This is a genomic window from Actinoplanes sp. 13, assembly GCF_056134165.1.
Map to the genome: position 1 here is coordinate 55,394 of NZ_JBVYOQ010000016.1, position 114,190 is coordinate 169,583.

98 protein-coding genes, 1 tRNA gene and 2 riboswitches (2 of these 101 cut by a window edge) are annotated in these 114,190 nt (G+C 70.5%); of the genes, 47 read left to right on the forward strand and 52 right to left on the reverse strand.

The genetic code is table 11. The annotated features are described in order from the left end of the window. The 10 genes from AC0NH5_RS27210 to AC0NH5_RS27255 form a co-directional block, all read right to left on the reverse strand. Positions 1 to 356, reverse strand: the beginning of a protein-coding gene (locus AC0NH5_RS27210; protein ID WP_474409098.1) for an acyltransferase family protein. 2,122 nt of this gene lie to the left of the window's left edge; only the first 356 of its 2,478 coding nucleotides appear in the window; its start codon is at positions 354 to 356; its stop codon lies beyond the left edge, outside the window. Further along, the gene (locus tag AC0NH5_RS27215) at positions 353 to 628 is read right to left on the reverse strand and encodes a hypothetical protein (protein WP_474409100.1); all 276 of its coding nucleotides are present in this window, start codon (positions 626 to 628) and stop codon (positions 353 to 355) included. Before AC0NH5_RS27215 ends, AC0NH5_RS27210 begins: the two co-directional genes overlap by 4 nt. 399 nt (positions 629 to 1,027) lie before the next feature. Continuing rightward, the gene (locus AC0NH5_RS27220; protein WP_474409102.1) at positions 1,028 to 2,197 is read right to left on the reverse strand and encodes a hypothetical protein; all 1,170 of its coding nucleotides are present in this window, start codon (positions 2,195 to 2,197) and stop codon (positions 1,028 to 1,030) included. Between the two features lie 90 nt (positions 2,198 to 2,287). Further along, positions 2,288 to 2,809 carry a hypothetical protein gene (locus tag AC0NH5_RS27225; RefSeq protein WP_474409104.1) on the reverse strand — a complete coding sequence of 174 codons (522 nt, stop codon included), beginning with the start codon at positions 2,807 to 2,809 and terminating at the stop codon, positions 2,288 to 2,290. Positions 2,810 to 3,213: 404 nt separating this feature from the next. After that, a complete protein-coding gene (locus AC0NH5_RS27230) occupies positions 3,214 to 4,017 on the reverse strand; it encodes a prenyltransferase/squalene oxidase repeat-containing protein (protein WP_474409106.1) in 804 nt (267 codons plus the stop codon). A gap of 88 nt (positions 4,018 to 4,105) precedes the next feature. Then, positions 4,106 to 5,287, reverse strand: coding sequence for an adenylyltransferase/sulfurtransferase MoeZ (gene moeZ, locus AC0NH5_RS27235; RefSeq protein WP_474409109.1), 1,182 nt, complete (start codon positions 5,285 to 5,287; stop codon positions 4,106 to 4,108). A gap of 110 nt (positions 5,288 to 5,397) precedes the next feature. Beyond that, positions 5,398 to 7,710: a DUF3152 domain-containing protein gene (locus AC0NH5_RS27240; protein ID WP_474409111.1), complete on the reverse strand. Its 2,313-nt coding sequence runs from the start codon at positions 7,708 to 7,710 to the stop codon at positions 5,398 to 5,400. Between the two features lie 114 nt (positions 7,711 to 7,824). Further along, on the reverse strand, positions 7,825 to 8,772 hold the full coding sequence (locus tag AC0NH5_RS27245) for a DUF3152 domain-containing protein (RefSeq protein WP_474409114.1): 948 nt from the start codon (positions 8,770 to 8,772) through the stop codon (positions 7,825 to 7,827). Between the two features lie 97 nt (positions 8,773 to 8,869). Then, the gene (locus AC0NH5_RS27250) at positions 8,870 to 9,832 is read right to left on the reverse strand and encodes an alpha/beta fold hydrolase (RefSeq protein ID WP_474409117.1); all 963 of its coding nucleotides are present in this window, start codon (positions 9,830 to 9,832) and stop codon (positions 8,870 to 8,872) included. Next, positions 9,832 to 11,574, reverse strand: a complete 1,743-nt coding sequence (locus tag AC0NH5_RS27255) for a Daple (RefSeq protein ID WP_474409119.1) — start codon at positions 11,572 to 11,574, stop codon at positions 9,832 to 9,834. Before AC0NH5_RS27255 ends, AC0NH5_RS27250 begins: the two co-directional genes overlap by 1 nt. 234 nt (positions 11,575 to 11,808) lie before the next feature. On the opposite strand from AC0NH5_RS27255, the gene AC0NH5_RS27260 reads away from it, so the two are divergent. The 4 genes from AC0NH5_RS27260 to AC0NH5_RS27275 all read left to right on the forward strand — a co-directional run bounded on the left by AC0NH5_RS27260 (position 11,809) and on the right by AC0NH5_RS27275 (position 16,085). Then, the gene (locus AC0NH5_RS27260; protein WP_196419678.1) at positions 11,809 to 12,468 is read left to right on the forward strand and encodes a TetR/AcrR family transcriptional regulator; all 660 of its coding nucleotides are present in this window, start codon (positions 11,809 to 11,811) and stop codon (positions 12,466 to 12,468) included. A 37-nt stretch (positions 12,469 to 12,505) separates the two neighbouring features. Further along, positions 12,506 to 12,730, forward strand: coding sequence for a DUF3107 domain-containing protein (locus AC0NH5_RS27265; RefSeq protein WP_378028617.1), 225 nt, complete (start codon positions 12,506 to 12,508; stop codon positions 12,728 to 12,730). A 236-nt stretch (positions 12,731 to 12,966) separates the two neighbouring features. Next, positions 12,967 to 14,832: a DEAD/DEAH box helicase gene (locus tag AC0NH5_RS27270; protein ID WP_474409121.1), complete on the forward strand. Its 1,866-nt coding sequence runs from the start codon at positions 12,967 to 12,969 to the stop codon at positions 14,830 to 14,832. A gap of 110 nt (positions 14,833 to 14,942) precedes the next feature. Continuing rightward, positions 14,943 to 16,085, forward strand: coding sequence for a class I SAM-dependent methyltransferase (locus AC0NH5_RS27275; protein ID WP_474409124.1), 1,143 nt, complete (start codon positions 14,943 to 14,945; stop codon positions 16,083 to 16,085). On the opposite strand, the gene AC0NH5_RS27280 is transcribed toward AC0NH5_RS27275, so the two are convergent. Together AC0NH5_RS27280 and AC0NH5_RS27285 are read right to left on the reverse strand one after the other, a co-directional pair. Continuing rightward, entirely contained in the window at positions 16,078 to 17,118 is a 1,041-nt protein-coding gene (locus AC0NH5_RS27280; protein WP_474409126.1) for a hypothetical protein, read from the reverse strand. The two genes, AC0NH5_RS27275 and AC0NH5_RS27280, sit on opposite strands and share 8 nt — an antisense overlap. Continuing rightward, positions 17,111 to 17,323: a heavy-metal-associated domain-containing protein gene (locus AC0NH5_RS27285; RefSeq protein ID WP_474409128.1), complete on the reverse strand. Its 213-nt coding sequence runs from the start codon at positions 17,321 to 17,323 to the stop codon at positions 17,111 to 17,113. The genes AC0NH5_RS27280 and AC0NH5_RS27285 overlap by 8 nt, the downstream gene beginning before the upstream one ends. Before the next feature lie 164 nt (positions 17,324 to 17,487). On the opposite strand from AC0NH5_RS27285, the gene AC0NH5_RS27290 reads away from it, so the two are divergent. Both AC0NH5_RS27290 and AC0NH5_RS27295 read left to right on the forward strand, forming a co-directional pair. Beyond that, a complete protein-coding gene (locus tag AC0NH5_RS27290) occupies positions 17,488 to 18,435 on the forward strand; it encodes a nucleotidyl transferase AbiEii/AbiGii toxin family protein (protein ID WP_474409130.1) in 948 nt (315 codons plus the stop codon). Between the two features lie 11 nt (positions 18,436 to 18,446). After that, positions 18,447 to 18,902, forward strand: a complete 456-nt coding sequence (locus AC0NH5_RS27295) for a GNAT family N-acetyltransferase (protein WP_474409133.1) — start codon at positions 18,447 to 18,449, stop codon at positions 18,900 to 18,902. A gap of 296 nt (positions 18,903 to 19,198) precedes the next feature. Here AC0NH5_RS27295 and AC0NH5_RS27300 read toward each other — a convergent pair whose 3' ends face one another. After that, positions 19,199 to 21,364: a DEAD/DEAH box helicase gene (locus tag AC0NH5_RS27300; protein ID WP_474409134.1), complete on the reverse strand. Its 2,166-nt coding sequence runs from the start codon at positions 21,362 to 21,364 to the stop codon at positions 19,199 to 19,201. A gap of 232 nt (positions 21,365 to 21,596) precedes the next feature. Here AC0NH5_RS27300 and AC0NH5_RS27305 point away from each other — a divergent pair, with 232 nt between their 5' ends. Further along, complete coding sequence (locus AC0NH5_RS27305; protein WP_474409137.1) at positions 21,597 to 21,995, forward strand: hypothetical protein; 399 nt, start codon at positions 21,597 to 21,599, stop codon at positions 21,993 to 21,995. 43 nt (positions 21,996 to 22,038) lie between these two features. On the opposite strand, the gene AC0NH5_RS27310 is transcribed toward AC0NH5_RS27305, so the two are convergent. The 11 genes from AC0NH5_RS27310 to AC0NH5_RS27360 form a co-directional block, all read right to left on the reverse strand. Beyond that, positions 22,039 to 22,764 carry an SDR family NAD(P)-dependent oxidoreductase gene (locus tag AC0NH5_RS27310; protein WP_474409140.1) on the reverse strand — a complete coding sequence of 242 codons (726 nt, stop codon included), beginning with the start codon at positions 22,762 to 22,764 and terminating at the stop codon, positions 22,039 to 22,041. A gap of 36 nt (positions 22,765 to 22,800) precedes the next feature. Further along, a complete protein-coding gene (locus AC0NH5_RS27315) occupies positions 22,801 to 24,756 on the reverse strand; it encodes a serine/threonine-protein kinase (protein ID WP_474409142.1) in 1,956 nt (651 codons plus the stop codon). Between the two features lie 82 nt (positions 24,757 to 24,838). Next, positions 24,839 to 26,332 carry a fused MFS/spermidine synthase gene (locus AC0NH5_RS27320; RefSeq protein WP_474409145.1) on the reverse strand — a complete coding sequence of 498 codons (1,494 nt, stop codon included), beginning with the start codon at positions 26,330 to 26,332 and terminating at the stop codon, positions 24,839 to 24,841. 18 nt (positions 26,333 to 26,350) lie between these two features. Further along, the gene (locus AC0NH5_RS27325) at positions 26,351 to 26,785 is read right to left on the reverse strand and encodes a deaminase (protein WP_474409147.1); all 435 of its coding nucleotides are present in this window, start codon (positions 26,783 to 26,785) and stop codon (positions 26,351 to 26,353) included. 46 nt (positions 26,786 to 26,831) lie between these two features. After that, positions 26,832 to 27,842, reverse strand: a complete 1,011-nt coding sequence (locus AC0NH5_RS27330) for a coiled-coil domain-containing protein (RefSeq protein ID WP_474409149.1) — start codon at positions 27,840 to 27,842, stop codon at positions 26,832 to 26,834. Between the two features lie 63 nt (positions 27,843 to 27,905). Then, the gene (locus AC0NH5_RS27335) at positions 27,906 to 28,679 is read right to left on the reverse strand and encodes an SDR family NAD(P)-dependent oxidoreductase (protein WP_474409152.1); all 774 of its coding nucleotides are present in this window, start codon (positions 28,677 to 28,679) and stop codon (positions 27,906 to 27,908) included. Between the two features lie 9 nt (positions 28,680 to 28,688). Next, positions 28,689 to 29,510, reverse strand: coding sequence for an inositol monophosphatase family protein (locus tag AC0NH5_RS27340; protein ID WP_474409154.1), 822 nt, complete (start codon positions 29,508 to 29,510; stop codon positions 28,689 to 28,691). Next, entirely contained in the window at positions 29,503 to 29,955 is a 453-nt protein-coding gene (locus tag AC0NH5_RS27345; protein ID WP_474409156.1) for a response regulator, read from the reverse strand. Before AC0NH5_RS27345 ends, AC0NH5_RS27340 begins: the two co-directional genes overlap by 8 nt. Continuing rightward, the gene (locus AC0NH5_RS27350; protein WP_474409351.1) at positions 29,952 to 31,550 is read right to left on the reverse strand and encodes a sensor histidine kinase; all 1,599 of its coding nucleotides are present in this window, start codon (positions 31,548 to 31,550) and stop codon (positions 29,952 to 29,954) included. The genes AC0NH5_RS27345 and AC0NH5_RS27350 overlap by 4 nt, the downstream gene beginning before the upstream one ends. A 5-nt stretch (positions 31,551 to 31,555) precedes the next feature. Beyond that, on the reverse strand, positions 31,556 to 32,752 hold the full coding sequence (locus AC0NH5_RS27355; protein ID WP_474409159.1) for a PP2C family protein-serine/threonine phosphatase: 1,197 nt from the start codon (positions 32,750 to 32,752) through the stop codon (positions 31,556 to 31,558). A gap of 91 nt (positions 32,753 to 32,843) precedes the next feature. Further along, on the reverse strand, positions 32,844 to 33,200 hold the full coding sequence (locus AC0NH5_RS27360; RefSeq protein ID WP_474409161.1) for a hypothetical protein: 357 nt from the start codon (positions 33,198 to 33,200) through the stop codon (positions 32,844 to 32,846). Positions 33,201 to 33,275: 75 nt separating this feature from the next. On the opposite strand from AC0NH5_RS27360, the gene AC0NH5_RS27365 reads away from it, so the two are divergent. Continuing rightward, the gene (locus tag AC0NH5_RS27365; RefSeq protein WP_474409163.1) at positions 33,276 to 35,630 is read left to right on the forward strand and encodes a M28 family peptidase; all 2,355 of its coding nucleotides are present in this window, start codon (positions 33,276 to 33,278) and stop codon (positions 35,628 to 35,630) included. Between the two features lie 121 nt (positions 35,631 to 35,751). Beyond that, positions 35,752 to 36,291 (forward strand): dihydrofolate reductase family protein, encoded by a 540-nt coding sequence (locus tag AC0NH5_RS27370; RefSeq protein ID WP_474409166.1) that lies wholly within the window; start codon positions 35,752 to 35,754, stop codon positions 36,289 to 36,291. Here the strand turns inward: AC0NH5_RS27370 and AC0NH5_RS27375 are convergent, their stop codons facing one another. Beyond that, positions 36,292 to 36,576, reverse strand: a complete 285-nt coding sequence (locus tag AC0NH5_RS27375; protein ID WP_474409168.1) for a Smr/MutS family protein — start codon at positions 36,574 to 36,576, stop codon at positions 36,292 to 36,294. 10 nt (positions 36,577 to 36,586) lie between these two features. Next, the gene (locus AC0NH5_RS27380; protein ID WP_474409171.1) at positions 36,587 to 36,958 is read right to left on the reverse strand and encodes a tetratricopeptide repeat protein; all 372 of its coding nucleotides are present in this window, start codon (positions 36,956 to 36,958) and stop codon (positions 36,587 to 36,589) included. A 351-nt stretch (positions 36,959 to 37,309) separates the two neighbouring features. Here AC0NH5_RS27380 and AC0NH5_RS27385 point away from each other — a divergent pair, with 351 nt between their 5' ends. From AC0NH5_RS27385 to AC0NH5_RS27405, 5 genes are all read left to right on the forward strand, one after another. Continuing rightward, positions 37,310 to 38,047, forward strand: a complete 738-nt coding sequence (locus AC0NH5_RS27385) for a response regulator transcription factor (RefSeq protein ID WP_474409174.1) — start codon at positions 37,310 to 37,312, stop codon at positions 38,045 to 38,047. A 2-nt stretch (positions 38,048 to 38,049) separates the two neighbouring features. Then, complete coding sequence (locus tag AC0NH5_RS27390) at positions 38,050 to 39,621, forward strand: ATP-binding protein (protein ID WP_474409176.1); 1,572 nt, start codon at positions 38,050 to 38,052, stop codon at positions 39,619 to 39,621. Positions 39,622 to 39,811: 190 nt separating this feature from the next. Continuing rightward, a complete protein-coding gene (locus tag AC0NH5_RS27395; RefSeq protein WP_474409178.1) occupies positions 39,812 to 40,876 on the forward strand; it encodes a 3-deoxy-7-phosphoheptulonate synthase in 1,065 nt (354 codons plus the stop codon). A gap of 88 nt (positions 40,877 to 40,964) precedes the next feature. Further along, positions 40,965 to 43,037, forward strand: a complete 2,073-nt coding sequence (locus AC0NH5_RS27400; RefSeq protein ID WP_474409181.1) for an ArnT family glycosyltransferase — start codon at positions 40,965 to 40,967, stop codon at positions 43,035 to 43,037. Between the two features lie 304 nt (positions 43,038 to 43,341). Then, positions 43,342 to 43,629, forward strand: coding sequence for a DUF3040 domain-containing protein (locus AC0NH5_RS27405; protein ID WP_474409183.1), 288 nt, complete (start codon positions 43,342 to 43,344; stop codon positions 43,627 to 43,629). 154 nt (positions 43,630 to 43,783) lie between these two features. Here AC0NH5_RS27405 and AC0NH5_RS27410 read toward each other — a convergent pair whose 3' ends face one another. After that, entirely contained in the window at positions 43,784 to 48,598 is a 4,815-nt protein-coding gene (locus tag AC0NH5_RS27410; RefSeq protein ID WP_474409186.1) for an ExeM/NucH family extracellular endonuclease, read from the reverse strand. Positions 48,599 to 48,844: 246 nt separating this feature from the next. Here AC0NH5_RS27410 and AC0NH5_RS27415 point away from each other — a divergent pair, with 246 nt between their 5' ends. Together AC0NH5_RS27415 and AC0NH5_RS27420 are read left to right on the forward strand one after the other, a co-directional pair. Beyond that, positions 48,845 to 49,882, forward strand: coding sequence for a hypothetical protein (locus tag AC0NH5_RS27415; protein ID WP_474409189.1), 1,038 nt, complete (start codon positions 48,845 to 48,847; stop codon positions 49,880 to 49,882). Positions 49,883 to 50,063: 181 nt separating this feature from the next. Beyond that, complete coding sequence (locus AC0NH5_RS27420; protein ID WP_474409191.1) at positions 50,064 to 51,200, forward strand: LCP family protein; 1,137 nt, start codon at positions 50,064 to 50,066, stop codon at positions 51,198 to 51,200. A 42-nt stretch (positions 51,201 to 51,242) separates the two neighbouring features. Here the strand turns inward: AC0NH5_RS27420 and AC0NH5_RS27425 are convergent, their stop codons facing one another. Then, entirely contained in the window at positions 51,243 to 54,299 is a 3,057-nt protein-coding gene (locus AC0NH5_RS27425) for a M4 family metallopeptidase (protein WP_474409193.1), read from the reverse strand. Positions 54,300 to 54,408: 109 nt separating this feature from the next. After that, a complete protein-coding gene (locus AC0NH5_RS27430; RefSeq protein ID WP_474409196.1) occupies positions 54,409 to 55,794 on the reverse strand; it encodes a glycosyl hydrolase family 18 protein in 1,386 nt (461 codons plus the stop codon). Positions 55,795 to 55,938: 144 nt separating this feature from the next. On the opposite strand from AC0NH5_RS27430, the gene AC0NH5_RS27435 reads away from it, so the two are divergent. Continuing rightward, positions 55,939 to 56,760, forward strand: a complete 822-nt coding sequence (locus AC0NH5_RS27435) for an ATP-grasp domain-containing protein (protein WP_474409198.1) — start codon at positions 55,939 to 55,941, stop codon at positions 56,758 to 56,760. A gap of 49 nt (positions 56,761 to 56,809) precedes the next feature. Here the strand turns inward: AC0NH5_RS27435 and AC0NH5_RS27440 are convergent, their stop codons facing one another. Further along, on the reverse strand, positions 56,810 to 58,213 hold the full coding sequence (locus tag AC0NH5_RS27440; protein WP_474409200.1) for a calcium-binding protein: 1,404 nt from the start codon (positions 58,211 to 58,213) through the stop codon (positions 56,810 to 56,812). An 86-nt stretch (positions 58,214 to 58,299) separates the two neighbouring features. Next, complete coding sequence (locus tag AC0NH5_RS27445) at positions 58,300 to 59,178, reverse strand: aldo/keto reductase family oxidoreductase (RefSeq protein WP_474409202.1); 879 nt, start codon at positions 59,176 to 59,178, stop codon at positions 58,300 to 58,302. 121 nt (positions 59,179 to 59,299) lie between these two features. Between AC0NH5_RS27445 and AC0NH5_RS27450 the strand changes: the two genes are divergently transcribed. Further along, positions 59,300 to 59,719 carry a winged helix-turn-helix transcriptional regulator gene (locus AC0NH5_RS27450; RefSeq protein WP_474409204.1) on the forward strand — a complete coding sequence of 140 codons (420 nt, stop codon included), beginning with the start codon at positions 59,300 to 59,302 and terminating at the stop codon, positions 59,717 to 59,719. On the opposite strand, the gene AC0NH5_RS27455 is transcribed toward AC0NH5_RS27450, so the two are convergent. Continuing rightward, positions 59,716 to 60,111 carry a nuclear transport factor 2 family protein gene (locus tag AC0NH5_RS27455; RefSeq protein ID WP_474409206.1) on the reverse strand — a complete coding sequence of 132 codons (396 nt, stop codon included), beginning with the start codon at positions 60,109 to 60,111 and terminating at the stop codon, positions 59,716 to 59,718. The two genes, AC0NH5_RS27450 and AC0NH5_RS27455, sit on opposite strands and share 4 nt — an antisense overlap. A gap of 90 nt (positions 60,112 to 60,201) precedes the next feature. Between AC0NH5_RS27455 and AC0NH5_RS27460 the strand changes: the two genes are divergently transcribed. From AC0NH5_RS27460 to AC0NH5_RS27470, 3 genes are all read left to right on the forward strand, one after another. Further along, on the forward strand, positions 60,202 to 60,711 hold the full coding sequence (locus AC0NH5_RS27460; protein WP_474409208.1) for a sigma factor-like helix-turn-helix DNA-binding protein: 510 nt from the start codon (positions 60,202 to 60,204) through the stop codon (positions 60,709 to 60,711). Continuing rightward, positions 60,708 to 61,337 carry a hypothetical protein gene (locus AC0NH5_RS27465; RefSeq protein ID WP_474409210.1) on the forward strand — a complete coding sequence of 210 codons (630 nt, stop codon included), beginning with the start codon at positions 60,708 to 60,710 and terminating at the stop codon, positions 61,335 to 61,337. The genes AC0NH5_RS27460 and AC0NH5_RS27465 overlap by 4 nt, the downstream gene beginning before the upstream one ends. Positions 61,338 to 61,452: 115 nt before the next feature. Further along, entirely contained in the window at positions 61,453 to 62,106 is a 654-nt protein-coding gene (locus AC0NH5_RS27470) for a fasciclin domain-containing protein (protein WP_474409212.1), read from the forward strand. A gap of 49 nt (positions 62,107 to 62,155) precedes the next feature. Here AC0NH5_RS27470 and AC0NH5_RS27475 read toward each other — a convergent pair whose 3' ends face one another. After that, a complete protein-coding gene (locus AC0NH5_RS27475; protein WP_474409214.1) occupies positions 62,156 to 63,058 on the reverse strand; it encodes an NADP-dependent oxidoreductase in 903 nt (300 codons plus the stop codon). A 105-nt stretch (positions 63,059 to 63,163) separates the two neighbouring features. Here AC0NH5_RS27475 and AC0NH5_RS27480 point away from each other — a divergent pair, with 105 nt between their 5' ends. Further along, positions 63,164 to 63,562 carry a winged helix-turn-helix transcriptional regulator gene (locus AC0NH5_RS27480; protein WP_474409216.1) on the forward strand — a complete coding sequence of 133 codons (399 nt, stop codon included), beginning with the start codon at positions 63,164 to 63,166 and terminating at the stop codon, positions 63,560 to 63,562. 45 nt (positions 63,563 to 63,607) lie between these two features. Continuing rightward, a complete protein-coding gene (locus tag AC0NH5_RS27485) occupies positions 63,608 to 64,069 on the forward strand; it encodes a DUF427 domain-containing protein (RefSeq protein ID WP_474409219.1) in 462 nt (153 codons plus the stop codon). On the opposite strand, the gene AC0NH5_RS27490 is transcribed toward AC0NH5_RS27485, so the two are convergent. After that, complete coding sequence (locus AC0NH5_RS27490; protein ID WP_474409222.1) at positions 64,038 to 65,186, reverse strand: hypothetical protein; 1,149 nt, start codon at positions 65,184 to 65,186, stop codon at positions 64,038 to 64,040. The genes AC0NH5_RS27485 and AC0NH5_RS27490 overlap by 32 nt on opposite strands. 307 nt (positions 65,187 to 65,493) lie before the next feature. Between AC0NH5_RS27490 and AC0NH5_RS27495 the strand changes: the two genes are divergently transcribed. Next, a complete protein-coding gene (locus AC0NH5_RS27495; protein WP_474409225.1) occupies positions 65,494 to 67,578 on the forward strand; it encodes a hypothetical protein in 2,085 nt (694 codons plus the stop codon). A gap of 26 nt (positions 67,579 to 67,604) precedes the next feature. Here AC0NH5_RS27495 and AC0NH5_RS27500 read toward each other — a convergent pair whose 3' ends face one another. Both AC0NH5_RS27500 and AC0NH5_RS27505 read right to left on the reverse strand, forming a co-directional pair. Further along, complete coding sequence (locus AC0NH5_RS27500) at positions 67,605 to 67,862, reverse strand: Ig-like domain-containing protein (protein WP_474409228.1); 258 nt, start codon at positions 67,860 to 67,862, stop codon at positions 67,605 to 67,607. Positions 67,863 to 67,889: 27 nt separating this feature from the next. After that, positions 67,890 to 68,750: a thermonuclease family protein gene (locus AC0NH5_RS27505; protein ID WP_474409231.1), complete on the reverse strand. Its 861-nt coding sequence runs from the start codon at positions 68,748 to 68,750 to the stop codon at positions 67,890 to 67,892. 615 nt (positions 68,751 to 69,365) lie between these two features. On the opposite strand from AC0NH5_RS27505, the gene AC0NH5_RS27510 reads away from it, so the two are divergent. Continuing rightward, positions 69,366 to 72,164: an AfsR/SARP family transcriptional regulator gene (locus AC0NH5_RS27510; protein ID WP_474409234.1), complete on the forward strand. Its 2,799-nt coding sequence runs from the start codon at positions 69,366 to 69,368 to the stop codon at positions 72,162 to 72,164. A 106-nt stretch (positions 72,165 to 72,270) separates the two neighbouring features. Next, complete coding sequence (locus AC0NH5_RS27515; protein ID WP_474409237.1) at positions 72,271 to 73,224, forward strand: ParB/RepB/Spo0J family partition protein; 954 nt, start codon at positions 72,271 to 72,273, stop codon at positions 73,222 to 73,224. Positions 73,225 to 73,271: 47 nt separating this feature from the next. On the opposite strand, the gene AC0NH5_RS27520 is transcribed toward AC0NH5_RS27515, so the two are convergent. After that, on the reverse strand, positions 73,272 to 74,210 hold the full coding sequence (locus AC0NH5_RS27520; RefSeq protein ID WP_474409239.1) for a JmjC domain-containing protein: 939 nt from the start codon (positions 74,208 to 74,210) through the stop codon (positions 73,272 to 73,274). Between the two features lie 184 nt (positions 74,211 to 74,394). Between AC0NH5_RS27520 and AC0NH5_RS27525 the strand changes: the two genes are divergently transcribed. From AC0NH5_RS27525 to AC0NH5_RS27565, 9 genes are all read left to right on the forward strand, one after another. Beyond that, a complete protein-coding gene (locus tag AC0NH5_RS27525) occupies positions 74,395 to 74,586 on the forward strand; it encodes a hypothetical protein (protein WP_474409241.1) in 192 nt (63 codons plus the stop codon). Between the two features lie 82 nt (positions 74,587 to 74,668). Continuing rightward, the gene (locus tag AC0NH5_RS27530) at positions 74,669 to 75,565 is read left to right on the forward strand and encodes a TOMM precursor leader peptide-binding protein (protein WP_474409244.1); all 897 of its coding nucleotides are present in this window, start codon (positions 74,669 to 74,671) and stop codon (positions 75,563 to 75,565) included. Continuing rightward, complete coding sequence (locus AC0NH5_RS27535; RefSeq protein WP_474409247.1) at positions 75,565 to 76,842, forward strand: YcaO-like family protein; 1,278 nt, start codon at positions 75,565 to 75,567, stop codon at positions 76,840 to 76,842. Before AC0NH5_RS27530 ends, AC0NH5_RS27535 begins: the two co-directional genes overlap by 1 nt. A gap of 15 nt (positions 76,843 to 76,857) precedes the next feature. Beyond that, entirely contained in the window at positions 76,858 to 77,676 is an 819-nt protein-coding gene (locus AC0NH5_RS27540; protein ID WP_474409250.1) for a SagB/ThcOx family dehydrogenase, read from the forward strand. Continuing rightward, positions 77,669 to 80,674: a lantibiotic dehydratase gene (locus tag AC0NH5_RS27545; RefSeq protein WP_474409252.1), complete on the forward strand. Its 3,006-nt coding sequence runs from the start codon at positions 77,669 to 77,671 to the stop codon at positions 80,672 to 80,674. Before AC0NH5_RS27540 ends, AC0NH5_RS27545 begins: the two co-directional genes overlap by 8 nt. Further along, positions 80,671 to 81,504 carry an MbnB/TglH/ChrH family RiPP precursor modification enzyme gene (locus tag AC0NH5_RS27550; protein ID WP_474409255.1) on the forward strand — a complete coding sequence of 278 codons (834 nt, stop codon included), beginning with the start codon at positions 80,671 to 80,673 and terminating at the stop codon, positions 81,502 to 81,504. Before AC0NH5_RS27545 ends, AC0NH5_RS27550 begins: the two co-directional genes overlap by 4 nt. Next, positions 81,501 to 82,208 carry a hypothetical protein gene (locus AC0NH5_RS27555; RefSeq protein WP_474409258.1) on the forward strand — a complete coding sequence of 236 codons (708 nt, stop codon included), beginning with the start codon at positions 81,501 to 81,503 and terminating at the stop codon, positions 82,206 to 82,208. Before AC0NH5_RS27550 ends, AC0NH5_RS27555 begins: the two co-directional genes overlap by 4 nt. Positions 82,209 to 82,217: 9 nt before the next feature. Next, positions 82,218 to 83,273 (forward strand): BTAD domain-containing putative transcriptional regulator, encoded by a 1,056-nt coding sequence (locus AC0NH5_RS27560; protein ID WP_474409260.1) that lies wholly within the window; start codon positions 82,218 to 82,220, stop codon positions 83,271 to 83,273. Next, complete coding sequence (locus AC0NH5_RS27565; RefSeq protein WP_474409263.1) at positions 83,270 to 85,147, forward strand: ABC transporter ATP-binding protein; 1,878 nt, start codon at positions 83,270 to 83,272, stop codon at positions 85,145 to 85,147. Before AC0NH5_RS27560 ends, AC0NH5_RS27565 begins: the two co-directional genes overlap by 4 nt. 83 nt (positions 85,148 to 85,230) lie before the next feature. On the opposite strand, the gene AC0NH5_RS27570 is transcribed toward AC0NH5_RS27565, so the two are convergent. After that, positions 85,231 to 85,479 carry a hypothetical protein gene (locus AC0NH5_RS27570; RefSeq protein ID WP_474409265.1) on the reverse strand — a complete coding sequence of 83 codons (249 nt, stop codon included), beginning with the start codon at positions 85,477 to 85,479 and terminating at the stop codon, positions 85,231 to 85,233. A gap of 355 nt (positions 85,480 to 85,834) precedes the next feature. Here AC0NH5_RS27570 and AC0NH5_RS27575 point away from each other — a divergent pair. Further along, a tRNA-Arg gene (locus AC0NH5_RS27575) sits at positions 85,835 to 85,907 on the forward strand. A gap of 1,210 nt (positions 85,908 to 87,117) precedes the next feature. On the opposite strand, the gene AC0NH5_RS27580 is transcribed toward AC0NH5_RS27575, so the two are convergent. Further along, on the reverse strand, positions 87,118 to 87,990 hold the full coding sequence (locus AC0NH5_RS27580; protein WP_474409268.1) for a LysR family transcriptional regulator: 873 nt from the start codon (positions 87,988 to 87,990) through the stop codon (positions 87,118 to 87,120). A gap of 70 nt (positions 87,991 to 88,060) precedes the next feature. On the opposite strand from AC0NH5_RS27580, the gene AC0NH5_RS27585 reads away from it, so the two are divergent. After that, on the forward strand, positions 88,061 to 88,426 hold the full coding sequence (locus AC0NH5_RS27585; protein ID WP_474409271.1) for a YybH family protein: 366 nt from the start codon (positions 88,061 to 88,063) through the stop codon (positions 88,424 to 88,426). A 56-nt stretch (positions 88,427 to 88,482) separates the two neighbouring features. On the opposite strand, the gene AC0NH5_RS27590 is transcribed toward AC0NH5_RS27585, so the two are convergent. Further along, positions 88,483 to 89,064, reverse strand: a complete 582-nt coding sequence (locus tag AC0NH5_RS27590; RefSeq protein ID WP_474409273.1) for a transglycosylase family protein — start codon at positions 89,062 to 89,064, stop codon at positions 88,483 to 88,485. Beyond that, a riboswitch (cyclic di-AMP (ydaO/yuaA leader) is annotated at positions 89,049 to 89,212 on the reverse strand. It overlaps the preceding gene by 16 nt. Positions 89,213 to 89,405: 193 nt before the next feature. Here AC0NH5_RS27590 and AC0NH5_RS27595 point away from each other — a divergent pair. Next, on the forward strand, positions 89,406 to 90,638 hold the full coding sequence (locus AC0NH5_RS27595) for a saccharopine dehydrogenase family protein (protein WP_474409276.1): 1,233 nt from the start codon (positions 89,406 to 89,408) through the stop codon (positions 90,636 to 90,638). A gap of 97 nt (positions 90,639 to 90,735) precedes the next feature. On the opposite strand, the gene AC0NH5_RS27600 is transcribed toward AC0NH5_RS27595, so the two are convergent. Further along, positions 90,736 to 90,876 (reverse strand): hypothetical protein, encoded by a 141-nt coding sequence (locus AC0NH5_RS27600; RefSeq protein ID WP_474409277.1) that lies wholly within the window; start codon positions 90,874 to 90,876, stop codon positions 90,736 to 90,738. 162 nt (positions 90,877 to 91,038) lie between these two features. Between AC0NH5_RS27600 and AC0NH5_RS27605 the strand changes: the two genes are divergently transcribed. From AC0NH5_RS27605 to AC0NH5_RS27620, 4 genes are all read left to right on the forward strand, one after another. Beyond that, positions 91,039 to 91,647: a GNAT family N-acetyltransferase gene (locus AC0NH5_RS27605; protein WP_474409280.1), complete on the forward strand. Its 609-nt coding sequence runs from the start codon at positions 91,039 to 91,041 to the stop codon at positions 91,645 to 91,647. Between the two features lie 140 nt (positions 91,648 to 91,787). Continuing rightward, positions 91,788 to 92,882 (forward strand): DNA glycosylase AlkZ-like family protein, encoded by a 1,095-nt coding sequence (locus AC0NH5_RS27610; protein WP_474409282.1) that lies wholly within the window; start codon positions 91,788 to 91,790, stop codon positions 92,880 to 92,882. A 28-nt stretch (positions 92,883 to 92,910) separates the two neighbouring features. Beyond that, complete coding sequence (locus AC0NH5_RS27615) at positions 92,911 to 93,546, forward strand: aspartate/glutamate racemase family protein (protein ID WP_474409285.1); 636 nt, start codon at positions 92,911 to 92,913, stop codon at positions 93,544 to 93,546. A 335-nt stretch (positions 93,547 to 93,881) separates the two neighbouring features. Beyond that, positions 93,882 to 94,880, forward strand: a complete 999-nt coding sequence (locus tag AC0NH5_RS27620; RefSeq protein ID WP_474409287.1) for a radical SAM protein — start codon at positions 93,882 to 93,884, stop codon at positions 94,878 to 94,880. Here AC0NH5_RS27620 and AC0NH5_RS27625 read toward each other — a convergent pair. The 3 genes from AC0NH5_RS27625 to AC0NH5_RS27635 are packed head-to-tail and all read right to left on the reverse strand — an operon-like array spanning position 94,877 to position 97,552. Then, the gene (locus tag AC0NH5_RS27625; RefSeq protein WP_474409289.1) at positions 94,877 to 95,980 is read right to left on the reverse strand and encodes a Gfo/Idh/MocA family protein; all 1,104 of its coding nucleotides are present in this window, start codon (positions 95,978 to 95,980) and stop codon (positions 94,877 to 94,879) included. The two genes, AC0NH5_RS27620 and AC0NH5_RS27625, sit on opposite strands and share 4 nt — an antisense overlap. Beyond that, positions 95,961 to 97,130, reverse strand: coding sequence for a zinc-dependent alcohol dehydrogenase (locus AC0NH5_RS27630; RefSeq protein ID WP_474409291.1), 1,170 nt, complete (start codon positions 97,128 to 97,130; stop codon positions 95,961 to 95,963). The genes AC0NH5_RS27625 and AC0NH5_RS27630 overlap by 20 nt, the downstream gene beginning before the upstream one ends. After that, a complete protein-coding gene (locus AC0NH5_RS27635) occupies positions 97,127 to 97,552 on the reverse strand; it encodes a hypothetical protein (RefSeq protein ID WP_474409292.1) in 426 nt (141 codons plus the stop codon). The genes AC0NH5_RS27630 and AC0NH5_RS27635 overlap by 4 nt, the downstream gene beginning before the upstream one ends. Before the next feature lie 131 nt (positions 97,553 to 97,683). Here AC0NH5_RS27635 and AC0NH5_RS27640 point away from each other — a divergent pair, with 131 nt between their 5' ends. Next, positions 97,684 to 99,180, forward strand: a complete 1,497-nt coding sequence (locus AC0NH5_RS27640) for an MFS transporter (protein WP_474409295.1) — start codon at positions 97,684 to 97,686, stop codon at positions 99,178 to 99,180. 30 nt (positions 99,181 to 99,210) lie between these two features. Here the strand turns inward: AC0NH5_RS27640 and AC0NH5_RS27645 are convergent, their stop codons facing one another. The 5 genes from AC0NH5_RS27645 to AC0NH5_RS27665 form a co-directional block, all read right to left on the reverse strand. Next, positions 99,211 to 100,287, reverse strand: coding sequence for a GNAT family N-acetyltransferase (locus AC0NH5_RS27645; protein WP_474409297.1), 1,077 nt, complete (start codon positions 100,285 to 100,287; stop codon positions 99,211 to 99,213). Between the two features lie 121 nt (positions 100,288 to 100,408). Next, a complete protein-coding gene (locus tag AC0NH5_RS27650) occupies positions 100,409 to 101,065 on the reverse strand; it encodes a response regulator (protein ID WP_474409299.1) in 657 nt (218 codons plus the stop codon). Between the two features lie 117 nt (positions 101,066 to 101,182). Then, positions 101,183 to 102,070: an NAD-dependent epimerase/dehydratase family protein gene (locus tag AC0NH5_RS27655; RefSeq protein ID WP_474409301.1), complete on the reverse strand. Its 888-nt coding sequence runs from the start codon at positions 102,068 to 102,070 to the stop codon at positions 101,183 to 101,185. A 185-nt stretch (positions 102,071 to 102,255) separates the two neighbouring features. Continuing rightward, the gene (locus AC0NH5_RS27660; RefSeq protein ID WP_474409303.1) at positions 102,256 to 104,262 is read right to left on the reverse strand and encodes a glycosyl hydrolase family 28-related protein; all 2,007 of its coding nucleotides are present in this window, start codon (positions 104,260 to 104,262) and stop codon (positions 102,256 to 102,258) included. Positions 104,263 to 104,390: 128 nt separating this feature from the next. Beyond that, on the reverse strand, positions 104,391 to 105,362 hold the full coding sequence (locus AC0NH5_RS27665) for a LacI family DNA-binding transcriptional regulator (protein WP_474409306.1): 972 nt from the start codon (positions 105,360 to 105,362) through the stop codon (positions 104,391 to 104,393). A 114-nt stretch (positions 105,363 to 105,476) separates the two neighbouring features. On the opposite strand from AC0NH5_RS27665, the gene AC0NH5_RS27670 reads away from it, so the two are divergent. The 4 genes from AC0NH5_RS27670 (at position 105,477) to AC0NH5_RS27685 (ending at position 110,404) form a co-directional block, all read left to right on the forward strand. Next, positions 105,477 to 106,394, forward strand: a complete 918-nt coding sequence (locus tag AC0NH5_RS27670; RefSeq protein WP_474409308.1) for a hypothetical protein — start codon at positions 105,477 to 105,479, stop codon at positions 106,392 to 106,394. A gap of 32 nt (positions 106,395 to 106,426) precedes the next feature. After that, positions 106,427 to 106,505, forward strand: a riboswitch (S-adenosyl-L-homocysteine riboswitch). An 18-nt stretch (positions 106,506 to 106,523) separates the two neighbouring features. Continuing rightward, the gene (gene ahcY, locus AC0NH5_RS27675) at positions 106,524 to 107,984 is read left to right on the forward strand and encodes an adenosylhomocysteinase (protein ID WP_474409310.1); all 1,461 of its coding nucleotides are present in this window, start codon (positions 106,524 to 106,526) and stop codon (positions 107,982 to 107,984) included. Between the two features lie 191 nt (positions 107,985 to 108,175). Beyond that, positions 108,176 to 108,715, forward strand: coding sequence for a DUF4142 domain-containing protein (locus AC0NH5_RS27680; protein ID WP_474409312.1), 540 nt, complete (start codon positions 108,176 to 108,178; stop codon positions 108,713 to 108,715). A gap of 27 nt (positions 108,716 to 108,742) precedes the next feature. After that, positions 108,743 to 110,404: a Na+/H+ antiporter gene (locus AC0NH5_RS27685; RefSeq protein WP_474409314.1), complete on the forward strand. Its 1,662-nt coding sequence runs from the start codon at positions 108,743 to 108,745 to the stop codon at positions 110,402 to 110,404. A 187-nt stretch (positions 110,405 to 110,591) separates the two neighbouring features. Here the strand turns inward: AC0NH5_RS27685 and AC0NH5_RS27690 are convergent, their stop codons facing one another. The 3 genes from AC0NH5_RS27690 to AC0NH5_RS27700 form a co-directional block, all read right to left on the reverse strand. Then, complete coding sequence (locus tag AC0NH5_RS27690; protein ID WP_474409316.1) at positions 110,592 to 111,269, reverse strand: DUF4352 domain-containing protein; 678 nt, start codon at positions 111,267 to 111,269, stop codon at positions 110,592 to 110,594. Between the two features lie 507 nt (positions 111,270 to 111,776). Next, entirely contained in the window at positions 111,777 to 113,348 is a 1,572-nt protein-coding gene (locus tag AC0NH5_RS27695; protein WP_474409319.1) for an ABC transporter permease, read from the reverse strand. Then, positions 113,345 to 114,190, reverse strand: partial view of an ABC transporter ATP-binding protein gene (locus tag AC0NH5_RS27700; RefSeq protein WP_474409321.1) — the 3' portion only. Its footprint extends 48 nt past the window's final position; only the last 846 of its 894 coding nucleotides appear in the window; its start codon lies beyond the right edge, outside the window; the stop codon is at positions 113,345 to 113,347. Before AC0NH5_RS27700 ends, AC0NH5_RS27695 begins: the two co-directional genes overlap by 4 nt.

A 114,190-nucleotide genomic window follows, 5' to 3' on the forward strand; every position in this document is an offset into this window, starting at 1 on the left:
CGGTGCCAGACCACCCGCGGGTGGTCGAAGACCGGCGGGGCGGAGGCCGAGCCGTCGTCCACCACGTGGATGACATCCGGCACCACCGAGCCGTTGAGCAGCGAGCGGATCGAGTCGTGCAGCAACTGGGCGTCGCCGTTGTAGAACGGCACGATCGCGATCACCCGGCCGGCCGGCAGCGGCAGGCGCGGCTGCCGCTGGAACAGCGCCAGGAAGGTGAACGCCAGCATGTACAGCAACACGATCAACGAGAAGATCTTGTCGATGCCGCCGAGTCCGACGTACTTCAGGTAGCCGACGGGAACCGCGCACGCCGCCACAGCTGCGACATAACGCAGAAGCCGGTCCGCCGTCATGCGCCTGACCCGCGGCGGGACCCGCGAGACGCCCGGTGCCGCGCCGGGTTCACGCCGGCCTGCAGGACGGCACGGCTGCGCGAAGATCCCAGGCGGAACAGGACGATGCCGATGAAGACGGCGACGAGAGCGATGCCGAGCAGCTGAACCATCAGGTTGCCGCCACCGATCGCGGCGACACCGGTGACCGGCAGGATGCCGATGCCGGCATTACCCACCGAGTGGGCCCGCCGGTCGAAGTCGAGCACTCCGAGAGCCTGACGCGAATTCATGATGCTCCAACAAGGCAGTCGAATATGTGTTCCGAAACGGCATGTCCACTGAAGGTCCACATTGGTGGACGTCGGCGGAAATCCTTTCGGCGCGAGACCGTAGCACCCTGGACGGCTCGACACCCATGGCGCATATCACCTGGTCAGCATCAGTTCTTAGGAGATGTGAATGCCCATCTGATGGCCCCCCGGACAGCACTGACCGAACTGTTCCGGGCGGGCGTAAAGCCCGATTCGGTCGTTGCACGACGCGTTTGCCCAGCACAGTCCATCGTGGACTTGGGTTACTCTCCACCGAATGGCCGGGACGATCCGCCGAAATGGGCCGACGGCGATTCACTCTTTTGCATGAAACAGCACATGGCGCCTGGGGGCCAGGCGCCATGTGCTGTTTCGTTCTCAGATCTCGGCGTCGCCGGACTTACTCTCCGACTCGGCGGGCTGCGCGTCCGCACCTTCGCCGGACTCGTGGTCCTTTTCGGATTTATCGCCCTTGTCCGACTTGCCGCCGCCCTCGTCGCCCTTGTCGGCTTCGTCGGCGTTATCGCTCTTGTCCGGCTTGCCGGCAGGCTTCTCGTCGGGCTTCGACTCGGAACCCTTACCCGGTTCCGGCTTCGGCGGTGCCGGCTCGGCGGGCTCGGGCTTCGGCTCGGCGGGCTTCTCCGGCTCGGGCTTCGGCTCGGCGGGCTTCTCCGGCTCCGGCTTCGGCTCGGCGGGCTTCTCCGGCTTCGGAGTGCCCGGCTCAACCTCCACCGGGTCGGTCTTCACCGGGCCGGTCTGCTGGAAACGGAACTCGGCGATGTCGTCGGCACGGCCACCGGCGTCGTCACGGGTGACCACACGCAGTTCGTACTTCGCGTTGTTCTTCTCGAAACGCTCGACCGGGAAGCGGTACCGCCACCTGCCGCTGTCGTGGGGGACGGCGAAGAGGACCTCGTCCCGCTGGAAGGATCCGGTCGCCGGGTTCCAGTAGCGGTCGCCCTGCCGCAAGCTGACGCGCACGTCGCGCAGAGCCGAGCCGCCGGCGGGTGTGACGGTGCCACAGAAGCCTTCGAACCCGCATCCCAGGAACGTCTCGGCGTCATACTTGGCGCCGTCGACCGGGAACGCGATGGCGGCCCCGATCGGGGTGGTGTCGACGACGACGACAGCGCTGGGTGCGCCCCACGAGCCGGTCCAGCCGCCCGTCACGGCGCGGACCCGATAGATCCAGCTGCCGTCGGGTACGCCGGAGTCGACGCAGCGGGTCTTGGTGATCAGACCGTCGCAGCTGCCGGCGAGGTCGACCGCTTCGCGGGTGACCGGGTCGATCCGAGTCAGGCGGTAGCCCTCGACCTCGACACCGGGCAGGACGCTGAGGGCCGGCCAGGTGACGACGACCGAGGACTCGCTGTCGCGAACCTGGGCGGCCGGTGTCCCACCCGGCGGAAGTGTCACGGCCCGGACAACGGCGGATCCGCCGTCGCTTCCCACCGACCACGACGCCAGTGCGGCGCCCGGCGCGGCCACCAGGGCCGCGGCGACCAGGCCGCCGCCGGTCAGGACGTACGCACTGAGTGGCAGTCGCATGGGAGAGCTCTCTCTGCGGATGGGAAGTAAAGGGAAATGCCCGGAAGACGAGGCGCCCGTCCCCTGACGCCTCGTCACCCGGGGCGGAGATCAGCTGTCGGCGCTGAGGCCGGTCAGCGACACCGGGATGGTGAAGGTGGCGCCCTGGCAGCCGTTCTCCGACGCGTTGGTCATGCGGACCGACTTCGCCACGGTGAAGGTCTTGGTCTCGCCGGCGCCCAGGTGGAAGTTGACGGCGACCGAGTCGCCCGCGCTCTGACCCTTGCCCGAGGTGAAGTCACCGAAGTAGACGCCGGTGTTGTTGCAGTGCTCGCCCGGGAGGACGTTGCCGGCGACGGCGTTCTTGGCGCCGGCCCAGGAGACCGACTTGACGTCGACCGGGAACGGGTTCTTGTTGGTGACCTTGACGGTGGAGTCAGCGATCACGCCGGGGTAGAGCAGCGCGCCCTCGGTGGTGGCGACCGAGGTGGTGAGCTCGACAGCCGTACCAGCCTTGGCGTACGCGGAGCCGGTGCCGTTGACCTTCCAGGCGGCGTAGGCGGCGGTGGCGCCACCGGCGGTCAGGGCGAGGGCGGTACCGATGACGACGGCGCGCTTGGCAGACTTACGCATGGGAGCATTCCTCCGAAGTAGGTGGTCTTCGTAGGCGCCGGTTTCGCTACTGACTCCCCGCCGGACTGGAGCGACCATCTTCATCGCCCAGCGGATCTTCGTCTCGCCTCGGCCCCGTTCGGGCCTGCACCAACTATGCGTGACATGTCTGCCTTAACCCAATAGCCCTTATTACCCAGAGTGATGTGCACCTGGTAGCGAGTCTGGTGGCCTTTCAGGCAATATCGGGCTCAATCGGGTGCAGTTCGGTTGCCGGGCCTTGACAGAACAACCTCTCGTCGAGGCGGGACGCGGGATTTTGCCTGTTAAATCCGACAAAAGGGCAGGGTGCACGCTCGGGCGACCCAGCCGTTATCGAATGACTCCGTCACATAGGGTGATGAAGGCCTGATTCGCAAGACGGCTCAGCGGAACGCGCGCAACGCCGTCAACGTCGTGTTCACGTCGAACAGCGGGCCCTCGTTGCTGTCCCACCCGCCGTCCCGGCGCTGCGTCTCGGAGAGCCGCTTCCGCGCGTTCTGCAGCAGCCAGTCGTCACCCAGGTTCACCCGGCGCAGGACCGCTGCCATCGAGGCCACGTCGGCCGGCGACATGTCGGTGAGCCGCTCGCCGAGCACCTGCTGCACGCGGGCCGACTCGTAGAAGAACTGCTGCTGGTGCAGCAGGACGGCGGCGTGCCAGCCGGCCGCCAAAAACGACGGCCAGGTGCCGTCGGGACGCAGCTGCGAAGCCACCCAGGCGGCCCCCCTCGGCAACACGTCACCGAAGAGGGCCCTGGTCTGGAAGGGGTCGGCCTCCACCGCCGCCGCGGTGAGCCAAAAACCGGCCACCGAGGTCAGATAGAGGGTCGCCTCGGGATCACCGGGCATCGCCCAGGCCGGGGCCTGTTCGGCGAGCGTCTCGTGCTCCTGCCACGTGCCGTCGCCGCGCTGGGCGCCGGCGAGCCACTGCAGGGCCCGCTCGACGACGGGACCGCGCAGGCCGCCGAGGTCGTCGAGCTCATTGAGACGGAAACAGGTGGCGTCGATCGATGGCACCCCGCCGTCCGCCGAGGCGGCCCAGCCACCCTCCGGCATCTGCCCGGAAGCGATGCGGACGACGACCTCGTCGGGTGCGGGCTGCCCCGTCCGAAGATGGGACGACCTCGCCCGTTCGACCAGGTCACCGTGGGCGACCACATACCCGATCGCGGCGTCTATATCGACCACGATGGTCACGGTACCCCGCGACCGGGGATTCCGCTGGGCCATTCCGGTGCTGAGGAGCCACCTTAGAGTGACTCCTCAGCGCGACAGATCAGTACGACGGAAGCGACGGGTCGACGGTGTTGACCCACGAGACGATGCCGCCCTGGACGTGCACGGCGTCCTTGAAGCCGGCCGCCTTGAGCGCGGCGAGGGCCTCCGCCGAGCGCACGCCTGACTTGCAGTGCAGCACGATCTGCCGGTCCTGCGGGAACTGGGCGAGCGCCGCGCCGGAGAGGATGTCACCCTTCGGGATGAGCGTCGCGCCGGGAATCCGGTTGATCTCCCACTCGGCCTGCTCGCGCACGTCCACGAGGAACAGGTCCTTGCCGGAGTCCTGCCACTCCTTGAGCTCACGGGCCGTGATGGTCGCGTTGACCGTGGCCTCCTGCGCCTCGACCGAGACCGCGCCGCAGAAGTCCTCGTAGTCCTCCATCAGGTCGGTCAGCGTGGGGTTCTCGCCGCAGAGCACGCAATCAGGGTCCTTGCGGACCTTGATCTTGCGGTAGCTCATCTCCAGGGCGTCGTAGACCATCAGGCGCCCGACCAGCGGGTCACCGATGCCGGTGATCAGCTTGATGGCCTCGTTCACCTGGATCGAGCCGATCGACGCGCACAGCACGCCGAGGACGCCGCCCTCGGCGCAGCTCGGCACCATGCCGGGCGGCGGGGGCTCCGGGTAGAGGCAGCGGTAGCAGGGACCGTGCTCCTCCCAGAACACCGAGGCCTGGCCGTCGAAGCGGTAGATCGAGCCCCAGACGTACGGCTTGCCGAGCAGCACCGCGGCGTCGTTGACCATGTACCGCGTCGCGAAGTTGTCGGTGCCGTCGACGATCAGGTCGTACTGGCTGAAGATCTCCTTGACGTTGTCCCGGTCCAGCGCGGTGTTGTGAATGACCACGTTGACCAGCGGGTTCACCTCGGCGATGCTGCGTGCCGCGGACTCCGCCTTGGGCGTGCCGATGTCGGAGACACCGTGGATGATCTGACGCTGCAGGTTGGACTCGTCGACCGTGTCGAAGTCGATGATGCCGAGCGTGCCCACACCGGCCGCAGCCAGATAGAGCAGGGTCGGCGAGCCCAGGCCGCCCGCGCCGACGGCGAGCACCTTCGCGTTCTTCAGCCGCTTCTGCCCGTCCATCCCGACGTCGGGGATGATCAGGTGACGCGAATAGCGGCGGATCTCATCGATGCTCAGCTCAGCGGCCGGCTCGACGAGCGGGGGCAGGGCCACAGTTCACTCCCCGGGTTCGGTGGTAAGGATCGCCGCCTATTCTTGCTCGTTCTCCAGCAACACGCCCATGACGTCGGACACGGGCCCGGCATGCGGGATCGCGGAATATTTCAGGCCACCGGCTCGCCGGCATACCGCTTGCCGCTCAGGTACGGCCAGGAGTTGCGGGTGCAACCCTTCAAGCCGTACGTCTGCTGCATCATCACCGGCGCCTTCTCGCCGTCACCCGGGCAGGCCTCGTGCCCGTGCCCCAGTTCGTGACCGACCTCGTGATTGATCGTGTAGCGGCGGTATTCCTCGAGGTGCCCCGCGTAATCGGGCACGCCGTCCGACCAGCGGCCGGCGTTGATGATCACCTTGCCCGGCACCCGGCAGGAGGTGAACCCGGCAGTCTGCAGGCCACCGGTCGCGCACATCTTCTCGGACGTGCTCGCGGACGCCAGATAGATGGTGAAGTCGGCGTTCCCGGCCGAACTCGGCACCCGCCGCATCCGCAGCCGCCCGTCGTTGGTCCAGCTGCGGTCGTCCCCGAGCGTGTCGTCGATCCGCTCGGCGAAGTCGGCCGGAGTGACGTCGTTCAAAGTCTTCTCGACCGCGACCTGGAAGCGGTACAACCGGCCGGCCGTGCCCAGCATCGGGCCGCGCCCCTTCGCGTACCGGAACTCCCCCGCCTGAGCGGCCTCGGCCGTCTCGGTCTCCCCCGCCTGGCTCTCCTGAGTCTGTCCGGCCTGCGCCTGCGGCGTCGCCGCCGGAACGGTCTCCGCCGGGCCGACGCCCGCCGGGTCGACCGCACGCTGCGCGGCCTCCCGCCCGGGAGCCAGGGGCTCCTCCTGCTGACCGAGCCGATGCCCGACGATCAGGACCAGAGCGACGAGCACGAGGTACGCAAGAAGCATCGCGCGCCTCCGCCGGCGCAACATCCGCACGCTCGCCGCCGGTGCCGCGTGCCGTGCCCCCGCCTCGCTACGGGAGTGCGCCGGCGCGTAGCCGGGGTCGTCGTCACGGGAGAGCACGGTCGGGAGGAAGGCTCCCTCGGGCTCCTGGGCCTCGGTGCGCGGGGTCTGGTCCTGGCGCTCGTCCGGGGAGGCGGGCACGTAGAGACGGCCGATCGGGCCGTTCCCGGCGGGCGCCTGCTCGTCCGGCGTCTTCTCCGGTGTCTCCTCCGGTGCCTGGTCCGGTGCCTGGTCCGGTGCCTCGTCGCCGGGCCGTTCGGGCGCGGGCGCCGGCAGCACCGCGGCCGGCACGTAGAGGTTCTCGGTGGTGTGCCGCTCCAGCAGGCCGGGCGGCGGCCAGAGGTTGTCGGGCAGCTCGGCCGGGAGGCGGACGCTGGCCGGCAGCCCGGCCGGCGGCCGGTTCGTGGTCCGAGGATAGAGGTCCGTGCCGTCGGCCTCCGTGCTCTCGGACGGCGCTGCTTCCGGGTGGCCCGCTCGGTCGAGGTGGCTCTGCGGGGACGGCGACTCGATCTGCCGGGAAGGGATCGGCAGGCGGCTGCCGGGACGGGCGCCGAACCCGGAGCGGCTGGTCCGGCGAACGGGCGGCATGGCAGCGCGGGCAATCGCGGCGGCCGTCGGGTCCTCGTCCGGGTCCGGCTCGGGTGCGGGCGCAGGGGTGGAAGCGGCGAGCCGTTCGGCGGCCAGCTCGACGATCCCCCGGGCGACCAGTTCGCCGGCCGGCTGCGGTGCGGCCGCCTCGACCGGCGCCGGTGCCGGGACGGCAGCGATCGCCGGCTTCGCCGCGACGGGCTTCTTGACGGCGCGAGCCGGCGCGGCCGCGGCGCTCTTCGCCGTCGGTGTCGCGCTTTTCGCGGTGGTGCCGGAAGGTGCCTTCTTCGCCCGCGGAGCCGTCGTTCTGGCCTCGGTGGACTTCGCTGTCGTGTCGGCTCCGGCGGGCTTCGCGGGCCGGGCCGGACGGCGGACGGGCTTCGGCTGCTCGGCGACCGGTCCGGGATCCGGGTCGGCGGCGGTGGCCCGGCGCCGGACCGGTTTGGCGGCGACGCTGTCCGGCGTGGTCGTCCGGCGGCGGGGCTTCTCCTCGGACGTGGAAGCCGGCGCCTCGGACGTGGGTGCCTTGGCGGCGGAGGTGGTCTTGCGCGCCGTCGTCCGGGTGCCGGCCGGCGGGGTGGCGGACCGGCTCGACGTCGACTTGACGGCCGGCGGCCTGGCGGGTGCCGCTCGGTCGCCGTCGGCCGCCTGACCGTTCCGCACGGACTTTCGTGCGGGCTCGGCCGGGATGGTGATCATCGACTTCGTCCCGGTGGCCGGGACCGCGCGGTGCCGTCCGGCCGGCTCGACGGTGGAGTCGCGTTCCGTGGAGTCCGGTGACAGGCCCGCCATCATGGCGGCCTCGGCCCGGGCACGCTCGGCGGCGCTGCGGCCAGTGCTCGCAGCGTCCGGATCAACAGGACCATTTGTCGCGTTTGCCATAGCAAGTGCCAGCGTGCCATGACGCATCGCTTGTCACAGGACTTTCGGATTTCCGTACCGGATGAACCGAAGCCCGAGGTCAGCGCACCACCTGCGGAAGGACCGCACCTGGGGTCAGCGCACCGGGCCGGAGAAGCCGCGGTTGTTCCGGCGGGGCCAGGCGTACGGGCGGCAGCCGCGCAACGTGATCGTCTGCTGGACCATCACCGGCGCCGGTCCGCCGGCCTTCGGACAGTCCTGATGCCGGTGGCCCAGCTCGTGCCCCACCTCGTGGTTGATCACGTACTGGCGGTAGGTGGCCAGATCAGTTCCGGCCTCGACGAACGGGCGGGCCGAGCCGTGCCACCGGTCCAGGTTGATGATCGCCGCGCCGGTGGTGCGGCAGGAGGTGAACGGCACGCCACCGATCCGGATGTTCGTGCCGCCCCGGGCGCACATCTGTCCCGCGGTTTCCCGGGTGGCCAGATAGACCGTGAAGTCGGCACGTTCGGCTCCGGTCACCGGTTGGAGGCGTTCCCGGCCGTTGCCGATCCAGCTCCGGCTGTCGCCGAGGGTCGCGACGACCTGCGCGGCGAACGCCTCGACGTCCTCGTTGGTGCCCTTCTCCACGGCCACCCGGTATCGGCGCACCGGTCCCCGGGTCCCGGCGACGGGGCCGCGGCTGTTCGCGAACTCGAATCGGCCGGAGCCGCGCACCGGCGCCCGCCCGGGCAGCCGCAGCATCCCGGCAGCGGGAAAAGGGGCGGCGTTCGACTCGACGACCTGCTGATCAGTGGTGGACACCGGATCTCTGGCGGGTGCCGACGGGCGGCCGGAGGTGGACCCGCCGCCGGCGGAGGGGCCCGCTGACGCCGACGAGTTGATCGGGGGCGGCGGGCCTGCTGAAGGCGGGCTCGCGGCGGCGGCATTGCCGACAGGTGCGGGATCCTGGCCCGGCAGTCCGGCAGCCACGAAGACCAGCAGGACCAGCGTCGCCGCGAGGACGACCAACCAGGACTGGAGCCAACGGTCTCTTCCGGGCGAGGTCTCCGGCGTTGGGCCGGAGGCGGCAGGCGACGTCATGGGAGATCCAGGCTTTCACATTCCGCCTGCCCGGCCCACCCCTGTCACCCCGAGTGCGGCGCGGCGCACACCCGTCCGAGGGGGGCGGAAAGGCAACTCAGCCGGCGGCGGGCGAACGCACGTCCTGCAGCAATCCGATGATCGCCCTGGCCACCAGCCGGGGCTCCTCCATCTGGGCCACGTGGCCGACGCCGGGGAGAACCAGCAGGCGGCTGTCCGGGACGGCCCGGGCGACCTGGGTCGGCACGCGTGGGTCGACCAGACGGTCGTTGAGGCCGCCGATGACCAGCGTGGGCGCCTCGATGCGGGCGGCCAGGCGCCATTGCGAGTTGACGCCGGGGAGGTACGCCCGGAGGAAGCTGCTGACCAGGCCGCGGAGAGTGCCGAGGTAGGCCTTCGGGTAGTGCGCGACGGTGTAGCGGAGCTGGATCTCCTCCATCGCTTCGGCGCGGCGCTGCGGGTGAACCTTGGTGGTGTCGCCGAAGCAGGCGGCAAGGACCTGCTCGGCCATCTGCTCGGCGGTGACCCGGGTCAGGGCCCAGGCCATCAGGCGTTCCGCGCCGGGGAGGGCGAGCAGCGGCAGGACCGGGCCCTGTGCGGTGCGGCGCGGGTTGAGAAACGGCATCGCCGGGGAGATCAGCGTGAGGGTCCGCACCAGATCGGGGCGCAGCGCGGCGACCCGGACCGAGATGGAGCCGCCCAGCGAGTTGCCGATCAGGTGGACCGGGCCGCGGCCGGAGTGATCGAGGTAGTTGATGACGGTCGCCGCGAAGGACGGGATGGAGTACCGCGGGCTGGGGTCGCTGTAACCGAAGCCGGGCAGGTCGATCGCCTGGCCGTCGAGGCGGTCGGCGAGCAGGCCGGCGAGGTCGGTGAAGTTCTGCGAGGAGCCGCCGAGCCCGTGCACGTAGACGGCCGGTTCGGCGTTCGGGCTGAGTGCCGGGGTGTCGCGGACGTGCAGCATCGACCCGCTGACCGGAACCCGGCGTGCGGGCCACGGTGGGGGTATCTGACCAGCCGGCAACAGCAGGCTGTCGTCGGCGAGAATCGCGCCTCTCATCAAGCCAAGAGTGCCTCGACGCGACGGTTCACCGCGGCGAGTGTGGCGCGGACCATAGCGTGCCGGTCATCGCCGGTCACCACGGCGGAGCCGGCCAGCTGCTCGACCCAGCCACCGCCGCAGGACAGCAGCAGCACCACGACCGCGACCTGCATCTGGCCGAAGGAGACCGCGGCGGCGTGCTCGACGAAGCAGCGCGCCGGGCCCTCCTCGTGCTGGGAGGCGGAGAGCAGCTCGTCGATGGCGCCGGCGGTGGCGGTGGCGCAGAGCCGCAGCAGGTAGCCGTCGACCGCCGGGCCGGTGGAGACTCCCGAGGCGGTCCGCGAGCCGGACCGCAGCCGCACTTCGACGGTGGCGTCCGCCCCGAACGTGTTGACGTGTACGTTCTCGATGATCACGCGAGGGCCGGGGTTGTCGCCGGGGTCCAGCGGCCGGGGCCGAGAGGCGTCCGCGGGCACCAGCGAACGCGGCCGGGTCACGGTCGTGGGCGGCGCGGAGACCGGCGCCGGCGCGGGCGCGGGCGCGGCGGCCGGAGGAGCCGAGGCCGGCGCGGGCTGAGGGCTGAAGGCGGCGGGTGTGAAGGGGGCGGGCGCCGCCGAGACCGGGGCGGGAGCCGCGGAGACGGGAGCGGGAGCTGCCGAGACCGGGGCGGGCGGGGCCGAGACCGGCGCCGGGGGCGCCGAGGCCGGGGCGGGCAGAACCGCCGCGCGGCCGGGCCGCGTGGGCTGAGGGGGCAGGCTGGGCTGCGCGGTCCGGGTGGGCTGGCCGGGCACGAGCGGGCCGGCCGGGCCGTCGCCGGGCATCGCGGCGTCCAGTCCCATCCGGTCCTGCAGGAGGCGGGCCACCTGACGGCTCACCTCGGCCGGGTCGGCGCCGTCGGACAGGTCCAGCCGGAGGCTGTGCGCGCCGGCCGGCGTGGCGCGCAGCGACGCGTCGCGGACACCGTCCACCTCGCGCACCGCGGCCAGGATGTCCTGGACGTCGAAGCCCTCCTGCCGCTCCTGCGCCGGCACGACGTCACCGCGACGCAGATGCGTCGCGATCCGCGCCAGGGCGGGCGCTTCGGCCGATGGCTCCACGGAGGGCGGCTCCGGAACTCTGGGCACGTCCGGCTGGGCCGGCACGCGTTGCGGTAGTGCCTCGCCGGCCTCGGACGGATCGGCGGCCGGCGGCGCGTAATCGGTGGGCGCCGGCTCGTAGGACCGGCGGGAGAACCCGGCCGAATCGTACGACGGGCGGGCGACGGGCGCTCCGTTGTCCGCCGTTCGCCTGTCCCCCGCAGGTGCGGTGTCGACCTGCGGAAGGCCCTGCGCCAGGGTGTCGGTGACCAGGGCGTGCCGGGATCGTTCCGGTTTCGCCGGCTCCGCGGTGGGCGTCCACTCGGGGCGGGCCATCGGCACCGAGGCGCGCTGGACCACCGGGGTCTTGTCCCGGTACGTGTCGTCGAGGTCCCCCTCGTACGGGTACGGCGGGGCGCTGCTGGGCGCGGGCGGCGCGCTGGGAACCCGCCGGTGGCCGAGGATGTCGGCGAGGCGGCTCCGCTCACCCGTCCAACCGGTGGCGGGCTCGGGGTGCCCGGACGGGGGAATCTCGGGAGAAACTTCCGGATAGGCCGGCGGGGTCGCGGGCCGCCCGAAGGTGCGGCTGTCCGCCGGACGCCGCCACGACGGGATGTCCGTGTCCTTGTCCAGATCCGCACCTGAGCTGGACCATGGGTTGTCGCTGTTGGCCCACCCGTTCACTCGGTTGCGGTCACGCGAGTCGGCGTCATTGCCACTCGCTGCGGCTCCGGCCTCTCCGGAATGCCCTGATTCATCCACCGCGTGCTCCTCGCTCGCCCCCGCTGAGGCTACCGTGTGGTTGCAGTGGCGATAAGTTGCAGCGTCGCGACAATTGCCCGCACGACCGCGACATGCGCCGATCCGGGCAATCCGCGACGCCAAACCGCGGGGACCGACCCCCTGGAGGTTCAAGAGATGACCGCTGCGTCCGGCGGGGCACAGACCGCACGACCCACCCGCCTGCCACGTTCGGCGCGCCGCAAGCAGCTGCTGGCCGCCGCGCAGCAGATCTTCGTCGCGCACGGCTATCACGCCGCCGCGATGGATGACATCGCGGAGCGGGCGGGCGTCTCCAAGCCCGTGCTCTACCAGCACTTCCCCGGCAAGCTGGAGCTCTACCTGGCCCTGCTCGACACGCACTGCGACGCGATAATCGCCAAGGTGCGCGGGGCCATGCTGGCGACTCCCGACAACAAGGAGCGTGTGAAGGGCGCGGTTCGCGCGTACTTCGACTTCATGGATCACGAGAGCGAGGCCTTCCGGCTCGTCTTCGAGTCGGACCTGCGCAACGACCCGCAGGTGCGCCAGCGTGTCGAGCGCGTGGAGCAGGGCTGCATCGCCGCTGTGACGGACACCATCATCTCGGACACCGGGTTGCGGCCGGACCAGGCCGAGCTGCTCGCCTCCGGCCTGGCCGGGGCGGCCGGGCAGGCCGCCCAGTTCTGGCTGGCGAACGGCCGGCGTACGCCTAAAGCTGAAGCCGAAGCGCTCGTAGCTGCGCTGATCTGGCGTGGCATCGCCAGCTTCCCGCTCCAGGGCGGTTCAACAGCCGGAACGCCGCCGGAAATCGGATAGCCTTCCTGTCGGAAGACGGTTGACAGAGGAGGGCTCCGTGGAGGTCAAGATCGGCGTGCAACATTCGCCGCGTGAGCTGGTGCTGGAGAGCGCGCAGACCCCGGCGGAGGTCGAGCAGGCGGTGTCCGAGGCGATGGCCAAGGACAGCGTCCTGTCGCTCACCGATGAGAAGGGCCGCAAGGTGATCATTCCGATCGCCAAGGTGGCTTACGTGGAGATCGCCGAGGCGTCGCACCGCCCCTTCGGTTTCACGACTCGCTGAGTCGACGGGAGGGGGCCCTGATCCCAGGGTTCCCTCCCGTGACTCGCTCTCGGGTGCGTCCGGTCCCAGGTCAGGTACACTGGCGTGCGTCGCCGCGACATCGACCGGCTTGTTCATCGGCCAGGGGTTCCGGCGACCGCGCGTGCGGCCCGCTTTTTCCGCGTGTGGCCCGCGCCTACACAGACCGCGCCCAGGACTTCGACGGGCGCACCACGAGAGGGCACCCGTAAAACTTCATGACCGACAATGAGCAAGCACTAGTACCCGTGATCACCCGCGCTCCGGTCCGCCCGGACAGCCCCACCTTCGCCGCGCTGGGCGTGCGTGCCGAGACGGTGGAGGCGCTGGCCAAGGCGGGCATCACCCACGCGTTCGCCATCCAGGAATACGCGTTGCCGATCGCCCTGCGGGGCACCGACCTGATCGGCCAGGCGCCGACCGGCACCGGCAAGACGCTCGGCTTCGGCCTCCCGCTGCTGGAGCGGATCACCGCTCCCTCCGAGGGCGCCGACGGCCAGCCGCAGGCACTGATCGTCGTTCCCACCCGTGAGCTGGGCCTGCAGGTGGCCCGCGACCTCGCCGCCGCGGGCAGCACCCGAGGCGTCCGGGTCCTGCCGATCTACGGCGGCGTGGCGTACGAGCCGCAGGTCGACACCCTGAAGAAGGGCGTCGAGATCCTGGTCGGCACCCCCGGCCGGCTGCTCGACCTGGCCAAGCAGAAGCAGTTGAAGCTCGGCTCGATCCGTGCCCTGGTCCTCGACGAGGCCGACCGGATGCTCGACCTGGGCTTCCTGGAGGACGTCGAGAAGATCCTCGCAATGCTCCCGGAGCAGCGCCAGACAATGCTCTTCTCGGCCACCATGCCGGACCCGATCGTGGCGTTGTCCCGCCGCTTCCTGCGCAACCCGGTCACCATCCACGCCGGGCACACTGCCGAGAGCGCCGCGTCGCCGCTGACCAAGCAGGTCGTCTACCGCACCCACCCGCTGAACAAGCTGGAGATGGTGGCGCGGATCCTGCAGGCCCGCGGGCGCAGCCTCACGATGATCTTCACCCGCACCAAGCGGGCCGCCGACCGCGTCGCCGAGGACCTCGACTTCCGCGGTTTCGCGGTCGCGGCGGTGCACGGCGACCTGGGCCAGGGCGCCCGGGAGCGGGCCCTGCGGGCCTTCCGCACCGGCAAGATCGACGTGTTGGTGGCGACCGACGTCGCGGCCCGTGGGCTGGACGTCTCCGGGGTCACCCACGTGATCAACTATGACTGCCCGGAGGACCCGGAGACCTACACCCACCGCATCGGGCGCACCGGCCGGGCCGGCGCCACCGGTGTGGCGGTCACGTTCGTCGACTGGGAGGACATGCCGCGCTGGGTCCTGATCGACAAGTCGCTCGGGCTCACCATGCCGGAACCGCCGGAGACCTACCACACCAGCCCGGCGCTCTACGCCGACCTGGACATCCCGACCGAGATCTCGGGCACGCTGCCGACCGCCGACCGCAACCGCGCGGGTCTGGCGGCCGAGGTCGAGGAGGACCTCGGGTTCGCCGGCCGGCGTGCGGGGGGACGTGGCGGCCCGGCCCAGCGCGGGCGTTCGCGAGGTGGCCCGGCGAGGTCAGGCTCGGGCTTCGGCTCTGGATCCGGTTCGGGAGCCGGCTCGGCATCAGGTCCGGCAGCAGGTCCGGCGTCCGGTTCGGCCGCCGATGACGCCGACGGCGGGGAGCGGCCCAAGCGGCAGCGTCGCCGCCGGCGGGTGGAGGACTCCACCGCGGCAACCGACACCCCCTCTTCGGGTACGCCGGAAGCGGCCCCGTCGGAGGGATCGGCCGATGAGGAGCAGCGTGCTCCGCGGACCCGTCGCCGCCGTGCGGCCACGACCGCGGTGACCTTCTCCGCGAGCGAGCCCGCGGCCTCGGATTCGGCCCCGGCGTCCGCCGTCGCGGACTCCGGCACCTCGGATGCGGCCGACGACGGTGGGGAGTCGCGTCGCCGTCGCCGTCGCCGGCCCGCTTCGGACTCCGCTACGGCTTCTGCTTCAGCTACGGCCTCGGCCGGCGCCGAGATGTCCGGCGGCTCCGAGGCCGGAGTCGGCACCACCGCCTGATCGTCGCCGAACGCACGGGACCGGCTCTCGGTCCCGTGTTCGGTCACGCCCAGCGTTGTGCCCCGGTACGCCACCCGGGTGGCCCAAATGTGCCGGGCAGAATGGATGTCATGCCAGAACCGCTCGATCAAGCGCTCGCCCACGTGCGGGAGCTGCTGCTCGCACCCGGCCTGACCCGGGCCGTCGCGGCCGGCCGGCGCCGCGGGAACGTCCCCTCGGTGACCCGCGCCATGGTGCGGCCGGTCAGCCTCAAGCAGGGGCCGCGACTGCAGATCGTCACGGACGACGGCGCCCGGCCGTTCACACGGAACGTCGCTCCCGGTGACGAGGCGGCGGCCGCGGTGGACGAGCTGCTCGCCGAGCCGTTCGGCAACTGGCACGTGGAGACCGACTCGGCCACCGTCCAGGTCCGGGTGACCAAGAAGGGCGAGGCCCAGGTGCATCGGGCCGGCGCGGTCACCCCACGGCCCGTCTCCGCCACGCACGACCGCGCCAAGCAGTGGCTGCTCGATCCGGGCGATCCGCTCTTCCAGGTGATCGGCGGCAACGCGGCGAAGCGGCGGCAGATCGACGCGTTCCTGCGGGCGCTGGCCGCGACGCTGCCCGAGCAGCTGCCGACGCCGCTGCGCGTCGTCGACCTGGGCTGCGGCAACGCCTATCTCACCTTCGCCGCCTATCGCTATCTGGCCGCGCGGGGCGCGCAGGTCCAGGTCGTCGGGGTCGATGTCCGTGAGGACCAGCGGGTACGCAACAGCGCGGTGGCGGAGGAGCTCGACTGCGCGGGCGACGTCACGTTCGTGGCCGGGACGATCGAGGCGGCCGACGTGCCGTTCGAGCCGGACCTGGTGCTCGCGCTGCACGCCTGCGACACGGCTACCGACCAGGCGCTGGCCCGGGCCGTCGGCTGGCAGGCCAGGTGGGTGCTGGCCGCGCCCTGCTGCCACCACGACATCGCCGCCCAGCTCAAGGGCCGTGCAGCGCCGAGCCCGTACGAAGAGCTCACCCGGCACGCGATCCTGCGGGAGCGGTTCGCCGACGTGCTGACCGACTCGCTGCGGGCGGCGCTGCTGCGGCTGCACGGGTACCGGGTGGACGTGGTGGAGTTCATCGACTCCGCGCACACCCCCCGGAACCTGCTGCTGCGGGCCCGGCGCACCGGCTCCGCACCGACCGGCGAGCAGCGCGCCGAATACGACGCGCTGGCCGGTCAGTGGGGTGTGACGCCCGCCCTCTCGACGCTTCTGGCTAGCTGACGACCACGGTCCAGGCCGCGGTGGAGACCTTGCCGCCGACCTGGAAGTCGAAGAACATCCGGTAGGTGCCGGGGCTCGGCGCGGCCAGCCAGAACTTGACCTTGCCGTCGACCAGTTGGCTCTCCGGGTGCACGTGGACGTAGCCCACGTCTCCCTGACGCAGCACGACCAGGTGCCCGAACGCGCCCAGATAAGGCTCGACCATGACCGGCTTGCCGGCGGGGTCCTTGACGGTCATCAGCAGCGGCTGGGTCGACTCGGTGACGGGCGTTCCCTCGTACCCCACGGTGTGATCGGACGCTGCCGCGACCCGGACCGGATCCGGCAGGATGACCGGCTGATAGCCGCCGGCTACCGTCAGGTCGCTGCCCAGCGTCATCGCCACCGGGCTGCCGCCGACCACCGCGGTGAAGTCGGCGATCATCCGGTAGCTGCCCGGATCCGGCAGGGTCAGATCGATGCTCCAGGTGCCGTCCGGCGCCATCTCCGGGTGCAGGTGCTGGAAACCGGTGAGATCCCGGCGGATCACGATCAAGTGCAGAGATTTGTCGTGTACGACCTGGTAAGTCGTGATGGGTGCGCCGCCGGGACCATTGATCGTGAACTCGAGCCGCTGTGCCCGGCCGGCCGGGAAGGTGGTCGTCACCGGGGCCAGGGTGAGGCCGCTCGCGCTGAGCGAGAGGCCGCCGGCCGCGGCGCCGGCCGCCGCACCGGGGAGGGGTGCGGTGGTGCCGTGCGCGTGCGGTTGGCTCTCGTCGACGGCGCTCGCCCCCGCCGTCGGCACCGTGGCGTTGATCACCGAGCCGGCGCCGGCCGCGCCGTTGCCAGTCGCGCTGTTGCCGGCCGAGCCATTGCCCGCCGAGCCGCTGCCGGCCGAGCCGTTGTTGAGGCGGCCCAGGCCGTAGCCGGCGAAGAGGACGACGATCAGGAGCGCGCCGAAGGCGGCCAGCCGGAAGCCGGCGTTCCGCGGTGGCGTGAACTCCTCGGCCGCCTCCTCGTCGGCAGAGCTTGCTGTGGTGGAGGTCTCAGACATCAACGAGCTCGTAGCCGGCCTCGTCGACGGCCCCGCGCACCGCACCCTTGTCGAGAGGCGCCTCACTGGTCACCGTCACCCCGCCGGAGCCGAGGTCCACCTGCACGTCCGCGACACCGGGCAGCGCCGAGATCTCCTCGGTCACCGACTGGACGCAGTGCGAGCAGGTCATGCCCTTAACGGTGTATGTGCTGGTCACAGCCATTTCAACCCTTCCGGCGGCTCGCCTTGCCTCGTTGTTGGTCGTTCCTCGGACCCTGCTGGTTCCCGGCCCACCGAATTCCGGCGGGCTGTCCGACCTGGACGCCAGCATACCCCCTGCCGGTATATGGCCCCCGGGATGTCGTACCCGGCGGATAGCCTCCGGCCGTGTTCTCTCACCGGGAGGTGCTCGACCACATCCTCGGCCTGGTCGCCGAGGCACCGTGGGCGAACACGGTGGTGCTCCGCGGCAGCATGACCATGCCGGCGTGGATCGGGGACGCCGCCCGGCCGCCCGGCGACCTCGACTGGGTCGTGCAGCCGCCGGATCTGGTCGCGCCCGGCGACCTCGATCCGTACCCGTTCGTCGACCACCTCGGCCCGGTCCAGCACTGGCCGGAGGCGGTGCACGGGGCCGCACGGAACGAGATCTGGACGTTCGAGGAGTTCGAGACCGGCGGGCGGCATCCTCGGCTGCCCCCGGAGGGACTGCGCTGGATCACGGCGACGTCGGTGGACGACGACCCGGGACGGCGCGTGCACGACCAGGTCTACGAGATCGTCGCCGCGAACCCGGTCACCGACAGCGGCGTGCTGCTCGACGCCGACGAGATCAGCACCGACACCGACTGGGAATACGCGGGATACGGCCCCGGTGTCGAAGGCGGCGGCGGGGCGCGGCTGCGGGTGCCGTGGAAGTCCCTGGACGGGGAATCGGGGACGGCCCAGCTCGACTTCGCGTACGACGAGAGGCTGCCCGAGGCGCCGGTCGTGACCGCGGTGCCCCGGGCCGGCGGACGGCCACCGGTGGCGGTGTGGACGGCCGGGCCGGCACTCTCACTGGCCTGGAAACTGCGTTGGCTCACCGGTGACCAGTTGATACACCAGGAGTCGGCGATGAAGGACCTCTACGACGCGGTGCTGCTCGCCGAACTCGACGGCATGCAGCTGTCGCCTGCGCTGCGCCGCCTGGCGCTCAGCGCCGGGTCGGCTGGGTCGGCACCGGCTCTGCTGGACCCGGCCGAGCTGCGCGGGTGGATCATCACCGGGGGCGACGACGCCGTCCCGACATGGCTGGAGCGCCTCGCCGCCGCGGCGCCCCGTCTCCTGAGCTGAAGGGAACGCCAGTGACAGAACTGGAACGCGGTGAGTACGTGCTGACCTCCGACCCCCGCCGGGTCGACCTGGACCGGGTGCACCGGTGGCTGTCCGAGGAGTCGTACTGGGCGGCCGGCCGGCCCCGCGACCTCGTCGCCCGGTCGATCGAGGGCTCCGTGCCGTACTCCGTGTTCACCGCCGGCACCCAGGTGGCCTTCGCCCGGGTGGTCACCGACGGCGCGACGTTCGCGTGGATCTGCGACGTGTTCGTGGACGCCGGGCACCGCGGCCGGGGGCTCGGCAAGTGGCTGATCGACAGCATCCTGGAAAGCCAGGCGGAGCGCGGCATCCAGCGGTTCCTGCTCGCCACCAAGGACGCGCAGGAGGTCTATCGGCGGTCCGGTTTCGCCGAGTTGGAGGGGGCGCACCGCTTCATGGAGATCGACCGGCGGCCCACCAGAAACGCCATCCTCGGCAAGGCCTGACCCCGGCAGGCGGCCCACTCCTGCCGGCCAGCCCGCTCGCAGCCGCCGGCCCGCTTCCGCCCGTCGGCCCCGCCCGCTCGCGCCCGCCAGCTGTAGCCCGCTTCCGCCCGCCGGCCCCGGCCCGCTTCCACCCACCCGCCGCGACCCGCTTCCGCCTGCCTGCCCGCTCCCGCCTTCGGGCTCACAGCGTGTGAAGTTCAGGCAGCTATGTGGGCCGAACTTCACACATTGAAAGGTGCCGCGTGCCGCAGTGTGTGAAGTTCGGGTAGCTATGTGGGCTGAACTTCACACACTGGTCAGCCGGCTACGGCCAGGGCCAAGGGCAGGACGGCGGGGGCGCCGGCGCGGCGGAGTGCCCGGCCAGCCAGCGACATGGTCCAGCCGGAGTCGACCAGGTCGTCGACCAGGAGTACAGGGCCGTTCAGGTCGGCGAGCTGGGCGGCGACCTCGGGTGGGACGGTGAAAGCCTCGTGGAGGGCTCGGACTCGCTGGGCGCTGTTGCCTCGGTGACCGGTTTCGCCCATGTGGTTGGAGTGCAGGGCACCCAGCAGCGGGAGCCGGCCGACGGTCGCTATGTGTTCGGCGAGGCTGTGGACAAGTTGTGGATGACGGTGTGAGCCGACGGCCACGACGGCGGCCGGCCGCTGTCGCCAGGCGTCGTCGCCGCGGGCCCAGGCCTTGAGAACCTCGACCACGGCGCCGGCCAGTTCGGCGGGGATGGGGGCGTCCGGGGACTCCGCGGAGACCACGCCGCGTAGCCGGCTGCCCCAGCCGAGGTCGGAGAGGCGGCCCACGGCGCGGCCGGGCTCGATCTGCTCCGCCGGGCCGATCTTGCCCTTCAAGCCGATGCCGACGGCGGCCAGCCCGGTCGGCCACATCTTCTTCGGCGCGATCTCGACCCCCGGCCTGCCCAGGAACGCGCCGGCGGCGGCCAGTGCCGCGGACGAGACCTCGGCGCCGAAGAGCGGACCGGCGCAGTTGTCGCAGCGGCCGCACGGTGTGGCCTCCGGGTCGTCCAGACACCGGCGGAGGAACTCCATCCGGCAGGCAGTCGTCGTCGCGTACTCGATCATGGTTTTCTGCTCGGTCTCCCGCGCCTCGGCGACGCGTCGCAGCCGGGCCGTGTCATAGGTCCACGGCTCCCCGGTGGCGAGCCAGCCGCCGCGGGTGCGACGCACCGCGCCGTCCACGTCGAGCACCTTGAGCATCAGCTCCAAACGGTTGCGCCGCAGGTCGACGAGGGGTTCGAGGGCCTGCGTGGAGAGCGGGCGGTCCGGGCCGAGCTGATTGAGCACCGCCCGGACCTGGTCCTCCGGCGGGAAGGCGAGCGAGGCGAAATAGCGCCAGATCGCGGCGTCCTCGGGGCCCGGCAGAAGCACCACCTCGGCGTGCTCGACGGCCCGGCCGGCCCGCCCGACCTGCTGGTAATAGGCGATCGGCGAGTTCGGCGCGCCGAGGTGCACGACGAAGCCGAGGTCGGGCTTGTCGAAGCCCATGCCGAGGGCGGAGGTCGCCACCAACGCCTTGATCTTGTTGTCCAGCAGATCCTGCTCGGCGGCGCGGCGGTCGGCGTCCTCCACCTGCCCGGTGTAGGAGGCCACCGCGAAGCCGCGCGACCGCAGGAAGTCAGCGGTCTCGGTGGCCGCGGCCACGGTCAGCGTGTAGACGATGCCGGAGCCGGGCAGCCGCTCGAGGTTGTCGGCCAGCCACGCCAGCCGGTGCGCCGGGTCGGACAGGCTCAGCACGGCGAGCCGCAGCGAGTCGCGGTCGAGCGGGCCGCGCAGCACCAGCGCGTCGCCGAGCTGCTCGGCGACGTCCGCGGTGACCCGGGCGTTCGCGGTGGCGGTGGTGGCCAGCACCGGCGTGCGGACGGGCAGACCGGCCAGGAAGGTGCGCAGCCGCCGGTAGTCGGGCCGGAAGTCGTGCCCCCAGTCGGAGACGCAGTGCGCCTCGTCGACCACCAGCAGGCCGGTGCTCTGCGCCAGGCCGGGCAGCACGTTGTCGCGGAAGTCGGGGTTGTTCAGCCGCTCCGGGCTGATCAGCAGGACGTCCACCTCGCCGGCCCGGATCTCCTGCTCGATCAGGGACCACTCGTCCAGGTTCGCCGAGTTGATGGTGCGGGCCCTGATGCCGGCCCGGGCGGCCGCGTCGACCTGGTTGCGCATCAGAGCGAGCAGCGGCGAGACGATCACCGTCGGGCCGGTGGCCGGATCGCCGGGCTGGGCGGCGACACCGCCACGCAGCAGTGCGGTGGCCACGAAGTAGACCGCGGACTTGCCCCACCCGGTCCGCTGCACGCAGAGCACCCGGCGGCGGTCCACGGTGAGGGCCTCGATCGCCCGCCACTGGTCCTCGCGCAGAACCGCGTGCTCCCCGGCAAGCTTGCGGAGCACCTCCTCGGCCCGCTCCCGCACGGCCGCCCGCTCCGCCGCACCGGCCGCCATCCGCGTCGTGTCAGTCATCCGGCATGTCTATCAGCCCGTGCCGGGCCCGCTCGAAGTTATCCACAGTCCGGAGTTGTCCACAGGCGGGTGAGCCGATTCGCGCGCCGCTCCGGCGTTTCTGCCAGGCTGCCGGAGCGAGGGAGCGCCGGAGGGACGGCGTCCGATCGGGATCGGTTGATGGGAGGGGTGCGACGGTGCCGGCTTCACCGAACGCGACCATTCGGCGCACCGGTGGTGTAAGGCTCAGGACATGACGAAGACGATCGCGGAGAAGTTATTGATCAAGCCGAATTCGACGGTCTGGCTCAACGAGCCGGCTCGCCTGTCGCTGCTCACCCCGATGCCGGACGGGGTGCGGGAGAGCGGCGGCCTGTCCACCGCCAGCACGGCGGTGCTCTTCGTCGAGGACGAGGCGGGCCTGCGGAGGCAGCTGGCCGAGCACCAGGCCGACCTGGACAAGCCGGCGGTGGTCTGGATCGCCTATCCGAAGGGCAACGCGGCCGACATCAACCGGGACACGCTCTGGCCGATCGTCGCCGACTTCGACATGCGGCCGTGCGGGCAGGTGGCCATCGACGAGCGATGGTCCGGCCTGCGATTCCGCCGGAACAAGCCGGGCGAGGGCCGCTTCACCGGCGGCGCCGGCTGAGCCACGCCGCGCCGATTCGGGCGGCGGGCGGTGGCGGGGTCGGTCAGCGGCCGAGGACGGAGCCTCCGTTGACGTTGATGATCTGGCCGGTGACGAAGGTGCCGCCGGGGCCCGCGAGCCAGCGGACCGCCTCGGCGATGTCGCTGGGGACGCCGGCTCGCTTGACCAGGGTGGCGTCGACGCGGGACTGGTGTCCTTCGGGAGTCATCCGGCCGAGGAAGAATTCGCTGTCGGTGATGTAACCGGGCGAGATCACGTTGGCCGTGATGCCGTCGCCGCCGAGGCGGGTGGCGAGGTCCAGGGCGTACCCGTGCAGTGCCGCCTTGGCAGCGGAGTACGGCCCGCCGCCGCCTCGCTGGGCGGCGATCGAGCTGGTCAGGATGATGCGGCCGCCGGGGCGGCGCAGCTGGGGCAGGAGGGCTGTGGTCGTCAGGACCGCGGTCAGCACGTTCGAGTCGAGCGTGGCCCGCCAGCGTTCGGCGACGCTGTCGAGGCTGTCCTCGTCGCCGGAGATGAAGGCGCCGGCGTTGTTGACCAGCACGTCCAGGGGACGCCCGGCCACCGCGTCGACCACGGCCGGGATCTGGGCCGGGTCCGCGACGTCCGCCGTCACCGCGGTGGCCTGCGGGCCGATCCACTTCACCGCGTCGGCCAGGACCTCCGGGCGGCGACCGACGATGATCACGTCGTAGCCCTCGCCGGCGAGCATGCCCGCCGTCGCCCTCCCGAGCCCGGTGCCGCCGCCGGTGACCACTGCGAGTCTCGTCATGCCTGCGACACTATCGGCGGACAGCCGCCCCAGAGGTCAGAGGGCCAGCGAGAAGCCGGTGCTGCGCTTGGGAGCCGGCGCCGGGACCGCCGAGCGGCCGGAGGGCGCCTCGGTGACCTGCTTGCGGGGCGGCGTGCTGGGCCGGCGGGGTTGGGTCCGCCTGCGCTTGCTCGGGGTGCCACCGCGGGCCGGCTCCTCCACCGCCGTGGTGATCGGGTCGCTCTGGACGGTTCCGGCGTTGACGCTGCCGAGAACCTCGGCACGGCAGTTCTGCCCGTTGAGCGCGAAGGTGAGCGGCAGCGGGTTCCTATCGCGGTAGCCGCCGTGCAGGGTCACGGCACGCGACCGCCCTTTGCCGGTGACGACGACCTGACGGCCCTGCTGGGATACCGCCTTGGAGGCCGGGGTGAGCCGCTGGCTGCCCGGATAGCTGAACTCCACGCGCCAGGCGGCCCGCTGCGTGGCGGTGGCATAAACGGTCAGCCTGGCCTCGAAGTCGGAGCCGGAGTCGTGCTGCACCTCGTATCGGACCACGCACCGGCCGCGCTTCGGGCCACCGGCCGCCGGCGCGCCCACCGCGGGCCCGCCCGCCCCGGAAGCGGTGGTGTGGGTGCTGTCGGCGTCCTGGGCGTCGTGCCGGGCCGACCAGCTGAGCACGGTCGCCGCCAGCAGGATCACGGTGGCCAGGGCGGCGATCGCCGGCAGCCGGTCCCGGTGGCCGCTGATCTCCCCCGCGCGGGAGCCGGGATGAGAGCCGGGGTGAGAGCCGAAACGGGAGGCGAAACGGGAGCCGAGATGCGAGCGGCCGCCGACGAAGAGACCGCCGCCCAACGGCCGGACCGTTCCCGTGCGGAGCACCGAGCCGACCCGCAGCCCGGCCCGCAGCCGGAACGTCGCGAGCTGTGTCCGCCACGCCTGCGCATCACCGGTCCCGGCGGCCGCTTCCGGACGGCAGCCGCCGGAGCCTACGTCAGGGGAGGTGACCAGGACCGCCTCCGCCGCGGTGAGCCCGGGCCGGAACCGTTGCCGCAGGCCACGCAGGAGACCTTCGCGGGGACGCGCCGCCGCGGCCACCCGCACCACTGCCCGGGCCGCCGGCACCGCCGCCCGCTCACCCTCCCGTAGCGGCGGGATGATCGCCCGCACCCCGACCGTGGCGGCCAGGGCCCGGGCGACCTCGGCGGCACCGGGCCGGTCCGCCGGGCTCTTGGCGAGGCAGCGCAGGCACAGGTCGGCGACTCCGGCCGGCATCCCGGGCAGGTCCGGTACGGGCTCCGGGTCGGCGTAGAGATGCGCGCGCAACGCCTCCGCGGTGTTCTCCGCCGGCCACGGCAGGCGACCGGTGAGAGCGCGGTAGAGCAGGAGCCCGAGGGCGTACACGTCGGTGGCCGGTGAGACGGAGGCGCCGCCGAGTCGTTCCGGGGCCAGATAGGCGGGGGTGCCCAGCAGGCTGCCGTCCGGTGCGGCGTCGCGCTGGCCGACCACGGCGGAGATACCGAAGTCGACGACCTTGGCGCCGGAGCCGGTGAGCATCACGTTGGCCGGGGTGACGTCGCGGTGCACCACGCCGCGGGCGTGGGCGGTGGCCAGCGCGGACGCCACCTCGGCGGTGATCATCACGGCTTCCCGCCAGTCGAGGGAGCCCTGCCGGCCGATGCGCGCGCCGACGGACTCCCCGTCGTTGAGCTCCATCACGACGTAGGGGACGGTCAGCCGGTCCGAGATGGGGGCTTCGCCGAAGTCGAAGATGCCGGTGATGTGCGGATGGCACAGCCGGGCCGCAGCCAGCGCCTCCTGCCGGAGCCGGTCGCGGAACGTGCAGTCGTCCGCGAGCCGGGGTGAGAGCACCTTGACGGCCACGTCCCGCCCGAGCGTCTCGTCGTAGCCGCGCCAGACCACCGACATGCCTCCGGCGCCGAGTTTCTCGACCAGGCGGTACCGACCGGCGAGACGAAGCGATCCATCATGACCGTTCCGCTTCGTACGCCCCATGCGCCGATTCTCGCCGAGCGGATCGCCGTCCGGTGCCGCACCGCGAAACCCGGCTTCTAAACCCGGCCACCGGAATTTGTCGTCAGCCGGCGAGCAGCTGGTCCACCGGGGCGTAATCGTCGGTCAGCACCTTCGAGTCGCCGACGAATGCGGTCAGCTCGGGCCCGGAGAGCAGCGTGACCGGTTCCCGGACCGCATCCAGTGCGCCGCGCACCGCCGGCAGTGGCAGCGGGCTCTTCGACGCCAGGATCACGAAGTTGGCCCCTTGATTCCCGGCGAGGGCCTGCGGCGGGGCGATCAACGCGACGTGCGGGAAGGCTGCCCCGACCGTCGCCACCTCGGCCCGGATGAACCGGTTCGGCGGATAGTCGATCACGTTCTGCGCGTAGACCCCGTCGGGCCGCAGCACGCGCGCCACGTCCGCCGCCATTTCCCGGGTGGCGAGGTGCCACGGCACCACCAGGTGTCCGAACGCGTCGCCGACGACCAGGTCGTACGCCGCGTCGGACTGTTCGGCGAGCCCGACCCGCGCGTCGCCCACCCGGACCCGCAGGTCCGGCCCGGTCTTCAGGCCCAGCGATGTGCGGTCCAGGTCGACCAGGCCGCCGTCCAGCTCGAGCACCAGCTGGTCGCTGCCGGGCCGGGTGGCTTTCAGATAGTTCGGCACCGTGAAGCCGCCGCCACCCAGGTGCAGCGCGGACACCGGGGCGGCCGGCGGCTTGAAGGCGTTGCTGACCGCGCCGATCCACTGGACGTACTCGAACTCCAGGTACTGCGGGTCGCTCAGGTCGACGTACGAGTGCCGCGCCGAGTTGAGCATCAGCGTCCGCCCCGACTCGCGTGCCGGATCCGCGTCCACCCGGGCGCAGTGGTACGCGGTCTCCACGTCACACGGTGTCGGCGAGGACGCGCCCAGCCCCGCGCCGACGAGCCCGACCGCCACGAGCGCGGCCCGCGTCCGCGGTGACCCCGGCAGGTCCTTGCGCATCCACCAGCCGAGCAGCAGCCCGCCGACGGCGAGCAGCACCGCCAGGCTGAGCACGATCGCGCTGCTGGGCATCGCCGCCACGAAGACGAACCCGGTGACCAGCGTGGCGGTGATCGCGCCGAGCGTGCCGATGCTGGACAGCCGCCCGACCACGCTTCCGGCCCGGCTCAGGTCACCGAGCTGCAGTTTCACCACCATCGGCGCGATCGTGGAAAGAACCAGCGCGGGCAGGAAGATCGCCAGCGCGGCGAGCAGCAGCACGGCCGGGGCGGCGCCGCCGCGGAGGAACTCGCCGCCCCAGCGGACCAGCGGCAGGGTGAGCGCGGTGCCGATCGCGCCGAGGATCAGCGCGGGGGCGAGCAGGGCCCGCGGGTCGAAGCGGTCGGCCAGGCGCCCGCCGAGCCACGCCCCGTACGCGATGGCCGCCAGCGCCACCCCGATCACGGAGCTGCTCACCTGGAGGGTGACACCCACGTACGGCCCGACTAGGCGGAGCGCGACGATCTCCAGGACCAGGACGGCGCCGCTGGACCCGAAGGCCAGTGCGGTGGCCAGAGCCGAGGGCAGAGCGCGGGGCGGATTGTCCATCGCCGGATATTACCCAGGTCAAAAACGCAGGTGAGCGTTCGCCTCCTGGGCCGCTGTGGCGAACTCCGGCAACTCCACCACCTCGATCCCCGCCGCGGTGAGCAGCGCGATGCCCTCGCAGGTGACGAAGATGTCCGGCTCCCGCCAGGCGATCACCACCCGCGGGATCCCGGCCGCGATGATCAGGCGCACGCAGGTGGCGTGCGGCCGGCTGCTCCGCTTCGAGCACGGCTCGAGGGTGCTGTACAGGGTCGCCGGCCGCAGATCACCGGAGGCCCGCAGCAGCGCCGACTCCTCGGCGTGCACATAGGGATCGATGTCCCGCGAGTACCCCGACGCGATCTCGGCGCCGGCGGAGGAGACGATCACCGCCCCGACGGCGTAGGCAGTGTCGGAGCGAGGACAGCGGTGCGTCAGTTCGACGGCACGGCTCATCCACCGGTGGTCGTCCATAACCGAAAACGCTATCCCGGCGGAACGGCGGGACAGCGCAGCGGGCTCAGAGCATCGACAGGTGTACGTGATTGGTGTGCACCGCCGCCGGTCCACCGGAGACGCTGTAGGCGCGCCAGCCGGTGCTCGGCTGCCAGATCTGCCGGTACCAGATCACGTACATCACGCCGAGTTCGTCGGCATTCTTCACGAGGTAGGACGCGAGCCGGTCGCCGTACGCCTTGTCCGCCCCGGTCGCCGCCTCGTTCTTGAACGTGTTCTGCGCCGCCGAGAAGTCACAGGCCCGGCCTTTCGGGTGCTCCCCCGACGACCGTTGGCTGAAGCAGACCGTGTAGCGCTTGAACCCGTCCGACTTGGCTTGCTGGTAGGCGTGGAGCGTCCGCGGCGTGATGCATCCCGTGGACGTCGGGTCCTTGACCGTGCACGACTCCCGCGGCCACGATCCGTCCGAGTTGCGCGGCGCGGGCTTGGCCGCCGGCGAGTCCACCGAGACGAAGCCGCCGGCCGCGCCGCCGCCCACCTCGGCCAGCGCCAGCTCGGCTTCCCGCTTCTTCCGGGCCATCACGTTGACCTGGCGCCTCTGCTCGATGATCTCGGCGTCCAGGGCGGTCCGGGCCTTCTTGGCGGTCTCGATGTCCTTCTGGTACTGCGCGAGCGTGCCGCTGTCGATCTGGGCGAGCACGTCGAGGCTCTGCACCCGGTCGATGAAGTTGTCCGGCGAGGCGCTGTTGAGCAGCAGCGTCATGGTGCTGATCCGGCCCATCTGGTAGGACCGGTTCGCCACCGCGTTGACCTGCCGGGTCAGCGCGGCGGCGCTGGCCTCGGACTGAGCCAGCCGGTCGGTCAGCTGCTTCTGCCGTTTCTTGGAGTTGGCCAGCTTGGTCTTCGCCTGGTCGTATCCCTTGGCGGCGCTGTCGAGCGCGGTGCGCAGCTTCTTGGTGCCGCCCTCCGGGTCGTTGGGGGCGGCGAGCGCGGCCTCGGCGGTGAGGGCAGCCATGAGCACGGCGATCAGCAGAACCAGCAGGGCGGGGCGCCGGCGCGGAAGAGTGGCCGCCACGAATACCTCCAAGTCGTAAGCGCCGGTACTTTACCGTGCCGGACCTGGGGTGGGGGAGATCGCTCAGGTGGCTGAGTAGCCACCGTCGACGAAGAGTGTCTGACCGGTCACGGCCTGCCCGGCAGCGCCGGCCAGGAAGACGGCACATCCGGCGAAATCGGACGGTAGACCGTTGCGGCCGATCATCGTCCGGGCGGCGTGCGCCGACACTTTCGTGGGGTCCGCGAACACCTGCTCGGTGAGCGGGGTGTGCACCACGCCCGGCGCCACCGCGTTGCAGCAGACCCCGTGCGGCGACCAGGCCTCGGCCTGCGACCGGGTGAGACCGACCAGCCCCGCCTTGGCCGCACCGTAGGCGCCGCTGTTGCCGTAGGCACGGAACGCCTGCTGCGAGACGACGTTGATGATCCGCCCCCAGCCACGACGGGCCATCGCCGGCCCGAACGCCTGCCCCAGCAGGAACGGCGCGGTCAGGTTGGCGGCCACCGTCACGTCCCAGTCGTCCTCGGTGAGCTCGCCGAGCGGCGGGCGCAGGTTCACCGCCGCGGAGTTCACGAGCACGTCCGGTTCGCCGTACCCCGCGGTGATCTCGGCAGCGGCGGCCTTGACCGCCGCACGGTCGGCGAGGTCCGCGGAGACCGCGTCCGCTTCCGCGCCGTGTCCGCGCAGCTCGGCCACCACCTCGGCCATCGGCGCCTCGCGCCGGGCCACCAGGATGATGCGCGCGCCGGCGCGGCCCAGCGCGACGGCCATCGCGCGGCCGATCCCGGAGCTGCCGCCGGTCACCACCGCGGTCCGCCCGCTCAGGCCGAAAAGCTGATCGAGATATGAGCTCACGACGGGACTCTAGAGCGGATCGATCACCGGGGGGCCGTCCGGGAACAGGGTTCCGTGCACCGACTCCCAGATGCCGGGGTTGGCCGCGACCAGAAGCCCTCGTCGGTGGTCGGTCGGCCGGTAATCCGTGCCGTCGAGGTGACGAACGACACCCCCGGCCTCCCGGACGATGAGCGAGCCGGGGACGTGGTCCCACGGCAGGATCCGCCAGAACATGCCGAACTGCTGCTCGTCGGTGGCGATGGCCGGATATTCGTACCCCGCGCAGTGTTTCCCGTTGGTGTGCCCGCCCAGGGCGACCGCGTTCGCCCGGACCTGCTCGCTCAGGTCGTCGGGGAAGTACTTGTGCGAAATCACGCCGTGCAGCCCCGCCGGGCCGGGATCGTCGGTGCGGGTCTTGACCCGGACACCGTCCCTGTATGCCCCCGAGCCGGCCTCGGCCACCGTCAGGTGGTCACCGACCACGTCGAGGATCCAGGCCGCGGCCGGCTCACCGTCGCGGACCAGGGCGACCATCACGCAGAACGGGGTCTTGCCGGCAGCGAAGTTGTTGGTGCCGTCGACCGGGTCCACGATCCACACGGCGCCGCCGCCGGCGATGCGGTCCCGCACCGAGGGGTCGGCCGCCACCGCCTCCTCGCCGACCACCACGGAACCGGGCAGCAGGGCGGTCAGCCCGTGGGTCAGCGCCCGCTCGGACTCCTGATCGGCCACGGTGACCAGGTCACCGGGCGCCTTCTGATGCACCTCGTCCTCGGCCAGCCGCCGGAATCGCGGCAGGACCTCGGTGTGCGCCACCTCGCGGACGAGCTCGGCCACCTGATCAAGCACGTGGCGGCAACTTCACGACGCTGACGAAGAACTCGTCGATCTGCCGGATCACCGCGATGAACCGCTCGAAGTCCACCGGCTTGGTCACATAAGCGTTCGCGTGCAGCTGGTAGCTGCGCAGGATGTCCTCGTCCGCCGACGAGGTGGTGAGCACGACGACCGGGATGCGGCCCAGGCTGTCGTCCTTCTTGATCTCCTCGAGCACCTCGCGGCCGTCGCGCCGCGGCAGGTTCAGGTCGAGCAGGATCAGGTCGGGCCGGACCGCGTCGGAGTACTGACCTTCGCGACGCAGATATGCCAAAGCCTCGGCGCCGTCGGAGACCACGGTCAGCCGGTTGCGGACCTTGTGCTCCTCGAACGCCTCCTGCGTCATCAGGACGTCACCGGGGTCGTCCTCGACGAGCAACACCTCGATCGGTGTGCCGTTGTCCCGCGTCACGCTCATGCTTCCACGACCTCTTCCGTCTTCTCCGGAGACGTTGTCTCCGGAGACTCCGCACCCGGCAGAACCGGCAGCGTGAACCAGATCGACGCGCCTTCCGCAGCGTCGACATCGAGCCAGATCCGCCCGCTATGGTATTCGACGATCTTCTTCACGATCGCGAGTCCGATGCCGGTCCCCTCGTACGCGTCCCGCGCGTGCAGCCGCTGGAAGATCACGAAGACCTTGTCGGCGAACTCGGCCTCGATGCCGATGCCGTTGTCCCGGACGTTGATCCGCCACTCCGCGCCGTCACGTTCCGCGGTCACCCGGATCACCGGCTCGACGTCCGGCCGGCGGAACTTGAGCGAGTTGCCGATCAGGTTCACGAAGAGCGTGGTGAGCAGCGGCTCCTCACCCTCCACCACCGGCATCCCGGTCCAGGTGATCTCGGCGCCCTCGCCGGCCCGTGGCTCCAGCTGCGATTTCACGTCGTCGAGCACCCTGTTCAGGTCGACGTCGGTGAAACCGCTGGTCAAGCGGCCGATCCGGGAGAACGCGAGCAGGTCGTTGATGAGCCGCTGCATGCGCTGGGCGCCGTCGACGGCGAAACCGATGTACTGGTCCGCCCGTTCGTCGAGCTGTCCCGCGTACCGCCGCTGCAGCAGCTGGCAGAAGCTGGCCACCTTGCGCAGCGGCTCCTGCAGGTCGTGCGAGGCGACGTAGGCGAACTGCTCCAGGTCGCGGTTGGACCGGGTCAGTTCCTCGGCCTGCGACTGGAGCTGCTCGTTGACCCATTCGATCTGGGAACGCGCCATGCGCACCTCGCTCAGCTCGCTGGCGATCTGCCGGCGCATCCGGTCGATGTCGGCGGCGAGCGCCACCAGGTCGGAAGAGCCGCGCGGGCTGGCGATCTGCCGCTCGTAGTCACCGGCCGCGACGTCGCGAACCTGACCGGCCAGCTCGGTGATCGGGCGGCTCACCAGCCGGTCCAACAGGTACAGCAGGAACGCGCCGGCCAGCACGATGATCGCCGCGGCGGCGATCTCGATCGCCACCATGGTCGAGCCGGCCTGCCGGGCGGCGGTCGCGGCCCGGCCACGGATGACCTGGATCTCGTTCTGCACCCGCTGGGCGGACTGCCGAAGCTCGTCGAAGTCGCGGGTGTCGGCCTGGTCGACGAGCGCCTGGCCGGCCGCCGGGCCGTCCGCCTGCACCGCGGCGATCACCGGCTCAGCGACCTCGGAACGCCACGTCGCGGCCCGCGTGCGCAGGTCGTCGAGCGCCGCCCGAACCCGCGTGTCGCCGGGCCCCAGCAGCTTCTCCAGAATGTCCATCTGCTGGTTCTCGGCGGCCAGGCCCTCCTCGTAAGGCCCCAGGTTGTTGCGCTGGCCGGTGATCACGTATCCGCGGACACCGGTCTCCTGGTTCACCAGCGCGGTGTTCAGCGCCTCACCGGCCACCCGCATCGGGCCGATCCGGTCCAGCACGTCGTCGAGGTGCCGGTTGCTGTTCGCCGCGGTGATCGCCGCGAAGACCCCGAGCACACCGAGGACCAGCGCCACCGCGGTGCACAGCGCGGCGATCCGCTGGCGCAGCGTCCAGCTGCGGGCGTCCAGGACGTTCACCGGCCACCGCCCCGCGAGATCAGCAGCATCGCCACGTCGTCGGCGAGCGGGCCGCCGTTGGCCTGGTCCGCGCGGCTGACCAGCCACGCGGGCAGTGCGGGCACCGGCATCTGCCGGGCCTCCGGCTCGTCGAGCAGCTTGCAGAGGCCGTCCACGTCGAGACGCTCGTTCCCGGGGCCGGTGTGCCCCTCGATCAATCCGTCCGTGTACATCAACAGGGACCAGTCATGGTCGGTGAACTCCAACTCCGTCGCGGGTGTGGGAGCGGGTCGTACCCCGAGGACGATGCCGGTACGCGCGGTCACCGGGGCGACCCGGCCGCCGGAGAGCACAACGGGCGGCGGATGGCCGGCGAGGCGGACGGTCACCCGGTTGCGTGGCAGGTCGACGACCAGCGCGGCGACCGTGGCGAACACCTCCCGGGCCCGCCGCTCGGACATCAGGACCTGCTCCAGCGAGGGCAGCACCTGCTCCTCCGGGACACCGGCCAGCACCAGGGCGCGCCAGGCCACCCGGAGCTCGACGCCGAGCGCGGCCTCGTCCACACCGTGCCCGCAGACGTCGCCGACGATCAGGTGCAGCCGGTCGTCGCCGACCTGCACCACGTCGAAGAAGTCGCCACCGAGCAGGCCCATCGCCCGGCCGGATCGATAGAACGTCTCCACCGACACCTCGGTGGTCTGCATCAGCGGCTGCGGCAGCAGGCCCCGCTCCAGACGGGCCGACTCGGCCTGGCGCAGCTCCACCTCGCGCAGCAGGCGGGCGTTCTCGTCGGCGCGTTTGCGCTCCACCGCGTACCGCAGGGAGCGGATCAGCAGGACGCCGTCCACCTGGCCCTTGACCAGGTAGTCCTGGGCGCCCTCGGCGACCGCCTGCACGCCGAGGTGCTCGTCGGAGCGCCCGGTCAGCACACACACCGCGGCCCGGCCGGCCAGCGCGAGCAGCTTGCGCAGGCCGTCGATGCCCTCCGCGTCGGGCAGGCCCAGGTCGAGCAGCACGCACTCGGCGCCGGCGATCAGGCCGATGGCCTCCCGGAGACTGGTGACGACCGTCAGCTCGAACGGGGCCTCGGCCTCATCGAGAAGCTCACGCACCAGAAAGGCATCACCCTCGTCGTCCTCGACGAGCAGGATCCGCAATCTCTCCAGTTGATTAGCCGCGTACGTGCGGGGCGCGAGCGACCGCTCCGTCATTCCGATTCCCCACTCGACGCATAGGTGACCCGAGAATCGTGTACCACCGGGCCCGGCCGCACAACTCCGGTCATCAGGTCGTGACCTGGCCTCACTTCGAACCTTGCGGGTCCGGACCGGCGTTGTCGGCGGCCACCCGCCGGGCGTGCGCGGCGATCACCTGACCGAGGATGCCGTGCAGCTGCCCGCAGTCCCGGCAGTGCAGGTTCTCGTCCAGGTGGCGACCACCGCACCCGGCGCAGTTGCCGCGGTCCTCCGGGTCGCGGTAGGACGCGAGCGCGCGGCACATCGCCCGGATCACGTGATCGCTGAGGGTGAAGACATCCTCACCGAGCGCGGTGCGCACGCCGAGGACGGCAACGGGCGCGGCGTCCGGGTTCGGGTTGTACGGGGACACCGCGTCGATGAACTCCGCGATGACGGCGGCTGGGTCGAGCGGGGTAGTCACCCCGACAACGCTATTCCACCCGCGAACGGATCTTCGGGGTACCCGGCCGCCACGCCGGGCGCTTAGATGTGACTCATGCGTGACAACGCCCTGACCAGGCCGGCCCGCCGGGGTCTCGCCGCCGCCCTCGTCCTCGCCGTGCTGGCGCTGGCCGGGTTCGCCGCGGTCCGTGCCATCGTGCCGCCGGCCGAGCGGGCGGCCTCGGCGCCACCGGACGAGTTCAGCGCGGCCCGCGCCTTCGGCCACGTCCGGGCGATCGCCACCGAGCCGCACGTGGCCGGCAGCGCGGCGAACGACCGGGTCCGCGAGCACCTGCTGACCACGCTGCGCGGCCTCGGCCTGACGCCGGAGGTGCAGGACACCGTGACCGTGCAGGGCGGGACGCTGTCCGCGAGCGCCGGCGGCGCCGGGCTGGCCCGGATCCGCAACGTCGTCACGCTGATCCCCGGTAGTGCTCCCACCGGGCGGATCCTGCTCGTCGCGCACTACGACTCCGCCCAGGTCGGGCCGGGCGGCAACGACGACGCGGCGGGCACGTCGACGATCCTGGAGACGGCCCGGGCGCTGACCACCGGCGGGCAGCTGCGCAACGACGTGGTGCTGCTGCTCACCGACGCCGAGGAGGCCTGCCTCTGCGGGGCCAAGGCATTCGTCGACCAGCACCCGCTCGCCCAGGGCGGCGGCGTCGTGGTCAACCTGGAGGCGCGCGGCAGCAGCGGTCCGGCGATCATGTTCGAGACGTCGGAGGGGAACGGGCAGCTCGTCGACGCGTACAGCAAGGTTCCGTACCCGGTCGGCACCTCGTTCGCCGTGGAGATCTACCGGCTGCTGCCGAACGACACCGACTTCACGCCGTTCCGCGAGGCCGGGTTCGCCGGGCTGAACTCGGCGTACATCGACGGTGCGGCGGTCTATCACGCGCCCACCGACACCGCCGGGTCGATGAACCGGGACAGCCTCCAGCACCACGGCGACAACGCCCTGGCCCTCGTCCGCGAGCTGGGCGGACGTGACCTGACCGCGCTGGAGAGTGGCGACGCCACCTACTTCCCCGCCGCCGGGCTGCTGATCCGGTACCCCGGCTCGCTGGTCCTGCCGCTGGCCGTTCTGGCTGTGCTGGTGGTCGGCCTGCTCGGCCGGCTGGTCGCGCGGCAGAAGCGCAGCACCGGCCGCCGGCTGGCGGTGGCCGGCGTGCTGGCCCTGCTGCCGATCGTCGTGGCGCCGGTCCTCGCGCAGGCCCTCTGGTCGTTGCTCGTGCTGGTCCGCCCCGAGTACGGCGGGATGCCGATCGACCCCTACCGTCCACTGTGGTACCGCCTGGCCGTGATCGCCCTCGCCGCGTTCACCGTCCTCGCCTGGTACGTGCTGCTGCGCCGCCGGATCGGCCCGGCCGCGCTGGCCGTCGCCGGTCTCGGCTGGCTGGCCGTCCTCGGCGTCGTGCTGGCCGTGCTCACTCCCGGCGGCGCATATCTGACCACGCTGCCCGCGCTGGCCGGCGCGCTCGCCGGCCTGGTCGCCATCCACGTCCGGGACACGCTCGCAGTCGTCGCGATCACCGCCGGCGGCCTGGTCGCAGTGGTCATCCTGCTGCCCACGGTCCTGATGCTCTTCCCGGCGCTCGGCATGCCGATGGCCGGCGTGGGCGCCTTCCTGACGGTGTTGCTCGGGCTCGCCCTGCTGCCGGTCGCCGACCTGATCCATCCGGCCGCCGGTGGCGCCCGCGGCCTGGACGCGCTGCGCGCCCGCCGCCTCGGCGCCGTGCCCACCGCGGTCGCCGTGATCGCCGTACTGGCCTGTGTCGCGACCGGTCTGACCGTGGACCGGTTCGACGTGCGGCACCCGTCGCTGACCCACCTGATGTACGCGCTGGACGCCGACACCGGCACCGCCCGCTGGCTCAGCGAGGAGGCCGAGCCGCAGGACTGGACCGCGCGGCACGTCTCCGGATCACCAGCAACTGTCACCGACTCGCTGCCCGCCTTCGGCCCCGAACGACTGCGCAGCGGCCCGGCCCCGGCGGCTCCCCTGCCCGCGCCGAACCTCACGCTGGTGTCGGACAGCGGCACCGGCACCGGCACCGGCCGGACGCTGCGCCTCAAGCTCGCCCCGCAACGGACCGCCCGATTCGTCACTCTGCACGTCGCCGAGGGCACCGCCGTCACCGCGGCAACCGTCAGCGGCCGCACCGTCGACGTCGAGGGCGCCGCGGGCGGCGGCTGGGGTTTCGGCTTCGTCTTCCACGCCCCGCCGCAGGAGGGCGTCGAGGTCGAGCTCACCGTGCGCGGCACCGACCCGGTCCGGATGCGGGTCATGGACGCGAGCGACGACCTCAGCCGGATGCCCGGACTCCAGCCCCGGCCCGCGGGCGTCGGCGTTCTCGGCTCGCACAGCAGCGAGATGGTCGCGGTCGCGAAGACCTACACCCTTTGACCCCTCTTTTCGTACGCACAATGCCAAATCCCGTGCCTACCCCGCGACCTGACCGGCCGGTCGCGCCCGCGACGCGACCGCCGGGCTGAGCTGCCGGGTCGATCCACGAGAGGATGTCCCGATGGCGAAACTGCTCTACTCCGTCACGATGTCCCTCGACGGCTTCATCGCCGGGGCCGGCGGCGACATGTCCTGGCTGACGCCGCGGCTCGGGCCCAACCCGGTGGCTGAGGCGCTCGTCGGCCGGATCGGCGCCATGCTGGTCGGGCGGACGACGTTCGACGGCGACGACCCGCACGCCGGCACGGAGAAGGAAGGTGCCATGGAGGGCGCCTGGCACGGGCCCGTCTTCGTGCTGACCCACCGCCCGCCCGCCGAGCCGGTCCCGGACGTCACCTTCGTCACCGACCTGCACGAGGCCGTCGCGGCCGCTCGGGAGGTGGCCGGCGATCGGTACGTGAACGTGCTGGGCGCCGGGGTGGCGCGGCAGTTGCTGGCCGCCGGGCTGCTCGACGAGATCCTGGTGTTCGTGGCCCCGGTGCTGCTCGGCGACGGCACCCGGCTCTTCGAGCATCCGGGCGGGACCGACGTGGCCCTGGAGCTGCTCAGCAGCAGCGCGATGCCACTGGCCAACGAGCTCTGGTACCGAGTGATGCGCTGATCAGCGACCGCGGCCGCGGCGGCCGGTGGGTGTGTCGTGGCGGAAGTGGACGAACAGGCGGCCCCAGTTGTCGCCGTCCTTCTCGACCCGGTGGTAGAGCTGCTTGATCTCGCGCTGATCGAGGAAGCGCAGCACCTTCTTCTTCAGGGCGCCGCTCCCCTTCCCCGGGATGATCTCGACGCTCGCCGCCTTCTTCTGGATGGCCTCGTCGATGATGCCGCGCAGCGCGCGGTCGATCTCTTGCCCCTTGTTGAAGATGTCGTGCAGATCCAGCTTCAGCTTCACGACCCCGACCCTAGCCTTCGCTGTTCTTGCCGAGCCAGGTCTCGACCCGGCGCAGGGCCTCCTGATAGTCGGCCTGGTTCTTCATCGCGGCGGCCAGGCGCAGGTGCGGCAGGGCCTCACGGAAGCGGCCGGCCCGCTCCAGGGTCCGGCCGAGCACGTGGTGCGCGTAATGATCTGACGGATCATGCTCGATCAGTGCTTTGAGCTGGGTTTCCGCGCCGTTGAGCTGGGCCGAGTTGAAATAGGCGCGGGCCAGCAGCTGGCGGACCGCAGTGTTGTGCGGCTCGGCCTCGACTATCGGCTCGAGCAGGCGGGCGGCGCCGAGCGGGTCGCCGGACTCGAAGAAGAAGGTGGCCCTGCGGTACTCCTCGAGAAGATCCACGTGCAGCTCCTCACTCGCGTCGCGCCGACCCCAACGCTCGCACAACAACGCGCGAACGGCGAGTGTTCCGACCCGGCGGGATTCTCGATCGGCTGACCGTCAGCGACGCAGCATCAGCAGTGCCAGACCGGCGGTGAGCAGGTATCCGCCGATCGCGGCGAGCAACATCGGGCTGGGCCCGCCACCAGGCAGTTCAGGTAGGGACATAACCTCATCATGCGGCTTTTGTCCGGATTATTGGATTGCCACTCCGTAAGGCCCGGAACCACCGTGCCGAACAGCTGGGCGAGACACAGCTGCTACACAGGAAACGGAAAGCCGGCGCAGAGCGTCGCCCCGCACAGTGAGGGCATGACGATGGCGAACGCAGATCCCAGCACCGAGCTCCGCCGCGCGGACGGCACCCCGGTCCGGGTTCTGGTGGTGGACGACGAGCCGACCCTGGCCGAGCTGCTGTCGATGGCGCTGCGTTACGAGGGCTGGGAGGTGCGCAGCGCCGGCGACGGGATGACCGCCGTGCGCACCGCCCGGGAGTTCCGCCCGGACGCCGTCGTCCTGGACATGATGCTGCCCGACATCGACGGGCTCGAGGTGCTGCGCCGGCTGCGCGGCGAGACCCCCGAGGTGCCGGTGCTGTTCCTCACCGCCAAGGACTCGGTGGAGGACCGGATCACCGGCCTGACCGCCGGCGGCGACGACTACGTGACCAAGCCGTTCAGCCTGGAGGAGGTGGTGGCCCGGCTGCGCGGGCTGATGCGGCGGATGGGCCACGCCCCGATGCGGACCGAGTCGCAGCTGGTGGTCGGCGACCTCATTCTGGACGAGGACTCGCACGAGGTGCGCCGCGCCGGTGACCTGATCACGCTGACCGCGACCGAGTTCGAGCTGCTGCGCTACCTGATGCGCAACCCGCGCCGGGTGCTGAGCAAGCCGCAGATCCTGGACCGGGTCTGGAACTACGACTTCGGCGGGCAGGCCAACGTCGTCGAGCTGTACATCTCGTACCTGCGGAAGAAGATCGACGCCGGCCGGGCACCGATGATCCACACCATGCGGGGCGCGGGTTACGTGCTCAAACCGGCCGACTGACGATGCCCGCCGACGAGAAGGCCCGCCCGGCCCGCTGGCGCAGCCCCGCGGGATGGCCGTTGCGCACCCGCCTGGTCGCCATCATGATCGCGCTGCTGTCGGTGCTGGGCCTGGTCGTCGGTGGCACCGCGGAGATCTACCTCTACCGGTCCCTGCACAACCAGATCGACACCGACCTCCAGGACGTGGCCAAGCGGGTGATCGGGCCCGCCATCGGCGCCCAGCCGTACGGCAACCGGTCGACGCTCAGCAGAGCCATCGCGTACGAACCCCCGCGCGGCGCCCCGATCAACTCCATCGTCGTCGTCTACCCGGAGAGTGGCGATCCGGTCGGCGGGCTGGTCCGGTTCGACCCCGAGACGGACGCCACCACCCGCATCGGCGCCACGACCTTCAGCGAGTTCTCCGACGCGACCCTGGACATGTTGCGCGACGATGTGCAGGCCGGCGAGAAGGCGGACGTCGACCTCGGTGGCGGGCTGCCCGAATACCGCATCATGGCGCTCCCGGTCGACGGCGAACTGCTGTACGTCGGCCAATCGCTCGACGACGTCAACACCACATTGCTCACGGTCGCGGCGTTCACCGGCTGCGTGATCGCGGGTTCGCTGCTGATCGCGGGCTGGGGTGGGGCACTGATCGTCCGTCGTACCCTCAAGCCCCTGGACCGGGTGGCCGCCACCGCGACCCGCGTCTCCGAGCTCAAGCTGGACCGCGGCGAGGTGCAGCTCGCCCAGCGGGTGCCGGACGCCGACACCGACCCGCGCACCGAGGTCGGCCAGGTCGGCGCCGCGCTGAACCAGATGCTCGACCACGTCGGCAACGCGCTGGAGGCCCGGCACGCCAGCGAGATGCAGGTACGCCAGTTCGTCGCCGACGCCAGCCACGAGCTGCGCACCCCGCTCGCCGCCATCCGGGGCTATGCCGAACTCAGTCGCCGCAGCCGCCGGCCCGTCCCGGACGAGATCGCCCACGTGCTGACCCGGGTCGAGTCCGAGGCGAAACGGATGACCGCGCTGGTCGAGGACATGCTGCTGCTGGCCCGCCTGGACGCCGGCCGGCCGCTCGCCCAGGACCCGGTGGACCTGACCATGCTCGCGGTCGACGCGACCAGCGACGCGCACGCCGCCGGGCCGGGCCACGACTGGCAGCTCGACCTGCCGGAGGAGCCGGTGTCGGTGATCGGCGACGGGGCCCGGCTGCATCAGGTGCTGGCCAATCTGCTGGCCAATGCGCGTACGCACACGCCGGAAGGCTCGACGGTCACGGTGAAGGTGGCCGCCGGGCCGGACGCCGCCGTGCTCCAGGTGATCGACGACGGCCCGGGCATCCCGGCCGGCCTGGCGCCGCGCATCTTCGAACGGTTCACCCGCGGTGACGGCTCGCGCTCACGGGCCGCCGGCAGCACCGGCCTGGGCCTTTCGATCGTGCACGCGGTGGTCACCTCGCACGGGGGCCGGGTCGGCGTGCAGAGCCGGCCCGGGCGGACCGTGTTCACCGTGATGCTGCCGCTCGTCCCAGCACTTGAACAAAAACCGCAGGAGTTACAGCAGGCGCACTCAGAGCAGCTATGATCCTTGGCGTGTCACAGACGTGGTCTTTTTATTGGTTTACGAGGCCGGCTCCCGCCGGTGCCTCGGCCATGACCGCATGACCTGAGACACCCCGCCAGAGCCGGCTGAGGCAGCGACGACGTCGCTGCCTTTTTGTTTGCGACGAGCAAGCCGGCTCTCGCCCTCGGGGGCCGGCGAAGGAGAGCCCATCATGACTGCCCCCGAGGTACAGCGCGTCCGCGACCAGCGCATCGAGAAGGTCGTCCCGCTGATGAGCCCGGCGCTTCTGCACCACGAGCTGCCGCTCACCTCCGCACTCCACGACACCGTGCTGGACGGCCGCAAGCAGGTCGAGGACGTGCTGAACGGCCGAGATCAACGGCTGATCGCCGTCGTCGGCCCGTGTTCGGTGCATGATCCAGCGGCCGCCGGTGAATACGCCGACCTGCTGAAGGTCCAGGCCGAGCGGCTCAGCGAGGACCTGCTGATCGTGATGCGGGTGTACTTCGAGAAGCCCCGCTCCACGGTCGGCTGGAAGGGCCTGATCATGGACCCGGGCCTGGACGGCACCGGTGACGTCGGCGCCGGCCTGCGGATCGCCCGCAAGCTGCTGCTCGAGGTGCTCGGCCGGGGCCTGCCGGTCGCCGTGGAGTTCCTGGACCCGATCACCCCGCAGTACATCGCGGACACCGTGGCGTGGGGCGCGATCGGCGCCCGCACCGTCGAGTCGCAGGTGCACCGCCAGCTGGCCTCCGGCCTGTCCATGCCGATCGGCATGAAGAACCGTCCCGACGGCAGCGTCTCCACCGCGGTCGACGCGATCCAGGCCGCCGCGGCGCAGCACGTCTTCCCCGGCATCGACTACTCCGGCACCCCGGCGATCCTGCACACCGCCGGCAACCCGGACTGCCACCTGGTGCTGCGCGGCGGCGGCGGCAAGCCGAACTACAGCGCCGCCGACGTGGCCGCCGCCCTGGAGCTGCTGCGCACGGCCGGCGAGCCGGAGCGGCTGGTCATCGACTGCTCGCACGGCAACAGCAACAAGGACCACCTCCGGCAGCCGATCGTCGCCGAGGACGTGGCCCAGCAGCTGGAAGCCGGGCAGCGCGGGATCAGCGGCGTGATGCTGGAGAGCTTCCTGCAGCCGGGACGTCAGAACCTGGGTGGATCCCTGGTGTACGGCCAGTCGGTCACCGACGCGTGCATGGGCTGGGACGCCACCGTGGCCGTGCTGGAGCGCCTGGCCCTCGCGTCGGCGAAGCGCCGCACGGTCTGACCCGTCCGGGTGAGCGGTCCCTGGTTTCACAGGGACCGCTCAGCATGACCACAAGGGCGCGACAGCCGGTCCACCGATCGTTCCACGCATGACCATGCTGTTGCCGGAGACGTCCGCCGCCGACGTGCCGGCGGCGCCCGCCGCGCCTCCCCACGCACGCGCCGGTGCCGCCCGACTGTTGTTCGGCCGCACCGACGCCCCCTGGATCCGACCGTCCCTCGTCGCGCTGCTGCTCGCCACCGCTGTCCTCTATCTCTGGGGGCTGGGCGAGTCCGGCTGGGCCAACGCGTTCTACTCCGCCGCGGTCCAGGCCGGCTCGGAGAGCTGGAAGGCGTTCTTCTACGGCTCCTCGGACGCGGCGAACGCCATCACAGTGGACAAGACGCCCGCCTCGCTCTGGATCATGGCACTTTCGGTACGCCTATTCGGCCTCAGCTCGTGGAGCATCCTGGCGCCGCAGGCGCTGCTCGGTGTCGCCGCCACCGGCCTGCTCTACGCCACCGTGCGCCGGATCGCCGGACCAGCCGCCGGCCTGCTCGCCGGTGCGATCGCCGCGCTGACGCCGGTCGCCGTGCTGATGTTCCGGTTCAACAACCCGGACGCCCTGCTGGTGCTGCTGATGGTGGCCGGGGCCTGGGCGACCGTGCACGCCGTCGAGACCGGCGCGACGAAGTGGATCGTCCTGGCCGGAGTGTTCGTCGGCTTCGGCTTCCTCGCGAAGATGCTGCAGGCGCTGCTCGTGGTGCCGGCGTTCGGTCTGGCGTATCTGATCGCCGGCCCGCCGAAGCTCGGCAGGCGCATCGGGCAGCTGTTGCTGGCCCTGATGGCGATGGTCGTCTCGGCCGGCTGGTACATCGCGATCGTCGAGCTCGTCCCGGACTCGGCCCGGCCGTACATCGGCGGCTCGCAGAACAACAGCCTGTTGGAGCTCACCCTCGGCTACAACGGGCTGGGCCGGCTGAGCGGCGAGGAGGCCGGCAGCGTCGGCGGCCGGTGGGGGTCGGCCTCGGTGGCCCGGCTCTTCGAGAGCGCCCAGGGCGGTCAGATCGCCTGGCTGCTGCCGACCGCACTGATGATGCTGGTCGCCGGCCTGGTGATCACGGCAAGGCGGCCGCGCACCGACGCGCAGCGCGCCGGGCTGCTCGTCTGGGGCGGCTGGCTGCTGGTCACCGGACTGGTCTTCAGCCTCATGCAGGGCATCTTCCACGCGTACTACACGGTCGCGCTGGCGCCGGCGATCGGCGCGGTGGTCGCGATCGGCGCCACCCTGCTCTGGCAGCGCCGCAGACACATCGTCGCGGCGCTCACCCTGGGTGCGGCGGTGGCGGTGACCGCCTGGTGGTCGTACGTCCTGCTCGGCCGCAGCGCCGACTTCCTGCCCTGGCTGCGCCTGCCGGTGCTGGTGGCCGGCCTGGTCGCGGCGGTCGCGGTGGTCGCGACCCTCCGCCTGGCCGGGCGGTTGGCGGTGGTGGCCGTGGCGGTTGCGCTCGGTGCGACGCTGGCCGGGCCCGCGGCGTACGCGGTGCGGACGGCCGCCGAGCCGCACACCGGGTCGATCCCGTCCGCCGGGCCGGCGGTGGCCGGTGGGTTCGGGGGCGGTCCGGGTGGCGGCGGCCGGGGTGGCTTCCCCGGCGGTGGCTTTCCTGGCGGGGCTCCCGGTCAGGCCCCCGGTGCGGCTCCCGGTCAGATTCCCGGTCAGGCTCCTGGCGGCGGGTTCACCGGCGGTGCCGGGCCTGGTGCCGGCGGTCGAGACGGCGGCGGCCGGGGCGGCGACGGCGCCCGCGGCATGGGCGGGCTGCTCGACGCGGCCGAGGTCAGCGCCGAGACGAAGGCGCTGCTCGCTCAGGACGCCGGCCGGTACACCTGGGTCGCCGCCGCGGTCGGGTCGCAGAGCGCCTCGGGTTATCAGCTGGCGACCGAGAAGCCGGTGATGGCGATCGGCGGCTTCAACGGCACCGACCCGTCCCCGACGCTCGAGCAGTTCCAGCGGTACGTGGCCGCGGGGCGGATCCATTACTTCATCGGCGGCGGTGCCTTCGCCCGGGGCGGCGGCAACGGCGGCAGCAGCATCAGCTCGCAGATCAGCGCGTGGGTGGCCGCCACCTTCACCGCGCAGACGGTGGGTACCACCACCCTCTACGACCTGACGACCCGGCCCTGACCCTGATTTTTTGCGCCCGGCCCGTCCCGCACAGGGGCGGGTCGATCACTTTCAGTAGTTCACCGACAACGCTGAGTCCGTATCCGCACCCAGGGAGCGTCCGTTGTATCCGATACGGAGGGTTCTGCCCACCGGTGGTCCCGCGAACCTCCCCGTCCGGCACACGCCCCGGGAACGGAACGGGCGAAAAATCGGCACACGCGGGCGTATCACAAAGGCAACTCAGAGGTAACAATGGCTGTGATCGAGATCGCTCTCGCTCGATCGCAGGGCTTCACCGGCGCGGCAGACCGGAGGGTGCTAGATGCTCAGCAAAGAGGACAACCGGCGGTTGGCACAGCTGGAACGCCAGCTCCAGCGCGAGGATCCCGACTTCTGTGCCCGCATGGGCGGTGGGAACTTCAGCGTGTCGACGACCGGCCGCCCGGCCCTCCCGCTCTTCGCGATCGCAGCTGTGATAACTCTCACTGCTGTCGTGCTGGCCTCCCTCGGCTGGTGGATCGCCGCGACTCTTGTCGCGTCCTGGGCGGTCGTGACCGCCACCGCCGCTCTCGTGCGCATGCGAAAGGCGCGCAGCCGTCCGCTGACGTAATGCCTCATCCCCCGGGACGGATCCGCCGGTCAACCGGATCGGCATCAGCGACCGGGCGACGGCCCGGGCGGCGGTCAGCCCGCTGATCCCGGCACGGCCGTCCAGGACGGAGAGAGGGCCCCCGCTCGCGCGAGGGCCCTCTCCACTGCTCCGGTTACTTCGTGATCTTCGCGGTCCAGACCTTCACGGACGAGGTGTTGCCCGCCTTGTCCACGGCCCAGTACGTGACCTTCAGGGTGCCCTTCTTGACACCCGTCACGCCGGTGGTCCAGGCGCCCTTGGCGTTCGGCGCCACGGTGATCACCTTGGCCTTGGCCGAGGCCGCCTTCTGCGAGGACGCCTTCACCCAGCCGCGGCCGTTGTAGTAGTACCACTTGCCGGACCGCTGCTCGATCAGCTTCACCCGCACCTGAGCGACGCCCAGGCCGGCATCCGCCGTCTTACCGGTCAGCTTCGACCAGGACGACGCCTTGGCCGGGCTCTTCGGGACGGTCAGGGTCACCACGGGCTTGACGGTGTCCTTGACGACCTTGAGGTTCCCGGCGGTCACCGGCTGGCCGGCGCCGAGGGCGTTGTACGGCGTCACCTTGACCGCGAACGTTCCGGCCTTGACGTACTTGTGGGTCACCGAACCGTTCTTCGGCGACACCGTGGCGCTGGTGCCGTCGCCCCACGCCACCACGAGCTTGGTGGCGCCGGTGACCCCGCTGACCCGCAGCGTGACCGTCTGGCCGGCCCAGATCGAGGACCGGTCCAGGGTGAACCGGCCCGGCTGCGCCGAGACGGTGACCGTGGACGGTCCGCTGATCGTGGCCGCGCCGCTGTTGCCGGCCTGGTCGGTGAGGGTCACCGACACTCCGAAGCTGCCGGCCTTGGCGTACTTGTGTGTCGCCGAGGTGGCGCCGGCCGCCAGGGTCTGCGGCGCGCTGCCGTCACCCCAGTTGATCACCCGGGTGATCCCGGCCGGTGCGCTGACGTCGTCGGCCAGGGCCTTCTCGGTCAGCGTCACCGTCTGGCCCACCCATCCGGCCGTGGCGTTCAGGGCGTACGTGCCGGTCGGCGCGGTGCTGTCGGCCACGCCGGCGATGCTCCGCGGCGCGGTGTCGGCGGTGATCGGCGAGTGCTCGGCGAAGTAGTTCACCAGCATGGTCAGGTCGTTGTCGCCGGTGGTGGTCACACCGACCTTGCTGACCAGCGACGGGAAGTTGTCCCCGCCCGCGGCGAGGAACGAGTTCGTCGTCACGCGGTAGGTGCCGGCCGGGTCCAGCGTGACCCCGTTCAGCTTGATCGACGAGGCGATGATGCGCTGGCCCCGCGGCTTGGCGGCGTCGTAGGAGTAGGTGAACCCCTTGGACACACCGAGGTGCAGCACCGGGCGGGAGGCCCCGTCCGGCTGCCACTGCTCCTCGAGCGCCTGCTTGATCTGGAGGCCGGTCAGGGTCCGCGTCACCACGTCGTTGGAGAACGGCTGCACGGCGAAGGCCGCCGCGTAGGTGACCGTGCCGTCGGTGCCGTACTTCAGGTCCGCCCGCAGGCCGCCCGGGTTCATGAAGGCGATCTGCGCACCGCCCCGGCCCGGCTCACGGGTCTGGTCGAGCTGGACGTCGGCGATGAAGTTGCCGAGCACCGACTCGGCGCCCCGATCCTCGCCGCCCGCGCTGGTGTACGCCCGGAGGATGTCCTCGGTGATCTTGCCGAGGGTCGCCTTGCCCAGTTCCTCGGCCTTCGCCTTGGCCGCGGTCACGATGTTCGCGACCTCGGTGTTCGCCGGGTAGCCGGTCACCGGGACCAGCTCGGCGGTGGACTTGGTGACCTTGCCGGTGGCCGGGTCGTAGGTCAGGACGACCTTGCCGAGCTTTTCGCCGTAGTCCTCCGCCTGCACCACCGGACGGGTCTGGGCGGTGCCGGGCACCGGGACCTGGAACGCGTACGGCTGGTGGGTATGGCCGCTGAAGATGACGTCGATCTCCGCGTTCACCTTGGTGAACGGGCCGAAGACCGGGTCGGCGGCCAGGGCCTCGGCCGAGCCGATGTTCTCGGTGGCCGCGCCCTCGTGGGCGAGCAGCACCAGCACGTCCGCCTCGCCGTTGGCCTGCTCGCCGTCGGAGAGCTGGGTGGCCAGGGCGTTCGCCTCGGCGACCGGGTCACGGAACTCCACGCCGGCGATGCCGTCCGGGCTGACCAGGGACTTGGTCTGCTCGGTCACCACGCCGATGTAGCCGACCCGCACGCCGCCCAGGTTCTGCACGTCGTAGCCCGGCAGCACCCGCTCGCCGTTCTTGTAGACGTTCGCCGCGAGCAGCGGGAAGTCGGCCCGCTCGTCGACCCGCCCCTGCAGGTCGGCGAGGCCCTTGTCGAACTCGTGGTTGCCGACCGCGGAGACGGCCAGGCCGCCCGCGTTCAGCACGTCGATCGCCGGGTTGTCGTTGTCGATCGCGGAGATGAACGTGGAGGCGCCGATGTTGTCACCGGCCGAGATCCACGCGGTGTTCGGGTTCGCCGCGCGCAGCTGGTCCACCAACCCGGCGAGCTGGGCGGCGCCACCGACCGGCTGGCCGTTCACCGTGGCGGGCGGCTCGAGCCGGCCGTGGAAGTCGTTGATGCTGAGCAGCTGCAGGTCGACCGGGCCGGCCTGGCCGGTCTCCACGCCGACGACCACCGGGTCGTGGTCGCTGGAGCGGAACGGGCCGTTGTCGAAGAACGGCGCGTACCCGTCGTACTGGTAGGCGAACGACTCGACGGAGTTGATGTTCCAGATGTCGAGACCGGTGACCCGCTTGGCGAACTCACCGCTGACCAGCGCGTGGTCCAGCGAGCCGGACTCGCCGCCGAACACGTACGAGGACTTGCCCTCGGCGTGCGCGTCGGTGAAGCCCTTGCCGTAGAGGACCTGCAGCGGGTCCTCCTGGCCGTACGCGTTGAAGTCGCCGAGCAGGATCACCTTGTCGGTGCCGAGACCCTCGACGAAGGTCGCCAGGGCCTGCGCCTGCCGGACCCGGTCGCCGTTGTACGCGCCCTGCCCGTCCCCGGTGTCCACGTTGTCCCCGGTCGGCGCGACCGAGGCGCTCTTCGACTTGAAGTGGTTCGCCACCACGGTGAAGTCGATCGAGCCCGAGGTGAAGGTCTGCGCGATCGGCTCGCGGGCGTTGCCCCAGACCGTCTCGTCGTTGACCGACTTGGACGGGCCCTTCGGGGTGACCGCGGCCGGCTTGAAGATGATCGCGCTGGTGATGAAGTCCTGCTGGGCGGCGCCGGGCAGCTCGGCCGGCGACCGGACGTAGTCCCAGGTGCCCGCGCCGTCGACCTCGTTGAGCGCGGCGACCAGCGTCTTCAGCGCCATCTGCGGATCGTTGTCCTCGAAGCGGACCGAGTTCTCGATCTCCATGAGCGCGATCACGTCGGCGTCCAGGGCCGTGATCGCCGAGACGATCTTCGCCTCCTGCTTGGCGAACGCCGCCGCGTCGGTGGCGCCGCGCGCCTCGCCACCGAAGTGGACGAAGTAGTTCAGCACGTTGAAGCTGGCGACCTTGATGTCGCCGCCGACCTTCGCGGGCGCCGCGGTCCGCGGGTTGGTGTCCTTGAACGTGGTGCGCGAGACCGCCGGGGTGTTCGCGTCGACCGGCGTGGCCGGCTGCAGGCGCCACTCGTTGAAGCCGTAGCCCAGCACGGTCGCACCGAACTTCTCCACGGTGTCGCCGACCCGGACCGGGTCGTCCTTGGTGAAGTACGGCGGGGCCAGGTTCGCCGTGGCGAGGTTGGTGGTCCGGGCGTCGTCGAGCAGGATCCGGCCGTTCTTGTTGGCGGTCCGGAGCTGCAGGGCGGCGTCGCTGCCCGGGCGGGCCACGTCGGTCGGGATGCGGGCCGGCTCGGAGCCGGCGGCCAGCACGATCTCGCCGTAGCGGTTGGTGTTGTAGACGTCCGAGACGGTGACGGCGCCGACCGGCGCGACCAGCATGCCCTCGGCCGACTCCCGGGCCGCGTCGTCCAGCGGCAGGGCCAGCGGGACCGGCGCGGGCAGCACGGCGTCGCCGGCACAGACCTGCACGTCGGCCTTCGCGCCGATGGTGATCTGGGTGAGCGCGTTGAACTCGCTGACCGTGCCGGTCACCCGGACCAGGTCGCCGACGGCCACCGACGGGTGGTTGGCGGCGGTCGCGGTCAGATGGACGAAGATGCCGTCGGACGCGGTGCCGGCGGCCACCGGGCGGTCGCCGCCGCTGCCCGCGGTCTGGACGTAGACGCCGTTGTAACCACCCGTGCGGTGATCGGCGGTGACCACACCCTCGACGGTGACCTTGGCGCCGGCCAGACCGGTCGCCGCGCCGGTGCCCTGCACCTGGGCGATGGAGTGGGTGACCTCGGTGACGCAGCCGGTTCCGGGCTCCTCGGGCTCCTCCGGCTCGGCCTTGTTGAGCGCGCCGAAGCTGCTCGTGGCCGGGGCCTGCCAGGTGCCGTCGATCTTCTGCAGCGACTGGCCGAGCGGGGCGTTGGACTGCGACACCCCGATGTCGACGCTGGTCCGGCCGGCGGCCGGACCGTTGGTGGCGGTGAGGACGCCCTCGTAGCTGACGAACTCGGCCACCGTGCCGTCCGGCTTGACCAGCGCGATGCCGTCCGGGGCACCGTTCTGGAGGCCGTCCACGCCGTAGGTCTGGACGACGACGCCGGCCGCCGGCACGGGTCCGCTCAGGACGGCCGGGGTGCCGTAGGTGCCACCGTTGCTGCCGTTGTAGAGGACGATCTGCCAACCGGCCAGGTCGAAGCCGGCCGAGGCCTCGATCTCGATCGACTCACCGGTGTCGGTGCCGGCGTTGTCGTAGTGCAGCTCGCTGATGAACGGCGTGCCGGCGGCCGCGACAGCGGGACCGGTGAGCGAGAGGCCGAGCGCGGTGGCCACGGCGGCGGCGCCCAGTGCACGGAACCCGGGACGGGTGTGCAGCGGTGGGCGGGACCGCAGGGCCGAACCCACGAGACGTATGTATGGACGCATCGAGGTAGGTCCTCCGAAGAAAGTAGATCCGCCGGAGCGTATGGACCTCCGGTGACGATCAATTCTCGGCAAGGTAACGGAAACGCATTGAGCTGCGTAAGACCAGGCGGCGACAGTGTCCAAAGTCTCCGTTAAGTGAGCTTCATTGTTCGCTTTTGTACGGCCTGCGGGTAAACGGTAACAACAGGCTTGCACGCCGGATCGTCGCTGCTAGATTGCGCGACCATGACGAGACGGGCCGCAGCGACAGCATTGACCGTTCTCTTCGCTCTCGTCACCGGGATGGCCTCACCGGCCCGGGCCGCGGAACCGGCGGTGGACCTCCTGATGACCCTGCTCGGCCCGGCCGACGCCGTCGCCGGCCGCAGCGCGGAATACCGGCTGCAGGTCGGCGTCACCCGGCCGCCGGCCGACCCGGGCAGCATCCGTGCCGTGCTGACGCTGCCGGCCGGTGTGGCGTTCGCGTCGGTGCGGCCCGGACAGAGCGGGCCGTGCGCGGCCGACGGCACAACAGTCACCTGCGTCGCCGAGCGCCGGGACGAGACCCTCGACGCGTTCGTCTGGGACGTGACGGTGCGGTTCCCGGCGGACGCCGCACTGGGCGAGCGGGTGCGGTTCACCGCCGTGGCCTCGTCGGCCGGCGCCGAGGCCACTCCGGCCGACAACACCCGGACCTTCGACACGACGGTCGTGCACCCCGCCGATCTCGGTGTCACCGCGATCCCGCCGGCCGGGCCGATCACGCTCGGCGAGGACGTCCGGTACACGGTGGTCGTCCGTAACGACGGGCCGGGCGCGGTCCGGCACTTCGCGTTGCGTGAGGTGTTCGACGCCGGGTGGTACGGCGGCGGGACGGTCACCGGTTACGGCGAAGGCGATTGCTTCGCCGACCCCGGGCGGATGGTCTGCGACGTGATCGTCGACCTGCGGCCCGGCCAGGAGGTCCGTCTCGATCACGTGCTGCCCACCGAGGCCGGCGACACGGTGCGCGACCTGCGGCAGTCGGTCTTCGTGGAGCTCTACCCGTACGCGGGGGACGACAACCGGGCCAACGACTCGGTGCGGGTGCCGCTGGAGTTCACCGCCGGGGGCAGCGCGTCGCCGAGCCCGTCGGCCGGCGTGACCACCCCGCCGGGCAGGACGCCGACGCTGCCGATCACCGGGCCGTCGACGCCGGCGCTCGTGGTGGCCGGTCTGCTTCTGCTGCTCGCCGGCGCCGGGGCGATGGTGGGCGCCCGGCGGGGTTTCGGCACGATCCGGTAACGGGTGGGCCGGGTGTCGTCGCATCGGTGCGCGAAGTTCGTACCAGATGAAGGAAGGCAGCGACCGCACCGAGATGTCACTCCCGGTGACCTCGCGGTTTCGCCTCCGGGATGATTTCACGTCCACAGGATGGCGTGGGATCATGCGCGTTCGATGTCGGAGCGGGAGATGGGAAACAACGTTGGCCAGATCCGCGAGGCGCCGGGCACCGCTGTGGGCGCGGCTCAGTGCGGCCTTCGGCTGCATCTTCCTGATCGTCAGCGGAGCCACTCTCACCACCGGGCAGGCCCTGCTCGCCAAGTACACCGGCGGGATCACCGACAACAGCCTGCTCGAGGCGCAGGGTGGCGAGGGGGGATCGGCCAAGAAGGAGATCAAGGGCCCGCTGACCCTGCTGCTCGTCGGCATCGACCCGCGCAAGCCGACCACGCCGCCGCTGTCCGACTCGATCGTCGTGGCGCACATCCCGGCCGACATGAGCACCGCCTATCTGTTCTCGATCCCGCGTGACCTCTACGTCGACATCCCGGCGGACGCCAAGTCCGGGATCAACGCGCACCGCGGCAAAATCAACTCGGCGATGGCGCTGGGCAGCCAGGTCAACGGCAAGATCGACGTGGCGAACGGCTTCCAGGTGCTCTCCAAGGCCGTCCGCGGGGTCACCGGGATCAAGCGGTTCGACGCCGCGGCGATCATCAACTTCGGCGGTTTCAAGAAGATCGTCGAGGCGCTGGGCGGCGTCTCCATGGTGATCGACATGGACGTGAAGTCGGAGCACCTGCAGCCGAACGGCAAGCACCGGCCGCGGCTGTCGCGCTGCCCGGCGACCCGCAACGCCCCGAACTGCGACCACCCGTACACCGGGCCGCAGAAGTTCTATCCGAAGAGCAGCAAGCCGGTGCGCCTCAAGCCGTGGGAGGCACTGGACTACGTCCGGCAGCGCTACGGCGAGAACATGACCGACTACGACCGGCAGCGCCACCAGCAGCAGTTCATCAAGGCCATGGCCAAGGAAGCGATGAGCAAGGACGTCATCACCGACGTCGGCAAGCTGACCAAGATCCTGGACGCGGCCGGTGAGTCGCTGACGTTCGCCGGCGGCGGCAACAGCCCGATCGAGTGGGCGCTGGCCCTCAAGGGCGTCAACGTCGACGACATGACGACCGTCAAGCTGCCCGGCGGCGGGCTGTTCGAGGGCGGCAGCTACCTCGGTGAGCAGTTCCGGCCCGAGGTGGACGAGTTCTTCGAGGCCGTCGCCAAGGACCGGGTGGGGCCGTACCTGCTGGACAACCCCACCCTGGTGAACAAGAACGGCTGAGCGTGCACGGTGCGGGCCGGACGACCGGCCCGCACCGCGTGCTCACTTGACCTTGAGCTTCACCGTGCTGCTGGTCGCGGTCGCGTTGTAGGCACTGCCCGCGACCACCACCCGCAGCGTCCAACTGCCCTTCGTGAAGGCCCGGGAGATCGAGTACGCCCCGGTCGCCGTCGTCTTCACGCTGGTGACGGTCACCCATCGAGAGCCGGCTTTGCGCTGCAGAGTGACCTTCACACCGGCACGTGCCGGCTTCACCGCCCCCGAGATCCTGACCTTCTTCTTCGCCTTGGGCCTGGTCGTGCTCGCCTTCACCGTGACGGTGTGCCGCACGGTGATGCCCGGAGTCGCCGAGGTCGCCGGCCACATGCCCGCGGAGCCCGCGTACCGCACCCGGTAGGCCGTGGTGACCGCCGGCTTCACGGTCGACCGCCACGCGCCCTTGGCGTCGGTCTTCACCGTCGCAACCCGGCTCCAGACAGACTTGCCGGCGGGCCGCTGCTCCAGCGTCAGCGCCGCACCGGCGACGGCCGTGGTGCCACCACGGAGGACCTTGCCGCTGAGCGTGCCCGGCTTACCGAAGCTGACCGTCCCGGGAGAGACGCTCAGCGGGACGCCGGTCGGGCTCAGCGTCAGCGTCTTCTCCGGGCCGTCGCCGACCGCGCTGGTTGCGCGCAGCCCGATGGTGTACGACCGCCGGGTGTCCAGTCCGGTCAGCAGCAGCGACCGGGCAGACGCCGGCTGGGTGCTTCGGGTGCCCGGCGACACCCGGACGATCCAGCCGGTGACCAGCGCGTCCCCGGTGGCGTACGGCGCCTTCTCCCACGCCAGCTGTGCGGTGCCGCTGCCACCGGTGACGATGGCGCCGACCGGCAGGGCCGGCAGGTTCCCGGGCAGCACCTCCCAGGGCACCGAGGCCGTCACCTGATCGCCGTCGGCGTCGGTGGCGGTCAGAACCGTGGTGCCGGAGCCCACGGCCGTGGGTTTCCCGGCCACGGTGGCGATGTAGGTGCCGGGGCTGGACTGGTAGGCCGACAGCTCGAAACCGTCGGGCATTCCCGTCGCGGTCACCTTCACCGAGTTCGGCGGATCGTCGACGTAGTCAGGGGCGTCGACGAACGTCGCCCGGTAGATGGTGAACCTGTCGCCGGCCAGATACATGGTGAGCGCCGGCGATACGGATTGCGCGACGGGCGGCCCCTGGACGCGGAAGAGGATGCTCTCGCCCTTGGAGTTGCCGTCCGGATCGGTGGCCGTGACGGTGGCGAAGTACTCACCCTTGACCGTCACCGTCCCGCTGATCAGGCCGGTCCCGTCGACCGTCAGACCGGGCGGCATGCGGACCGCGCTGAAGGTCAGCGGTTGTCCCTGCGGCTCCCGCACCGGGATCTTGAGGTTGAACGCGTCGCCCACATGGAGCGTGTGCGACTGCTTGAAGGACTCGAACTGCGGCACGCCGTAGGCGCTGTCGGTGCCGTCCACGCCGACCGCCAGCCAGGCGGCGTCCACCGTGCGGTACTCGGCGCTGTCCGGGCCGTACAGGTCGGCGGCGGCGAGAAGGGTGGCGTCGCGGGCGCCGGCGTAGTTGGTGTTCGAGACCATGTAGAGGTTGAGTGCGCGGTACCAGATCTGCGCGGCACGGTCGTTGCCGATGCCGGTGACCGGCGCCGCGTCACCACACGGCGGGCTGTCGCCCCACTGCGTGACACCGCTGCCCACGGCCAGGGTGTAGAAGAACTTGTTGCCGATCCCCGACGAGTAGTGCGGGTCGAGGCCCCCGATCCCTCGCGACCAGCAGGAGACCGACTTGCCGTCCCGGCTCGGTTCGTCCATCCGGCGCAAGGCCGGGGTACGGGTCTCGGTCTTCTCGCCGACCAGGTAGTCCGGCGGGTCAGCCGGGTTGTTCGCGTGGAACTCGACAAGCGTGCCGAAGATGTCGCTGTTGGCCTCGTTCAGTCCGCCGGACTCACCGGAGTAGACCAGCCGGGCGGTACGGAAGGCGAGCCCGTGCGCCACCTCGTGCGCGACCACGTCGAGCGCAGTGAACGGCTTGCCGGTCAGTGCGCCGTCGCCGAAGAGCACGCAGACGCAGTCGTTGCGGAACGTGGCGTTCGCCTGATCGACGGCCTCGTGCACGTACGCCGGCATGCCCTTGCCGTCGTTGCGCACACCCGCGCGACCGAACGTCTCCAGCAGATAATCCCAGGTCTGGGCCATGCCGTAGTGCACGTCGACGGCGTCCGTGGCACGGTCGGCACGGGTGCCGTCGCCCCACTCGTCGTCCGCGTCGGTGAACTCGCCCCATTTACCGGGCGCGAGATAGTAGTCCTGGTTGAGCGCGTCCCGGACGGTGTTGCCGCCGCGACCCTCGTCGATCAGGGCGTAGGCGCCGTCGGCCCGCTTCGTGGTGGCCAGCGGGACGTCGCCGTTGTGCAGCCCGTGCCCGGTGCCGGCCTCGGCGGCGTGCACGACGGCGTAGGAGCGGCGGACCTTGCCCGTGGTGGCATCGACGATCACCACCCGGTCAGAGGTGGCCACCTCCCAGGCCAGGGCAGGCTCTCCGGAGAAGGCGTCGACCACCTTGCGGACGCTGGACTTGCGCCCGTCGACGGCGTCGGCGGCCTGGTCGCGGCCGATCCGGGCGGTGGCCGGGACGTCGATCTCCCGCTGCTGGGCCAGGGTGGCGCCGATGAAGCCGCCGTCGGCGCCGGAGTGGACGACGAAGTCGCCGCCGAGGACGGGAAGTCCGGCGTGGGTCCGCTCGAAGCGCACGTGGCGGGTCCCGTCGGGGTCGACCACGGTGTCCACGTCGCGGAAGCGTTCCGCGGGGGTGGAGCGGATGGCCTTGCGGTTGGCGCGCAGGTTGGTCCTGGCGTTCTCGGCCGCCTCGGTGGGCGTCGCCTTGGCCTTCGGCTTCGCCTTCGCTTTCGCCGGCGCGGTCGCGGTGGCCGGCGGCGAGCTCGCCGGAGTGGACGTCTGCGGCGCCGCGGCCGTTCCGGTCCACTGTGGTTCGGTGTCTTCTCCGGTCACCGCGATCCCGGCCCCGATCAGGACCAGCGTGGCGGTGACAGCTATCAGGCCACGGCTGTGCCGTGCTGCCATCTCATTCTCCCCCGTCGATCATTGATGACGGTGGAACGATAGCGTAACGGCGCTGCATCGGCGGGCCGCACCGGTTCTGCCGGTACGGCCCGCCACCCTCTTCAATGGATCAGGGAAGCGTCCATCGCTGGTTCGCACCGGCGAAGCAGTCCCAGATCTGCAGCCGGGTGCCGTTTGCCGAGCTGTTGTTCTGCGCGTCCAGGCAGCGGTTGCTCACCGGGTTGCGCAGCGTGCCGTTGGACTGCGCCTGCCACTGCTGCGCACCGGTGCCGTTGCAGTCGTAGATCTGCACCAGGGCTCCGTTCGCGGTGCCGGCGGCGGCCACGTCCAGGCACTTGCCGAGCGCCCGGACGGTGCCGTCGGTGCCGACCGTCCAGTTCTGCGCGGTGGTGCCGTTGCAGTCGTAGAGCTGCACGGCCGTACCGTTGGCGTTGCTCGCCGAGGCGACGTCGACGCACTTGCCGCCGATGCCGGTGATGCGGCCGGTCCGGCCGGCGGGCGGCGGTTCGGTCGGCCCGCTGCCGCCCATCACGGTTTCGTAGATCGCACTGACCAGCGAGTTGGCGCCGGTCGCATCCTGCGACAGCTCCCAGTTCATGATGCCGCCGGCGTTGGCCAGCGCCCACTGGGTCTTGCGCCGGATCGTCGGCAGCCCGTTGTAGCACTGCTGCGCGCCGCCGACGGTCACACAGTCCCGGTTGGCGTTGGCCGGGTCCATCGCCACCAGCTGGGCGTACGTGTAGTAGCCGGGCCGGCTGTAGAACGGCACACCCAGCACCGTCTTGGCCTTGGGCAGGCCGCGGCTCTTCCAGAAGTTCGCCGCGTTGATCGACCAGTCGTAGCCGGCGTGCGGGGTGCCGCCGTCGTACGCCATGATGTTCAGCCAGTCGACGTAGCCGAACACCGCGGGTTGCACGCCGTTGGCGGCGCCGCCCTCGCTGACCACCGCTGCCGTCAGCAGCTTGCCCTCGTTGTGCAGTGCGGTGCTGAGCTGCCCCATCAGGGCCGTGTAATTGGTGGCCGAGGCGCCCGGGTCCGGGTACTCCCAGTCCATGTCGATGCCGTCCAGGTTGTACTGGCGGACCACGCTCATCACCGAGTTGACGAACGTCGTCCGGGTTCCGGCGTTGGCGGCCAGGGCCTCGAAGGCGGAGTCGTTGCCGTCGTTCCAGCCGCCGATGGCGAGCGAGATCTTGGTGTTGTTCTGGTGCCCGAGGGTGACCAGCTGCTGGAGCTTGGCGGTGTTCTCGATGGGCTGCAGCGTGCCGTTGGCGTTGGGCAGCGCGAACGAGTAGTTGATGTGGGTCAGCTTGTTGTACTGGACGCTGGTGACGCTGCCGGCCCAGGACGGCATGTATCCGACGCTCTTGAAACCGTTGGGCAGCACCGCCGCCTGAGCCGCGCTCGAGGTGGTGAGAGCGATGGCAGTGCCTGTCGCGGCCAGGGTGAGGGCGGCGGCGACCGCCGCCCACCGGCTCGTTCTCCTGATGCTCATGGGGATGACGACCCTTCGTGTCCGGCGTGCCGAGCGCGCCGTGGGGATGACTGCGGGCCACCAAAGGTTAGGAAAGTTAACTTAAAATCGTCAATATGATCCGCCGGTTCCGGAACAGAATGACGTGTTACATAAGGTGGGCCGATGATGCTGCTGGTACCGCGGGATGTGGTGAATCCGCGGCGGGTCGACGACCACTTCGCCGACGAGGCGGCCGCGGCGCGCGAGGCGGGCCACCCGGTCGGGCTCATCGACCATGACGCGCCCGCGGCCGGCGTCTCCCGGCTCCCGGCCGCCGCGACGACCGCTGTCTATCGCGGCTGGATGCTGACCGCGGGGGCGTACGCCGAACTGGCCTCCGCTCTCACCGACCGTGGCATCACGCTGCGCACCAGCGCTGAGCAGTACCGCCGCGGCCACGAACTACCCGGCTGGTACGACGCACTGCGCCCCTTCACGCCCGCATCGGTCTGGACGCGCGGCGCCGATCGCGGCGACTTCGAACGGGCGTGCGCCGCGCTCGGCGACGGGCCGGCGGTCATCCGCGACTACACGAAATCGATGAAGCACTACTGGCACGAGGCCGCCTTCATCCCGGATCTGGGCGACTCCGCCGCGGCCTGGGCCGTCGCCCGGCGGCTGCACGAGTTGCGCGACGACGACTTCACCGGTGGATTCGTCCTGCGCCGCTTCGAGGACTTCACCGGCGCCGAGGTGCGGACCTGGTGGGTCGACGGGATCTGCCGGGCGGTCAGCGCTCACCCCGACACCCCCGACCAGCAACCGGCGGACCTCTCCGTGGCGTTCCTGGCGCCCGCGGTGGCCGGGGTCGGCCTGCCGTTCGTCACCGTGGACCTGGCTCAGCGCACCGACGGCGTGTGGCGGGTGATCGAGCTCGGTGACGGCCAGGTCAGCGACCGGCCGCGTACGCTGCCGCCCTCGACCTTGATCGAAGCCGTCTTCTGAAACGGCGGAAGGCCGCCCCGGACCCGGAGCGGCCTTCCCTCGATCGCGCCTAGACCGGGAACGGTGACCCGGTCGCCGGCCGCGAGACCTCGCAGTTCGCCAGCTTGTCGCCCTCGTCGTTGGTGAGGCAGTTGTCGCCGGCCGCGCCGTTGTCGCCGCCGTCCAAGGAGTCGATCATCTGGTCCTTGGCGCCGTCGAGGTAGTCGTCGCCGGCCTCGCCGAAGAGGTGGTCGACGCCCTCGTCGCCGAGCAGCACGTCGTCGCCGCCACCGCCGCGGATGATGTCGTTGCCCAGCATGCCGTCGAAGGCGTTGGGCCCGTCGTTGCCGGTCAGCGCGTCGGCGGCCTGACCACCCCGGACGTTCTCCACGTCGGCAGCGATCGTGTCCTTCTCACCGGCCTGCCCGTCGTCACCCACGGCACCGTCGAGGTCCACGGTGATCGGGACGAAGCGCCAGCGGTAGTCGGCGGTGTCCACCCCCGCACCACCCAGCAGGTGGTCGTTGCCCGCCCCGGATTCGAGCAGGTCGTTGCCGGAACCGCCCTCGAGGCGGTTCACCCCGGCATAGTCCAGGAGCGAGTCGTTGCCGCCGTAACCGTAGAGCAGGTCGTTGCCGGCGAGCCCGGACAGCGTGTCGTTGCCGTTGGTGCCGTAGATGCGATCGTTGCCGAGGCTGCCGACCAGGTACTCGGCGCCGGTGATCGTGTCGCCCTCACCCTGCCGGCCGTCGTCGCCCTTGACACCGTCGGAGTCCATGGTGATCGGCTTCTTCCGGCCGGAGTACGAGACCATGTCCATCCCGGCGCCGCCGGAGAGCAGGTCCGCGTCCGCGAAGGCCGTGTCGTCGCCCTGACCGTGACTGTCGTCGCCGGCACCGCCGTACTCCCGGTCGTTGCCCCTGCCGCCGTTGAGGTTGTCGTTGCCCGCGCCGCCGGAGAGCGCGTCGTCACCGTTGTCCCCGTACAGCCCGTCCACGCCGCCCAGGCCGTGGAGACGGTCCGCCCCGGTGCCGCCGAACATCACGTCACCGGCCGGGCCGCCGATCATCGTGTCGTTCCCCGAGCCCCCGTAACCGGAGAGCACCAGGTTGGTCTTGTTGGTCACCTTGTCGTGGCCGGAACCGAGATTGATGCCGACGTGCCCGATCTCCTTCGAGGTGGTGCACCGGACCTTGGTCTTGTCCTTCTTGACCGCCTTGCAGCCCTTGCCCGCCCGCACCGCGACCCGGTCGTCGATGGTGACGGTCCGGCCGGACCGGGTGATCACGACCGCGTTCCTCTTGCCCGAGCCGGCCCTGAAGATGACGCCGATCGGGTCGCCGGGCTCGATCGGTGGCGCCAGGTAGACGACGCCGGTGGCCGCGGCCTGCGCGGGCGACGCGACCACCCCGACCGCGGCCGCGGTGGTGAACAGAGCCACTCCGGCTCTGGTCAGCCAGACACTCCTGGACATCGCTGTTCCTCCCCCGTCGGACACGCGTTCATCGATTGTTCCCGGATCGTAAAGCAGGGGCGCTACGTTGCGGTTCCGTCGTCACGTCAGATTTTCGGCTGTCGGCCGATCTTGTCCAACTCGGCCAGATCGTCGCCGGAGAGCTGAAGGCCCGCGCCGGCGACGTTCTCGCGCAGGTGAGCCGTCGACGAGGTGCCCGGGATCAGCAGGATGTTCGGCGACCGGTGCAACAGCCAGGCGAGAGCGACCGACATCGGCGCCGCCCCCAGCCGGTCGGCCACCGCCGTGAGCGCCGACGACTGCAGCGGGGTGAAGCCACCCAGCGGGAAGAAAGGCACATACGCGACGCCCTCCCCGGCGAGCGCGTCGATCAGCTCGTCGTCCTGGCGGTGCGCGAGGTTGTACATGTTCTGCACGCACACGATCGGCGCGATCGCCTTCGCCTCGGCCACCTGCGCGGCCGTCGCGTTGCTCACCCCGAGGTGCCGGACCAGGCCCTCCCGCTGCAGCTCGACGAGCGTCCCGAACGCGTCGGCGACCGAGCCGGGCTGCGGCCCCTCGGCGTTGCCGAGCCGCAGGTTGACCACGTCCAGCACGTCGAGGCCGAGCGCGTCGAGGTTGTCGTGCACGGCCCGGCGCAGGCTGTCCGGGTCGCGCGCCGGCGGCCACCCACCCTGTTCGTCGCGGGTCGCGCCGACCTTGGTCACGATGTGCAGCGAATCCGGGTACGGGTGCAGCGCCTCCCGGATCAGCTGATTGGTGATGCGCGGCCCGTAGGCGTCCGCCGTGTCGATGTGCGTGATACCGAGTTCGACGGCCTCACGGAGGACGGCGAGCGCTTCCGCGTGGTCGGCGGGCGGGCCCATCACCCAGGGACCGGCGAGCTGCATGGCGCCGTACCCGAACCGGCTGACCGTCAGATCGCCCAGCGTCCAGGTGCCGCCGGGAAGGGAGGTGGGGACCATGCTGGTGCCTCTGTCTCTCGTGCTTGATCTAGGATGCTGCTCCACTATGCGGAGGTAACTCTCCGACGGGAAGTACGCACTTCCAGGTTCGTTACGCACTCAGCAGTGAGAGGAGCCGGCGATGGCAACGACGACAGCGGCCCGGAAGAAGGCGCGGGCGAAATCGGAGTACGACGCCTTCCTGGCGGTCTGCCCCAGCCGCCAGTTGCTCGACCGGATCTCCGACAAGTGGGTCGCGCTGATCCTGGCCGCCCTGGGCAGCGGCCCCGACTGCGCCGGCGGGCCCCGCCCGATGCGCTACTCCGAGCTGTCCCGCCTGCTGGCCGGCGTGAGCCAGAAGATGCTCACCCAGACCCTGCGTTCCCTGGAACGGGACGGCTTGGTCACTCGCACCGTGGTCCCGACCGTGCCGGTCACGGTCTCCTACGAGCTGAATGAACTCGGTCTCTCGCTGCACCGGACGATGCGCGGCCTCAAGACCTGGGCCGAGGAGCACATGGACGAGGTGCTCGCCAGCCGGGCCGCCCACGACACGCCTTAACCGGCGGCGGCCTCGCGCTGGATCTGCTCGAACTCGTCGGCCATCGCGGCGGCCAGCGTCTGCGCCGCGGACAGCGGACGGACCATGACCGTGAACTCGTCGATCAGGCCGCTCTCGTCCAGGTGCAGGAAGTCGCAGCCCTCGACCGCGACGTCACCGATCCGCGCCTCGAACACCAGCGCGTGGTCGCGGCCACCGTCGCCGCCGCTCAGCTCACGGACGTACCGGAAATCCTCGAAGACCCGCAGCACGCCGCGCAGGATCGCCGCGGTGATCGCCTTGCCCGGATAGGGCTTGAACGCCACCGGGCTGCGGAAGACCACGTCGTCGGCCAAGGTCGCCGTGATGGCATCCGGGTCGCGTGCTTCCACCGCGCTGCGAAAATCGATCATCCGGTCAGCGTACGGGCTGTTCGTCCCGACTTTTTCGCACTGCGCCGGCCGTCAGGTAAGTGAATGGCGGCGCCCTGGCGTAATACCGGTGTGGCACATCAACCGGCGGAGTTCGCCGCCTTCTACGAGAACGCCCGGGACGACTGCCTCCGGGCGGTGGCGGCCTCCATCGGCGACCGTCAGGCGGCCGAGGACGTCGTCGCCGAGGCGTTCGCCCGGGCCTGGGCGTCGTGGCCCGCTGTCGCGCGGCATCCGGCGCCCCGGGCATGGGTGGTCCGTACCGCCCTGAACGCGCACACCTCCTGGTGGCGCCGATGGCGCCGGGAGGTACCCGCACCCGGCGGGCCCGGCCACGACCGTCCGGCTCCCGGCGACATGGACGACCTGCTGCCCGACCCGCGCATGATGACCGCGCTGCGGGCGCTGCCCACCCGGCAACGTCAGGTGATCGCCCTGCGCATCTTCCTCGACCTGGACAGCCACACCACCGCCCGCACCCTCGGCATCGCCACCGGCACGGTGACCGCTCATCTCGCCCGGGCCACGCGGGCCCTGCGCATTCACCTGGCGCCCGTCCACGAACAGGAGCAGCAACCATGATCGACAACAACGACGATCTGTACGCGCGGGTCCGCTCCGAGTTCGCCGAGCTGCACCTGCGGAACCCGGTCGCCGACATCGCCGCCCGCGGCCACCGTCTGCGCCGCCGTCGCCACGCCACCACGGCTGCCGGCCTCGCCGTTCTGGCCGCCACGACCACCGCAGGCCTGGCCGTGGGGCTGTCCGCCGACCCGTCGCCCGCTCCCGCGCCCGCGCCCGCGCCGCCGATGAACGCGGCGGCCTGGTCGGTGGAGGCCCGCCCGGACGGCAGCGTCCTGCTCACCATCCGGCAGCTGACCGACGCCGGCGATCTGACCACCACGCTGAAGAAGGCCGGTGTGCCCGCCAAGGTCGAGTTCAAGAAGCTGCGCCCCGGTCAGACGGCGGGCTGCCAGGAGAACGGTCAGTCCTCGTCCCCGCTGCTCCTGCGGGTCCTCCCCGTGCCGACTGCCCCGCCGGGGGTCGACGAGCAGGTCTTCACCATCCGGCGTGACCTCATGCCCCCCGGGTCCAGCCTGCACTTCGTGATCATGGAGCAACCGGACGACACCGGCGCCCGCCACCGCTCCGTCCACACCGGACTCGTCGACGGCGAGCCACTGCCCTGCAAGCTGTTCGATGAGTGACGGCGCCGGCTCGTCAGAAACTTTTTCGACCAACTGCATCCAATCCTCCGAGTCCCGGCGAAGTACGGGTAGCAGCTGATCGGCTGCCACCCGTACTCGGAAAGGACGTCCGAAGATGAGGCTCATCCGACTGGGCAAGCAGGCCGCCGCCGTGGCCACCGCCGCCATCGTCGCCTCCGCCTTGACTGCCGCGCCGGCCTCGGCCACCGGTAAGAAGCCGCTGAAGACCAAGTCCCTCGCCGCGGTACTGACCGCCGACAAGAGCGGCTTCGACCGGAACGGCCACGACTTCGACATCCTGACCGCCGCCGTGCAAGCGGTGCTCAAGGCCAAGCCGTCCAGCCCGGTGAAGGTGCTCGCCGACGGAAAGACGCGGGTCACCGCGTTCATCCCGAACGACCGGGCGTTCCAGCTGCTGGTCGCCGACATCACGAAGAGCAAGCGGCTGCCGGGCGAGAAGAAGTCGTTCAACGCGGTCGCCGGACTCGGCATCAACACCGTCGAGTCGGTGCTGCTCTACCACGTCGTCCCCGGCGCCACGGTCAACCGCAAGGCCGCGCTCAAGTCCGACAACGCCAAGCTGAAGACCGCCGCCGGCAGCACCATCAAGGTCAACGTGTACGGCCCGCGCTGGCACAAGCGCATCTCGCTGATCGACGCCGACCGCAGCGACCGCAACCCGCGCATCAACCGGTTCGACATCAACAAGGGCAACCGCCAGATCGCCCACTCCATCGACCGCGTTCTGCGCCCGATCAACCTCCCCTGATCCCCCGGCTGCGGGCATGGGGTGCATGCACCCCATGCCCGCACGCGGATCAAGGAACGATGACCACACCACCGCGTACGCCGCCCTGGGCCAGCCGCTCATGGGCGGCGGCCGCGTCGGCGAAGGAGTACACGCCGGCGACGCGGAGCGGGATGCCGCCGCCGGTGACAAGCTTGACCAGTTCGCCGAGCCGGGTCCCGTCCGGCTCCACCTCCAGCGCGTAGGTCTGGATCCCCCGCACCGGTTCCGGGCGGAGCGGCGGCGACGCGGCCACATATCCACCGCCGTCGCGGACGAGCTCCAGCAGCGAGGAACCGATCACTGCGAGGTCGATGACCGCGTCGAACATCCCCGCCGGCTCCTCGGTACGCGACAGGAATTCCGCGCCCAGCGACTCGACGAACTCACGGTCGCCCGCTCCGGCGAGTCCGGTGGCGTGCAGCCCGGCCGCCCGCGCCAGCGCCAGGGCGAACCCGCCCACCTGCCCGGCAGCCCCGGTGACGAGCACGGTCGATCCGGCCGGCAGGGCGAGCAGGTCGAGGGCCTGGGCTGCGGCGAGGCCGTTCGTCGGCAGGGTCGCCGCTTCGGTGGCGGGGACCTCGCTGGGCGCCGAGGTCAGCCAGGCCGCGTCGAGCACCACATGTTCCGCGTGCGCGCCGGCCGTGGTCCGCAGCCACGGCGAGAAGCCGAGAACCTCGTCACCGACCGCGAACTCCTCGACCGATCCGCCGATCGCGTCGACCGTGCCCGCCACGTCCCAGCCGGGCGTGTAGGGCAGACCGGTGGGCAGCGGGGCCGGGAACCGGCCGGAGCGAACCATCAGGTCGACCGGGTGTACGACCGACGCGGCGACTCGTACCCGGACCTGTCCTGGCCCGGGCTCGGGCACCGGCACGTCGGCCACCTGCAGGACCTCCGGCCCACCGAACTGTGCGTAGCTGACTGCGCGCATCGCCGTCTCCTTCATAGGACTTCAGGAACACCTCGACCGTACGAACGAAGGGAACTGTGAGAAAGTAGGTACCTCGAAGTGCCTAGGGCACCGGAGGAGGACGCGATGGCCACGACGACCGCGGCACAGCGACGTGAACAGGCGAAACGCGACTACGACGCGTTTCTGGACGGCTGCCCGACCCGGGAGCTGCTGAGCAGGCTCACCGACAAGTGGGTCGCGCTGGTGATCCCGGCCCTCGCCGGTGGCCCGCTGCGGCACAGCGAGATCGCCCACCGCATCGCCGGTGTCAGCCAGAAGATGCTCACCCAGACTCTGCGGACGCTGGAGCGGGACGGCCTGGTCACCCGCACGGTGACTGCTTCGGTGCCGGTCCGCGTCGACTACGAGCTCACCCCGCTCGGCCATGAACTGTTTCCCGTCATGGTCGCGATCAAGGACTGGGCGGAGGCGCACATGGACCACGTCTTCGAGGCCCGCGCCCGGTTCGACGCACGCCCCTGAGACAGTGCGGGTGCAGTGCGGCGGCGATGCTGGCACGCTGGGCTGATGGAATCGGTCTGGGACTACCCACGCCCGCCGCGCCTGGAGCGCACCGATGCCCGGGTGACGGTGAGGCACGCCGGGCAGGTCATCGTCGACAGCGACCGCTGCTGGCGGGTCCTGGAGACCTCACACCCGCCGGTCTACTACGTGCCCCGCGCCGAGATCGCCGACGGCGTGCTGGCGCCCGGCACCGGCCGGTCGTACTGCGAGTTCAAAGGCGACGCCACCTATTGGGACCTCATCGCCGGCGAGACCCGGGTGCGACAGGCCGGCTGGTCCTACGAAAGCCCCACACCCGCGTACGCGGAGATTGCCGGCGCCGTCGCCTTCTATCCGAGCCGGGTCGACGAGTGCCGGGTGGCCGGCGAACTGGTCCGCCCGCAGGAAGGCGACTTCTACGGCGGCTGGATCACCGCGGACATCACCGGCCCGTTCAAGGGCGGCCCCGCGACGATGGGCTGGTAGAAGCCGACTCCGACGTTCGCTCGCCGGCCGCGGCCGGGGCCAGCCGTTCGACCAGCACCGTGCTCACATCGGCGGTGACGCGTACGTCGTACTTGTTCTTGGCGGTTGGCCAGCCCGTCTCCCGAAGCCTGGCACCGGCCTTGACCCCGCGCTGAGCTTTGCCGTTGACGGTGGCAAGGCCGGCGCCCTTGGCCAGGCGAACCCGCACCGGGGCACCCGTCTCGGTGCGGACCGTCAACTCGCTGACCGACCCGGTCACCGCGATCGGCACGACACCTTCCGGCTCGGACAGCTGCAGCACCCCGCGGGACACATCGGCGGCAAGCTCGACGCCCACGAGACCGCCCGCCTGCGAGTCCACGTCGAGCGCGGTCGCCTCGCCGGTGAGCTTCACCGTCCAGGCCACCTTGGCGTTGAGCAACACCTCGGCGCCCACCGTGCCGGCCGCCCCGCCGGCGAGAGCGAGCAGCGAGCCGTTCCCGACGTCAGTCAGCTGCAATACCGCGCTCTGGTCCAGCGCGGTGACGTTCAAGAGCGCCTCGCCCAGATCCGCCGTGCGGACGCGCAACGTGGTCGCCGCGCCGACGATCTCAAGCCGCCGCTCCGTGATCGCGCCGAGCGGTGCGGTCAGCGGCGCCGCCGGCGGCGGCTGGACGACCTCGGGCGGCTGGGACACCGGCCCGCCGCCGATCTCCGCGGCCGCCGCCGACCGCGGCGAGGGTGGGCGGTAGGCCTCTGCCTGACCCAACACCACCCCGACGGTCAACGACACGAGGACGGCCGTGAACACCCACAGCCGCCACGGCCTGCGAATCTGCTGCTCATAGATGAGTGCAACCCGTCCCGTCACCCGAGGCGCCGGCTGGCTGCCCGCCTGCGTGCGGGTGGGCGGCTGCCTTTCGCCCAGCCGCTCGGCGGGCGGGACGCCGCCGGCAGGCAGGCTGGGTGCGTTGCCGGTCAAGGGGACCTGCGGCGCGTCACCGACCCTCGGGCGACCCAAGGGATGTCCGGGAACCGGAAGGGTGGGCCGATTGGAGGCCGGAGTTCCGGTGAAGAAGCGCATGACGACGTCCGCGCGCTGCTGAGCCGACGACGCCTCGTCGAACTGGTCGGCCACCCGGCACCTCCACTGACCGGGGCACCCGGCCCGGCACTACGAAATACGGACGCAACGCCACCTCGGATCGATGAACATCGCACGATTCGCATCCCGTGTGAAGTGAGGCCGCGAAATCCGCCCGATCAAGCCCGGAGGCGCCGGCTTCCGGTACGGAACCAGTTGCCCGCCGTCACGCAAGCCCGACGACCCGCGCGCGACCGTCGCGTCGCTACGGACCCGTACTTTCGGTTGATGTCGATGTATTGATCTTGTCCATACGATCTTCGGGCGGGCCGCCGCCCGCCCTGATCAGTACGGAGATCGCATGCTTGTGTCCCGGGCCGCGGTGGCCGCCACCGTCCTCTTCGCGGCCACGGCCGTGGGCTTCGGTCTGGCCGTCGGCACCGCCTCCGCCGACTCCGACGAGGCGCTGCCTCTCACGTCGTTCGGTGAGATCACGATCGACGCGGTGCACAAGCGGGTCTTCATCAGCGACCCCGTTGCCGGCAAGGTTCTCGTGACGACCTACCAGGGGCACTCGGTAGCCGAGTTGAGCGGCCTTCCCGGGGTATGGGGCCTTGCCCTCTCGGCCGGCTCCGGTGACCTCTACGCGGCCGCCCCCGGGGCACACGCGATCGTCCAGTTCTCGACCGACACACTGCGTGAATCGAAGCGGTACCCGGTCGGGGACGCTATCGAGCTGGGGGACGTCGTACCACCCGTCAGTGGCAAACTCTGGTTCTCCGCGAAGGTGGAGAACCAGAGTTTCCTGGACGGCGGAGGGCTGGGCTCGGTAGATCTGGATACGTCCGAGGTCCGGCTCCATGACGGATCTGTCGACGGAACCAGCTTCCACAGCGCGCCCATGCTTTCCGTGGCGCCGGGTGAGCCCGGCCTGGTGCTCGCCACCGAAAACAGGAGCTCCCGTAGTGAGAGCAGCGTGTTCGACGTCTCGTCCGGCACCGAGCAGTTGAAGCTGGACACGGACATGTCCGGGCAGATGACCAACGACTCGGCACTCTCCGTCGATGGCAGTCACGTGCTGCAGGTGACCGTCGGCATCACCCGCATCCGGGTCACCGACGGGGACAAACAGGACGTCTATCCGGGACTGCGGCTGCGGCCGACCGCTGTGGAGGTCGCGCAGGACGGCCGGATAGCGCTCGGTCTCAGCGAAGCCGGGACGAAAGACGTCTACGTGTTCCGGGAGGGTTCGGACGAGCCCGAGGCAATTTACGCCCTACCGAACGTGATCAGTCAGACTTCCGAGCCTGGTGTGACCTACCGCGGTCTCGCCTGGGAACCCGGCGGTCCGCGCCTGTTCGCCGTCGGCCACGCCATCCATTCCGGATACTGGCTCTTCACCCTGAACGACCCGGATCCAGAACTGCCGGATCCGACACCATCCACGACCTCGCCCAGCACAACGCCACCTTCCCACGATCCGTCGGTGCCCCCGCGGACGATGTACCTGAACTGGTACGGACCCCCTACCGCAGTCCGGGGCAAGCCCGTCACCCTGGCAGGGTGGATCATGGCGGCCGCGAACGTGCCTCCGCCGGCGGGTTCCGTTCTGACCGTGCGGCGGATCGACATCGGATCTCCCTCGGGAACCCCGTTGGGCACCGTGAAGACCGACGCCAACGGCGGCTTCAGCCTGATCGACACTCCCCCCAACGGCGGAAATATCCGCTACTCCTTCTCGTTCGCCGGCAGCCCGGGATTCGCCCCGGTCTCATCCGCGATGCTGCTCAACATTCCCCGGGCGCGGGCGCCGCTCAGCCTGTCGCGAGGCTCTGGGACGGGAGTGCTGCCCTACGGCGCCACGGTGAGCCTCACTGCCAAACTTGGTGCCCCCTACCAGAACCGGGTCGTGGAGATCTGGGCCGACCCGCATGGAGCGGACCAGCGTGACCGCCTGATCAAGCGGGCACCTGTGAACGGCTCGGGCAATGTGGTCACTGCCCTCAAAGCCACCAGGAACACCCTGGTAACCGCCCGGTTCACCGGTGACGGCGCCTACGAACCCGGTTCCGCCCGGCTCGAACTGTGGACCAGGGTCAGCGCGAACACCACGCTGGCCCGGCACTACAAGACCAAAAAGATCGGCTCGACGACGTACCAGTACTTCCGGGAGTCGAAGGATCCGCTGATCAAGCACACCATGACGCCTTACCCCGGGCGCCAGGTCCGCACCACCATCCAGGCCTGGTCCGGCGGCAAGTGGAGACTCTGGTCGGGCCGCAACACCAAATTGAGTTCGACCGGAAAGGCGTCCTTTACCTTCATCACCGGCAAAAGGATCGGCAAACGGTTCCGGGTGCGGGCCGAATACCTCCGCGGAACGGTGGGGGACAGCGCCAACTCCGACTCCGCCGGCCCCTGGAGGTACTTCACCTACACCAGGTGACCTACGGATCGCATAGTCCTCGCCTTTCAGTTGTGCGCACCGATGTCAGCGGCGATAGGTGCGTTCGTGCTGTACCTGACGTGGCCGGCCTTGTCATAGGCGCGCACCTGCACGGTGAACCTCTTGCCGTACTTCTTCGGATTCAGCACGAAACTGTAGGCAGCTTTCGCATCGGTCGCCCCCGCCTTGCCGTTGACCAGCATCTGCACACGCGCCATGCCGTTGCGGTCGGAGGCGGCCACAGTCAGCGTGGTCTTCGCCGCACCCGCACGTCCTGAAAGCAAATCAGCGGATCGCGGCGATCCCGCCTGCTAACTGGAGAGTTGCAGGTCTTGCCGGGCTTGGTCGAGTTGGTCCTGCCAGATCCAGAGTCGGTGCTGGGGCGGAACCTGGTGGTAGCCGTACAACCCGACATTCGTCATGGTGCGGAGGTCGATGCAGACACGCTGGTATGCCTCAGCGATCGCGGCCGCGGGATCGTCCAGCTCACGCTGTCCGAGTTTCACGCAGGCGCGGAACTCGTATGCAAGCAGAAGGTCTTCGCCGAATTCAGCCCACGCACCGAGCCGCTTGGACCAGGCTTCGTCGGCCGCCTCGAGGAGCAGGCCCAAGTCGTCGTTGCGGGGGATGGACGGGTAGATGAGGAACATCGCCGCCCACCCGGCGGCGACCATGTCGAGGTTGAAGGTGCGCCGGTCGGGATGGTCGCGCGGCGGCAGCGGATCGCTCAAGCCACCCGCGAACCACGGCGCCACATAGGCCAGCAGCCGGCCGTTGCGTTCGATCAGCTCGCCGGTCGCGATGACAGCGGCTTTACGGCGGCCTCCGTCGGGACGGGTCAGCCGGCGTTGCTGCATCGCATCGAGCTCGCCGGTGGCGCGGTCACCGGCAGCGATGTGCCGTGCCGCCGCGTCGGGCACGATCCTCGACACCAGATAGTCCCGAAGGCCTTGAGGCAACGCGTCGTAGGTGCCATCCAGCAGCCGGGTCCGGCACCGCTCCAGGGTGGCTTGCGCGGTCGTCGCCGCGCCGGCGAAGGTCGCCTTCTCCGGGGTATCGACGCAGACCATCCGCACCGGCATGAAGATGTTGGGAGTGTCGCCGTCCGAGACACTCAGCAGCTGATGATCGGACGCCGGGCGAATCACGCGGGGAAAGTCGAACGCGACCACGGGTCGTACTCCCTTGTCTGGGGTAGCGTCGCCTACGTTGGCCAGTCGACCACGATGGCGCGCAAGCGGCAGTCAGCCATGGGACACGACTCACCCGTACAGGTGACAGCCGGCGGCCCGTCCTAGTAGCGGGCTCCCGTAGCGGCTTCCAGCGATGCGGGCTTCAAGGCTTCGGGGTGTCATCAAGGTCGGCCGCTGTCATCCTCGATTGCGTCGAAATTCTTCCGAGGCCGAGACGAAACTCCGGCCTGGCCGACGCGCACGGTCAGCGATGAGCACCTGCGCATTTTCGTCGTACTTCTTATAAATTGCGACGAGCGCCGGAGGGGCGTCACGAGCGACACAATGGCCGCCGAGACAGCGGAATCCGGTCCCATCCGGCTACGTGTGACCCTTCGACAGGGTGATGCGCGACCCGACCAGCCTGGCCTTTGCGTTTGCGCCACCCCGCCGCCTTTGCGTTTGCGCCAGCCCCGCCACAACGGCCAACACCCCGGTGAACGGGCGACGATCACGTACAGTCCGGTCGATGTCGAATCGGGGGTTCGGCCGAATGTCCTCTGCGGACGGCGGACGCCTGTCGAACGGTCGGCTACGCAGGCGCATGGGGGAAATATGCAGATCAGCGTCCTCGGTCCGTTGCGCGTCGACGCTGACTCGGGACCGGTGACGATTCGCTCGGCGATCCAGCAGAACCTCCTGGCCGTACTACTCGTCCACGTGAATCAGCCGATTCCGGCGGACACCCTCGTCCACTGGGTCTGGGGAGCCGTGTCGCCGGGGAAGACGACGTCCAACCTGCGAGTCCACCTTCACCACCTTCGGCGCCTGCTGGGGGCCGAGGCGATCTCGCACGAGCCGGGCGGATACCGCCTGGTCATCGACGCCCACGACGTGGACGCCCAGCGCTTTCGTGACGGCGTCGATCAAGCGCGCCGATCCCTGTCGGACGGCCTCCTGCACGAGTCGCACCGAACCTTCCACGACTCCCTGCGCCTGTGGCGCGGGTCGGCGTACTCGACGTGCCGCGACCCGCAGCCGGTCTCGCAGGAGGCGGCAGCCCTGGACGCCCTGCGGCTCGACGCCCAGGAGGAACTGCTCGGCGTCGACATCGAGCTCGGCCGGTACGCCGAGGCGAGTGCGACAGCGACGGCACTGGCCGCGGCCAACCCGCTGCGCGAGAGCCTGCACGAGAAGGCCATGCGGGCGCTGTACCTCGCCGGCCGCTCCGCGGATGCCCTGACGCTCTACGAGCGGTTCCGTCAGGGACTGAGCGCCGAGCTCGGTGTCGACCCGGGATCCTCGCTGCGCCTGCTGCACCAGCAGATCCTGCGCGGCGAGCTGCGCCCCGCCGGCGACGACCGAGTGCGGGTGACAGCCCCGGCCGCCCCGGCGCCGGTGCCGTCAAGCGCCGAGCCCGCATCGCCGGCCCAGCTGCCGGCACCCACCGGCACCCTGGTCGGCCGCGACGCCGAGCTGCGAAAACTCGACCAATTCGGCTCCGTCGGCTCGGCCGCGGGGGCGCCACCGGTCGCGCTGATCGGCCCCGCCGGAGTCGGCAAGACGGCGTTGCTCCTGCACTGGGCCGACCGCGCCCGGCCTAGCTACCCTGACGGTCAGCTGTTCGTGGATCTGAGTGGATTCGGCCCGGCGGCACCGCTGCCCGCCGCCGAGGCGCTGGAGGGCTTTCTGCTGGCCCTGGGCGTGCCGGCGGGACGGATTCCCGGGCGGATGGACCAGCGCGCCGCGCTGTTCCGCTCGCTGGTCAGCCGCCGCCGCATGCTGCTGGTTCTCGACAACGCAGTCAGCTCCGAACAGGTCCGGCCGCTGCTGCCCGGCGCGGGCCCCAGCCGGACCCTCATCACCAGCCGGCGCCGGCTCGACGGGCTGGCCGCCCGGGAGGACGCGGTACTGCTGGCGATCGAGCCGCTCGATCCCGGGCACAGCCGTGAGCTGCTGGTGGCCGGCGGTGGCACCGAGCTGGGCGACGAGGGCATCGACGTGGTCGTCGAGATGTGCGCCGGACTGCCTCTGGCGTTGCGGATCGCCGCGGCACGGCTGCGTGGAAGCCTGTCGGCGCGAGACCTCGCGCGCCGGCTCAGCGATGAGAGAACCCGGCTGTCCGCGCTGAGCATCGAGGACGACACGATGGCTGTCCGGGCCGCGTTCCAGGTCTCCTACCAGCCGCTGCCGTCCCCGGCGGCGCGGATGTTCCGGCTGATCGGACTGCATGCCGGCCGCACACCGTCGCTGTCCGCGTGCGCCGCGCTGGCGGGGCTGCCGGTCGACGAGGCCCACGCCCAGCTCGACGCCCTGGTCGCCGCCCACCTGCTGCGGGAGGACTCCACCGATCGGGTGGCCATGCACGACCTCGTCCGGGTCTACGCGCGTGAGCAGGCGGAGCACGACGATCAGGCCGCCAACGACGAGGCGTTGCGCCGGGCGCTGATCTGGTACCTGCACGCCAGCGACGCGGCCAGTCAGGCCGCCCATCCGCACCCGGCCGCGGCGACGCGGGACCTTCCCCCGCCGGTGGTCCCGGTGCCCGAATTCGCCGGTGTGCCGGAAGCGGCGCGGTGGCTGGACCGGGAGCTGCCGAATCTGACCGCCATGCTGGAGGCGGCTGTGGACCGGGAGTGGAACGACTTGGCCTGGCGCGTGGTGCACGCGCCCAGTCCGCTGCTCGGCCGGCGCATGGAGCGGCAGCGGTGGATCACCCTGGCGAAGATCGGCCACGCTGCCGCGGTGCGGGCTGGTGCCCGCGACGCCGAGAGTTTCTTCGACAACGCCATGGGCATCGCTCACGCCCTGCTCCAGCAGTACGAGGAGGCCGAGAAACACCTCCGGGCCGCCATCCGGTTGCGTACCGAGGCCGGCGACATCGACAGCCTTCTGGTCTCCCGGCAGAATCTCGCCGCCCTACTCGGCGACACGGGCCAGCCCGAGGCCGCCATCGCCGAGTTCGAGACGGTGGTCCGCATCGAGAGGGAACGCGGGTCGAACGCGCGGGTGCCCTCCGCCCTCAACAACATCTGTAAGAACCTGCTGCGCCTGAACCGTGCGGCCGAGGCCGTCGACTCCGGATCGCGGGCGAGCGCCGCGGCGGCCGCCCAGGGGGACGTCACCTCCGAGGCGTACGCCCACCTGCACCTGACGGAAGCCTGCACGGCGCTGGACCGTTACGCCGAGGCCGAGGAGCACTGCCGGCGAGCCGTCCACTTGGCTCGCATGTGTGGTGACCTCTTCGTTGAAGCCTCCGCCCTCCAACTCCACGGTGATGTCAAGGACCGGGAGGGCAGTCCGGACGAGGCGCACGCCCTCTGGAAGCGCTCGGCGGAGCTGTTCGACGTGCTCGACGCCGCCGACGAGGCCGCGGCGGCTCGCGCTCGCACAGCCGGCACTCCGGTCGGTTAGGTCTGCCCTAAACGTGGCCCTAACGCGGTCGCAACGGTCCGCTGCGACAGTGGTCCGACCGGCGACAACACACGGGGATACGGTTGTGAGCGGACACGATGGACCGATGGTCATGCACGGCTGGGGATCGTGGGAGGAGGACGGGACGCAGCCCGTCGAGGAGGTCGCCGTCGCGCTCCTCCGGGCTCCGGACACACCGCGCCTTGCCGGTGAGGACTTCGCCCACACGAGGCTGTTGGCGCAGGTTCAGACGCCGCTGCCGCCGATCCTGGTCCAGCGGGGCACCCATCGCGTCATCGACGGATGGCACCGGGTCCGGGCGGCCCTGCTCAGTGGCCGCCGGACCGTGGCGGTGCGCTATTTCGACGGCTCGGAGCATGACGCCTTCGCATTGTCGGTGCGGCTGAACGTCAAGCATGGCCTGCCGCTGCCCCGGGCCGACCGGGAATCGGCGGCGACGCGTCTCATCCGGTCCCATCCGCTCTGGTCGGACCGGGTTCTCGCGGACGTGACCGGCCTGGCGCCGAAGACGGTGGCAGCGATCCGCCGGCGCGCCGGCGTCGAGGCGATCGACCGCCGCATCGGCCGGGACGGACGGATCCGGCCGATGGACAGTACAGCCGGACGGCTGGCCGCCGAACGGCTTCTCACCGACCGGCCGCACGCGTCGCTCCGGGAGGTCGCCGCCGAGGTGGGCATCTCGCCGGCCACGGTCCGCGATGTCCGGCAGCGGCTGCAGCGCGGTGAACCCTCGGTCACCCGCTCCCGGAGCGCCGTCCACCCGGTCGACGCCGCCGGAGTTGTGTCGGCCGGCGCGGAGAAGGATCTCGCGGAGGCGGTGCACGGCCTGCTGCGGGATCCTTCCCTGCGCTCGACTGAGTCCGGGCGGAGCCTGCTGCGGTGGCTCCTGCCGAGAGTGTCCGGGTTGGACGGGTGGCGCCCAGCCCTGCAGGAACTGCCCTCGCACTGCACATACGTGGTGGCGGCGATGGCACGACGGTGCGCCGACGAGTGGCGCGACCTCGCGGAACACCTGGAGAGGACAGCTCACAACAGCTGAGGCCGAGCTCGTTCAACCGATGACCGGTGTCGGGTTGAACAGGCTTCTCAAGGCTGGTTCGGGTCGCTGTCCGGCGGGAGCAGCCCGAGCGCGGCGGCGAGCCGGTGCCGCTGATCCGTACGTGACACCGGCCCACGCCCCTGCTCCTGCGGCAGGGTCAACAGCGCGCGGGCCTCGGTGAGCACCGTGGCTGGGAACTCCCATGCGGCGGGCGATCCGGACCAGCCCGAGGTGACCCGGTGCCGGCCCAACAATTCGTGGATCTCAAGCAGCTGGGACTTGAGGATCTCCGCACCGGTGGGCGGGCTGGCGATGACCGACAGGTGCAGGGACGCCTCGTCAAGGCTCTCCGCCCGGTGCGGCCACGCCGGCGGCATGTAGCACTTGTCCCCGGGGGAGATGACGAACTCGATGACCGGCACGGCGCCGTCCGGCAACGTCACCGGACCGTCGTCGTGCGCATCCGGAAGTGGCTTGTAGATAAGCCACTTCTTACGGCCCTCGAGCTGCTTCACAAACACATGCACAAGGTCCTGATGAACGGGGAAGGCTCCGTAACCCGGCGGGCTGAGGATCGCGATCGCCGCCGTGTCGAGGCCGGACTTCTCGCTGATCGCCCGGCAGAGCCGAGCGGCCGGCTCCCAGTATTCCTGGAGATCATTGAGTTGAATGGTGGCGCCTTGCGAAAACTCTTCCGCGATTCTGGAGATGTTCAGATATCCGCCGGCGATACTGGCCGCGTCCTTACGGGTGTTGAGTGGGCGCCCGGTGGTGTACAACCGCCGGTCGGCGGGTGCGCCGTTCTTGTTGACGACGACCTGCGGATAGCGGGCCCGGCCGTCGACGAGGAGCTCGAAGACCTGGCGAATCGTCAGAATGAGCTGGTCGTCGCCGTTCGCCCGCTCGAAATGCACCTCACGGTTCCAGGCCACGGCAATCGCTTCTTCTCTTGGCAGCGACTGCGGCCAGTCCTTTTCCTCGCCCATTGGCCACGCCTTTCAATGATGTCCCGATCGCCTCGCGGCGTTGTCGGCCGGAGTCAACCCCGGGGCTGAACCACCCGTCAATGGTTACCGAGTGGCGCAGTTGTACAGCGCATAGAAGATGTATAGGAGGCCGCCTCAGGAACGAGTAATCATGGTGCCAGCAATTGACGAATTGGAGGAAGTCATGGCACAGATGGTGGCCGAACGCTCGTCGGTGGAACTGCGGACCGAGGGGCTCGAACTCGAGGTTCTCGAGCTGGAGAGCTACGAACTGCCGAAGGCCGAGACCGTTCCGGCCTGCGGCTGCGCCGGAGCCGCTTGCGGCGGTCTGGGCGCGTGCGGAATCCGGCCGCGATTCACCGAGTCGCGCGACTGATTCAGAACCAGTGACCGGGTGTGCCGGGCCGCGGGGTCCGGCACACCCGTTCCGGCGACGGGTGGGGCAGGGGGAGGAAGACGTGAGCTTGTCGTTTGTGCACGGCCTGTCGTACGCCGTGGAGGACCAGATGGTGACGGTGATCCGGGGAGACCGGGCCGTCCGCTATCGAGGGCCCGGTGCCGACCTCCTCGGGCGAGCGCTACCGCTGCTGGCCACCGGTGACGACCTGCCCACGGTCACCCGGGCCCTGGGTGATGTCCGGCTCGCCCCGGTCGTCGAGGGCATCGCCCAGCGGCTCGTCGACGACGGATTCGCCGTTCCGGCCGGTGCGGCGGGCCACACGGTGCGGCACCACGTGGCGGTGGCCGGTGACGACGCACAGGTGGCGGCTGTTCACGAGGCGGCGCCCGAAACGTGGCGCGTCATTTCCGTACCGTTGGAAGGTCTTGCCGATCTCGATGTGCAATGTCACGCAAGGCTGGTGTGGGTCTCCGACCCCAACAGCGCCGAGATCGCGGCCTGGAACGAACGCGCGTTGCGCGAGAACCTCCCCTGGATGCCGGTCATCGAGTTCGACGGCAGCGTGGCGATCGTCGGCCCCTATATCGAGCCGGGCCGGTCGGCATGCTTCGAATGCTTCCGCCGGCGTCGCTCGGCGTGGCACGCGGGTGACGCGAGCTGGTTGCACGCCCGCCGCCTGGGATCGCTCACCGGCGGCTCACTGCCGAGAGCTCTGCCGGCCGCCGTCGCCACCGTGGTCCTCGACTCCTGGCTCACCCGGAACGATCCGGCCGTCGTCGGTGCGGTGCACGCGATATCACCGAAGGCCGGCGTGACGATCGACGTCGAGTACGTGCTGCGGGTCCCCCGGTGCGGAGCCTGCCGTCCCGTTCCCGCGGCGACCCGGCCGACGGTGTGGGCCGACTACCGGCGGCAACTGGAGGATCTGAGCCTCGACGCCGGAGAGAGGCACTGATGGGCTCTGACATGCTCGCCCGCCTCCAGGGCACGGTCGTCGGGTTCACCGGACCGGTCGACGAGATGCTCACCGGCGCGGGTGGCGTACGCCTCTGCCGGTCGACAGCCGGGGTGCGCGCGACTCCCAGCACCATCGGCGTCGACTGGGATTTCGACGCGGGGCTGGGCATCAGTGAGCGCCGCCTCGACAGCCGGATGGCCGCGGTCGGTGAGGCCTTCGAACGCTATGCGGTGGCCTGCGTCGACTCGTCCCGGGTGCAGGTTCGGACAGCCACCCACGACGCGCCGCACCTCGCGGCCGACGAGTTCGCCCACTTCCTGCCGGAGCAGTACGAATCAGCCCGATTTCCGCTGCGTCCGCCGCCGGCTCGGGACGAACCCATTCCGTGGATCTCCGGGCTCGACCTGGCCACCGGCGAGGAGACATGGCTACCTGGTCTGGTCTGTTCGTCATATTTCGTCGACCACCGCAGCGGCGAGACGACGAGGGTGGGCCGCTGGTTCGAGCCGACCAGCAACGGCGTCGCCGCCGGCGGTGACCCCCTCCGGGCCACCCTCTCCGCACTGCTCGAACTGATCGAACGCGACGCGTTCATGCTGATGTGGTACCACCGGCTGAGGCTTCCCGACGTGCGGATACCCCCGGGCGGCCCGTTGGCCGCTCTCCTGGACCGGGTCGTCGGGTCGGCGCGGGTCCGGGCACGGCTCATCGATCTCACTGAGGTCCACGGAATCCCCTGCGTGCTTGCCGTTCTGTGGCGCGACTGCGACGGCCGGCCGGTCCACAGTCTCGGCGGAGCCGCGGCCACCTCCCTCGATCGAGCCGCCACCAAGGCCCTGTCCGAGGCGGCCGGCCTCTATGAAGGCTTCCGGCTGCGCGCGATGGCCCACGCCCAGCGCACCATGTCCCCGGAAGACGTGACGGGATTCGCCGAGCACGTCGAATACTTCACCGACCCCGCGCATCGCGACGCCATCGACTGGCTCCTGGAACCGGTGGACCCCGCGCCCGAGGTTTCCCGGCCGTGGCCAGAGCGGACACTCGCCCAGCTCGCCACCGGATTACGAGCTCGGGGCGTCCGCACCTATGCCGTCGACCTGACACCGGTCGAGGGTGCCGACGCGGGATTGTGCGTCTACCGGGTCGTCTCACCCGACCTGCTCATGTTGGAGATGGATCACAACGCCCGGCAGCTGGGCAGCGCACGGCTGCGGAACTGGCCGTCCGCGATGCCGGCCGGCGAACTCAACCCGGACCCGCATCCGTTCTCCTGAAAGGCGACTGTGACGATGACCGAGGTACCGGCGTCCGGCACGCACCGGGCGGTGGCGACATGGTCGCGACTGTCCGCGGAGCCGATCGAGGGCTCCGATCTTGCCGAGGAGTACCACGAGGCCTCGAAGTTCTACCGGCCGACGATTCGCCGGCAGGTTCGCATCGACCGGCTCCTGGCGGACGCCGACCTGGCCACGAGTGCCGGCATGGGTGCCCGCGACCTGCCGCACCTGCCCCGGCTTCCACTGCCCGCGCCAGACACGCGGCGGCTGCCGGTGCCGCTGACCCGCCGGCCGTCGCACCGCACCTTCGACCCCGGTCCGCTGCCGGTCGAGGTGATCGGCGACCTCCTGGCCTTCAGCTACGGCGAGCGGGTTGGCGGGGGTGAGGTGGCGCGCCGCCCGGTCGCGTCAGCCGGAGGGCTCTATCCGCTGGAGCTCTACCTGCTCGCCGAGGTGACCGGCGAGGGCCGGAAGGGTGTCTACCACTACGACGTGGCCGGGCACCGGCTCGAGGAGGTGCGCTCGGGCGTCGGTGCCGAGCTGCTGGACCGGCTGGCGGCCGACGTGGCGGTGGCCGAAGTACCGCTCGTCATAGTCGTGACCGCGCTGTTCGCCCGGTCCCGCTTCAAGTATGGCCTGCGCGGATACCGGTTCTGCCTGATCGAGGCCGGCGCGCTGATCCAGCAGCTGCAGCTGGTGGCCCAGGCGATGAATCTGGTCTCGATCCCGTACGCGGGGTTTTTCGACGACGCCGTGGATGAGCTGTGCGAGATCGACGGGGTGGACGAGTCCTTCCTGAACGCGATCCTCATCGGCGGCCCCGATGAGTGACCAGGCACGATTCCAGGCACAGCAACCAGTGCTGGTCCGCGCGCCGCTGCGACCGTTCCTGCCGTCGGCACCGCACGCGGACGCCGACACCTCCGCGGACGTGATCCGGCGTGCGTTGCAGGACCCGGAACTGCTCGAGTGCCTGCTGATGGCGAGGCCGACGGTGGCCGCCGCGCTGATGCGGTCGGCGGATGGCACCGACGCGGCGGCCCAGACAGGGCTGGCGACGACGGTACGAGCCTACGAGCAGCGCATGGCTCACCGAACCACCCCGTTCGGCCTGTTCGCGGGCACCGCCACCGCCACCTTCGGCGGTCAGCCGCGCGGCCGGCTCTCCCCGGCAGGACACCGCGTCCTCAGCCGGCCCAGCGCCGCGAGCATCACCGAACTGGTACGCGAACTGGAGGACGACGACGCGGTGCTAGCGTCGCTGCAGGTACGGCTGGCGCCGGCCGTCACGTTCGCCGCGGGCGTCGCGGTGCTGCACGTGGCGGCTCCGGCGGCGCAGGCCGCTCGGTGGCGACGGGTTGCGGTTCAGCTCCCGGTGGCCGCTACCGAGGCGCTGCGAGACGGGCTGGACCGGACTGGTGCCGACATCGCCACGGTGCTGAACCGGCCGCTCAGCACCGTTCGGCAGCTCATCCGGGGCGGGCTTCTCGTCATCGGCCTCGCCCCGGCACCCGGCGAGCGGGATCCACTGCGGCACATACGGGACGTCCTGGCCGCGAGCGGGGCGCCGGAGGAGACGATCCGGCGCGTCGACGGGCTTCGCGCGCTGCATGGGGCGTACGAAAAAAGTGCCGTCGGCGACGGCACCGCCGCGCTGGCGGCACTCGCCGATGCCCTGCCGCCGGTGCCGGACGCGCCGATGCACGGCCATCTGCGACTGGCCGCCGACCTCGAGTTGCCCCTCGCCGCCCGGGCCGAGGCCGAGCGGGCCGCTGATCTCCTATGGCGCCTGCGTGCCCGGTCGGCGGCGCAGCGGACCCTGGACGCCTACCACGGCCGTTTCATCGAGCGGTTCGGCACGAGCCGTCGCGTGCCCGTGCTGAAACTGATCGACTCCGCTGTCGGCCTCGGGCCGCCGGGTAACTACGTGGGTGAGCCGTGCCCGCCACCGGAGGTCGAGGAACTGGACGACCTGCGCCGGCGCCGCGCGCAGCTGGCCGAGCTGGCCTGGCGGGCGCGGTTGGACGGCCAGACCGAGGTCGTCCTGAGCGATGACGACCTGGCCCGGCTGATGCCCGCCGTCCCGTCCCGGCGGCCGGAGTCGATGGACCTCCTGGCCTCCCTGATCGCCACGCCCTCCGGACTCGAACGCGGCGACTTCCTGCTGGTCGAGCCCCGGCTGGGTACCGGGCCGGCCGGCGCCACCTCGGCGCGATTCGTGTCCGGCGAACCCCGGCGGCCGGCGAGCGCCGCGGCGGCTGACGGAGCGCTGGTGGCCGAGGTGTGTTACCGGCCGCTGGCCTTGCGGGTCCACAACGCCCTGCCGCCGCTGGGCTGGACGGAGCACCACATACCGATCGACGCGCACTTCGACGGGTCACCGGCCATCTCGCCGGCCGACCTCGCGGTCACCGCCGACGGCCACCGTCTGCACCTGGTTCACCTTCCGACCGGGCGCCGGGTGGTCGCCGTGTCCTACTCCAGCGTGCTGCCGCAGATGATGCCGCCGTTGGCTCGGCTACTGGTCGAGATCAGCGAGGTCAACGCGGCATACGACAACTGGTGGACAGTGTGCGACGACCCGTCTCCGGCGCAGCCCCGGCTACGCCACGGTCGCCTCGTTCTCCGCTCCGCGCGCTGGCTCGTCGGCCAGTCGCTGCGGGATGCCGCGATCTCGCCACGGATCAGCGCCGGCCGTTGGAACGACCTGGTCGCGCGGCATTGGGGAAGGTACGTGATACCGGACGTCGTCGCGGTCGGCCGGGGTGACCGCCGGGTGCCGGTGGACCTGGGCAACGAGCTGGACCGGCGGCTCCTACGGCGGCAAATCCGCGCCGGCGCCTTCGAGGTCGTCGAGCTGCCCGGCGGCGCCGACCACGAGGACGGCTGGCTGACCGGGCCGGCCGGCGCGCACCGAGCCGAATTGGTTGTGCCGATCACCACACCGGTGACCACGCCGACCGGCGAGCAGGCCACCGCGCGCCGGGTACTCGGCCACGAGGTCAGATACCCGCCCGGCTCCTCGTGGCTCGAGGCGCGGGTGGACACCCCGGCGATCCTGCAGCCACAGGTCCTGGCGGCACTGCGGTCGGCTCTCGACGAGGTGAGCCCGTCCCTGCGCGCCCGCTGGTACTTCGTGCGCTACCGCGACGCGGGACGGGGTGAGCACCTGCGGCTCCGCTTCCACGGCGAACCGGCGGCCCTCCGCGCCGACCTGCTGCCGCACCTCAGCGACTGGTGCGCCGCCCTGCACAGCCGGCGGCTCGCCGGGACTCTCAGCGTGCACACGTACGAGCCCGATCTCGAACGTTACGGCGGCCCGGACCTTCACGAGCCGTGCACCGAGGCCTTTCACGAGGACAGCCAGTGGGTGCTCGACCTGCTGCGAGCGCGTCAATCATGGCCGGCGGGGCTCACCCAAGCCGGCGTGGCAGCGCTGAGCGTGCTCGACCTGCTCCGGTCGTTCGACCCGCGAGCGGCCGAGGCCACCTACCTGCTGCGGGTCACTGGTCACCCGGGCAGCGAACGCCCGCTGGTCCGCCGGCTTGCGGCCGACGATCCGTGGGGCCCGGAACTGGCGCGGGCGCGGGCTCGGCGGCAGAAGGCCTTTTCAGCGTACGGACGACACGCCCGGCGCCTGACGGCGAGCGGGGAGAGCTGGACCGCCACTCGGGAGGTGGCCCGCAACCTCGTGCACCTGCACTGCAACCGCCTCCTCGGCTCGGCGTCACCACTGGAGATGGACGTGTTGCGCCTGGTCAGGGACGCGGCGGTGGCCACCGGTTGGCTGTCCCCACCGACCAGAACACACATGATGGAGGCACGATGAACAACGCCAGTTACTCAGCGGCGAGTCTGCCGGCCCTCGGGGTCGGCCTCGGGTTCCGTCCCGAGATCGAGGGAGCGGTCTTCGCCAACAGCGACCGCATCGACTGGGTTGAGATCACCGCGGACCGGTTTCTCAACGAACCGAGCCTGATGGACACTCTGGTCGCCTTGAAGGCGTGCTTTCCCGTGGTGCCGCACTGCCTGGAGATGTCGGTCGGGTCGGACGCTCCCCTCGACCTCGGCTACCTGACGAAGATCGTCACCATCGCCGACGCTGTGGACGCGCCCTGGGTCAGTGATCACCTGTGCATGACCAACGAGGGGGGCCACCAGCTGGGAACCCTCGCCCCGATCGAACGCAGCCGTGAACGCGCGCGGAACGCGGGGGCCAAGGCGAAGCAAGCGCAGGAACTGCTTGGCCGCCCGCTGCTGCTCGAGAACATCACCTACTACGTCGACATGCCCGGCGAGCTCACCGAGGCACAGTTCCTCGCCGAGGTCCTGGAGCAGAGCGGCTGTGGCCTGCTTCTCGACCTCGAGAACGTACGGGTGAACGCGGCGAACCACGGCTACGACCCGTACAAGTTCCTCGAATCCCTCCCCCTGGAGCGGATCGTCCAGGTGCATGTGGCCGGCAGTGAGCCGTACCCCGGCATCGCGCTGGACACGCACAGCGCCCCCGTTTCGGACGAGTGCCTCGCGCTCCTGAGCCACCTCACTGATCTGGTGTCGCTGCGGGGCGTGCTCATCGAACGCGACGACGAATTCCCCGACGACTTCAGCGAACTGTTGACCGATGTCGAACGTGCCCGGGCGGCGGTGGCCCGGTGAGCGAGCCGAACCGCTCGACGGACAGCCAGGCGCTGCTCACCCTCGTGCTCGGTGCGCCGTCGCGGGTCGAGTCGATGCTCGCGGACCCGGAGGCCTTCGCCGCCCGGCACGGCTTCGACCCCGCCGTGGTGCTGGCCATGGCCGGCACACAGGCCCACGGGCTGAGAGTGATGGCGACGATCGTCCGCACGAAATGGCTGGGGCGGTGCCAGCTGATGCTTCCGGCGACGTTCGAGGTGCTCGCCGGCCATCACCTCGCCGAGGGGGTCGTGGATCGCTTCTTCCGGGCGCCGCTGCCTCCGCCGTACGCTCCGCACGAGCTTGGCGAACGCTTCGCCGATCACCTCCGGGCGGCGCCCGAGTTCGCAGGTGGTCTCGTCCCGGAGCTGGCTCGGCTGGAGCTGCTGCTCTACCGCCTCGCGACGGCCGCGAGTCGTCCGGCGGCTCAGGTGGACTCGTTCGCGGTCGCCGTCGTCGAGCTGCGCGCCCGTGTCCTGGCCGGCCTGGGTGTCACGGCCGAGGCCGGCGGGGACGCAGCGCCGGTACCCCACGCGTTCCGTCGTGACGCGTACGGGCACGTCCGCATCTGGAGACTGTCGCCGCCTGTGGCGTCGGTTCTCGCCGCCCCGAACGCGACCGGTTTGCCGCCGGCGGTGGTGGAGCAGGTGCAGACCTGGCTGCGTACGCATGACCTTGTCTCGTAGGTGCCGCTGATGTTGTTCGGGATCCTGGGATCGGTGCAGGTCGTGGCCGGACGCCAGCGGATGACACTCACCCGGTCGCAGCGCCGGGGCGTGCTCGGATATCTGATCCTCAACGCGGGCACGGAAGTGTCCACATCAGATCTGATCGCGGCGATGTGGGGTGATGCTCCGCCGGCGACTGCCCGGGAGCAGATCCACAGCGCGGTTCACGGGATCCGCCGGCAGTTCGCTGCCCTGGGTGCCCCTGACCTGCTCGTCTCGACCACGTCAGGCTACAGCCTGTACGTCCCCCGGGCCGGCGTCGACCTGTACCGCTTCGCGGACCTCACCGACCAGGCCCGGGCGGCCCGGGAGCGGCACGACGACGCGGACGCCGCCCGGCTGCTGACCCGGGCGATGCAGACGTGGCGGGGAACGCCGCTGAGCGATGCCTCGGGCACCTACGTCGAGCAGACGCGTGCCCGTCTCGATGATCAGCGCCTGATCGCCGAGGAGGACCTCATCGAGCTGGAGGTGGCGGCCGGGCGGGCCTCGACGGTGCTCGACCGCCTGTTCACCCGCAGCCGGCAGGAACTCGCGCGCGAACGGGTTCACACCCTGCTCATGCTCGCGTTGCACCAACTAGGGCGGACGGTGGAGGCCCTGGACGTCGCCCGCCGCTATCAGAGTCACCTGGCTGAGCACCACGGGCTGGACCCCGGGTGCGACTTCACGGAACTCCAGCGGTCGATGCTGCGCGGCGGCTCCGCGGGTCTCGCCAGCCCCGCCGGCCCCGCCGGCCCCGCGGGGCTCGCCCGCCCTGCCAAGCCCGCCGGGCCCGCCGGCCTCGCCCGCCTCATGCCTGCCGAGTCGGAGAGCTTGTTGCGCCGGTTTCTCGACGAGTCGCCGGTCTCGCCAGAGGTGATCACCGAGCTGGCGGAGGCCTGTGACCACCTCCCCGGCGCCCTGCACCTGGCCGGCATCACCCTCGCCGGCTGCCGGGACGACGAGATCACCCGCTACATCCAGGGCGTCCACCTGGGCAAACGCTTCGCATCGGCCGTGAGTGAAGGGACGGATTCGTGAACTTATCGCCGGACTCGGTGCTGCCGGAACTGCGGGCGACCTGGTGGGAGACCGGGCTGAAGGCCCGAGCCGACGCCGGCGTGATCGGAGCCGTCACCGAGCTGCCCGGGCTGGTCGGCGAGGCGCTGCGCACAGCGTGGCGAGCCGACCGCGTGCGCACCATGGTCATCGCGCTGGCGGCGATGGGCGGCGGGGTGATGGCCACGTTCGGTCTGCTGGCCACGCAACGGATACTGGTGCAGCTGTTCGCCGCCGGGCCGACACCTCAGCGGGTCACCGCGGCGCTGCCCGCTCTGGCCGTACTCGCCCTGGCCATCGCCGCACGCGCCGCGATGGGGATCGCCACCGGATACGCGACCAACGGGCTGACCCCGAGGGTGAACCGGGAGGTCGAGCGACGCCTCTTCGAGGTCACCACGGCGGTGCGCCTGGAGGCGTTCGACGCCGACGCGTTCGCCGACGACATGGAACGCGCCGCCCGAGGCTCCGAAGCCGCAAACGACCTGGTCCAGGATGCGATCAACATGTTCGCCGGCCTGGTCGGCGTCGTGGCCGTCGCCGTGGCGATCGTCGTCATCCACCCACTTCTGCTCGTCGCCCTGCTCATCGCTGCGCTGCCGAAGGCCTGGGCATCCCTGGCCGCCGGCCACGAACAATTCCGGACCTACCTCGCCGGTTCGGTGCGCCGCCGCCGACTGTGGGTCCTGCAGCGCCTGATGGCCGAGCGCGAGTCGGCGCTGGAGCTGCGCTCCTACGGCCTGCGCCGGTTCCTGTTCCACCAGTTCGACCAAGTGATGGGCGCCGAGACAACCATCCAGCTGAGTCTGGCCCGCCGGGTCACCACCATCACGAGCATCGGCGCCGCGGTCAGCGGCCTTGCCACCGGCGGGGTCTACGTCCTGCTCGCATACCTCCTGGTACAGGGCCGCATCCCACTGGCCGCCGCGGCTACCTGTGTCATCGCCATCCAGGCGGCTCAGCGCGCCCTGACCGCCATCACCCTGCAGATCGACCGGATCTACGCCAACGGCCAGTTCTTCCACGGATACACCAGCTTCATGAGCCGCACCGCCCCCTACCTGCCCGAACCCGGCGCCGGGTGCGGCACCCCGCCCACTCTCCAGGAACTCACCGTTCGCAAGCTCTCACTCTGGTATCCGGACCGCACTGCCCCCGCCGTGAACCACGTGAACCTGACCATCCATGCCGGACAGACAGTGGCCTTCGTCGGCGAGAACGGCTCGGGCAAGACCACGCTGGCCGCCCTGATCGCCGCTCTCCGCACCCCTACCGACGGCACAGTCGAATGGAATGGCGTCCCCCTGCAGGACTGGGACAACGAGGCGCTACGCTCCCGAATCGCGGTGGTCACCCAGGAGTACCACAAATGGCCCCTCACCGCCGCCACGAACATCGCCATCGGCGACGCCGCCAGCGATCCCACCCCCGAGCGCATCGAGGCCGCCGCAACACTGGCCGTCGCCAACGACATGATCAAAGCCTTACCGTACGGCTACGACACGCTGCTCGACCGCACCTTCGCCCAGGGCCAGGACCTCTCCGGCGGCCAGTGGCAACGGATAACCGCCGCCCGAGGCTTCTTCCGAGACGCGGAGTTGCTCATCATGGACGAGCCGTCCTCGGCCCTCGACCCGCGGGCCGAGAACGCCCTCTTCCAGGCCATCCAGGACCGGCAGGGCCACAAGACCACCATCCTCATCACACATCGCCTGGCCAACGTCCGCCACGCAGACCGGATCTTCGTCCTGCGTGAGGGCAGCCTGGTCGAGTTCGGCAGCCACGAAGACCTCATGACTGCCGGCGGCCACTACGCCGAACTGTTCCACCTGCAGGCCGCCGGTTATCACAAATAGTCTTAATCGAGTCCAACTCGGCGCAGCTCAAACCAGGGTGAATATGAAATACCCTAAAGCGAACTTATGACCCTTTCAGGCTTCTACGGGTCCAGCCGTTGCGGCTTACCGTCGTAGTCGAGGATGTCGTCGGCCGGGACGTGCCGCGGCGGTGACGGTCGCAGCGCGAGGGTGGCATGGAGCTGCCCGAGCCGCACAGTGGTGTCGAGGAATTCCCACCCGGTTCGGTCCACGTCACCGGCATTCCCGATGTCGACGCGGAGGTCGGCGTACAGCTGCTCAGCTTCTGCAACGAGTTCCTCTGCGCGTATGGCGTGCTGCTCCGGCGTCATGCTGTCATGATTCCACCTCGGTCCGACATGCGCGGTCCGCTCGGTCACTGCGGTCCTTATCGATGACGGGTCGTACCCGGAGATTGGTCAGAATGCATATCGCCATGCCGGGGTGAGCCGTCTCAGAACTCACATCGGCCTGGAAATCCACGGGGTCGTGGCTGGGGGATGCGTGGTCACTTGCGGTCAGCAGTGGGCACGCATGGCGTGGCCGCGCCGGCTAGCCGTCGGCGTGCTCCCGATGCGCTCCGCCAGCCTGGCATGCGGCGTGACGCCGCTGGTGACGGCGTTTGGGCACGCGTGGGTACCGGTGGTCACCCGTGGTCAACGGTGGGCACGCTATCCTGAGCCTCGCGCCCTCGTAGCTCAGGGGATAGAGCAACGGTTTCCTAAACCGTGTGTCGCAGGTTCGATTCCTGCCGGGGGCACCCAGGTCACAGCCTTGATCGGCTCGTCTGAGCCGGTCGCGTGGTTCGGTTCGTGGCACGAACCGGTTGCCGTCAACGTCATGGCAGGTGGGTCCCGTGCCGCGGGCCGTGACCGTGGCCGCATCGAGAAGCTTCCCAGCGGCTCCCTACGGGGGAAGGTGCACTCGGGCACCGATCCGCTGACCGGACGCCGGCACGACCTGACCGAGACGATCCCTGCCGGGCCGACGGCGGCCCGCGACGCGCAGAAGGCGCTGACGCGTCTGCTGAATCAGCGTGAGGAGCAGAGAACCCGAAGACCCGGGCGACGGTCCACCAGCTCATGGACCGGTACCTAGAACTCGTGAAGATCGGCGACACGACTCGGCAGGGGTCAAGCCCTTACTCGCCCACGCGGGCGGCTACTTACCTCTGAGCCGGTACCCGCTTCTTATCTGCACCGTTCGTCGCCGCTCGGATTGTTGCTGTCCGGAGCCGCATCGAGATTCGTGTTAGGCGCCCGGACACTGAATCGAGGACCCACCATCATTCAACACTGTGTCGGGGATCCAGCCACGCTTGGCCGGAGAACCGACCACGACAACGTAGGTCCACGTTTTGCCGCTCGGGTTGTCGTAGTCATGAGCCCAGCAGTGATAGTCGAGGTTGAAGCTGCGTTGGAGCCAAGAATTCTGCGCGCAGCGGGTGCTGGAGCCGACGTACGTCCAGACGTCGGAGTAGTTGTGGTTGTAGTGGTTACCGCTGGTATCGAGGTCCGGCGGAGCGGCTCGCCCGCAGCTCCAGTACGCTGAGGCCGGCGCTGGGGCAGCGAACGCGCCGAACGCGGCGGCTGCGAGCGCTGTGGCGATGGCGAGAGGCCGGGATACCCTTTTAGTCACGTTCTCTCCTTTGGGGACGGACATAGAGAGTTTTCGACGCCGGAAACCGATCTTGCATCGACGCTTGACCCTATCGATATCTATGGTTGCCGTAAAGGTGAAGTTGATGTCGAAGCATTACCCGACCGCGTCCGACTGAGAGTCTCTTGCGGATGGGACCTTGCCTGCGTCCCGGTACCAGCCCTGGTCTTCGGAGCTCTGCGGCTCGTCACCACCGGGCGGCGCCTGACGCCCCGGCCGCTCGGCTTTGTCCGTTCCGGGCCTCGGGCGGCGGCGGCCGCAGAATTCGCAGCGGACCGAACGGACTTGCACTGGCCGTACCAGGAGAAGTTTTAGCTGAAGGCCTCGCGGCAGTGGCGGAGGAAAGCCGCCAGCGCCGGGCTGCCGCGGTCCTGCCACACGAGGGCCAGCAGCGCCGGGATCTCGATGTCGTCGATCGGGACGGTTACCAGGTCGGGGTAGGCCGCCGCCATCGATTCGCTGAGTACCGCAACGCCCAGGCCGCGCCGGGCCAGGCCGGCGACAGTGTCCGGTGAGGTGGCCACGAGGGCGACCGCCGGATTGATGTCGAGCGCGGCGCGGGCCTGGTCGAGAACGTTGCGGATGCCGGTTCCCACGGGCAAAGAAATGATGGGGTACGCGGAGAGCCCAGTCACCGCCAATCGCCCCCGGCGCGCCGCCTCGGTGTCTGGTGGAGTGAGGGCGACCAGGCGTTCTGTGGCGATCACCTGGGCCGCCAGATGCTCCGGGGGCTTACCGGCGAGGCCAACCAGAGCGATGTCGAGATTTCCGGAGCGCACCCCGGCGACCAGGGTGTCGGAGTTCGCCTCCTCCAGTTCAAGTTCGATGTCGGGGTGGTCCCGGTGGAAGGCGGCGAGCGCGTCGAAGAGGGGTGCCACCTCGCAGCCGATCACCATGCCGATCGTGAGACGGCCGCGGATCAGGCCGTTGACGTCGTCGATCGCGTCGCGGAGGTCGGCGGCGGCGTCGAGGGCGGCGCGCGCGTGACGGAGAGCGACCTCGCCGGCCTGGGTGAGTCTCGCGGTGCGGCCGCTGCGGTCGAAGAGGCGGGTGCCGAGCTCGTGTTCCAGGGCTTTGATCTGGGCGCTCACCCCGGACTGGGTGATGTGCACGCGCTCGGCGGCGCGGGTGAAGTTGGCCGTCTCGGCGACTGCGATGAAGTATTCCAACTGTCGCAGATCCATGAGCGAAGATTGTAGATGCCATGAGAACTATGCGTTGGACTTCTCACTGCGCCGACGGCAGGGTGGAGACATGACCGATCGTGATGTGGCGAAGCAACCTGAGGATCTGACCCGGCTGTTCGTGGAGCGTGCGAACGCGAAAGACGCCGAGGGTCTCGCCCTTCTCTACGAGGAGGACGCCGTGATGGCCTTTCCGCCGGGCAGTCAGACGCGAGGGCGTCAGGCCATCCGGGAGCTGTGGGATGAGCTGCTGCCGAAGATGCCGCAGCTTGAGCCGGAGGATCCGCTGCCCACGCTGATCAGCGGTGACCTGGCGTTGACGTCCACGCCGCCGAAGGACGGGTCGGGGGCGCGGGCCCAGGTGGCGCGACGCCAGCCGGACGGGAGCTGGCTGCGGGTGCTCGATCAGCCGGAGTTCGTCCAGCCGCAGCGGTGATGCGGCAGGCGCGCCGGCCTGCGGGGTGGGACGACGCCCCGCAGGCCGACCCGAAGTCAGAGAGAAATCCGCTGACCTGCGTACAGACGATGCGGACTGTCCAGCACACCCTGATTCGCCCGGTACAGGGCACGCCAGCCCCCGGGAACGTCATACCGGTTGGCGATGCCCGCGAGGGTGTCGCCGGGGCGCACCACGTGAACGCGGGTGTTGCCGCTCGCGGTGGGTGACGACCGCCGCACGGTGGACGCACGCTGCGGCTTGTATGCGTGGCGTTTCCCGCAGTGCGGCCAGGCGCCGATGCCCTGGCCGCGCAGTACGCGTTCGGCGATCGTGATCTGTTCGGCCCTGGTGGCCAGATTGGCGGTCCTCGCGTACTGCGTGCCTCCGTAAGCTCGCCACGTTCCGCGACTGAACTGGAGGCCACCGTAATAGCCGTTGCCGGTGTTGATTCTCCAGTTCCCACCGGACTCGCAGTGGGCGATCGCGTCCCAGTTGACGCTGAAACGCGGGGACGGTGTGGCGGCGGCGGGGGCTTCGAGCATCACGACGGCTCCAGCCCCGGCAAGCCCGACGGCAACGACGCCGAGGGCATGACGAACCCGCTTTTTGATCTGCATCATGAACTTGTCCTCCACGCCTGCGAGGTCAGCTGTCGGGTTCGGGCAGAGGTGCCCGGCCGCGAGGACGCGGCTTCACCCCGAGGCGCATCAGCGCCGAGGAACTCTTGGGTCCCCCGCTCCATGCCTTGTGTTTTCTCTCGACCGTGGTCGGCGGCTGGACTCGGCGTTCCGGCCACGGTGTCCGCCACTGCGGACTGCCTACGGTGGTCACCGGCCGACGACGCCGGCCAAGCCTTTACACGGGGATAGGTGACCTTGTGATCCCAAATTAACGGCTCAAATCCCCTCTTGTGGGTCTAACTCGGCAAACTTTAGAGCTACCCGCGAGTAGGGGTGACGGTGCACAATCGGCATTCATGAGCGATCAACAGCGTGACCTCGACGTCATCGTCTACGGCGCCTCGGGTTTCGTGGGTGTCCTTACGGCACGGCACCTCGCCGCCCACGCCCCGGCCAGCGTCCGGATCGCGCTGGCAGGGCGCTCAGCCGAGAAGCTCGAGGCGGTTCGCTCACGCCTCGGTGTGGACTGGCCGATCATCGTGGCGGATGCTGGCGACGTGGATGCGCTGGCCACGATGGCCGGCCGCACGCGGGTGGTCATCACCACTGTCGGCCCTTACGCGAAGTACGGCCGGACTCTGGCGCACGCCTGCGCCGAAGCGGGCACCGACTACGTGGACCTGACCGGCGAGGTCCTGTTCGCACGGAACAGCATCGACGAGAACCATGAGATCGCGAAGCGCACCGGGGCACGGATCGTGCATTCGTGCGGTTTCGATTCGATCCCGTCCGACATCGGGGTGTACGTGCTGCATCAGCAGGTGCAGGCCGAGAACGCGGGGGAACTGACGGACACCACGCTGGTGGTGACGAGCATGCGGGGAGGGGTGAGCGGCGGCACGATCGACTCGATGCGCCACCAGGTCGACGTCATGAAGAAGGACCAGCGACTGCGCAAGATCGGCGCCAGCCCGTACTCGCTGAGTCCCGACCGGGCCACGGAACCGGATCTGGGCCGGCAGCCGGACATGCTGACTCTCGCCCCGTCCGAGGTGGATCCGAGCGTGCGCGGGCACCTCGCGCCGTTCGTCATGGCGTCCTACAACACCCGTGTGGTGCGGCGCAGCAACGCCCTGCAGGGCTGGGCGTACGGCCGCCGGTTCCGCTACCGCGAGGTGCTGCGGGTCGGCTCCGCGCTCGTCGCCCACGCCACCAAGCTGGCGATGAGCGGCCTGATCCTCGGCTGGGCGCTGCCGCCGACCCGGTTCGTGCTGGACCGCGTGCTGCCGAAACCGGGTTCGGGCCCGAGCGAGCAGACCCAGCAGAACGGGCGCTTCACCATGGACATCTTCACCACCACGACGGACGGGTCGCGCTACACGGCACGCTTCCGGGCGAAAGGAGACCCGGGGTACGCAGCGACCGCGATCATGCTCGGCGAGTCGGCGCTGGCGCTGGTTCTCGACCGGAATCGGCTGCCGGCTTTCGGAGGCGGCGTGCTGACACCGGCCACGGGTATCGGAGACGCGCTGGTGGACCGCCTGCGGGCAGCCGGAATGGAGATCACCGCCCGGCGGCTCAGCGCCTGAGAATCACCGGCGCGCGAGGTCACCGGGCGGCGCGCAAGACGCTGCGCGGCACAGGCTTGCGAGACGCTGCGCGGCACGGGCTTGCGAGTCGCTGGGGTCACCGGCGGGCGATGACGTGGAAGACGTGCCAGTGCTTCGGCCCGCTGCTGGCCGGTCCGGGCGCGTCCTCCTCATCCCAGTGCAGAACCTCGAGCCCGTCGACGAGCGCTCGCACCTCCGGCTCGCTGAGGAACGTCATACCGGCCAGGCACGAAGATCCGGCAAAGACGGCAAAGCCCTCCAGCCGCTGGGAAAACGCGGCTGCTCAAGAGCGAAATCGGCCTTTGGACCGGCTGGCGGCAACAACCGTTCAGCGCATCCCCACTAGCCGCAAGCACGTCCATATGGGCAGGATTCTGACGTGACCGCCGCCCCTCTGCCCTACCCGCTGAGGTTGTCGGGAACCGGCATCGTGCTGCGCGAGTGGCGATCCGACGACCTGTCCGACCTGGTCGAGCTCCTCGACGAGCCGGAGATCGCGCGCTGGACGCCGATGCCGTCACCGTTCGACGCGGAGTCCGGCCAGGCCTATCTGAAACGCGCCTACCAGGGCCGCACGAACGGCAGCCGCATCCAGCTCGCGATCACCGAGGACGGCGGGCGCCCACTCGGCGAGGTGCTGCTCTTCGGCGTCGACAACGACCTCCGCGAGGCGGAGCTGGGATATCTGGTGGGTCGCCCGCATCGGCGGCGCGGCCTCGCGTCGGCCGCCTTGTCAATGCTTTCCGGGTACGCGTGCAGCACTCTCCGACTACGCCGGTTGCTGCTGCGCATCGACCCGGCGAACACTGCCAGCACCCTGGTGGCGCGCCGGTGCGGTTACTGGCTGACCGGCGAGCCGATGATCCATCAGGAGGGTCCGTACGGGCCGACACGGCTGGCGACCTGGGAGTACGTCGACGGGAGATCCGGCACCCGCCCGGAACGGCGAAGAAATGTCGCATCCCGGCGGTACGGTCGTCGCACTTGAACCGCTCCGGAAGCACCTGAATCGCACCACGTGCATTTGGACTGTTCTGGAAGCACCTGAATCGCACCACATGCATTTGGACTGTTCCGGAAGCACACGAGCCGCACAGAAGCACTGGAGCCGCATCGGGAGGAGTGCCGATGATCAGCGTGGATCGGGCACAGGTAATGGCGTACCGGGTCGCTGCCCTCGGGCTGGCCGATCGCTCGGGTGCGCCGCCCGCCGACCTTCCGGTGCTCGACCTGGGAATCCAGGAATATTCGCCGGGCTCCGCCCACGTCGCCCTCGCCGCACGCACCAGCGCGGCCTTCACCGACGACCGCCTGATCACCGTCTGGGCCGCCCGCGGTGCTCCGCATCTGCACCGGCGGTCCGACGTTCCCGCCCTGGTCCGGCAGCTGTGGCCGGTCTCCGAGGCCGACGCCCGAGCCCGCATCAACAGTGCCCAGATCCCCGACGGGGTGCCGCTCGGCATCCGTGCGTTCACCGTGACGGCCGAAGCGTTCCGCGAGGTGGTGACCGCGCCGATGCCGCGCGGTGCGGCGAGCACCGAGGTGAGCCGGCGGGTGCCCGCCGAGTTGACCTACGACTGCCGGGGCTGCGGGGCGCGGCACATCGCCGGCAACGTGTGGCAGCACGCCGGTCTGGCGGGCGGGGTGGAGGTGCTGTCCCGCGGGCGGGACGCACTGCTCGGCCCGCTGCCGGATGCACCGGCGATCCCGGCGGAGAACGCGGGCGTCGACCGGCTGATCGAGACCTATCTGCGGTTCCTCGGGCCGGCCTCCCCGGCCGAGGTGGCGGGTTATCTGGGCAGTTCGACCGCGGAGATCCGGAAGGTGTGGCCGGCTTCGCTGACCGAGGTGCGGGTCGACGGGCGGATAGCCTGGCTTCCCGAATCCGCGGTCGCCGAGGTGGAGGCCGCCGCTGTCCCGCGGGGTGTGCGCTGGCTGCCGGCCATGGACCCATTGCTGCAGGCCCGCGATCGGGCGGTGTTGCTGCCGGACCGGGAGCGGCAGAAACAGGTGTGGCGGTCGCTGGGCAATCCTGGCGTGCTGCTGGTCGACGGCGAGTTCGCCGGGGTGTGGCGGGCGCGCATGGCCGGGCGGAAACGAGTGGATCTGACCGTGACGACCTTCGACTCGTTGAGCGCCGCCCAGCGCCGGCGCGTCGAGGCCGAGGCCGCCGAGGTGGCTCGCGCCCGAGAGGTTCCGGAGGCCGTCGTGACGTTCGAGTGATCAGCGGCACGGTGTGCCAGACTGCGGCGTGGCGACGATCGGGTTTCTGCACACGGCCGAGGTGCATGTCACGACGTTCGGGCGGCTGGTGGAGGAGCTGGCCCCGGAGCGGGCGGCGCGGCACCTGGTCGACGAACAACTGCTGGCCGACGCGCGCGCCGCGGGTCTGACCGCGGGGCTGGCCGCACGCGTCCACGACCGGCTCAGCGAGCTCGTCGCCGGCGGTGCCAGGGTGATCGTGTGCACCTGCTCGACGATCGGGGCCGTGGCGGAGGAGTCTGCCCCGGCGCTCGGTGTGCCGGTGCTGCGCGCGGACCGGCCGATGGCGGAGGCTGCGGTCGCTGCCGGTGGGCGCGTCGGCGTGCTGGTCACCACGGAGTCCACGCTGGAGCCGACACTGGAGTTGCTGCGTGCGAGCGCGGACCGTGCCGGCGTTCCGGTGGTGCTCACAGCGGCGGTGTTGGCGAGCGCGTGGCGGCATTTCGAGGCGGGCGAGTTCGAGCGCTACTACGCGGACATCGCCGTGCAGGCAGCGAAACTGGCGCCGGACGTCGACGTCGTCGTGCTGGCGCAGGCGAGCATGGCGCCGGCCGCGGAGCTGATCGAGGACGTCGCGGTGTTGACCAGCCCGAGGTCCGCGGTCGAGGCCGCACTCGCCGCCTGAACACCTGCCCGGCGGGCGGCGGGACCGGCCGGAGAAAAACTTTTGGGTTCGGGGCAACCTTTCCGGCCCCACTCGCCACCTATCCGTGTCCCCCAACGACACGACACCCGAAGCACGGGGGTGTCGCCCCGACGGGAGGGGCCCGGATGCCATCGAGGGGAGGCGACCGGGCCTCTCCTCCGGAGAAGGCGACGGGAACCGCGGACGAGAACAGAACGAAGCCGACGGGGAGAACGGGGCGGGAGCGGACGGCGCGAACAAACCCGGCGAAGGGGCCTGACGAAGGTCGTACCGCCAGCGGGTTTCTGTTCCTCGATGTTGGGCATGCCCGCCGGATGCCGGTAGAGCTGGATCCGCCGCTTCCCGCGCACCTCCAGGTGGAGGTGACCTCCGCGTGCAATCTGCGCTGCACGATGTGCCTGGTGCGCTATCGCCCGCCGGTCAACAAGCTGGCCGGCGCGATGCCGCCGGAGATGTTCCACCGGCTGGTGGCCGACGTGCCGTTGCGGCAGCTCACCCTGCAGGGGCTGGGCGAGCCGATGCTGTCACCGCATCTGCCGGAGATGATCGCGGCGGCGGTGCGGCGCGACATCCGGGTCGGTTTCAACACCAATGCGACGCTGCTGAACCGGCGGCGGGCCGAGGAGCTGGTGGCGAGCCGGGTGGATTGGCTGCACGTGTCGCTGGACGGGGCGAGCGCGCGGGCCTACGAGATGATCCGGGACGGCGCCCGCTTCGACACCGTGGTCGCGAACCTCGCCGGGCTGGTCCGCGCCAAGCGTGCGGCGAACAGCGCGACGCCGTGGATCCGGGTGGTGTTCGTGGCGATGCGTGACAACGTCGCCGAGCTGCCCGCGCTGGTCCGGCTGCTCGGTGAGATCGGTGTCGACGAGTTGCGCGTGCAGAATCTTTCACACAGTTTCGACGACACCGATCCGGCGGGCCGCTACGAGGAGATCCGGGCGTTCACCGCGGATCAGGCGCTGTGGACCGGCGCCGACCTGCAGCGGGCCACCGCCGCCTTCGGCGAGGCGGCGAAGGTCGCCAAGGATCTGGGGGTACGGGTGAGGCTGCCCCGTCTGACCGAAGGAGCCGAGGTGGCGGGCGGGGGCTGCACGTGGCCCTGGGACGCCGCGTACATCACCAGCGCCGGCAGGGTGCAGCCGTGCTGCATGGTGATGGGCGACGACCGGGTGTCGCTGGGCGACCTGTCCGAGGAGGGTTTCCCGGAGATCTGGCGCGGTCCGGCGTACCGGGATTTCCGCCGCCGGCTGGCGAGTGCCGAGCCGCCGGAGGTCTGCAAGGGGTGTTCGCTCTACCACCACACGTTCTAGCCGGCCGCCGCTTCCTCGATCGCTTCGAGGACCTCCGAGGCCCGGACGGCGTCCGCCAGGGTGGCCGCGCCGGTCACCGTCCCGGAGGTGATCGACCGCAGGAACTGCGCTGCCTCGATCACCTTGAGGTCGTCGTAGCTCATCGCGATCCCCGCGCCCGGCTGGAACGCCGCGAACTCCCCGTCCCCCGGCCCCGCGAACACCGTCGAGTCCCCCAGCCGCAACTCCCCCATCCGGCGGAAGTCCCAGCTCAACACCCCCTGCGTCCCGTGGATCGTGAACCCGTATTCGTTCTGCGACCCCACCGCGACCCGGCTGGCCTCGACAGTCACCCGCACGCCCGATCCGGTGCGCAGCAGCGCCACGAACCAGTCCTCATTCTCCACCGGCCCTGGTTCTCCGCCGCCGAGCGCATGTCCGGTGGTCGCCCCGAGCGGGCGCGACCGCGACGGGATGAAGGTCGCCGTCTCGGCCGCGACCACCGCGGTGATCTCGCCGAGCAGGTGCCGGACCATGTCGACGGCGTGCGCCCCCAGGTCGCCTAGCACGCCGTTGCCGCCTCGCGAACGCGAGAAACGCCAGCTCAGTGCGATGTCCGGGGAGGCGGCATAGTCGCTGAGCCAGCTGAACCGGGCGTGGGTGATCCGCCCGACGGCTCCCTCGCGCAGCAGCTGCGCGGCCTTCGCCACGGCCGGCGCATGCCGGTAGTTGAACCCGACGCACACCTGCCCGGGCCCGGCGATCGCCCGTGCGTCCGCCGCGCTCGACCCGACCGGTTTCTCGATCCAGATGTGTTTGCCGGCCGCCGCGAACGCGCTGCCCATCTCGCGGTGCAAAAAGTTCGGCGCCGTGATGCTCACCGCATCGATCCGCGGGTCGCCGACCAGCTCACGCCAGTCGGTGACCGACGAGGTGAACCCGTGGAGCGAGGCCGCCGAAGCGGCCCGCCCCGGGACGTCATCGGCCACCGCGATCAGGGCGGGCCGGGCGATGCCGGGAAAATGGTGGGGCAGCCGCACGTACGACTGGGTGTGCACCCGGCCCATCCAGCCGAACCCGACGACAGCTACGCCCAGGGGGTCAGGGTGTGAAGACGGCACGCACGCAACCATCCTCCTTCTCCTTGAAGATGCGATACCCCTCCGGCGCCTCGTCGAGCGGCATCACGTGCGTGGCCAGGTGTTCGGTGGTCAATTCGTCGCGGGCCATCCGCTCCAGCAGCATCGGGATGTACCGCTGGCCGTGCATCTGCGCACCCCGCACGGTGAGGCCCTTGTTCATCAGCGCGCCGAGCGGGAACTTGTCCACGAAGCCGGCGAAGACGCCGAGCACGAACACGGAGCCGCCCTTGCGGCAGGCGTGGATGGCGTCGCGGACCGCGACGGGCCGGTCGGTCTGCAGCCGCAGCTGCTGCTTGAGCTGGTCATATCCGAACTGGGGCCCGGGCGAGTGCGCCTCCATGCCGACCGCCTCGATGCAGACGTCCGGTCCCCGGCCGCCGCTGAGCTCGCGCAGTTCGGCGGCGACGTCGGTGCGCTCGTAGTTCAGCGTCTCCGCGCCGATGTGCTTCTCGACCTGCTGGAGACGGTTGTCCAGGCGGTCGATGACGATCACCCGGTCGGCGCCGAGCAGGACCGCGGCCCGGGCGGCCATCTGACCGACCGCGCCGGCGCCCCAGACCGCCACCACGTCGCCGGACTTGACGCCGCCGAGGTCGGCGCCCATCCAGCCGGTCGACGCCGAGTCCGAGGCGAACAGCGCGCGTTCGTCGCTGACGGTGTCCGGGATGGTGAACGCTCCGACGTCGGCGAACGGCACCCGGATGTACTCGGCGTGACTGCCGGCGTTGCCGCCCATCGCGTGCGAGTAACCGAAGCAGCCGCCCGGCGAATAACCCCACAGCGTCTCGGTGATCGCCGGGTTGGTGTTGCCGTTGTCGCACAGCGAGAAGAGTTTCTGATCGCAGAACCAGCAGGTGCCGCAGGCGATGAACGAGGAGACCACCACCCGGTCGCCGACCCGGTGACGCTGCACGTCCGGGCCGACCTCGACGACCTCGCCGATGAACTCGTGCCCGAGCACGTCGCCCTTCTCCATGAAGGGGATGTAGCCGCCGATCAGGTGCAGGTCGGAGCCGCACGTGACGGTTCTGGTGACCTTGACGATGATGTCGCCGGGGTTGCGCAGCTCCGGGTCCGGAACCTCGCCCACGGCCAGCTTGTTCACTCCCTGCCACTGCAACGCCTTCACAGCAGCCCTCCCTCACGGCCGTGTTCGGTAGCCGCCCGCAACGGCCGGTTCAACAGCGTCGGTTTCGTGGTCGGCGGTCCGTCCGGCATCAGCACGTCGCCCACCTCGAGCAGGGAGCGGGTCTCGCGCAGCGCGCGGCGGACGTCCCCGACCGAAACCTCGGATCCTTCGGGAACGCGCACGGCGATCTCGGTGCCCCGGCCGCCGGGCGCGGCACGGAGGTCGATCTGCACCCCGTCCACGATCTCGGTCAGCGACCCGGGCAGTTGCGTCGCCTCCACCTCGGACAACGGCCGGTAGACGGTCACCACATGTCGTCGATGGTCCGCCGCGGCGCCGGCCCGGCGTTTCCTCCGAACCGCGACCGCGGCGCCGGCCACGAGCGGGGCGACGATCAACAACGCTTTTTTGGTACGACCCACAGCGGTCCCCTTCCCTCCGACCCGGGGCTTACCGCGACCGGCGACGGCTAAACAAGCCGTACCCCGATGGATATCTGTGAATCGGCTGGGTATCCCGGCGGCCATCATCACGTATGCATGGAGGTGCATCCATGGCAGAGAGCCTCGGGTCACCGGCATCCGCGACGGCCACCGGGCCGATCCGGAGCCTGATCCCCGCTCGCATCGACCGGCTGAGCTGGTCACCGTTCCACACCCGGATCATCCTGGCGCTCGGCACGGCGTGGGTCCTGGACGGACTCGAGATCACCGTCGCCAGCGCGGTCGGGCCGGTGCTCGCCCAACAGGAGACCTTGGCTTTGAGTTCGACGCAGGTCGGGCTCATTGCCACCGTCTATCTGCTCGGCGAGGTGTTCGGCGCACTGTTCTTCGGCCGGCTCTCGGACGCTCTGGGCCGCAAGAACCTGTTCATCATCACCCTCGCCGTCTATCTCGGCGGCAACGCGCTGACCGCGCTGACCTGGGGTAACGGCCCGGCGGCACTGGTCTTCCTGTATCTCACGAGATTCATCGCCGGAGCCGGCATCGGCGGCGAGTACGCCGCGATCAACTCCGCGATCGACGAGATGATGCCGGCGAAGTACCGCGGCCGCGTCGACATCGGCGTCAACGGCACCTACTGGGGTGGCGCGATCATCGGCACCCTGGGCACCTACATCCTGCTCAACAACGTGCAGCTGGACTGGGCCTGGCGGATCGGCTTCCTGATCGGCCCGGTCATCGGCCTGGCGATCTGGGGTCTTCGCCGGCACCTCCCGGAGAGCCCGCGCTGGCTGATCATGCACGGCCGCGAGCAGGAGGCCGAGGAGAACATCGCCCGGATCGAGCGCGCTGTCGAGGCTTCCGGCCAGACGCTGCCGCCGCTGGACGAGTCCAAGGCCATCGAGATCCAGCCGAGCCGGCCGCACGGTTATCTGTCACTGCTGCGGGTGCTGTTCCGGCTCTATCCCTCGAGGTCGGTTCTGGGCGCCACGCTGATGATCACGCAGTCCTTCCTGTACAACGCGATCTTCTTCACGTACACGATGGTGCTCACCAAGTTCTACGGTGTGGACGAGAAGAACGCCCCGCTCTATCTGGTGGCGTTCGCGGCCGGCAACCTGATCGGCCCGCTGACCCTCGGGCGGCTCTTCGACACGGTCGGCCGCCGCAAGATGATCGCCGGCACCTATCTGCTGTCCGGTGCCCTGCTCGCGATCACCGCGGTGCTGTTCCATCAGGGCGCCCTGACTGCGACGACGCAGACGATCGCGTGGAGCGTGATCTTCTTCTTCGCGTCGGCGGGCGCCAGCTCGGCGTACCTCACGGTCAGCGAGATCTTCCCGCTGGAGATCCGGGCGCAGGCGATCGCCGTCTTCTTCGCCATCGCCCAGTGCTTCGGCGCGATCGGCCCGGTCCTCTACGGCGCCCTGATCGGCGAGGGCGACGACCCCGGCAAGCTGTTCATCGGCTTCCTGATCGGCGCCGGGGTGATGGCCATCGGCGGCATCGTGGAAGCGGTGATCGGCATCGACGCCGAGAACAAGTCCCTCGAGGACGTGGCCACCCCGCTGTCCGCGGTCACCAGCCGGCCCCGGGTGACCGGTTAGGGCCCGCCCTGCCGGGTGGGCGGCGCGAAGTCAGCGCTGCCCACCCGGCAGCTCCTTGATGAGACGGGTGATGTCCTCCGGGCCGGCGGGCGGCATCGCCCGGTATCCCTCACCCTGGTAGAAGTCGATGTTGCGCGCGCTCTTGGCGCCGGTGAACAGCAGGATGCCGCGGCACTCCGGCGGGGCGGCGGCCTCGGCGGTGCGCAGCAGCCATCGGCCCAGCCCCCGGCCGCGCAGATCGGGCACGACGGCGAGCCGGCCCACATGCCAGTCGGTGCCGACGCGGCGGGTCCGCACCATGCCCAGCAGCCGGCCGTCCAGCCACAGCCCGGTGGTGTGCCAGGCCGCCAGCCAGTCGCGCACCTCCGCCGGCGACTCGTGCAGGGCCGGGATGTCCATGGTGCCGTTGATGACGGCCTCGTCCACCCAGCAGCACCGTTGCAGCACGGTGACCTCGGGCGCGTCATCGGCGTTCAGCCGTCTCACGTAGGACCCCGGCACCGGTCCGGACCGCACCCCGGGCCGGGTGCGGTCGCGCATCGGCCGCAGGGCGTGGGCCACCCGGACCAGCTCGTCCAGCAGGCCGGCACCCGCCGTGTCCCGGCCGGCGTCGGGCCGCAGCCGGCCGTTCTCGATCGCGTCACCGATGCGGATCGCGACCGTGGCGCCCAACGGGACCAGGCGCAGCGTGGTCACCACCTGCTGGGCGTGCTGAACCGACCGGGTGCCCGCCGACGTGGTGCCGTAGCTGACGAAACCGATCGGCTTCCACGCCCACTCGCGGCCGAGGTGGTCGAGCGCGTTCTTCAGGGTCGCCGGCATCCCGTAGCTGTATTCCGGCGTGACGGCGATGAACCCGTCCGCCGCGTCGACGATCGCGCTCCACCGGCGGGTGTGCTCCTGGCGGTAAACGCCCGACGAGGGATCTTCCTCCTCGTCGAGGAACGGCAGGTTCAGATCGCCGATTGCCACCGGCACCAGCTCGGCGCCGAGTTCCGTGGCGCGGGCAGTGATCGACTCCATCAGCCAGTCCCGCACGGCCGGGCCCAGGGCGCCGGGGCGGTTGCTGCACATCAGCACGAGGACGCGAAGCGGTTTCGTTGACATGGAAACGAACCCTAGGTGCTGGATCACACCAGCACCCTGGGCGCCCAGGCCGACAAGTTGAGCTGCCGGCCGACGACGATCGATCATTCGCCCGTCGGCGTGATCGCCGGCGGGCGGGAGGTCAGGCGGCGTTGATCTCGAGCATGCCGGAACTGCCGGCCAGGGCCGCCGCCTCGGTGCGGCTGGAGACCTTCAACTTCCGCAGCAGGCTCGCGGTCAGGCGCTTGACCGTACGGTCGGAGACGTGCAGCACCCCGGCGATGTCGCTGGTCGACGAGCCGGCGGCGATCAGCCGCAGCAGCCGCCGCTCGGCGTCGTCGAGATGCGCGGTGGCCTGTGCCGCCTGCGGGCGACTCTGCTCGACCAGCGCGGCCAGCGGGTGCGGCGGCAGCACCGACCAGCCGTCCAGCGCCGCCAGCAGCGGGGGCCGCAGCTCCTCGGGCTCGGTGCTGCGGCGCAGGAAGCCGGCCGCGCCCGCCCGCAGCGCGTCGATCACCAGGCTCGGGTCGTCCTCGTCCGCGACCGCCACGACGCGCGCCCGCGGCGCGCCCTCACGGATCGCCCCGATGACCCGGAGACCACCCACCGGCGGCAGCTGCAGGCTGAGAAAAAGCATGTCGGGCACGCCGTCGCGCACCGCTCGCCTGACCTGGCCCGCATCGGCGGCGGTGGCGACGACGGACGCGTTTCCACCGCTCACCTCGGGGATGAGCAGCTCCAGGGCCCGGACGAAACGTTCGTTCTCGTCGATGACGGCCACCCTGATCCGGTTGTCCATGCCCGCCGGATGCCCCGATCCGGCCGAAACATTCCACCGAATCCAGGGCGTCCTTTCCGATCAACGCGAGAAAGTCAGATCAACGCGAGAGGCGGCGACCGGACGCGCCGGTCGCGATCAACGCGGGTGGGTCGCCACGAACGTCGCGATGTACTCGTCGAGGCGGTGTTCCGGCTGCCAGCCGAGCGCGTTGGCCTGGGTGGTGTCGGCCTGACCGCGGGTGCGCTCGCCACGCAGCGCGGGAACCATCTCGTACTCGCCGCCGAACATCTTGGCCACGTCGAGCAGCGGCCACTCGGTGCCGGTGCCCAGCAGATAACCGTCGCCGGCGCCCTCACGTGCGACCAGCACGAGGCCGCGGACGATGTCGTCGATGTGGGTGAAGTCGCGGGTCTGGGTGCCCGGGGAGACCACAGTGAGCGGCTCGCCCGCCAGGTACTGCCGCTCGAAGATGCCGATCACGGTCGCGTACTTACCGGTGGTGATCTGTCCCGGCCCGTAGACGTTGTAGAAGTACGTGATGGCGTAGTCCAGGCCGTACCAGTTCGCGTAGTTCCTGATGTATTCGATGTTCTTGGCCTTGGTCCACGCGTACGGGTTGAGGTTCTCGTCCTGCCCGTCGTTGCCGAACTTGGAACTGGACCCCGCGTAGATCAGCTTCGCCCCGTGCCCGGCCGCGAACTTCACCACCTCCTTGGTGCCGAGGAGGTTGAAGTCCCACGTCAGATCGTGGTCTTCGAAAGACTGGACGATGCGCGAGTACTCCCCCATGTGGAAGACCAGCTCCGGGCCGGGCAGGCCGCGGTCCGCCCAGATCTTGGCAAGGTCCATGGTCGAGCCGTCGATGTAGGTGACCCGGGGGTCGTTGACGTGGTTCTCCGGCGCCCCGGTGAAGTAGTTGTCCAAGGAGACGATGGCCGCATCCGGGTAATCCGTCAGCAACGACTTGATCAGGGCGCTGCCGACGAAACCGGCGCCGCCGGTGACCAACAGGGTTCGGCTCAACGTATTTCCCATCTCCAGGTCCTCGAAGCGCGACAAGGCTACCCAAGCCCCCCGCCCGAAAACCAAACGAGTGCCCGGCCTCCCCAGTGTCAACGACCGAGGGAAGTCCGGAGACACCGACGGCCGTGACCACCCGTGACGAGCAGTCACAGTCGGTCACGGCCGCTCTCAGCAGGACACCGCGGTCACCAGGGCGCGGGCGGCGGCGGCGCGACGACCGGCGGCCGGTCGTTGCAGGTGAGCACGTTGGGCAGGTACGGCTGGAGCCAGCCACCGTCGTTGCCGCCGAGATCGGTGAGCCCGAACTCGGAGCCCGCGGGCGGGAAGTTGAACCGGCCGCAGTTGTTCACCCCGACCGCGCCCACGTTGCGGGCGTCCACGTTCTGGAAGCTCGCCGAGCCGCCGACCCGCGCGCTGAGCACGCTGGTGCCGGCGCCGTCGACCCGGACGTCCCGGAACGCCACCCGGTCGATCGAGTACAGGTCCTTCACCGGCCAGTCCGCGACCAGCATGATCGCGTTGTACGTGCTGTCCAGGTAGTGGTCGCCGACCACCTGCACGTCGGCGTCGATGTCCCGGTCCAGCGCGTAGAACCAGATCGCGCCGAGCCCGATGTTCCAGTTCAGCTCATACGTCCCGGCCCGCACCGTGGTGTTGCCGGCGAACCGCAGCCGGCCGCTGAACGGCTCCGCGCCGAAGCGGCTGCCGGCGTGCAGCGCGCTGCCCTCCCGGATCGGGTCGGCGACCAGGTTGTTCGACACCGTGATGTCGGTGCCGCCGTAGATCGCGATGCCGTTGGCCAGCGTCGGCGTCTGGACGGTGTTGCGGTCGAAGGTGTTGCCCCAGTTCGCCGTCTTCTCCGACCACATGGCCAGCGCGTCGTCGCCGGTGTTGCGGACGAAGTTGTTGCGCACCAGGGAACCGGTGACGCCGGTGTGGAAGTTCAGCCCGTCGGCGATCTGGTCGACGATGATGTTGTCGGTCACCCGGACGTTCGACATCGGGCCGTCGAACCAGAGGCCCACCTTGGTGTGCTGGATGTGCAGGCCGCGGATCGTCGAGTCGCTCATCGCACCGCCCACGCCGTTCACCTGGTCGGTGTCGATCCGCTCGCGCACGTCGCCCTGGATGGCGAAGTCGGCGAGGTGCACGTTGCGGCTGCCGCCCTCGGCGGCGCTGCGGCCGTAGAAGCCGACCCCGGTGTGCACCGAGCCGTCCGGCGCCGGCTGGGACAGCGCCACCTCACGGCCGCGGACGATCGTGTACCAGTTGCCGGCGCCCTTGATCGTCACGTCGTCGACCACGATGTGCCGGTTCACCTGGAAGACGCCGGGCGGCAGATAGACCGCACGGTGCTTCTTCTTCGCGTACGCGATGGCCTTGTCGATGGCCGGCGCCGAATCCCGGCGCCCGGTGGGGTCGGCGCCGAACAGCAGCACGTTGACCGCGCCCGGGTCGACCTTCGGCAGGCCGACCAGCTCCGAGTCGAGCAGGTCGATGGTGGTCGGGACGGTCCGCGCGGTGAGCCGGATCCGGTCGCCGGCCCGGTGCGCCCGCCCGAGGAGCATCCGCTGCTCGTCGTAGAAGTGGGCGGGCCGGAACGGCTTGCTGATCACCGGGCGCGGCTCGGTGGCGGCCGGCACGCACTGGCACTCGGTGATCCACCAGTCCGGGTGCAGGAGGTCTGCCTGCGGGTCGTTGGTGAACGAGTACTGGTTGTAGAGCCAGGAGTACTGCGACGTGAGGGTCATCGTCCGGGCGCCGTGCCGGGTGGTGACCGACAGCGGCGCCGTGATCCCGCCACCGCGCGGAGCGTCCGGGATGCTGTATCGCACGGTGATCGCGTTGGCCGCCCGGGGCAGGGTGAACTCCACCCACTCGCCCGGGGCGAGGGTGACGGCGGAGCGGCCGGACGCCTCGGCCGGCAATGTGTAAGCGGTCCGGTCCGGCCCGATCACCGTCCCGTTCGTGGCAGCGTGCTCGGCCTCCTGTTCGTCGAAGGCGACGGTGGCGCCGCGGCCGGCGACGAGGGCGGGATCGAGGGCGGCCCGGGTGACCACCGGAGCAGTCCGGGGAGCGGGAGCGGGGACGGCGGAGGCGGGGAGCGGAACGGCGGTGAGGCCGACCACCGCACCGACGGCCAGGGCGGCCCAGCGCGGTGGAACGCCGGCCCGCCCAGCTTCATATGACATCGAGGGCTCGTTTCTCTTCGATGGAGTGAGCCGACGATAGAAGGCCGGTGATTTGACTCACAAGTAGCTGTAGAGCTTTTTCGACTTTCTGCTCGTTTCTTGCAGGCAATGGCAAGCAAATGACCGCGTCAGAACTCCGCCGGTGGAACGTTGAAGGGGGTGACGACCTGGACCGCCGACGGGTGGGAACGGATCGCGCCGGGCAGCGCGCCCTGAGCCCGCAGGATCGCCAGGCAGGCGTGCCGCAGGTCGGTCCGCAGGTCCTGGTGCAGCACCGCGGAGAGCCGACCGGCCCGCAGCAGCTCCAGGTTCTCCCGGTCCAGGCCGTGCGCCACGAATACGTCGTAGTTGCGGTGCTCCGCCGCGAAAGCCGCCACCACGGCAGCGTTCCCGCAGGTGCCGGCCGAATACACAGCCCGGATCGACGGGCTGGCGGCCAGCACGGCACGCACCGGCCCGGGTTCGGCGCTGTCGACCGTGAGCAGCCGGCGGGGCGTCGCACGGTCGTTCAGCACCGCGCGGAAACCGGCCTCCCGCTCGCCCTTTCCGTTGATCACCAGGACGTCGCCGGCCCGGTCCGCGAGCCGCTGCTCGACCAGGTGCGCCGCGGTCGCCCCGGAGTCGAACTCGGCCACGCCCACGTGCGCGATCCGTTTGCCGGCCGGCAGATCGGTGTTGAGCGTGACCACCGGAACGCCCAGCCGGGCCACCGCGTCCGCCACCCCGGGGCCGGGCGGGGCCATCACGATCACGCCGTGCGAGCGGGAACGGCCCACCCGTTCCACCGCGCGCAGCAGGTCGTCCCCCGGCTGTTCGGCGAGGTGGATCCGGGGCTTGAGCACCGCCGGGGCGAGGTCGGGCGTCTCGGCGTCGAGGGCCGCCCGCACCGCTGCCGCGTGCCGGCGCGAGGTGTGCAGCACCACGTCGATCAGGAGATCCCGCCCACCGAGCGGCTGCCGGTCCAGCTCGGCGATCGCCTGGTGCACCTGACGGGCGGTGCTCTGCCGGACCCCGCCGCGGTTGTGCAGCACGCGGTCCACGGTCGCGGGGCTGAGGCCGGCCTGGGCGGCGATCTCGCGAATGCGGTACGGGTGCTTCACGCGTACAGAATGAGCGGTTTTCGATGGCTTATGGAAGGTCCTTGATGTTTTCTCGCCCCATCGCGTGACGGATTGAACCCCGCGGCCGCCAGAAACCGGGTTACGCTGCGCGCCGTGCGCGTGATCTCCCGCTTGACGGACCGCGGCGTCGAGATCTTCGACGCCGGACTCGAACTGCTCCACATCGTTCCGGTGCCCCCGCCGGCGCGTTACGGGGAGCCGGGCACCGAGAGCCACACCGTGGCGAGCACCCGCGACCGGGTCGTCTACGCCACCGATCACGCGGTGGTCTGCGTGGATCCGGCCGGCCGCGAGAAGTGGCGCCACGACCTCGGGCCGTACGGGCCGGAGGGCGGGCTGGCCAGCACCGGCTGCGCCTATTCGCACGACGACCGCCAGGTCTGGGTGTACGTGCCGAACGCGATGGCCGGCCGCGGCGAGCACGACGAGTGGCTGGTGCTGGACGCGGAGACCGGCGCGCTACGGGCCCGCGGCGAGCTGCCGACGGTGGGACACGGCGGCACGCAGTTCGCGCTGCGCGACGGGCGGATGCTGCTCGACGTGGGCGAGGGCCAGGACGGCACCAAGGTGTTCCTGGCCGAGCCGTCCGGCACCGTCGAGGCCTACCCGTGGACCGACCGGGCCCCGATCGCCGTCTCACCGGACGAGCGGCAGCTGATGACGGTGCACCACGAGCAGGAGGACGTGGCGTTCCACGCCTTCCCGGGTGGCGATGTGGAAACCCTCGTCAAGATCTCCGCGTTCGCCGAGGCCCTCGGTCCCGGCCTCGACCTGGACGAGGTGACCCTCGAGTGGACCGGTGGCTACCTGGACACCGAGAACGCCATCGTGGTGATCTCCGGCGAGCACTCGCGGGAAGGTGACTGGTGGCGCCACTTCCGGATCTCCACGCGCACCGGCGAGGTGCTCGGTGAGCTGCCGATCACCACGATCGATGCCTACGATCTCCAGCCGCTCGGTGACGGCACGTTCGTGATAACCGACACCGACGGAACGCTCCGCCGGATGTGATCAAGCGATGAGTTGGCTATTGTTGTACGTGCCCGACCGAGAGGCGCTGCAACGGATCGACAGATCCGCCACGCTCGGCCGGGTTCGATGACGCAAGGGCGCCTCCTGAGAGGGAGGAGCCCTCTTTTCATGTCCGAGAAACTCCGGAACGTCAACGGCATCGATTTCGCCGTCGCGGACCTGTCGCTGGCCGAGGCCGGCCGCCACCAGCTGCGTCTCGCCGAGCACGAGATGCCCGGCCTGATGTCGCTGCGCACCGAGTTCGGTGACGCGAAGCCGCTGGCCGGCGCCCGCATCGCCGGCTCGCTGCACATGACCGTGCAGACCGCGGTCCTGATCGAGACCCTGGTGGCGCTCGGCGCCGAGGTGCGCTGGGTCTCCTGCAACATCTTCTCCACCCAGGACGAGGCGGCCGCCGCGGTCGTCGTCGGCCCGAACGGCACCGTGGACGCCCCGGCCGGTGTCCCGGTCTTCGCCTGGAAGGGCGAGACGCTGGAGGAGTACTGGTGGGCCACCATGCGGCTGTTCGACTTCGGCGACGGCCGGGGCCCGAACATGATCCTGGACGACGGCGGTGACGCCACCCTGCTGGTGCACAAGGGTGTCGAGTTCGAGGCGGCCGGCGCGGTGCCGCAGACCACCGAGGACGACAACCACGAGTACTCCATCATCCTCGAGACGCTGCGCGGCAGCCTCGCGGAGGACGCGCAGCGGTTCACCCGCATCGCCGCCGAGATCAAGGGTGTCACCGAGGAGACCACCACCGGTGTGGCCCGGCTCTACAAGCTGGCCAAGGAGGGCACCCTGCTCTTCCCGGCGATCAACGTCAACGACGCGGTCACCAAGAGCAAGTTCGACAACAAGTACGGCATCCGCCACTCGCTCGTCGACGGCCTGAACCGGGCCACCGACGTGATGCTCGGCGGCAAGCTCGCCGTGGTCTGCGGGTACGGCGACGTCGGCAAGGGCTCCGCGGAGACGTTGCGCGGGCAGGGCGCCCGGGTCGTCGTCACCGAGGTCGACCCGATCTGCGCGCTGCAGGCCGCCATGGACGGCATGCAGGTGGTCCGGATCGAGGACGTGATCGGCGAGGCCGACATCTTCATCACCACCACCGGCGGCACCGACATCATCACGGTCGAGCACCTCTCCGCGATGAAGCACAACGCGATCGTCGGCAACGTCGGCCACTTCGACGACGAGATCGACATGGCGGGCCTGGCGAAGGTGCCCGGCATCGAGAAGGTCGAGATCAAGCCGCAGGTGCACGAGTGGCGGTTCCCGGACGGCCACTCGGTGATCGTGCTCTCCGAGGGCCGGCTGATGAACCTGGGCAACGCCACCGGCCACCCCAGCTTCGTGATGTCGAACTCGTTCACCAACCAGGTGATGGCCCAGATCGAGCTCTGGACCAAGCCCGGTGAGTATGCGAAGCAGGTCTACGTCCTGCCCAAGCACCTGGACGAGAAGGTCGCCCGGCTGCACCTGGACGCGCTCGGCGTCCGTCTCACCAAGCTCACCAAGAAGCAGGCGGAATACCTGGGTGTGGACGTGGACGGCCCGTTCAAGCCGGACCACTACCGCTACTGACGTGTTGACGAGGTCGGGGCCGCTCCATGCGCATGTGGGCGGTCCCGATCGCGACAAGGCAGCACCCGGCCATCCCGGCGGCGACGCGCTGGACCATGGCGATGTGGTCCGGCGCGTCCGTGGCCCGGTCCTCCTCGGACCCGTTCGAGTGAGCGACCGTAACGCCCTATTTGTCTAGTTATCCTGCGGTTATGTCACTACGTCGCCTCATCGTCACCCTGGGAATCGTCCTGGCCGTCGCCGCACCGGCCACCCTCGCCGAGGCCGCGCCGGCCCGCCCGATCAGCCCGGATGCCGACTTCCTGATCGCCGCCCACCAGGGCAATCTGGCCCAGATCAAGCTCGGCCGGCTCGCCGCCCGCAAGGGGACCACCGCCACCGTCCGCGACCTGGGCCGCCGCTTCGCCGCCTATCACCGCAAGCTCGACGTCGCCGTGCGCACGGCCGCCGCCGGCCTCGACGTCGACCTGCCCGACGCACCGAATTCCGAGCAGAAGAGCCTGCTCGGCAAGCACCAGGCGGCCACCGGCGCCGGGTTCGACCGGCTTTTCGTGGACAGCCAGCTGCTCGCGCACGAGCAAGCCGTCAAGCTCACCCGGATCGTTCTCGTCACCGGCGCCGCCGATCCCGCCGTGCGGCGCATCGTCACGGGCGCCACACCCGTCATCCAGCGACACCACACGGCCCTCACGGCCGCGCAGCAACAGATCGACGACACCGCTGACCAGTGATCATCGGCCGGCGGGGAGAATGATCAAATGAACCCCGAGGAGATCCTCTCTTTCGCCCTGGGTGCCGTCGCGGTGATCGTGGCGGTCCGCTGGGTCACCGAAAAGACCGGCCTCCCCGCGGCCGTGCTGCTGACCGTGATCGGCATCGTCTATTCATACCTGCCGGGCCCGAACTTCCCGCTCGAACCCCAGCTGATCCTCACGTTCGTGCTACCACCCCTGCTCTACAAGGCGGCCCTGGACTCGTCGCTGCTGGACATCCGGCGCAACATGCGCACGGTGATCAGCCTCTCGGTGGCGCTGGTGCTGGTCACCGCGCTCCTGATCGGCGTCGGCTTCTCCCTCTGGGTGGCCGGCGCCACGCTGGCGGCCGGTGTCGCGCTGGGCGCGGCGGTCGCGCCGCCCGACCCGGTCGCGGCGCTCGCCGTCGGCCGCAAGGCCGGCCTGCCCGGCAAGCTGGTCACCCTGATCCAGGGTGAGGGCCTGCTCAACGACGCCACCGCGCTGACCATCCTGACGGTCGCGGTGACCGCCCAGCAGACCGACGACTTCAACTTCGACAACGCGGTCGGCAAGTTCGTCATCGCGGCCGTCGGCGGCGTCGTGGTCGGTGTCGCCGTGGCCTACACCGTCCGCTTCCTCAAGGCGCTGCGCTCCGACCCGCTCAGCTCCAACGCGCTCTCCCTGATCACCCCGCTGGCCGCGTACCTGATCTGCGAGAACTCGTTCGTCCACCACTACGTCTTCATCTCCGGCGTGCTGGCCGTGGTGGTGGCCGGCCTGATCATCGGGCACGACACCCCGCGCTACGCCACCGGCGCCAGCCGGTTGCAGACCACCGCGGTCTGGCGGCTGATCGACTTCCTGCTGGAGGGCGCGGTCTTCCTGCTGATCGGCATGCAGATGCGCAGCACGGTCGACGGCCTGACGAAGTACGCCACCAGCACCATCGTCATCGCCCTGGTGATCACTCTCGGCGTGGTCCTGCTGCTGCGCCCGCTCTGGCTGGTCGCCACCCAGCTGATGCCACGCCAGCTGCACACCCGCCTCGGCGGGCAGGAGCTCAGCGAGGCGGAGGAGGACAACTCCAAGCGGGAGACACCGCTCACCGGCAAGGAGGTGACCGCGCTGAGCTGGGCAGGAACCCGAGGCGTGATCACCCTGGCCGCGGTCTTCACGCTGCCGGCCGGCTTCCCGGACCGGGAGCTGCTGCACTTCTGCGCCATCGCGGTGGTGATGGTCACGCTGATCGGGCAGGGGCTCACCTTCGCCCCGCTGGTCCGCCGGCTGGGCCTGCGCGCCAACGACAAGGACAACGCCATGCTGCGCAACGAGGCCCGCTCGGCCGCGGTCCGCGCCGCCCTGGACCGGCTCGAGGACATCAGGGAGCAGCAGCACGACAACGTCGAGGTGGAGGCGATCGAGACCATGCGCCGCCAGCTGGAGGTGCGCCTCGACCGGTACCGCCGCCGCCTCGACCTGCTCGAACAGGTCGAATCGCACGAGCTGCCCAAGTCACCGCAGTACGAGGCGGCCCTCATGGTCCGGCAGGCGGTGATCGACGCCGAGCGTGAGGAGCTGCTGCGCTGGCGGGACGCGGGCCGTCTCAACGACGACAGCCTGCGGGTGCTCAACCGCGAACTCGATCACGAGGAGCTGGTTCTGCCCAGGCGGCCCAAGGACCATTGACATCCTTTGTCGTACGAGTGCCCGGCGCCCCGTCGAACTACGGGGTGCCGGGCCTACACCGCGGCGCTTCCGCGACTCGCGCCTTTGCCGCGACCGCCGGGCTGAGCTCGCCGGTCCCGCTCAGAACCCGGCGTGGTGACTTCGGGTTCGCTCCGCGCCCGAAGTCACCACACTGCTCACCGCATTCTTACTTGAGGGCGACCTCGACGCCGCCGGAGAAGATCGAGTCGTGCAGCTCCAGGCGGACGAGCTTGGTCGCCTTCGGGACGTCGAAGACCAGCTTGCCGGTCACCGAGTTGCCCGGGTTGATCTCGTTGAGGAACGTCTGGGCCTCACTGTTGGCATAGATCTCGGCACCCGTGTCGTTCGAGTACTCGGTGCCCTTGGCGTCGAACGCCTTCTGGTTCGACCCGGCGAACATCTGCGCTTCGTCACCGATGTTCTTCACCTTGATCGTCACCAGGCAGAACTGGCCCTGCGCCTTCTGATCGAGCAGCGACGAGCCGACCGACTTCTTGCCGCAGTCCATCTTGGTGACGGTGAACTGGAACTTGCCGTCCTTGACCGGATCGCCGATCCCGGGCACCGCCTCGGCGGGCTTCTCCGGCTCCTTCTCCGGCTCGGCCGGCTTCTCCTCGGCGGGCTCACCGGCGACGGCCGCGGCCTTGTCAGTGCCCGGGGTGTCCGCGCTGTCCCCGCCGCCGGAGAGGGCGCCGATGCAGCTGATCAGGACCAGAACACCGGCGCCGCCGGCGATCCACGGCCACTTCTTCTTCTTCGGCGGGGCGACCGGAGCGGCCGGAAGGGCTGCGCCGGGGTGCGGCGGGTAACCGGGCGGCGGGCCGTAGGCCGGCTGACCAGGCACAGCCGGATAGCCGGCCGGCACGCCGGGCTGAGGGTAACCGGGCTGCGCGCCGGGCTGGGGATGAGCGGGCTGGGGATGACCGGGCTGTGCGCCGGGCGGCGGAGAGCCCTGGGCTGAGGGGTGGCCGCTCAGGGGGGTGGCGGAGGGATCCGATCCGGGTGTGAAGGGCTGGTCGGTCAAGGGTCGATGTCTCCACGGACGGGGTGCGGCACTGGTTGCGGCCGGTCCCCAGTCCAGACGCCCGACCGCCCCATCACCCAAGCCGATCCGCCGTCCGGACGCCTTCCGCACTTCGGCCGGAAAGCACAACGAGTCACCGATGCCTCACCGCCGAGCGGCCGGCCACGCTTCGACACGGCCACTCAAGATCATCTGAACGGCTCGCCGAAGTCGGGCCACCGGGCCAAGCGTGGTGACCTGAGGCCTGCTCCGCACCCCAACTCACCACGCTGCCCGGCGCCGCACCCAGCGTGGTGAATCAGGGCCGCCGGGAAGCAGCGCGCACCGCTAGGCGGGGAGGTCACGGCGGCGGAGGGCCACCAGGCCCGCACCACCCAGAGCCGCGGCCACCACAGTGAGCATCACCAGCGGCAGAGCGCTCGCCGACGCACCAGGCAGGTGCGGGACGTGGGTGAACGGCGACAGGTCCATCACCCACTGATCCAGTTCGAGCAGCGGGCCCAGCAGCAGGAGCAGCAGGCACCCGGCGAGCACGCCCCAGGACATTGCCGCCAGGCGCGGCAGCACGCCGATCAGCAGCATCGTCGCCCCGGCCAGCACCCACACCGCGGGCAACTGCGCCACCGAGGCGCCGAGCACCGGCCCGACGTCGCCGTGCACCACACCCGCGACCAGACCCTCCGCGACCAGTGCCGCGGCCGGTCCGAGCAGCGCGAACAGCAGGTGGCTGCCGGCCCACGCGGTCCGGCTGACGACCGTGCTGAGCACCGGTTCGGCGTGCCCGTTCTGTTCCTCGTCGCGCATCCGCAGCGCGGCCTGCACCGCGTAGCACGCGGCGATCAGCCCGCACATCCCCGCCGTGGTGGCGAAGTAGGCGTCCAGCACCGCGCTGCTGCCACCGATCCGGGTGAACATCTCGTTGACCCCACCGGCGTCCTCAGCGAGTTGCGCCACGCTGTCGGACACGCCGCCGAAGACCAGGCCGAGGGCGGCGAACCCGGCGGTCCACCCGAACAGCAGACCGCGGTGCAGGCGCCAGGCCAGCGCGATCGGCGAGCTCAGACCCACGGCCGCCGTCGACGGTCCGAGCCGCGAGGTGAGCAGGCCCGCGCCGAGATCACGACGGGCCATGAGGTACGCCGAAAGCACTCCCCCGGCCGATGCGAACAGCAACGCCGGCACCGCCGCCCACCACGCGTCACCGCCGTAGGGGAAGATCCGGTGCACCCAGCCGATCGGCGACAGCCACGACAGCCACTGCAACCGGCCGTCGCCGAGCGCCGAGATGTCCCCGCCGAGCCGCAGCACGAACGCCACGCCCAGCGCGAGGACCCCGATCGTCCGGGCGCCCTGTGCCCCGCCGCTGATCTGGGCCGCGACCGCGCCGACGGCGGCGAAGGCCCAGCCGGACAGCGTGAACACGGCTCCGAGGGCCATCGAGCCGCCGGCCGGCAGGCCCGCGCCGATCATCGTGGCCGCAGTGACCAGCCCCAGGACCAGGCTGGCGCCGGCCGTGGCGAGCAGTCCGGCGACCAGTGGCGCGTACCGCCCGACGACGGTGGCACGGATCAGCTCGGTGCGGCCGGCCTCCTCGTCGGCACGGGTGTGCCGGATCACCGTGAGCAGCGCGACCAGGCCGATCAGCACCGGCACGAACCCGCCCCGCCAGACGGCCAGCTCGCCGATACCGGTTCCTTGCAGGGGACCGTAGAGCGCCACGAAACCGGCGTTCTCCGCGCTGATCCGGGCGTAGTCGAGCCGCTCCTGCTCGGTGGGGAACAGCGTGTCGAAGGCGCTGACATAGGCGTATGGCAGGATGCCGATGCCGAGGATCCACAGTGGCATGATCACCCGGTCCCGGCGCAGCGCGAGCCGGAGCAGCCGGCCCCACCCGGTCACCTTTCGCTCCGCGCGTAATGCCGCAGGAACAGTTCCTCCAGCGAGGGCGGTTGACTGACCAGGCCGCGCACGCCGGCCGCGACCAGCGCCTGCAACGCGGGTTCCAGCGCCTCGGCGTCCACGTCGAACGTCACCCGGCCGTCCTCGGCCCGCAGGTCGTGCACGCCGGTCATCGTGGTCAGGCCGTTCACCGGGCCGGCCAGCTCGGCGCGGATGCTGGTGCGGGTCAGGTGCCGCAGGTCGTCGAGGGTGCCGGTCTCCACCGACCGCCCGGCCCGGATGATGGTCAGCCGGTCGCAGAGCGCCTCGACCTCGGCGAGGATGTGGCTGGAGAGCAGCACCGTCCGATCGCCGCGCCGCTTCTCCTGGAGGATCACCTCACGGAAGACCTCTTCCATGAGCGGGTCCAGGCCGGAGGTCGGCTCGTCCAGGATCAGCAGCTCCACATCGGAGGCCAGCGCCGCGACCAGCGCCACCTTCTGCCGGTTGCCCTTGGAGTACGCCCGGCCCTTCTTCCGCGGGTCCAGCTCGAACCGCTCGATCAGGTCGTCGCGGCGCCCGCGGTCCAGCCCGCCGCGGAGCCGGCCGAGCAGGTCGATCACCTCGCCGCCGGAGAGGTTGGGCCAGAACGTGACGTCACCCGGCACGTACGCCAGGCGTTTGTGCAGCTCGGTCGCGTCGGACCACGGGTCTCCGCCGAGCAGGCGCGCCGTCCCGCCGTCGTGCCGCAGCAGGCCCAGCAGCACCCGGATGGTGGTGGTCTTGCCGGCGCCGTTCGGGCCGAGGAAGCCGTGCACCTCGCCGGTGCGCACCTTCAGGTCCAGCCCGTCCAGGGCGGTGAC

Excerpts from the sequence above, each read along its gene's own strand:
- AC0NH5_RS27585 (WP_474409271.1), top strand. The coding sequence starts at position 88,061 with ATGACCGATCGTGATGTGGCGAAGCAACCTGAGGATCTGACCCGGCTG.
- AC0NH5_RS27325 (WP_474409147.1), bottom strand. The coding sequence starts at position 26,785 with ATGGACGACCACCGGTGGATGAGCCGTGCCGTCGAACTGACGCACCGC.
- AC0NH5_RS27425 (WP_474409193.1), bottom strand. The coding sequence starts at position 54,299 with ATGGCAGCACGGCACAGCCGTGGCCTGATAGCTGTCACCGCCACGCTG.
- AC0NH5_RS27445 (WP_474409202.1), bottom strand. The coding sequence starts at position 59,178 with ATGGTCCCCACCTCCCTTCCCGGCGGCACCTGGACGCTGGGCGATCTG.
- AC0NH5_RS27485 (WP_474409219.1), top strand. The coding sequence starts at position 63,608 with ATGGAATCGGTCTGGGACTACCCACGCCCGCCGCGCCTGGAGCGCACC.
- AC0NH5_RS27280 (WP_474409126.1), bottom strand. The coding sequence starts at position 17,118 with ATGTCTGAGACCTCCACCACAGCAAGCTCTGCCGACGAGGAGGCGGCC.
- AC0NH5_RS27400 (WP_474409181.1), top strand. The coding sequence starts at position 40,965 with ATGACCATGCTGTTGCCGGAGACGTCCGCCGCCGACGTGCCGGCGGCG.
- AC0NH5_RS27285 (WP_474409128.1), bottom strand. The coding sequence starts at position 17,323 with ATGGCTGTGACCAGCACATACACCGTTAAGGGCATGACCTGCTCGCAC.
- AC0NH5_RS27495 (WP_474409225.1), top strand. The coding sequence starts at position 65,494 with ATGCTTGTGTCCCGGGCCGCGGTGGCCGCCACCGTCCTCTTCGCGGCC.
- AC0NH5_RS27245 (WP_474409114.1), bottom strand. The coding sequence starts at position 8,772 with ATGACGTCGCCTGCCGCCTCCGGCCCAACGCCGGAGACCTCGCCCGGA.
- AC0NH5_RS27545 (WP_474409252.1), top strand. The coding sequence starts at position 77,669 with ATGAGTGACCAGGCACGATTCCAGGCACAGCAACCAGTGCTGGTCCGC.
- AC0NH5_RS27220 (WP_474409102.1), bottom strand. The coding sequence starts at position 2,197 with ATGCGACTGCCACTCAGTGCGTACGTCCTGACCGGCGGCGGCCTGGTC.
- AC0NH5_RS27480 (WP_474409216.1), top strand. The coding sequence starts at position 63,164 with ATGGCCACGACGACCGCGGCACAGCGACGTGAACAGGCGAAACGCGAC.
- ahcY (WP_474409310.1), top strand. The coding sequence starts at position 106,524 with ATGTCCGAGAAACTCCGGAACGTCAACGGCATCGATTTCGCCGTCGCG.
- AC0NH5_RS27560 (WP_474409260.1), top strand. The coding sequence starts at position 82,218 with ATGTTGTTCGGGATCCTGGGATCGGTGCAGGTCGTGGCCGGACGCCAG.
- AC0NH5_RS27450 (WP_474409204.1), top strand. The coding sequence starts at position 59,300 with ATGGCAACGACGACAGCGGCCCGGAAGAAGGCGCGGGCGAAATCGGAG.
- AC0NH5_RS27680 (WP_474409312.1), top strand. The coding sequence starts at position 108,176 with ATGTCACTACGTCGCCTCATCGTCACCCTGGGAATCGTCCTGGCCGTC.
- AC0NH5_RS27395 (WP_474409178.1), top strand. The coding sequence starts at position 39,812 with ATGACTGCCCCCGAGGTACAGCGCGTCCGCGACCAGCGCATCGAGAAG.
- AC0NH5_RS27685 (WP_474409314.1), top strand. The coding sequence starts at position 108,743 with ATGAACCCCGAGGAGATCCTCTCTTTCGCCCTGGGTGCCGTCGCGGTG.
- AC0NH5_RS27600 (WP_474409277.1), bottom strand. The coding sequence starts at position 90,876 with ATGACGTTCCTCAGCGAGCCGGAGGTGCGAGCGCTCGTCGACGGGCTC.
- AC0NH5_RS27250 (WP_474409117.1), bottom strand. The coding sequence starts at position 9,832 with ATGAGAGGCGCGATTCTCGCCGACGACAGCCTGCTGTTGCCGGCTGGT.
- AC0NH5_RS27365 (WP_474409163.1), top strand. The coding sequence starts at position 33,276 with ATGCGTGACAACGCCCTGACCAGGCCGGCCCGCCGGGGTCTCGCCGCC.
- AC0NH5_RS27595 (WP_474409276.1), top strand. The coding sequence starts at position 89,406 with ATGAGCGATCAACAGCGTGACCTCGACGTCATCGTCTACGGCGCCTCG.
- AC0NH5_RS27470 (WP_474409212.1), top strand. The coding sequence starts at position 61,453 with ATGAGGCTCATCCGACTGGGCAAGCAGGCCGCCGCCGTGGCCACCGCC.
- AC0NH5_RS27260 (WP_196419678.1), top strand. The coding sequence starts at position 11,809 with ATGACCGCTGCGTCCGGCGGGGCACAGACCGCACGACCCACCCGCCTG.
- AC0NH5_RS27310 (WP_474409140.1), bottom strand. The coding sequence starts at position 22,764 with ATGACGAGACTCGCAGTGGTCACCGGCGGCGGCACCGGGCTCGGGAGG.
- AC0NH5_RS27270 (WP_474409121.1), top strand. The coding sequence starts at position 12,967 with ATGACCGACAATGAGCAAGCACTAGTACCCGTGATCACCCGCGCTCCG.
- AC0NH5_RS27570 (WP_474409265.1), bottom strand. The coding sequence starts at position 85,479 with ATGACGCCGGAGCAGCACGCCATACGCGCAGAGGAACTCGTTGCAGAA.
- AC0NH5_RS27305 (WP_474409137.1), top strand. The coding sequence starts at position 21,597 with ATGACGAAGACGATCGCGGAGAAGTTATTGATCAAGCCGAATTCGACG.
- AC0NH5_RS27465 (WP_474409210.1), top strand. The coding sequence starts at position 60,708 with ATGATCGACAACAACGACGATCTGTACGCGCGGGTCCGCTCCGAGTTC.
- AC0NH5_RS27660 (WP_474409303.1), bottom strand. The coding sequence starts at position 104,262 with ATGTCATATGAAGCTGGGCGGGCCGGCGTTCCACCGCGCTGGGCCGCC.
- AC0NH5_RS27515 (WP_474409237.1), top strand. The coding sequence starts at position 72,271 with ATGGTCATGCACGGCTGGGGATCGTGGGAGGAGGACGGGACGCAGCCC.
- AC0NH5_RS27440 (WP_474409200.1), bottom strand. The coding sequence starts at position 58,213 with ATGTCCAGGAGTGTCTGGCTGACCAGAGCCGGAGTGGCTCTGTTCACC.
- AC0NH5_RS27415 (WP_474409189.1), top strand. The coding sequence starts at position 48,845 with ATGACGAGACGGGCCGCAGCGACAGCATTGACCGTTCTCTTCGCTCTC.
- AC0NH5_RS27455 (WP_474409206.1), bottom strand. The coding sequence starts at position 60,111 with ATGATCGATTTTCGCAGCGCGGTGGAAGCACGCGACCCGGATGCCATC.
- AC0NH5_RS27390 (WP_474409176.1), top strand. The coding sequence starts at position 38,050 with ATGCCCGCCGACGAGAAGGCCCGCCCGGCCCGCTGGCGCAGCCCCGCG.
- AC0NH5_RS27355 (WP_474409159.1), bottom strand. The coding sequence starts at position 32,752 with ATGACGGAGCGGTCGCTCGCGCCCCGCACGTACGCGGCTAATCAACTG.
- AC0NH5_RS27215 (WP_474409100.1), bottom strand. The coding sequence starts at position 628 with ATGAATTCGCGTCAGGCTCTCGGAGTGCTCGACTTCGACCGGCGGGCC.
- AC0NH5_RS27240 (WP_474409111.1), bottom strand. The coding sequence starts at position 7,710 with ATGGCAAACGCGACAAATGGTCCTGTTGATCCGGACGCTGCGAGCACT.
- AC0NH5_RS27435 (WP_474409198.1), top strand. The coding sequence starts at position 55,939 with ATGATGCTGCTGGTACCGCGGGATGTGGTGAATCCGCGGCGGGTCGAC.
- AC0NH5_RS27275 (WP_474409124.1), top strand. The coding sequence starts at position 14,943 with ATGCCAGAACCGCTCGATCAAGCGCTCGCCCACGTGCGGGAGCTGCTG.
- AC0NH5_RS27610 (WP_474409282.1), top strand. The coding sequence starts at position 91,788 with ATGATCAGCGTGGATCGGGCACAGGTAATGGCGTACCGGGTCGCTGCC.
- AC0NH5_RS27475 (WP_474409214.1), bottom strand. The coding sequence starts at position 63,058 with ATGCGCGCAGTCAGCTACGCACAGTTCGGTGGGCCGGAGGTCCTGCAG.
- AC0NH5_RS27385 (WP_474409174.1), top strand. The coding sequence starts at position 37,310 with ATGACGATGGCGAACGCAGATCCCAGCACCGAGCTCCGCCGCGCGGAC.
- AC0NH5_RS27510 (WP_474409234.1), top strand. The coding sequence starts at position 69,366 with ATGCAGATCAGCGTCCTCGGTCCGTTGCGCGTCGACGCTGACTCGGGA.
- AC0NH5_RS27540 (WP_474409250.1), top strand. The coding sequence starts at position 76,858 with ATGACCGAGGTACCGGCGTCCGGCACGCACCGGGCGGTGGCGACATGG.
- AC0NH5_RS27225 (WP_474409104.1), bottom strand. The coding sequence starts at position 2,809 with ATGCGTAAGTCTGCCAAGCGCGCCGTCGTCATCGGTACCGCCCTCGCC.
- AC0NH5_RS27580 (WP_474409268.1), bottom strand. The coding sequence starts at position 87,990 with ATGGATCTGCGACAGTTGGAATACTTCATCGCAGTCGCCGAGACGGCC.
- AC0NH5_RS27645 (WP_474409297.1), bottom strand. The coding sequence starts at position 100,287 with ATGTCAACGAAACCGCTTCGCGTCCTCGTGCTGATGTGCAGCAACCGC.
- AC0NH5_RS27345 (WP_474409156.1), bottom strand. The coding sequence starts at position 29,955 with ATGAGCGTGACGCGGGACAACGGCACACCGATCGAGGTGTTGCTCGTC.
- AC0NH5_RS27370 (WP_474409166.1), top strand. The coding sequence starts at position 35,752 with ATGGCGAAACTGCTCTACTCCGTCACGATGTCCCTCGACGGCTTCATC.
- AC0NH5_RS27405 (WP_474409183.1), top strand. The coding sequence starts at position 43,342 with ATGCTCAGCAAAGAGGACAACCGGCGGTTGGCACAGCTGGAACGCCAG.
- AC0NH5_RS27640 (WP_474409295.1), top strand. The coding sequence starts at position 97,684 with ATGGCAGAGAGCCTCGGGTCACCGGCATCCGCGACGGCCACCGGGCCG.
- AC0NH5_RS27550 (WP_474409255.1), top strand. The coding sequence starts at position 80,671 with ATGAACAACGCCAGTTACTCAGCGGCGAGTCTGCCGGCCCTCGGGGTC.
- AC0NH5_RS27520 (WP_474409239.1), bottom strand. The coding sequence starts at position 74,210 with ATGGGCGAGGAAAAGGACTGGCCGCAGTCGCTGCCAAGAGAAGAAGCG.
- AC0NH5_RS27535 (WP_474409247.1), top strand. The coding sequence starts at position 75,565 with ATGGGCTCTGACATGCTCGCCCGCCTCCAGGGCACGGTCGTCGGGTTC.
- AC0NH5_RS27320 (WP_474409145.1), bottom strand. The coding sequence starts at position 26,332 with ATGGACAATCCGCCCCGCGCTCTGCCCTCGGCTCTGGCCACCGCACTG.
- AC0NH5_RS27525 (WP_474409241.1), top strand. The coding sequence starts at position 74,395 with ATGGCACAGATGGTGGCCGAACGCTCGTCGGTGGAACTGCGGACCGAG.
- AC0NH5_RS27300 (WP_474409134.1), bottom strand. The coding sequence starts at position 21,364 with ATGACTGACACGACGCGGATGGCGGCCGGTGCGGCGGAGCGGGCGGCC.
- AC0NH5_RS27315 (WP_474409142.1), bottom strand. The coding sequence starts at position 24,756 with ATGGGGCGTACGAAGCGGAACGGTCATGATGGATCGCTTCGTCTCGCC.
- AC0NH5_RS27620 (WP_474409287.1), top strand. The coding sequence starts at position 93,882 with ATGCCGGTAGAGCTGGATCCGCCGCTTCCCGCGCACCTCCAGGTGGAG.
- AC0NH5_RS27430 (WP_474409196.1), bottom strand. The coding sequence starts at position 55,794 with ATGAGCATCAGGAGAACGAGCCGGTGGGCGGCGGTCGCCGCCGCCCTC.
- AC0NH5_RS27650 (WP_474409299.1), bottom strand. The coding sequence starts at position 101,065 with ATGGACAACCGGATCAGGGTGGCCGTCATCGACGAGAACGAACGTTTC.